Annotated in this window: 116 protein-coding genes, 2 tRNA genes, 5 pseudogenes and 1 riboswitch (2 of these 124 only partly in view); of the genes and pseudogenes, 48 read left to right on the top strand and 75 right to left on the bottom strand. The window is 60.3% G+C overall.

The window, feature by feature from the left end; genetic code table 11:
- On the bottom strand, positions 1–907 hold the 5' portion of the coding sequence (locus HFK74_RS07790; RefSeq protein WP_180203016.1) for an MFS transporter. 380 nt of this gene lie to the left of the window's left edge; 907 of the gene's 1,287 nt are visible here — the first part of the coding sequence; the start codon lies at positions 905–907; the stop codon falls past the left edge of the window.
- Between the two features lie 147 nt (positions 908–1,054).
- Here HFK74_RS07790 and HFK74_RS07795 point away from each other — a divergent pair, with 147 nt between their 5' ends.
- The gene (locus HFK74_RS07795; RefSeq protein ID WP_180203017.1) at positions 1,055–1,969 is read left to right on the top strand and encodes a LysR family transcriptional regulator; all 915 of its coding nucleotides are present in this window, start codon (positions 1,055–1,057) and stop codon (positions 1,967–1,969) included.
- Between the two features lie 177 nt (positions 1,970–2,146).
- On the opposite strand, the gene HFK74_RS07800 is transcribed toward HFK74_RS07795, so the two are convergent.
- From HFK74_RS07800 to HFK74_RS07810, 3 genes are read right to left on the bottom strand one after another with little or no spacing between them, the layout of a single operon-like run.
- On the bottom strand, positions 2,147–2,689 hold the full coding sequence (locus tag HFK74_RS07800) for a DUF2937 family protein (protein WP_020797831.1): 543 nt from the start codon (positions 2,687–2,689) through the stop codon (positions 2,147–2,149).
- Between the two features lie 11 nt (positions 2,690–2,700).
- Positions 2,701–3,477 carry a class II glutamine amidotransferase gene (locus HFK74_RS07805; RefSeq protein ID WP_008056134.1) on the bottom strand — a complete coding sequence of 259 codons (777 nt, stop codon included), beginning with the start codon at positions 3,475–3,477 and terminating at the stop codon, positions 2,701–2,703.
- Positions 3,478–3,510: 33 nt separating this feature from the next.
- Positions 3,511–4,008 carry an MFS transporter gene (locus HFK74_RS07810; protein WP_180203018.1) on the bottom strand — a complete coding sequence of 166 codons (498 nt, stop codon included), beginning with the start codon at positions 4,006–4,008 and terminating at the stop codon, positions 3,511–3,513.
- A gap of 304 nt (positions 4,009–4,312) precedes the next feature.
- Between HFK74_RS07810 and HFK74_RS07815 the strand changes: the two genes are divergently transcribed.
- Entirely contained in the window at positions 4,313–6,367 is a 2,055-nt protein-coding gene (locus HFK74_RS07815; RefSeq protein ID WP_180203019.1) for a S9 family peptidase, read from the top strand.
- Positions 6,368–6,560: 193 nt separating this feature from the next.
- Entirely contained in the window at positions 6,561–7,034 is a 474-nt protein-coding gene (locus HFK74_RS07820) for a cyclic nucleotide-binding domain-containing protein (RefSeq protein ID WP_180203020.1), read from the top strand.
- On the opposite strand, the gene HFK74_RS07825 is transcribed toward HFK74_RS07820, so the two are convergent.
- Entirely contained in the window at positions 7,031–7,321 is a 291-nt protein-coding gene (locus HFK74_RS07825) for a hypothetical protein (RefSeq protein WP_180203021.1), read from the bottom strand. The genes HFK74_RS07820 and HFK74_RS07825 overlap by 4 nt on opposite strands.
- Before the next feature lie 95 nt (positions 7,322–7,416).
- Between HFK74_RS07825 and HFK74_RS07830 the strand changes: the two genes are divergently transcribed.
- The 4 genes from HFK74_RS07830 (at position 7,417) to HFK74_RS07845 (ending at position 9,651) form a co-directional block, all read left to right on the top strand.
- Positions 7,417–8,103, top strand: coding sequence for a spermidine synthase (locus HFK74_RS07830; protein ID WP_046816779.1), 687 nt, complete (start codon positions 7,417–7,419; stop codon positions 8,101–8,103).
- Between the two features lie 48 nt (positions 8,104–8,151).
- A complete protein-coding gene (locus HFK74_RS07835) occupies positions 8,152–8,523 on the top strand; it encodes a YajD family HNH nuclease (RefSeq protein WP_007944009.1) in 372 nt (123 codons plus the stop codon).
- Between the two features lie 199 nt (positions 8,524–8,722).
- Positions 8,723–9,193, top strand: a complete 471-nt coding sequence (locus tag HFK74_RS07840; protein WP_007911337.1) for an RNA methyltransferase — start codon at positions 8,723–8,725, stop codon at positions 9,191–9,193.
- An 80-nt stretch (positions 9,194–9,273) separates the two neighbouring features.
- The gene (locus HFK74_RS07845; protein WP_180203022.1) at positions 9,274–9,651 is read left to right on the top strand and encodes a DUF2892 domain-containing protein; all 378 of its coding nucleotides are present in this window, start codon (positions 9,274–9,276) and stop codon (positions 9,649–9,651) included.
- An 84-nt stretch (positions 9,652–9,735) separates the two neighbouring features.
- Here the strand turns inward: HFK74_RS07845 and HFK74_RS07850 are convergent, their stop codons facing one another.
- Both HFK74_RS07850 and HFK74_RS07855 read right to left on the bottom strand, forming a co-directional pair.
- The gene (locus HFK74_RS07850; RefSeq protein WP_180203023.1) at positions 9,736–10,968 is read right to left on the bottom strand and encodes a hypothetical protein; all 1,233 of its coding nucleotides are present in this window, start codon (positions 10,966–10,968) and stop codon (positions 9,736–9,738) included.
- Between the two features lie 20 nt (positions 10,969–10,988).
- The gene (locus HFK74_RS07855) at positions 10,989–11,438 is read right to left on the bottom strand and encodes a YcgN family cysteine cluster protein (RefSeq protein ID WP_180203024.1); all 450 of its coding nucleotides are present in this window, start codon (positions 11,436–11,438) and stop codon (positions 10,989–10,991) included.
- A 279-nt stretch (positions 11,439–11,717) separates the two neighbouring features.
- On the opposite strand from HFK74_RS07855, the gene HFK74_RS07860 reads away from it, so the two are divergent.
- Positions 11,718–12,311: a nitroreductase family protein gene (locus HFK74_RS07860; protein ID WP_180203025.1), complete on the top strand. Its 594-nt coding sequence runs from the start codon at positions 11,718–11,720 to the stop codon at positions 12,309–12,311.
- A 134-nt stretch (positions 12,312–12,445) separates the two neighbouring features.
- Here the strand turns inward: HFK74_RS07860 and HFK74_RS07865 are convergent, their stop codons facing one another.
- The 7 genes from HFK74_RS07865 to HFK74_RS07895 form a co-directional block, all read right to left on the bottom strand.
- On the bottom strand, positions 12,446–13,378 hold the full coding sequence (locus HFK74_RS07865; RefSeq protein WP_180203026.1) for a D-2-hydroxyacid dehydrogenase: 933 nt from the start codon (positions 13,376–13,378) through the stop codon (positions 12,446–12,448).
- 120 nt (positions 13,379–13,498) lie between these two features.
- On the bottom strand, positions 13,499–13,792 hold the full coding sequence (locus tag HFK74_RS07870) for a YcgL domain-containing protein (RefSeq protein WP_180203027.1): 294 nt from the start codon (positions 13,790–13,792) through the stop codon (positions 13,499–13,501).
- Positions 13,789–14,922, bottom strand: coding sequence for a ribonuclease D (gene rnd / locus HFK74_RS07875; RefSeq protein ID WP_180203028.1), 1,134 nt, complete (start codon positions 14,920–14,922; stop codon positions 13,789–13,791). Before rnd ends, HFK74_RS07870 begins: the two co-directional genes overlap by 4 nt.
- A gap of 123 nt (positions 14,923–15,045) precedes the next feature.
- A complete protein-coding gene (locus HFK74_RS07880; protein ID WP_180203029.1) occupies positions 15,046–15,708 on the bottom strand; it encodes a class I SAM-dependent methyltransferase in 663 nt (220 codons plus the stop codon).
- 65 nt (positions 15,709–15,773) lie between these two features.
- Entirely contained in the window at positions 15,774–17,423 is a 1,650-nt protein-coding gene (locus HFK74_RS07885) for a phosphoethanolamine transferase (RefSeq protein ID WP_180203030.1), read from the bottom strand.
- A 337-nt stretch (positions 17,424–17,760) separates the two neighbouring features.
- The gene (locus tag HFK74_RS07890) at positions 17,761–18,126 is read right to left on the bottom strand and encodes a 5-carboxymethyl-2-hydroxymuconate Delta-isomerase (RefSeq protein WP_180203031.1); all 366 of its coding nucleotides are present in this window, start codon (positions 18,124–18,126) and stop codon (positions 17,761–17,763) included.
- Positions 18,127–18,183: 57 nt separating this feature from the next.
- A complete protein-coding gene (locus HFK74_RS07895) occupies positions 18,184–19,110 on the bottom strand; it encodes a LysR substrate-binding domain-containing protein (protein WP_180203032.1) in 927 nt (308 codons plus the stop codon).
- Positions 19,111–19,386: 276 nt separating this feature from the next.
- Here HFK74_RS07895 and HFK74_RS07900 point away from each other — a divergent pair, with 276 nt between their 5' ends.
- Positions 19,387–19,599 (top strand): hypothetical protein, encoded by a 213-nt coding sequence (locus tag HFK74_RS07900; RefSeq protein WP_180203033.1) that lies wholly within the window; start codon positions 19,387–19,389, stop codon positions 19,597–19,599.
- A gap of 76 nt (positions 19,600–19,675) precedes the next feature.
- Here HFK74_RS07900 and HFK74_RS07905 read toward each other — a convergent pair.
- Positions 19,676–20,141, bottom strand: a pseudogene (locus tag HFK74_RS07905) (integrase core domain-containing protein); the annotation flags it as partial.
- A 207-nt stretch (positions 20,142–20,348) separates the two neighbouring features.
- On the opposite strand from HFK74_RS07905, the gene HFK74_RS07910 reads away from it, so the two are divergent.
- Positions 20,349–20,813: a hypothetical protein gene (locus HFK74_RS07910; protein ID WP_180203035.1), complete on the top strand. Its 465-nt coding sequence runs from the start codon at positions 20,349–20,351 to the stop codon at positions 20,811–20,813.
- Between the two features lie 70 nt (positions 20,814–20,883).
- On the opposite strand, the pseudogene HFK74_RS07915 reads toward HFK74_RS07910, so the two are convergent.
- From HFK74_RS07915 to dapA, 6 genes and pseudogenes are all read right to left on the bottom strand, one after another.
- Positions 20,884–21,058 (bottom strand): annotated as a pseudogene (locus tag HFK74_RS07915) (DUF903 domain-containing protein).
- 327 nt (positions 21,059–21,385) lie between these two features.
- A tRNA-Ser gene (locus HFK74_RS07920) sits at positions 21,386–21,475 on the bottom strand.
- 84 nt (positions 21,476–21,559) lie between these two features.
- Positions 21,560–22,273, bottom strand: a complete 714-nt coding sequence (gene purC / locus HFK74_RS07925; protein ID WP_008055992.1) for a phosphoribosylaminoimidazolesuccinocarboxamide synthase — start codon at positions 22,271–22,273, stop codon at positions 21,560–21,562.
- Positions 22,274–22,301: 28 nt separating this feature from the next.
- Positions 22,302–23,060, bottom strand: a complete 759-nt coding sequence (locus tag HFK74_RS07930) for an MBL fold metallo-hydrolase (RefSeq protein ID WP_180203036.1) — start codon at positions 23,058–23,060, stop codon at positions 22,302–22,304.
- Positions 23,061–23,064: 4 nt separating this feature from the next.
- Positions 23,065–24,180 carry an outer membrane protein assembly factor BamC gene (bamC, locus tag HFK74_RS07935; RefSeq protein ID WP_180203037.1) on the bottom strand — a complete coding sequence of 372 codons (1,116 nt, stop codon included), beginning with the start codon at positions 24,178–24,180 and terminating at the stop codon, positions 23,065–23,067.
- Positions 24,181–24,197: 17 nt separating this feature from the next.
- A complete protein-coding gene (gene dapA, locus HFK74_RS07940; protein WP_180203038.1) occupies positions 24,198–25,076 on the bottom strand; it encodes a 4-hydroxy-tetrahydrodipicolinate synthase in 879 nt (292 codons plus the stop codon).
- A 330-nt stretch (positions 25,077–25,406) separates the two neighbouring features.
- Here dapA and HFK74_RS07945 point away from each other — a divergent pair, with 330 nt between their 5' ends.
- Entirely contained in the window at positions 25,407–25,967 is a 561-nt protein-coding gene (locus HFK74_RS07945; protein ID WP_008055980.1) for a glycine cleavage system protein R, read from the top strand.
- 11 nt (positions 25,968–25,978) lie between these two features.
- Complete coding sequence (locus HFK74_RS07950; RefSeq protein WP_008055978.1) at positions 25,979–26,452, top strand: peroxiredoxin; 474 nt, start codon at positions 25,979–25,981, stop codon at positions 26,450–26,452.
- Between the two features lie 111 nt (positions 26,453–26,563).
- Here the strand turns inward: HFK74_RS07950 and HFK74_RS07955 are convergent, their stop codons facing one another.
- Both HFK74_RS07955 and HFK74_RS07960 read right to left on the bottom strand, forming a co-directional pair.
- Entirely contained in the window at positions 26,564–27,634 is a 1,071-nt protein-coding gene (locus tag HFK74_RS07955) for an AI-2E family transporter (RefSeq protein WP_008055976.1), read from the bottom strand.
- A 31-nt stretch (positions 27,635–27,665) separates the two neighbouring features.
- Complete coding sequence (locus HFK74_RS07960) at positions 27,666–27,905, bottom strand: sulfurtransferase TusA family protein (protein ID WP_180203039.1); 240 nt, start codon at positions 27,903–27,905, stop codon at positions 27,666–27,668.
- Between the two features lie 98 nt (positions 27,906–28,003).
- Between HFK74_RS07960 and HFK74_RS07965 the strand changes: the two genes are divergently transcribed.
- Positions 28,004–29,437, top strand: coding sequence for a M48 family metalloprotease (locus HFK74_RS07965; protein ID WP_180203040.1), 1,434 nt, complete (start codon positions 28,004–28,006; stop codon positions 29,435–29,437).
- A gap of 64 nt (positions 29,438–29,501) precedes the next feature.
- Here HFK74_RS07965 and HFK74_RS07970 read toward each other — a convergent pair whose 3' ends face one another.
- The 4 genes from HFK74_RS07970 to rpoE all read right to left on the bottom strand — a co-directional run bounded on the left by HFK74_RS07970 (position 29,502) and on the right by rpoE (position 33,276).
- On the bottom strand, positions 29,502–30,929 hold the full coding sequence (locus tag HFK74_RS07970) for a DegQ family serine endoprotease (RefSeq protein WP_008055972.1): 1,428 nt from the start codon (positions 30,927–30,929) through the stop codon (positions 29,502–29,504).
- A 178-nt stretch (positions 30,930–31,107) separates the two neighbouring features.
- Complete coding sequence (locus HFK74_RS07975) at positions 31,108–32,067, bottom strand: MucB/RseB C-terminal domain-containing protein (RefSeq protein ID WP_180203041.1); 960 nt, start codon at positions 32,065–32,067, stop codon at positions 31,108–31,110.
- A gap of 8 nt (positions 32,068–32,075) precedes the next feature.
- Positions 32,076–32,663, bottom strand: coding sequence for a sigma-E factor negative regulatory protein (locus HFK74_RS07980; protein ID WP_008055970.1), 588 nt, complete (start codon positions 32,661–32,663; stop codon positions 32,076–32,078).
- A gap of 31 nt (positions 32,664–32,694) precedes the next feature.
- A complete protein-coding gene (rpoE, locus tag HFK74_RS07985; RefSeq protein WP_003172477.1) occupies positions 32,695–33,276 on the bottom strand; it encodes an RNA polymerase sigma factor RpoE in 582 nt (193 codons plus the stop codon).
- Positions 33,277–33,832: 556 nt separating this feature from the next.
- Between rpoE and nadB the strand changes: the two genes are divergently transcribed.
- Positions 33,833–35,440 (top strand): L-aspartate oxidase, encoded by a 1,608-nt coding sequence (gene nadB / locus HFK74_RS07990; protein WP_180203042.1) that lies wholly within the window; start codon positions 33,833–33,835, stop codon positions 35,438–35,440.
- Positions 35,441–35,755: 315 nt separating this feature from the next.
- Here nadB and HFK74_RS07995 read toward each other — a convergent pair whose 3' ends face one another.
- The 7 genes from HFK74_RS07995 to HFK74_RS08025 all read right to left on the bottom strand — a co-directional run bounded on the left by HFK74_RS07995 (position 35,756) and on the right by HFK74_RS08025 (position 41,901).
- Positions 35,756–36,511 carry a KilA-N domain-containing protein gene (locus tag HFK74_RS07995; protein ID WP_180203043.1) on the bottom strand — a complete coding sequence of 252 codons (756 nt, stop codon included), beginning with the start codon at positions 36,509–36,511 and terminating at the stop codon, positions 35,756–35,758.
- Positions 36,512–36,735: 224 nt separating this feature from the next.
- Positions 36,736–37,749, bottom strand: coding sequence for a hypothetical protein (locus tag HFK74_RS08000; protein ID WP_180203044.1), 1,014 nt, complete (start codon positions 37,747–37,749; stop codon positions 36,736–36,738).
- Between the two features lie 49 nt (positions 37,750–37,798).
- A complete protein-coding gene (locus HFK74_RS08005) occupies positions 37,799–38,194 on the bottom strand; it encodes a hypothetical protein (protein WP_180203045.1) in 396 nt (131 codons plus the stop codon).
- 295 nt (positions 38,195–38,489) lie between these two features.
- Positions 38,490–38,822 (bottom strand): hypothetical protein, encoded by a 333-nt coding sequence (locus HFK74_RS08010; RefSeq protein ID WP_180203046.1) that lies wholly within the window; start codon positions 38,820–38,822, stop codon positions 38,490–38,492.
- Positions 38,823–38,978: 156 nt separating this feature from the next.
- Complete coding sequence (locus HFK74_RS08015; protein WP_180203047.1) at positions 38,979–39,500, bottom strand: hypothetical protein; 522 nt, start codon at positions 39,498–39,500, stop codon at positions 38,979–38,981.
- Positions 39,501–39,697: 197 nt separating this feature from the next.
- Positions 39,698–40,348, bottom strand: coding sequence for a DUF4145 domain-containing protein (locus tag HFK74_RS33105; protein WP_257230270.1), 651 nt, complete (start codon positions 40,346–40,348; stop codon positions 39,698–39,700).
- 107 nt (positions 40,349–40,455) lie between these two features.
- Positions 40,456–41,901, bottom strand: coding sequence for a tyrosine-type recombinase/integrase (locus HFK74_RS08025; protein ID WP_180203048.1), 1,446 nt, complete (start codon positions 41,899–41,901; stop codon positions 40,456–40,458).
- A gap of 43 nt (positions 41,902–41,944) precedes the next feature.
- Between HFK74_RS08025 and HFK74_RS08030 the strand changes: the two are divergent.
- A pseudogene (locus tag HFK74_RS08030) lies at positions 41,945–42,136 on the top strand (L-aspartate oxidase); the annotation flags it as partial.
- Here HFK74_RS08030 and HFK74_RS08035 read toward each other — a convergent pair.
- Together HFK74_RS08035 and HFK74_RS08040 are read right to left on the bottom strand one after the other, a co-directional pair.
- Entirely contained in the window at positions 42,105–42,557 is a 453-nt protein-coding gene (locus HFK74_RS08035) for a protein YgfX (protein ID WP_180203049.1), read from the bottom strand. The pseudogene HFK74_RS08030 and the gene HFK74_RS08035 overlap by 32 nt on opposite strands.
- Entirely contained in the window at positions 42,541–42,795 is a 255-nt protein-coding gene (locus tag HFK74_RS08040) for a succinate dehydrogenase assembly factor 2 (RefSeq protein ID WP_007898624.1), read from the bottom strand. Before HFK74_RS08040 ends, HFK74_RS08035 begins: the two co-directional genes overlap by 17 nt.
- Before the next feature lie 149 nt (positions 42,796–42,944).
- Here HFK74_RS08040 and HFK74_RS08045 point away from each other — a divergent pair, with 149 nt between their 5' ends.
- Positions 42,945–43,886 (top strand): folate-binding protein YgfZ, encoded by a 942-nt coding sequence (locus HFK74_RS08045; protein WP_180203050.1) that lies wholly within the window; start codon positions 42,945–42,947, stop codon positions 43,884–43,886.
- Between the two features lie 27 nt (positions 43,887–43,913).
- Positions 43,914–44,735, top strand: coding sequence for an HDOD domain-containing protein (locus HFK74_RS08050; protein ID WP_180203051.1), 822 nt, complete (start codon positions 43,914–43,916; stop codon positions 44,733–44,735).
- 114 nt (positions 44,736–44,849) lie between these two features.
- Here HFK74_RS08050 and HFK74_RS08055 read toward each other — a convergent pair whose 3' ends face one another.
- The 3 genes from HFK74_RS08055 to HFK74_RS08065 form a co-directional block, all read right to left on the bottom strand.
- The gene (locus HFK74_RS08055) at positions 44,850–46,238 is read right to left on the bottom strand and encodes a sensor histidine kinase (protein ID WP_008055966.1); all 1,389 of its coding nucleotides are present in this window, start codon (positions 46,236–46,238) and stop codon (positions 44,850–44,852) included.
- The gene (locus HFK74_RS08060) at positions 46,231–46,902 is read right to left on the bottom strand and encodes a response regulator (protein WP_008055965.1); all 672 of its coding nucleotides are present in this window, start codon (positions 46,900–46,902) and stop codon (positions 46,231–46,233) included. Before HFK74_RS08060 ends, HFK74_RS08055 begins: the two co-directional genes overlap by 8 nt.
- 136 nt (positions 46,903–47,038) lie before the next feature.
- Positions 47,039–47,353, bottom strand: coding sequence for a hypothetical protein (locus tag HFK74_RS08065; RefSeq protein ID WP_180203052.1), 315 nt, complete (start codon positions 47,351–47,353; stop codon positions 47,039–47,041).
- On the opposite strand from HFK74_RS08065, the gene HFK74_RS08070 reads away from it, so the two are divergent.
- Genes HFK74_RS08070 through HFK74_RS08085 form a run of 4 tightly spaced genes read left to right on the top strand, consistent with a single transcriptional unit; the run spans position 47,341 to position 51,378 of the window.
- Entirely contained in the window at positions 47,341–48,318 is a 978-nt protein-coding gene (locus tag HFK74_RS08070; protein WP_180203053.1) for a tripartite tricarboxylate transporter substrate binding protein, read from the top strand. The two genes, HFK74_RS08065 and HFK74_RS08070, sit on opposite strands and share 13 nt — an antisense overlap.
- A 58-nt stretch (positions 48,319–48,376) precedes the next feature.
- On the top strand, positions 48,377–48,835 hold the full coding sequence (locus HFK74_RS08075; protein WP_008059452.1) for a tripartite tricarboxylate transporter TctB family protein: 459 nt from the start codon (positions 48,377–48,379) through the stop codon (positions 48,833–48,835).
- Position 48,836: 1 nt separating this feature from the next.
- Positions 48,837–50,351, top strand: coding sequence for a tripartite tricarboxylate transporter permease (locus HFK74_RS08080; RefSeq protein ID WP_008059450.1), 1,515 nt, complete (start codon positions 48,837–48,839; stop codon positions 50,349–50,351).
- Positions 50,344–51,378, top strand: coding sequence for an AbrB family transcriptional regulator (locus tag HFK74_RS08085; RefSeq protein WP_180203054.1), 1,035 nt, complete (start codon positions 50,344–50,346; stop codon positions 51,376–51,378). Before HFK74_RS08080 ends, HFK74_RS08085 begins: the two co-directional genes overlap by 8 nt.
- Positions 51,379–51,479: 101 nt before the next feature.
- Here HFK74_RS08085 and ung read toward each other — a convergent pair whose 3' ends face one another.
- Positions 51,480–52,172: a uracil-DNA glycosylase gene (gene ung / locus HFK74_RS08090; RefSeq protein WP_008059446.1), complete on the bottom strand. Its 693-nt coding sequence runs from the start codon at positions 52,170–52,172 to the stop codon at positions 51,480–51,482.
- A gap of 132 nt (positions 52,173–52,304) precedes the next feature.
- Between ung and HFK74_RS08095 the strand changes: the two genes are divergently transcribed.
- Positions 52,305–53,417 (top strand): enoyl-CoA hydratase/isomerase family protein, encoded by a 1,113-nt coding sequence (locus HFK74_RS08095; RefSeq protein ID WP_180203055.1) that lies wholly within the window; start codon positions 52,305–52,307, stop codon positions 53,415–53,417.
- A 79-nt stretch (positions 53,418–53,496) separates the two neighbouring features.
- On the opposite strand, the pseudogene HFK74_RS33110 reads toward HFK74_RS08095, so the two are convergent.
- A pseudogene (locus tag HFK74_RS33110) lies at positions 53,497–53,725 on the bottom strand (group II intron reverse transcriptase/maturase); the annotation flags it as partial.
- 17 nt (positions 53,726–53,742) lie between these two features.
- On the opposite strand from HFK74_RS33110, the gene HFK74_RS08100 reads away from it, so the two are divergent.
- Entirely contained in the window at positions 53,743–54,291 is a 549-nt protein-coding gene (locus tag HFK74_RS08100) for a hypothetical protein (protein ID WP_180203056.1), read from the top strand.
- A 367-nt stretch (positions 54,292–54,658) separates the two neighbouring features.
- Here HFK74_RS08100 and HFK74_RS08105 read toward each other — a convergent pair whose 3' ends face one another.
- The gene (locus HFK74_RS08105; protein ID WP_180203057.1) at positions 54,659–55,102 is read right to left on the bottom strand and encodes a hypothetical protein; all 444 of its coding nucleotides are present in this window, start codon (positions 55,100–55,102) and stop codon (positions 54,659–54,661) included.
- Positions 55,103–55,269: 167 nt separating this feature from the next.
- On the bottom strand, positions 55,270–55,518 hold the full coding sequence (locus HFK74_RS08110; RefSeq protein WP_180203058.1) for a hypothetical protein: 249 nt from the start codon (positions 55,516–55,518) through the stop codon (positions 55,270–55,272).
- Positions 55,519–55,795: 277 nt separating this feature from the next.
- A riboswitch (guanidine-I (ykkC/yxkD leader) is annotated at positions 55,796–55,896 on the top strand.
- A gap of 60 nt (positions 55,897–55,956) precedes the next feature.
- Here HFK74_RS08110 and HFK74_RS08115 point away from each other — a divergent pair.
- The 17 genes and pseudogenes from HFK74_RS08115 (at position 55,957) to HFK74_RS08195 (ending at position 74,520) form a co-directional block, all read left to right on the top strand.
- A complete protein-coding gene (locus HFK74_RS08115; protein ID WP_180203059.1) occupies positions 55,957–57,024 on the top strand; it encodes a putative urea ABC transporter substrate-binding protein in 1,068 nt (355 codons plus the stop codon).
- Between the two features lie 15 nt (positions 57,025–57,039).
- Positions 57,040–57,855 carry an ABC transporter permease gene (locus HFK74_RS08120; protein WP_008059431.1) on the top strand — a complete coding sequence of 272 codons (816 nt, stop codon included), beginning with the start codon at positions 57,040–57,042 and terminating at the stop codon, positions 57,853–57,855.
- Positions 57,852–58,640 (top strand): ABC transporter ATP-binding protein, encoded by a 789-nt coding sequence (locus tag HFK74_RS08125; RefSeq protein ID WP_180203060.1) that lies wholly within the window; start codon positions 57,852–57,854, stop codon positions 58,638–58,640. The genes HFK74_RS08120 and HFK74_RS08125 overlap by 4 nt, the downstream gene beginning before the upstream one ends.
- 12 nt (positions 58,641–58,652) lie before the next feature.
- Positions 58,653–59,378, top strand: coding sequence for an urea amidolyase associated protein UAAP1 (locus tag HFK74_RS08130; protein WP_180203061.1), 726 nt, complete (start codon positions 58,653–58,655; stop codon positions 59,376–59,378).
- An 11-nt stretch (positions 59,379–59,389) separates the two neighbouring features.
- Positions 59,390–60,031: an urea amidolyase associated protein UAAP2 gene (locus HFK74_RS08135; protein WP_008059426.1), complete on the top strand. Its 642-nt coding sequence runs from the start codon at positions 59,390–59,392 to the stop codon at positions 60,029–60,031.
- Positions 60,032–60,296: 265 nt separating this feature from the next.
- Complete coding sequence (gene uca, locus HFK74_RS08140; protein ID WP_180203062.1) at positions 60,297–63,926, top strand: urea carboxylase; 3,630 nt, start codon at positions 60,297–60,299, stop codon at positions 63,924–63,926.
- 24 nt (positions 63,927–63,950) lie between these two features.
- Positions 63,951–65,729, top strand: a complete 1,779-nt coding sequence (gene atzF / locus HFK74_RS08145; protein WP_180203063.1) for an allophanate hydrolase — start codon at positions 63,951–63,953, stop codon at positions 65,727–65,729.
- 229 nt (positions 65,730–65,958) lie between these two features.
- Positions 65,959–67,452: a sensor domain-containing diguanylate cyclase gene (locus tag HFK74_RS08150; RefSeq protein ID WP_180203064.1), complete on the top strand. Its 1,494-nt coding sequence runs from the start codon at positions 65,959–65,961 to the stop codon at positions 67,450–67,452.
- Positions 67,439–67,657: a cysteine-rich CWC family protein gene (locus tag HFK74_RS08155; protein ID WP_032831586.1), complete on the top strand. Its 219-nt coding sequence runs from the start codon at positions 67,439–67,441 to the stop codon at positions 67,655–67,657. The genes HFK74_RS08150 and HFK74_RS08155 overlap by 14 nt, the downstream gene beginning before the upstream one ends.
- A 36-nt stretch (positions 67,658–67,693) precedes the next feature.
- Positions 67,694–68,386: a pseudouridine synthase gene (locus HFK74_RS08160; protein WP_180203065.1), complete on the top strand. Its 693-nt coding sequence runs from the start codon at positions 67,694–67,696 to the stop codon at positions 68,384–68,386.
- A gap of 311 nt (positions 68,387–68,697) precedes the next feature.
- Positions 68,698–69,582 (top strand): alpha/beta fold hydrolase, encoded by an 885-nt coding sequence (locus tag HFK74_RS08165; protein ID WP_180203066.1) that lies wholly within the window; start codon positions 68,698–68,700, stop codon positions 69,580–69,582.
- 174 nt (positions 69,583–69,756) lie between these two features.
- A tRNA-Gly gene (locus HFK74_RS08170) sits at positions 69,757–69,830 on the top strand.
- A 305-nt stretch (positions 69,831–70,135) separates the two neighbouring features.
- Complete coding sequence (locus tag HFK74_RS08175; RefSeq protein WP_180203067.1) at positions 70,136–71,683, top strand: Fic family protein; 1,548 nt, start codon at positions 70,136–70,138, stop codon at positions 71,681–71,683.
- Between the two features lie 258 nt (positions 71,684–71,941).
- Entirely contained in the window at positions 71,942–72,802 is an 861-nt protein-coding gene (locus HFK74_RS08180) for an RHS repeat-associated core domain-containing protein (RefSeq protein ID WP_257230282.1), read from the top strand.
- A 357-nt stretch (positions 72,803–73,159) separates the two neighbouring features.
- The gene (locus tag HFK74_RS08185; RefSeq protein ID WP_180203069.1) at positions 73,160–73,429 is read left to right on the top strand and encodes a short-chain dehydrogenase; all 270 of its coding nucleotides are present in this window, start codon (positions 73,160–73,162) and stop codon (positions 73,427–73,429) included.
- Between the two features lie 74 nt (positions 73,430–73,503).
- Positions 73,504–73,767, top strand: a pseudogene (locus HFK74_RS08190) (type II toxin-antitoxin system HicB family antitoxin); the annotation flags it as partial.
- Between the two features lie 24 nt (positions 73,768–73,791).
- Entirely contained in the window at positions 73,792–74,520 is a 729-nt protein-coding gene (locus tag HFK74_RS08195; RefSeq protein ID WP_180203070.1) for a bifunctional 2-polyprenyl-6-hydroxyphenol methylase/3-demethylubiquinol 3-O-methyltransferase UbiG, read from the top strand.
- 8 nt (positions 74,521–74,528) lie between these two features.
- Here the strand turns inward: HFK74_RS08195 and tam are convergent, their stop codons facing one another.
- Positions 74,529–75,299 carry a trans-aconitate 2-methyltransferase gene (tam, locus tag HFK74_RS08200; protein ID WP_180203071.1) on the bottom strand — a complete coding sequence of 257 codons (771 nt, stop codon included), beginning with the start codon at positions 75,297–75,299 and terminating at the stop codon, positions 74,529–74,531.
- Between the two features lie 280 nt (positions 75,300–75,579).
- Between tam and HFK74_RS08205 the strand changes: the two genes are divergently transcribed.
- On the top strand, positions 75,580–75,990 hold the full coding sequence (locus tag HFK74_RS08205) for a low affinity iron permease family protein (RefSeq protein WP_180203072.1): 411 nt from the start codon (positions 75,580–75,582) through the stop codon (positions 75,988–75,990).
- Positions 75,991–76,035: 45 nt separating this feature from the next.
- On the opposite strand, the gene HFK74_RS08210 is transcribed toward HFK74_RS08205, so the two are convergent.
- The 5 genes from HFK74_RS08210 to HFK74_RS08225 all read right to left on the bottom strand — a co-directional run bounded on the left by HFK74_RS08210 (position 76,036) and on the right by HFK74_RS08225 (position 79,882).
- Positions 76,036–76,539: a DUF4142 domain-containing protein gene (locus tag HFK74_RS08210; RefSeq protein WP_180203073.1), complete on the bottom strand. Its 504-nt coding sequence runs from the start codon at positions 76,537–76,539 to the stop codon at positions 76,036–76,038.
- A gap of 74 nt (positions 76,540–76,613) precedes the next feature.
- A complete protein-coding gene (locus tag HFK74_RS33115; protein ID WP_081504815.1) occupies positions 76,614–76,769 on the bottom strand; it encodes a stress protein in 156 nt (51 codons plus the stop codon).
- A 117-nt stretch (positions 76,770–76,886) separates the two neighbouring features.
- Entirely contained in the window at positions 76,887–78,233 is a 1,347-nt protein-coding gene (locus HFK74_RS08215) for a bifunctional diguanylate cyclase/phosphodiesterase (protein WP_180203074.1), read from the bottom strand.
- Positions 78,234–78,293: 60 nt separating this feature from the next.
- On the bottom strand, positions 78,294–78,932 hold the full coding sequence (locus HFK74_RS08220; protein WP_008059408.1) for a LysE family translocator: 639 nt from the start codon (positions 78,930–78,932) through the stop codon (positions 78,294–78,296).
- Positions 78,929–79,882, bottom strand: a complete 954-nt coding sequence (locus HFK74_RS08225) for a LysR family transcriptional regulator (RefSeq protein WP_180203075.1) — start codon at positions 79,880–79,882, stop codon at positions 78,929–78,931. Before HFK74_RS08225 ends, HFK74_RS08220 begins: the two co-directional genes overlap by 4 nt.
- Positions 79,883–79,959: 77 nt before the next feature.
- Here HFK74_RS08225 and HFK74_RS08230 point away from each other — a divergent pair, with 77 nt between their 5' ends.
- The gene (locus HFK74_RS08230) at positions 79,960–80,448 is read left to right on the top strand and encodes a DMT family transporter (protein ID WP_180203076.1); all 489 of its coding nucleotides are present in this window, start codon (positions 79,960–79,962) and stop codon (positions 80,446–80,448) included.
- Positions 80,449–80,589: 141 nt separating this feature from the next.
- On the opposite strand, the gene HFK74_RS08235 is transcribed toward HFK74_RS08230, so the two are convergent.
- From HFK74_RS08235 to HFK74_RS08250, 4 genes are all read right to left on the bottom strand, one after another.
- Complete coding sequence (locus HFK74_RS08235; protein WP_180203077.1) at positions 80,590–81,921, bottom strand: MFS transporter; 1,332 nt, start codon at positions 81,919–81,921, stop codon at positions 80,590–80,592.
- A gap of 199 nt (positions 81,922–82,120) precedes the next feature.
- On the bottom strand, positions 82,121–83,047 hold the full coding sequence (locus HFK74_RS08240; protein WP_180203078.1) for a hydroxymethylglutaryl-CoA lyase: 927 nt from the start codon (positions 83,045–83,047) through the stop codon (positions 82,121–82,123).
- Positions 83,044–84,237: a CaiB/BaiF CoA-transferase family protein gene (locus tag HFK74_RS08245; RefSeq protein ID WP_180203079.1), complete on the bottom strand. Its 1,194-nt coding sequence runs from the start codon at positions 84,235–84,237 to the stop codon at positions 83,044–83,046. The genes HFK74_RS08240 and HFK74_RS08245 overlap by 4 nt, the downstream gene beginning before the upstream one ends.
- Positions 84,238–84,466: 229 nt before the next feature.
- Complete coding sequence (locus tag HFK74_RS08250) at positions 84,467–85,375, bottom strand: LysR family transcriptional regulator (RefSeq protein ID WP_180203080.1); 909 nt, start codon at positions 85,373–85,375, stop codon at positions 84,467–84,469.
- A gap of 134 nt (positions 85,376–85,509) precedes the next feature.
- Between HFK74_RS08250 and HFK74_RS08255 the strand changes: the two genes are divergently transcribed.
- Complete coding sequence (locus HFK74_RS08255) at positions 85,510–86,529, top strand: DUF4917 family protein (RefSeq protein WP_180203081.1); 1,020 nt, start codon at positions 85,510–85,512, stop codon at positions 86,527–86,529.
- Positions 86,530–86,631: 102 nt separating this feature from the next.
- On the opposite strand, the gene HFK74_RS08260 is transcribed toward HFK74_RS08255, so the two are convergent.
- Positions 86,632–87,174 (bottom strand): helix-turn-helix domain-containing protein, encoded by a 543-nt coding sequence (locus tag HFK74_RS08260; protein WP_180203082.1) that lies wholly within the window; start codon positions 87,172–87,174, stop codon positions 86,632–86,634.
- A gap of 111 nt (positions 87,175–87,285) precedes the next feature.
- Here HFK74_RS08260 and HFK74_RS08265 point away from each other — a divergent pair, with 111 nt between their 5' ends.
- Both HFK74_RS08265 and HFK74_RS08270 read left to right on the top strand, forming a co-directional pair.
- The gene (locus tag HFK74_RS08265) at positions 87,286–88,068 is read left to right on the top strand and encodes an aldolase (protein ID WP_180203083.1); all 783 of its coding nucleotides are present in this window, start codon (positions 87,286–87,288) and stop codon (positions 88,066–88,068) included.
- Positions 88,069–88,097: 29 nt separating this feature from the next.
- Positions 88,098–88,985, top strand: coding sequence for a dihydrodipicolinate synthase family protein (locus tag HFK74_RS08270; protein WP_180203084.1), 888 nt, complete (start codon positions 88,098–88,100; stop codon positions 88,983–88,985).
- A 106-nt stretch (positions 88,986–89,091) separates the two neighbouring features.
- Here HFK74_RS08270 and HFK74_RS08275 read toward each other — a convergent pair whose 3' ends face one another.
- The 3 genes from HFK74_RS08275 to HFK74_RS08285 form a co-directional block, all read right to left on the bottom strand.
- Positions 89,092–89,436 carry a YegP family protein gene (locus tag HFK74_RS08275; protein WP_008059395.1) on the bottom strand — a complete coding sequence of 115 codons (345 nt, stop codon included), beginning with the start codon at positions 89,434–89,436 and terminating at the stop codon, positions 89,092–89,094.
- A 171-nt stretch (positions 89,437–89,607) separates the two neighbouring features.
- Positions 89,608–89,913 carry a ribbon-helix-helix domain-containing protein gene (locus HFK74_RS08280; protein WP_180203085.1) on the bottom strand — a complete coding sequence of 102 codons (306 nt, stop codon included), beginning with the start codon at positions 89,911–89,913 and terminating at the stop codon, positions 89,608–89,610.
- Positions 89,914–89,927: 14 nt separating this feature from the next.
- Positions 89,928–90,509 carry a DJ-1/PfpI family protein gene (locus HFK74_RS08285; protein ID WP_008055591.1) on the bottom strand — a complete coding sequence of 194 codons (582 nt, stop codon included), beginning with the start codon at positions 90,507–90,509 and terminating at the stop codon, positions 89,928–89,930.
- A 249-nt stretch (positions 90,510–90,758) separates the two neighbouring features.
- Between HFK74_RS08285 and HFK74_RS08290 the strand changes: the two genes are divergently transcribed.
- Entirely contained in the window at positions 90,759–91,649 is an 891-nt protein-coding gene (locus tag HFK74_RS08290; RefSeq protein ID WP_180203086.1) for a DMT family transporter, read from the top strand.
- A 12-nt stretch (positions 91,650–91,661) separates the two neighbouring features.
- On the opposite strand, the gene HFK74_RS08295 is transcribed toward HFK74_RS08290, so the two are convergent.
- From HFK74_RS08295 to HFK74_RS08310, 4 genes are all read right to left on the bottom strand, one after another.
- Positions 91,662–92,876 (bottom strand): SAM-dependent methyltransferase, encoded by a 1,215-nt coding sequence (locus tag HFK74_RS08295; protein ID WP_180203087.1) that lies wholly within the window; start codon positions 92,874–92,876, stop codon positions 91,662–91,664.
- Between the two features lie 131 nt (positions 92,877–93,007).
- Complete coding sequence (locus HFK74_RS08300) at positions 93,008–93,370, bottom strand: hypothetical protein (protein WP_180203088.1); 363 nt, start codon at positions 93,368–93,370, stop codon at positions 93,008–93,010.
- A gap of 2 nt (positions 93,371–93,372) precedes the next feature.
- Positions 93,373–93,651 carry an ogr/Delta-like zinc finger family protein gene (locus HFK74_RS08305; protein ID WP_008055587.1) on the bottom strand — a complete coding sequence of 93 codons (279 nt, stop codon included), beginning with the start codon at positions 93,649–93,651 and terminating at the stop codon, positions 93,373–93,375.
- Positions 93,648–93,881, bottom strand: coding sequence for a hypothetical protein (locus HFK74_RS08310; protein WP_180203089.1), 234 nt, complete (start codon positions 93,879–93,881; stop codon positions 93,648–93,650). The genes HFK74_RS08305 and HFK74_RS08310 overlap by 4 nt, the downstream gene beginning before the upstream one ends.
- Positions 93,882–93,948: 67 nt before the next feature.
- Between HFK74_RS08310 and HFK74_RS08315 the strand changes: the two genes are divergently transcribed.
- Positions 93,949–94,377 (top strand): helix-turn-helix domain-containing protein, encoded by a 429-nt coding sequence (locus tag HFK74_RS08315; RefSeq protein WP_180203090.1) that lies wholly within the window; start codon positions 93,949–93,951, stop codon positions 94,375–94,377.
- Positions 94,378–94,444: 67 nt separating this feature from the next.
- On the opposite strand, the gene HFK74_RS08320 is transcribed toward HFK74_RS08315, so the two are convergent.
- From HFK74_RS08320 to HFK74_RS08340, 5 genes are all read right to left on the bottom strand, one after another.
- A complete protein-coding gene (locus tag HFK74_RS08320) occupies positions 94,445–94,801 on the bottom strand; it encodes a putative holin (RefSeq protein ID WP_180203091.1) in 357 nt (118 codons plus the stop codon).
- Entirely contained in the window at positions 94,788–95,069 is a 282-nt protein-coding gene (locus HFK74_RS08325; RefSeq protein ID WP_180203092.1) for a helix-turn-helix domain-containing protein, read from the bottom strand. The genes HFK74_RS08320 and HFK74_RS08325 overlap by 14 nt, the downstream gene beginning before the upstream one ends.
- Positions 95,070–95,203: 134 nt before the next feature.
- On the bottom strand, positions 95,204–95,821 hold the full coding sequence (locus tag HFK74_RS08330; RefSeq protein ID WP_180203093.1) for a TPM domain-containing protein: 618 nt from the start codon (positions 95,819–95,821) through the stop codon (positions 95,204–95,206).
- Positions 95,822–95,863: 42 nt separating this feature from the next.
- Positions 95,864–96,616 (bottom strand): YgcG family protein, encoded by a 753-nt coding sequence (locus tag HFK74_RS08335; RefSeq protein ID WP_180203094.1) that lies wholly within the window; start codon positions 96,614–96,616, stop codon positions 95,864–95,866.
- Positions 96,617–96,645: 29 nt separating this feature from the next.
- Complete coding sequence (locus HFK74_RS08340; RefSeq protein WP_180203095.1) at positions 96,646–97,251, bottom strand: LemA family protein; 606 nt, start codon at positions 97,249–97,251, stop codon at positions 96,646–96,648.
- A gap of 247 nt (positions 97,252–97,498) precedes the next feature.
- Here HFK74_RS08340 and bglX point away from each other — a divergent pair, with 247 nt between their 5' ends.
- Positions 97,499–99,790, top strand: a complete 2,292-nt coding sequence (gene bglX, locus HFK74_RS08345; RefSeq protein WP_180203096.1) for a beta-glucosidase BglX — start codon at positions 97,499–97,501, stop codon at positions 99,788–99,790.
- Between the two features lie 127 nt (positions 99,791–99,917).
- Here the strand turns inward: bglX and HFK74_RS08350 are convergent, their stop codons facing one another.
- The 9 genes from HFK74_RS08350 to HFK74_RS08390 all read right to left on the bottom strand — a co-directional run.
- Positions 99,918–101,075 carry a phosphatidylserine/phosphatidylglycerophosphate/cardiolipin synthase family protein gene (locus tag HFK74_RS08350; RefSeq protein ID WP_180203097.1) on the bottom strand — a complete coding sequence of 386 codons (1,158 nt, stop codon included), beginning with the start codon at positions 101,073–101,075 and terminating at the stop codon, positions 99,918–99,920.
- Position 101,076: 1 nt separating this feature from the next.
- Entirely contained in the window at positions 101,077–101,667 is a 591-nt protein-coding gene (locus tag HFK74_RS08355; protein WP_180203098.1) for a YceI family protein, read from the bottom strand.
- 176 nt (positions 101,668–101,843) lie between these two features.
- Positions 101,844–102,614, bottom strand: coding sequence for an IclR family transcriptional regulator (locus tag HFK74_RS08360; protein ID WP_180203099.1), 771 nt, complete (start codon positions 102,612–102,614; stop codon positions 101,844–101,846).
- Between the two features lie 69 nt (positions 102,615–102,683).
- On the bottom strand, positions 102,684–104,126 hold the full coding sequence (locus HFK74_RS08365) for an amidase (RefSeq protein ID WP_180203100.1): 1,443 nt from the start codon (positions 104,124–104,126) through the stop codon (positions 102,684–102,686).
- A 2-nt stretch (positions 104,127–104,128) separates the two neighbouring features.
- Positions 104,129–105,439 carry a citrate-proton symporter gene (locus HFK74_RS08370; RefSeq protein WP_180203101.1) on the bottom strand — a complete coding sequence of 437 codons (1,311 nt, stop codon included), beginning with the start codon at positions 105,437–105,439 and terminating at the stop codon, positions 104,129–104,131.
- A gap of 81 nt (positions 105,440–105,520) precedes the next feature.
- Positions 105,521–106,696 (bottom strand): M20 aminoacylase family protein, encoded by a 1,176-nt coding sequence (locus HFK74_RS08375; protein WP_180203102.1) that lies wholly within the window; start codon positions 106,694–106,696, stop codon positions 105,521–105,523.
- A 282-nt stretch (positions 106,697–106,978) separates the two neighbouring features.
- Positions 106,979–107,302, bottom strand: coding sequence for an amidase (locus tag HFK74_RS08380; RefSeq protein ID WP_180203103.1), 324 nt, complete (start codon positions 107,300–107,302; stop codon positions 106,979–106,981).
- Positions 107,299–108,393, bottom strand: coding sequence for a serine hydrolase (locus HFK74_RS08385; protein WP_180203104.1), 1,095 nt, complete (start codon positions 108,391–108,393; stop codon positions 107,299–107,301). Before HFK74_RS08385 ends, HFK74_RS08380 begins: the two co-directional genes overlap by 4 nt.
- 156 nt (positions 108,394–108,549) lie before the next feature.
- Positions 108,550–108,958, bottom strand: partial view of an acyl-CoA dehydrogenase family protein gene (locus HFK74_RS08390; RefSeq protein ID WP_180203105.1) — the end only. The gene runs 479 nt beyond the window's last position; only the last 409 of its 888 coding nucleotides appear in the window; its start codon lies beyond the right edge, outside the window; it ends in the stop codon at positions 108,550–108,552.

The following is a 108,958-nucleotide window of genomic DNA, read 5'->3' on the forward strand; positions in this document are numbered from 1 at the left end:
GGATGTCGGTCAAATAGGCGCTGATGACATAACCGACGTAGGAACCGACGATCACCATCGCCAGATAACCGCCAGTGCCGAGTACGCTCAAGCCGCGTTCGTTCTTCAGGAAGGTCGGCAGCCAGGACGTAATCGCGTAGTAACCGCCCAGCGCACCGGTGGTCAGCAGCGAAGCGCGAATGGTGGTGAAGAGCATGCCGGGGGCGAAGATCTCGTAGAACTTCGACGGATTGCTTGGGGCCTCCTTGGCCTTGGCTTCGCGGTAGATTTCCGGGTCCTTGACCAGGCGGCGAACGAAGATCACGAAAATCGCCGGCACGATGCCGAGGATGAACAGTGCGCGCCAGGCATCTTCCGGCGGCATGATCGAGAACAGCAGCGCGTACAGGATCGCGGTCAGGCCCCAGCCCAGCGCCCAGCCCGATTGCACCATGCCCACGGCCTTGCCGCGGTCCTGGGCGCGGATCACTTCGCCGATCAGCACCGCGCCGGCGGTCCATTCGCCGCCAAAACCGAAGCCCATCAGGGTCCGCGCAATCAGCAGTTGCTCGTAGCTCTGGGCGAAACCGCAAAGGAAGGTGAAGAAGGCAAACCACAGCACGGTCAGTTGCAAGGTGCGCACACGGCCGATGCGGTCGGAGAGAATCCCCGCCACCCAGCCACCAATGGCCGAAGCGATCAGCGTGCTGGTGTGGATCAGCCCCGCCTGGCCGGTAGTGATGCCCCACATGGCAATCAGGGTCGGCACCACGAAGCTGAGCATCTGGGTGTCCATGCCATCCAGGCCATAGCCGATCTTGCAGCTCCAGAAGGTGCGGCGTTCCTGCTGATTGATGTTGCGATACCAATCGAAAGGTCCCGGGCGAGCCGTGGCTTTCGGAATGGCGGTGGTGTCGGGCGCACTCATGGCAAATCTCCGCGCTGGTTTTATTGGTATTGTTCTGAGCCCCGACGACGCCTATCGTGGGAACCGGATGTGTCGATTCTTGGACGCGCCAGCCCTCTGCGTCCAACTAATAAAAACCCGCCCTAGCCATAAGAAAAACTTGATCACATGAACCTGAAGTTTCTCGAGACATTCGTCTGGGTCGCCCGGCTCAAGAGTTTCCGCCTCACCGCCGACAAGCTTTTCACCACCCAGGCGTCGATTTCCAGCCGCATCGCCGTGCTCGAAGGCGAGCTTGGGGTGAAGCTGTTCCTGCGCGACTCGCGCGGTGTGAGCCTGACGCCGGAAGGCTTGAAAGTGCTCGAATACGCCGAGCAGATGATGGACACCATGCAGGCGCTCAAGCAGTCGATCGAGACCCGTTCAAGCAAGGCCGGGCGCGTGCGCATCGGTGTGATGGACACGGTGATCCACACCTGGCTGAGCCCGCTGGTGGCGCAGATGACCGATCACTACCCGCTGGTGGAAATCGAACTGGTGGCCGATACCTCGCTCAACCTCTGCGATCAGCTGCAAAAAGGCTTTCTCGATGTAATCCTGCAAACCGATCTGCTGCGCCAGGAAAGCGTGCGCAGCCTGGAATTGGCCAGCCACCCCATGGGCTGGATCGTCGCCAGCAATTCGCTCTACAACCGCGACTACTCAGGCATCGCGGACCTGGCGAACGAGCGGATCATTACCTACTCGAAAAACTCCCACCCGCATCAGGAAGTGCTCGCCCTGATGCAGGCCAACGGCGTGCTGGCGCCACGGCTGAACTGCGTGAACTCGGTCTCGGCGATCACCCGGTTGCTGCGTGACGGCTTTGGCATCGGTGCCTTGCCGCCGGTGCTGGTGGCGGAGGAACTGGCTCGGGGTGAATTGACCTTGCTGGATATCGACCAGCGACCACCGGACCTGCAAGTGGTGGTGTCGTGGCGGGTGGGCGTGGAATGGGTCGAGGAGATCGTGACGTTGTGCCAGCAGGTGCTGGAGGGGTATGCGCGTCGGGTGGGTGAGAATTACATTACCTTGGCCGACTGATCGCATACTGTGTGGTGAGAGGATTTTTGTGGCGAGGGGATTTATCCCCGTTCGGCTGCGCAGCAGTCGCAAAGCCAGTGTATGCGGTGTATCTGATATTCCTCTGTTGCAGGTTTTGGGGCCGCTTCGCAGCCCAACGGGGATAAATCCCCTCACCACAGGAATCCCCTCGCCACGTTACAACCCGCGTAAATCCCGCTCTTCGATCGGCCGGCTCTGGCGCAGGCGCTTGCCGCCCAACACCACCCAATCGATCAGGCGGAACAGGCACTCGATCCCGAACGACAGCAGCAACGCGCCGCTCATGCCCCAGATCATCGCCTCCGGGGTCAACAGGATCTGGTAGCTGTAGCCGTTCCAGGTTTCCTTGCGAATGTCCGGGTCCGCGGCCAACACCACTTGCAGGAAGCGGATGTACCACGGCCCTTGCATTGCCTGGAACTGCTTGTCCAGTGCCACCTGGCGAGTCAGCAGGTTGCCCAGGCTGTCGGCGTCGCTGCGAAAAATCGGGTCTTCACTGGCGCGATAGTGGGCGACCAGGGCCTGCATGTCGCCCTTGAAGAATTGATTGGCCGTGTTCTGGAACCCGCTCAGCCCGGCCTGCGCTTCAATCAGGTGCGCTTCGACCCGCTTGGCGTAATCATTGATGAACCCCGGCACCTGGACACCGATCAACAGGCCCGCCGCAAACAACACCAGCCGTAGATAACTGAGCAACATGGGGAAGATCCTTATTCGGTGCGGCCCTGGCTGACGCATTCACCGCGTCGCCACAAGCTCCATTGGCCTGGCTCGTAGCGGGTCCAGGTTTCATTTTCGGTCAAGGGCTCGGTGGCGATCACCGTCACCACATCGTTGGGCGTGGTTTCGGCCTGGAAGTCGACGATCACATCGACGTCCTTCAGGCGCGCCGGGCCGAACGGGGCACGACGGGTGATCTGCGCCAGTTTGGTCGAGCAGTAGCAGAACAGCCAGTCGCCATCGCTGAGCAGGCAGTTGAACACGCCCTTGCTGCGGTATTCGGCGCAGGCAGCGACCAGGTCCGGCAGCAGTTCTTCGACCTCCACGGGCTCGGGAAACGCGGCCCGCACACGGTTGAGCAAGTCACAGAACGCCGCTTCGCTGTCGGTATCGCCAACAGGGCGGTAGAAGCTGGCCGTGGGCTGCAGATCCGCCAGCTGGCCATTATGGGCGAAGCACCAGTTACGCCCCCACAACTCGCGCACGAAGGGATGGGTGTTGGAAAGGCAGACCTTGCCGACGTTGGCCTGGCGGATATGCCCGATCACCACTTCGCTCTTGATCGGGTAGCGTTGCACCAGGTTCGCGACTTCCGACTCGCAGCTCGCCGCCGGGTCCTGGAACAGGCGCAAACCGCGACCTTCATAGAAAGCGATGCCCCAACCATCCCGGTGCGGCCCGGTACGCCCACCGCGCTGCATCAGCCCGGTGAAGCTGAACACGATATCGGTCGGGACATTGGCGCTCATGCCCAATAACTCACACATGTTCAAACTCTCGCTTCTATGGCAGGGGCACGGTTACAGACGGGGTTCGACGCGCATCCGCTGGGGATTACCCGGCACCGGCGGACGGCCGTAGCGATCGTCGCCGGCGCCGCCGAAGGGGTGATCCTCTTCCGGCTCGTCGGCACGGATCGCGGCCTGGGCGGCGGCCGCCTGTTCCTTGCGGGCCCTGGCGCCACGCTCGAGGACGAAACGAATCGCCACGAACACCAGGTAGATACCGAAAGCGATCATGCCGTACATGAACAGGTCGGAAATCGCCCGCCACGCGTTGTTGCCGACCTTGAACAACAGGTCAAGAGCGGTGATGGCAATGGCCGGGGCCACTTTTTCCTTCACCGGGTCGATGATGGTCGGGCTGAACAGCAGCACCGCCACCAGCAGGCGCAGGGGTTCGCGCAGCCAGCGCCACATCCAGCGGGTGATGCGCATCCACACCAGCAGGCAGCCCAAAGCGGCAAAGGCGTAGAGGCCCCAAGCGATCAGATAGTCGTTCTCGGTCATGGTGTCCATGGCAAGGCAGGCAAAGAGGCGCTTATGATAACGGCTTTTCGTCCATCAGGCTGCTTCAATGCCAGTCGGACCTGACACAGAACCTGTGGGAGCGAGCCTTTGTGGTGAGGGGATTTATCCCCGTTGGGTTGCGCAGCGGCCCCAAAACCTGCAATAGCGGAGTATCAGATACACCGCGTGCACTAGTTTTGCGACTGCTTCGCAGCCGAACGGGACGGTGCGACGTTTCGCTAAATCCCCTCACCACAAAGGCTCGCTCCCACAGGTTATCAACCCCGTTTCGTACATTGTTCGAGAGCCATTCATGTCCTTATCCGCGAACGCCATCACGCCACCGATTGCCCGCAAGGCCGAAGGATCAGACCCGTACGCCTGGCTGCAGGAGCGCGACAGCGCTGCGGTGCTCGACTACCTGAAAGCTGAAAACCGTTACCAGGAGGCGCAAACCGCCGATCAGGCAGGGTTGCGTGAAACCCTGTTCGAGGAGATCAAGGGCCGGATTCTCGAAACCGACCTGTCCCTGCCCTCGCCCTGGGGCCCCTACCTGTACTACACGCGCACCACGGCGGGTGACGAATACGCCCGCCACTACCGCTGCCCGCGCCCGGCCGACGACAGCCTGGTGCTCGACGAAAGCCAGGAACAACTGCTGCTGGACCCTAACGAACTGGCCAAAGGCGGCTTCTTTTCCCTCGGCGCATTCAGCATCAGCCCCGATCACCAGCGCCTGGCCTACAGCATCGATTCCACCGGCGACGAAATCTACACGCTGTTCGTCAAGGAGCTGTCCGACGGTCGCGTCAGTGAACTGGAGTTCCAGGACTGCGACGGCAGCATGACCTGGGCCAACGACAGCCTCACCCTGTTTTTCGGCGAGCTGGACGACACCCATCGCCCGCACAAGCTGTTGCGCTATCGCCTGGACGGCACGGCGGCCGAAGAAGTGTTCCATGAAACGGACGGCCGCTTCTTCATGCACTGCTACCGTTCGAGCTCCGAACAGCAATTGCTGCTGTCCGTGGGCAGCAAGACCACCAGCGAAGTCTGGGTGCTCGACGCCAACCTTCCACAGCTGCCCTTTACCTGCGTAGCGCCACGCCTGGAAAACCATGAATACGACGTGGACCACGGCGCGCTCGATGGCCAATGGACCTGGTTCATCCGCACCAATCGCGAGGGCATCAATTTTGCCCTGTACACCGCCATCGATCGCGGCGTGGCGCCAGCCGAGGCCGACTGGCAGAGCTTGATCCCCCACAGCGACACGGTGATGATCGATGGCATGAGCCTGAATGCCGGCGCCATGACCCTGAGCCTGCGAGTCGGCGGTTTGCCGGTGATCGAGGTTCACCCCCAGGACCTGCCGAGCTATCGGGTGCAACTGCCGGACGCGGCCTACAGCCTGCACGTGCAGAACAGCCTGGAATTCGTCAGCGAACGCATTCGCCTGCGCTACGAAGCGTTGAACCGTCCTGCGCAAATCCGCCAGCTGGAACTGGTCAGCGGCGAGCAGAAAGTGCTCAAGCAAACCCCGGTGCTTGGCCCGTTCGATGCCGACGCCTACGTCAGCCAGCGCTTGTGGGCCACCGCGCCCGATGGCACGCAAGTGCCGATCAGCCTGGTGGTCAAGCGCGAAGCGCTCGGCAAGCCGGTGCCACTTTACCTGTACGGCTACGGCGCCTATGGCGAAAGCCTCGACCCGTGGTTCTCCCACGCCCGCCTGAGCCTGCTCGATCGTGGCATGGCGTTCGCCATCGCCCACGTGCGCGGCGGCGGTGAACTGGGCGAAGCCTGGTATCGCGCCGGCAAGCAGGAGCACAAGCAGAACACCTTCCGCGACTTCATCGCCTGCGCCGAACACCTGATCGCCAATGGCTTGACCACCGCGCCACAGCTGGCGATCAGCGGCGGCAGTGCCGGTGGCCTGCTGATCGGGGCGGTGCTCAACCAGCGCCCGCAGCTGTTTGGCGCAGCGATTGCCGAAGTGCCGTTTGTCGATGTGCTCAACACCATGCTCGACCCAGAGCTGCCATTGACCGTCACTGAATACGACGAGTGGGGCAATCCTCAAGAGCCGGAAGTTCATGAGCGGATCAAGGCCTACGCGCCTTACGAAAACATCACAGCACAAGCTTATCCGCCGTTGCTGGTGATCGCCGGCTACAACGACAGCCGCGTTCAGTACTGGGAAGCGGCCAAATGGGTGGCGAAACTGCGCGCCACCAAGACCGACGGCAATCCGCTGCTGCTCAAGACCGAACTGGGCGCCGGGCATGGCGGGATGAGCGGTCGATACCAGGGATTGCGTGACGTGGCGCTCGAATATGCATTTTTGTTCAAGGTATTGGGTGTTGCCTGAGGAACTTGACGTGATGACTCAGTCTTAAGAAGGAACTTGTAGGAGCGTGCGGGCGGCGTTCCGACTTGCCCGCGAAGAGGCCGTAACATTCAACTTCAATGTTGGCTGTGAAATCGCCTTCGCGGGCAAGCCGCGCTCCTACAGGGACCTCCCACACCCCGGAAGACAGACACAACAATAAAGATCGCACGACATGTCAGAACCTACCTTACTGAACAACGAAATTCGCAACTGGCTGATGGACTGCGGCCTGTTCAACCAACTGCTGCCGGCGGAATTCGCCGCTGCCTCGGGCTATTTCAACCTCAGCACCATTGCCCAGGGCGAAGAGATTTTCCACGAGGGCGATGCCGGCAGCTTCATGTGCATCATCCACACCGGCCAGGTGGCGGTGCAGAAGACCGCCAGCGACGGCCAGCAGGTGACGATCGCGACGCTGCGCAGCGGTCGCTCGTTCGGTGAAATGGCCGTGCTCGACGGCGAACGACGTTCAGCCAGTTGCGTGGCCGCGAGCAACTGCCAGTTGCTCAACCTGGGCAAGGACTCGCTGGAAAAGATGCTCAACGACGCGCCGAAAATCGCCGCCAAGATCATCCGCGCCCTCGCCATCTCGCTCTCCAAACGCTTGCGCATGGTTGATGGGCAATTGCTGTCGCAGCAGGTTTAACCGCCGGGCGACTTGACCTTCGGCGGGTTCTGCTCGATCCCCGGCACCGGCTGGTCCTTGGTCGGCGGGCTCGGCCTCTCGATCGGCACCAGCGGTGGGCCGCCACTGCCCGGGCCCACTTTCGGCAGCGGTACCGGACTGATCTGCGGATACGGCGTGGGTGTAGCGGTGCCCGGCGAACCGGGCATTGGCGCTGGACTGGTCGGCGTAGTCTGCAGTTGCTGGGCCGGCACTGCAGTTATCGAGAGCGCGGCCAGGGCAATGGCCGTTAGAATAGTGCGCTTCATCAATGGCTCCGTTGGCCTGGTAGTCGTTTGCAGGCTACTCCCAACTGCGCCCGTTTGCCTTCCCCTGTGCTGCCATTTTTCCTCAAGTGAGCCCCATGAAACGTTTTGTTCTACTCGATACCGCCCCTATTCCCGAGAACGGCGGTGCCCTGTGCCTGTTCGAGTACGGCGAGGATTTCGTCATCAAGATCCAGGGCGGTGACGGCGGGCAATTGATGAATACGCGCATGCACGGCTCCGAGGATGCCCTGGCCGAGATCCCCTGCCGCAAGGTCGCGGGCCGTCCGAACTCGCGGGTGCTGATCGGGGGCCTGGGCATGGGCTTTACCCTCGCCTCGGCGCTCAAGCACCTGGGCAAGTCCGCCGAAGTGGTGGTCGCCGAACTGGTGCCCGGCGTGGTGGAGTGGAACCGCGGGCCGCTGGGCGAAAAAGCCGGCAACCCGCTGCAAGACCCGCGCACGGTGATCCGCCTGGAAGACGTGGCCAAGGTCCTGCAGGCAGAGCCGCAAGGATTCGATGCGATCATGCTCGACGTCGATAACGGCCCCGAAGGCCTGACCCAGAGGGCCAACAGCTGGCTCTACTCCGCTGGGGGCCTGAGCGCCTGCGCCAAGGCCCTGCGCCCCAAGGGCGTGCTGGCGGTTTGGTCGGCCAGCGCAGACCGACAGTTTTCCGACAAACTGAAAAAAGCCGGTTTCAAGGCCGAGGAAGTGCAGGTCTTCGCCCACGGCAACAAGGGCACCCGCCACACCATCTGGATTGCCGAGAAGCTCAAGGGCTGAGCTAAACTGCGTGTATACCGTCATTAGTCATTCAACAAAGGTGAACCCATGAGTTCGTCCACCCCGACCAACACTTCCAAGCTGGACCGCATCCTCGCCGACAACCAGCGCGACAAGGAAATGGGCTACCGCGACAAGGCCCTGAAGATGTACCCGCACGTGTGCGGCCGCTGCGCCCGTGAATTCTCCGGCAAGCGCCTGAGCGAACTGACCGTGCACCACCGCGACCACAACCACGACAACAACCCCCAGGACGGCTCGAACTGGGAATTGTTGTGCCTGTACTGCCACGATAACGAACACTCGCGTTATACCGACCAGCAGTATTTCGGCGAGGGCTCGCTGAGCACGCCAAAAATCGCCAAGGCGACGCATAACCCGTTTGCGGCGTTGGCAGGGTTGATGAAGAAAGAAGACTGAAGATCTTCATTGCCTGACCCGGCCCCATCGCCAGCAGGCTGGCTCCCACAGTGATCGAGGTGACCAGACTGGCGCCGATCACAGGTGTGGGAGCCAGCCTGCTGGCGATGGCGGCCGCGCCTGCACCGCCAATCTCTGATCTGACCGCAGCTCCCCAAACCCCGTATAATCGCGCTTTTTTCCCAAAGGCACCCCGCTCGTGGCAGACAAACGGTACAGCTGCATTGGTTTGTATAACCCCAAATCACCGGAGAACGTCGGTTCGGTGATGCGCGCCGCAGGCTGTTATGGCGTGGCGTCGGTGTTCTACACCGGCAAGCGCTATGAGCGCGCCGCCGACTTCGTCACCGATACCAAGCGTGTCCATTACGACATCCCGCTGATCGGCATCGACGACCTGAAGAAAATCCTGCCCCTCAATTGCGTACCCGTTGCCGTGGAGCTGGTCGAAGGCGCCCGGCCGTTGCCGGAGTACACCCACCCGGACCGCGCGCTGTACATCTTCGGCCCCGAAGACGGTTCGCTGGACAAAGAGATCCGTGACTGGTGTGAAGACGTGGTCTACATCCCGACCACCGGCTGCATGAACCTCGCTGCTACGGTCAACGTCGTGCTCTACGACCGCATGGCCAAGGGCCTCAACACCCGCTCGGGACCGAAATTCCGCTGAATCGCCGCACATCCGATGGAACAAGTGGCCTGCTGCGGCAGTCACCTAATCTATCCATTACCCAAGCCTGGAGTCAGATCATGAGCGAACTCAAACGCGTAGAACGTATCGAATCCACCCCGTTCCAGAGCGCTTCCGAGCAGAACGTCCATGGTTGGGAACGCATCGGCTCACTGGCGGGCGGCGTAGTGATGGTCGGCAAGGGTTTGCGTCGCGGCGGCCTGTTCGGCCTGATTCAGGTGGCCATCGGCGGTGTGGCCCTGGCCCGCGGCATCACCGGCCACAGCTCGGCGAAAAGCCTGCTGGAAAAAAGCCGTCAGGACATGAACAACGTGCGGGCGAAGATCGAGCGTGCAGGGGAAGAGTTGAGCCGGTTGAAAGCCAATGCCGAGGCGGCGACCAAAACCGCGACGGTGACCGGGAATGATTCTTTGAATTCGCCTAAGACCGGGGTTTGATCCAAGGGCCTCTTCGCGGGCAAGCCTCGCTCCTACAAGATTACCACGGACCTGTAGGAGCGAGGCTTGCCCGCGAAGGCGGTATTATTGAAGCAACCCGGTATCAAGGACTTTGGACGACTCGCCAATCACGCTCTCACTGAGCTGCACGAATTCCTTGGTATCAATGCTTCCCAAACGCATCGCCCCGCGCAACACATCATCCAGCGAACGCTTGTTACGGGTCTTCAGGCGAATCTCGCGATCCAGTTCCTGCAGCAACAGCACCGCCTTGGCCACTTGCGCATCATTGATCTGCTCGCCGCGCAGACTGGTGACTTTCTGGCTGTCCTTGACCAGCTTCCTGTGCAGGTCCTCATACCGCTCGTCACTCATCCCCCCGGCCCGGCGCACCAGTTCGATGGCGTAGTACTCGGCAAACCCTTCGCTGATCCAGTCGCTGCGCTGCTGGTCGTTGATGCGGCCGAATACCTGGGTCAACTCGCGCACCAACGCGCTCGTACCACTTTCACTGACCAGCGGCAGGCGGGTATTCAGGTAAATCGATTCATGCGCCGACAGACTGCCGCGCCACATCGGATCGTTGGCGCCGACAATCAACAACTTGGTCGGATGACGAGGAAACACGGCTTGCACCTGCGGCCAGACAAACGTCAGCAGCGTCAGCACGTCCATGCGCCGCATGCCCTGGCCCCGCGGCGAGGTGACAGTGACTTCGGTTTCGCCCAATCGGGTGCGCCGGCTACCGAGGTGACCGGCCAGCATCCAGCCTGTGGGCCGGTCGAACAACCGGGAAACATTATCGATGCGAAACTTGTTCTTGCCGATGCGCGGCCAGGCGGTTTCCACGCTTTGCCAGCCATTGGGCAACTCGAATTCCAGGCGTGACACCAGCTCGACGCCGTCCTGCTGATCGAGTTTGGCGGCCGGCACCAGATCGTCGCCGCGCATCAGCGCCCAGGCCGGGGTCATGCGCGTGTCGAAGCTGCCGCTCTTGCGGCCATGGCTGATGCGTACTCGGTAGGTCAGGCTGGACTTGTCGGGGGCCGGGCGCCAGACACCACGGGCCTGCTTGCCTTCGGTCAGCTGCCATTGGCCGTCGGCCTTGAAATCGCTGTAGTGGCTGCCGTCGCCGAGGTCGAAATCCAGGCTGCGCACTGCCGAGCCCTGGGCCAGGGTCAGGCGTACCTCGGCCTGATCGCTTTGCGGCAACAGGCGCACGTGGTAATCCAGGTCAACCTTCTTCGTCGCCGCCCACACGGGAGCACTCAGGGTCAATAACCCAACGGCCAGCGCCCGCCGCCATCCCACAGCCATACACACTCCTTTGTAAAACCTTAACCCGCGCGGAAGATCAGATGATCTTCCCAATCATCTTCAGCCACGCTGCCTTCGGCCAGCATGCGCCCGGACTGGGAAATACGTTCGTGGTGCACCGCGTCGCGATCACCGCACACCAGGTGATGCCACAACGGCAGGTCCTTGCCCTCGCTGACCAGGCGATAGCCGCAGGTCGGTGGCAGCCATTTGAACTCGTCGGCCTTGCCCGGCGTGAGCTGGATGCAGTCCGGCACCGAGGCGCGACGGTTGGGGTAATCGCTGCACTGGCAGGTTTTCAAGTCCAGCAGCTTGCAGGCGATGCGCGTGTAATAGACGCTGTTGTCGTCTTCGTCCTCGAGCTTTTGCAGGCAGCACAGGCCACAACCGTCGCACAGCGATTCCCATTCCTCCTGATCGAGTTGATCGAGGGTTTTGCGTATCCAGAACGGTTCTACTTTGGCGGCCATGGTTCGAGCATCGACATCAGGTGGTGAAAAGGCCGCCAGTCTAGTGCCCGCAGCCCCGCGGGCCAAGCATTGGCGACTGTCGGTAGAACGGGACTTGTCAGCAAGGGCGGCGCCAAGTAGCTTTGCCAATCGCAAGGAGCCCTCCCCGCGTGCCATTAACGCTCGACCGCGTTGCATTGTGGTGACCACCCAGGCTCTCGAAAAACCTCACCGCCCAGCTCAACTGCGCCCGCAGGTTTCAGACGATCCTCACTTTCAAACGTAGCAAGGAATCTCTTGATGAGTGCAAATCCCCGCATTGCCGAATACGCCATCCATCCGCAGTTTACCGATCGCTGGTCGCCCCGCGCCTTCACCGGCGAAACCATTCCTGAAGAAACCCTGCTGAGCTTCTTTGAAGCCGCCCGTTGGGCGCCGTCGGCGTACAACTCGCAGCCTTGGCGGTTTCTCTATGCGCGTCGCGATACGCCGAACTGGGAGCGCTACCTGGGCCTGCTGAACGAATTCAACCGCAGCTGGGCGCAACACGCCTCGGCCTTGGTGATCGTGATCTCGAAAACCACCTTCACCGCGCCTGGCGCCGCCGAAGAAACCCCGGCGCTGTGGCACACGTTCGACACCGGCTCTGCCTGGGGCCACCTGGCGCTGCAAGCCAGCATCAGTGGCTGGCATACCCACGGCATGGCCGGTTTCGATCAGGAACTGACCCGCAAGGAGCTGAACATCCCTGAAGGCTACGCCCTGCATGCAGCCGTTGCGGTAGGCAAGCTGGGGGATAAAGCGACGCTGGCGGAATACCTGCAAGCGCGTGAAGAACCAAGCCCGCGGCGGCCGTTGAACGAACTGGCCGCGGAAGGCGACTTCACCCTCTAAGCCGTGCTGAACCCGATCGTTCCCACGCTCTGCGTGGGAATGCCTCTTGTGACGCTCCGCGTCACGCTGTTGGGACGCGGAGCGTCCCGGGCTGCATTCCCACGCAGAGCGTGGGAACGATCAGAGCTAGCAGCTCAGTACCCGCGATTGAAATCCACTTCCCCGCGCAACGCTTCACCGGCCTGATACGCCCGCAGGTTCTCGACAAACAGATTCACCATCAGCGATGGCGAGGTCGGTGCTGAGCTATGGCCCGTCAGCAGCAGGCCGAAGGCCGTCCAGAACGGATGACGTTGCGGCAGCGGCTCCTGGCGACAGACGTCGATCACGGCGCCCACCAGATGCCCTTCCTTCAAGGCCTCCACCAGATCCGCATCCACCACCGCCACACCGCGCCCGACGTTGATGAACAACCCGCTCGGCTTGAACTGCTTGAACAGCGCCGCATCGTAGATATCGTGGGTGTTCGGGGTATTTGGCAGCAGATTGACCACGTAATCCACTTCACCGACCAATCGTGGCAGGTCCGCCAGCGAACCGACTTCGATAAAGGGTGCCTGCTCACGGGCCTCACTGGCGATGCCATACAACTGCACACCAAAGGGTACGAGGAATTGCGCCACCGCCTGCCCGATATCACCGGTACCGACGATCAATACCTTGCGCCCCGCCAGGCTCTGGCCGTGACGGCTGTCCCATTTACGCTCGACCTGGCTGACCAGCCGTGCCAGCACCTCACGTTCGTGGCCAAGCATGTAAGTGAGCACATATTCGGCCATGACTTGACCGAAAATCCCTACCGCGCGGGTCAGGCGATAGTGCCGAGGCAAGCCGTCGACCAACAGCGGCGTGATCCCGGACCAGGTCGATTGCAGCCATTGTGGCTGATGCCCCTGACGCAACAGGGTCGCCAGCAAGTCGGGTTGGCCGAGCCAGACCGGGCAATCTGTAGCCAGACGTGCCAGTTCGGCGGAATCGCCGCTGGTCAGTACTTCCACGTCAGGCGCCACCTCTTGCAACAGCCGGGCGTACACCGGGTGGTCGTGATCAGCAATCAGAACGCGCATGCTTCAAACCTTTCGAAAAACCGTGCAGACGGCCGCCGACAGAGTCCTGCTCCGTCGTTGCGGCCCTCGCCAAAATCATTCCAGTGCTCTTCAAGGCCCTGAACAGAGCCTGCCTGTCGATCACATGGGGTCGTTGCGTCGCAGCAATTCTTCCGGCAAGTGCTCGATGTATTCCTCTTCCGCTGGCGGCATTTGCAGGTGATAGCCCTGCTTTTCGAGGTTTTCCAGCACGACGGTGATGTCTTCGCGCGACAGTTTGCGCTCGGGGCTCAACACCAGGTCGAACGCGTGGATGGCTTTGCCGAAGGCGGCCATCAAGGGCTCCGGTACACGCTCCAGAGCATCGCTCTTGAGCACATAGAGGTACATCTCGTTTCTCTTCGAACTGCGATAGATTGAGCAAATACGTTTCAAGGCTGTTCTCCGGCGGTGGCCAGGCTGTCGAGCAGCGCCTGGCCCATCAATTCGCGGCGCCAGCCACGCAGCGAATCAGGCAATTGGTAGGGACCATTGGGGAAGCCGCTCTTGAGCAACGCTTCCAGGGTTTTCTTGCGCAGCATCAGCTCAGGCGCGATGTTCAGGCGCTCGGCTTCGGCCTGGCCGATGGCCTTGAGCCGCTTGAGTAGCGCGGCAGCGTCTACCGGCAATGGCTCAGGCACGGCGGGCGGCCATTGCTCCGGGGACACACTGCCAGAGCGCTTGATCAGATCAAGCAGGAATTCGCCGTCCTGACGCACGGTACGCGGGTGCATGTCTTCGATTTTCGCCAACTCGCCGAGGTTGTTCGGTTGCGTGCGCGCCAGCGGCCACAGCGAATGCTCGCGAATGATGCGGTTGCGCGGCAGGTCACGGGCACGCGCCTCTTGCTCGCGCCAGGCGCAGAGCTCGCGCAACACAGCGAGCTGCGCGCGGGAGAGTTTCCAGGCCAGCTTGGCGTCGCGATAGACTTCGAACGGGTCGATTTCGCGGCGCAGGTTGGCCACCAGCTCCGCACCGTCTTCCAGGACCCAGGCGTATTTGTCATCGGGCAGTTGCGGGCGCAATTTCACGAACACTTCCGCCAGGTGCACGGCGTCTTCGGCGGCGTAGCTGATCTGGGTTTCGGAGAGCGGCCGTTGCAGCCAGTCGGAACGGGTTTCGCCCTTGGGCAGGTCGATACCCAGCACTTCCTGTACCAGCCGCGAATAGCCCATGGAGAAACCCAGGTTCAGGTAAGCGGCGGCCAGTTGCGTATCGAACAACGGCGCCGGCAGGCTACCCGTCAGGCGCAGCAGGACTTCGAGATCTTCGCTGCACGCATGGACAACCTTGACCACCGCCGGATTCTCCAGCAAAGCGGCCAGGGGCTGCCAGTTGTCGATGGTCAGCGGATCGATCAGGTAGGCACGTTCGCCATCGCCGACCTGTAGCAGGCCTGCGATCGGATAGAAGGTGTCGACCCGCATGAATTCGGTGTCGAGGGCAACGAATGGCAGCTGCTGCCACTCGGTGCAAAACCGACCGAGGCTATCGTTGTCGCGAATCCAGTGAATATCGATGGCCACACGGCTCTCCCTTGAAGAATGGCGCGCAGTATATATCGCCCCCGACGATTTCCGCGCATCCACTGAACAAGAGCTTTAGCGAAAATGCCTGCCTGACTGTAAGAATAGTCGGACAAACACGGCCTAATCGACCTTACCCAGCACGTAAACCCGCCTCGGGGCGCGACCGGGCAGAAAATCCTGATGGCTGAGCACGCGCAATCCCGCCTGCTTGAACTCAGCCTCGACCTGGGTTTTGCTGACCAGCGGCTCTGCCGCCCCCCGCTGCCCGTCGGTGCGCCCTCCGCTGCAACGGCCACCGATATGCACCGCCACAATCACCGTATCGCGACTGACCCGGTAAAACTCGGCCAACATCGCTAAGCGGAGCTCGGGACAGGTTATGTGCTGAAACAGCTGCATGCAAAAAATGCAGTCAACCGCATTCTCCGACAAGCCAATGTTGAAGGCTGAGCTTTGAAAGGTCCTGACTCGCTGCATCAAGCTCTGCGGATGATGAGTCCGGGCATGTTCGAGAATCGCCTGGGACGGATCCATCGCGAGGATCACCCGGTTCGCCCGCTCGCCCAGCACCGACCAGAAGCGCCCGACCCCGCAAGCCACATCGAGAATCAAGCCCGGTTCGCCGGCGACCTTGAGTGCCCGGCGCACCATTTGCTCGTCTCGCCAGAACGCCAGGCGCTCGCCCAGGCCTTGCGCTCGCGGCTGCTGGCAGACGCGGGCGTGCTCCTGGTCATAATGCCGGGCGAACTCGAGTTCGATGGCGCAGGGGGACTGGGCAGGCATGTGCAAGGGCTCTCGAACGTAGATGTGCCGGCCGCGGGCCGTCGTAGGAACAGAGGTCGCAGCACTCAATCTTTGGCCAGTACGCCATCGATCGCCGCCCTGCGGCAGCCGGAAAACATATCCAGGTCCTGGTTATAAACCTTGCTGTTGACCTCCAGCAGTCCGAGCATCGAATGGAACAGGTTGTCCTGGCTCAAGGGCTTTTCGCGACTCATCTGCAGGCAATGGGTGTCCACCGAGAACGACTTCTGATAGCTGTCGGAGAACCAGGCCAGCATCGCCACATGTTTCTGTTGTTCCGGTGCCAGCATATAAGGCGTGCCGTGGAGGAACAGGTTGTATTCACCCAGGGATTCACCGTGGTCCGACAGATAAAGCATCGCGGTATCGACTTTGTCCTGGTTGCTGCGCAACAGATCGATCAGGGTCGACAGCACATGGTCGGTATACACCAGCGTGTTGTCATAGCCATTGACGATGCTCTCGCGGCTGCAGTTGTTCAGCGCGTTACTTTGGCAGACCGGAGTAAAGCGCTCGAATTCCTTCGGATAACGCTTGTAGTACTCCGGACCATGACTGCCCATCTGGTGCAGTACCAGTACCGTATCTTTGTCCAGGTTATCGATGAAATGTTGCAAACCTTGCAGCAGGATTTCATCGCGGCATTCACTGTTGGCGCACAGCACCGGGTCTTTCAGATTGCTGACGTCATCAAGAGTGACTCGATCGCAGGTACCCTTGCAGCCAGATTGATTGTCACGCCAGATCACATCGAGGCCGGCACGCTTGAGTACATCGAGCAGGCCTTCTTCGTTCTTGGCCTTGCTCGCGTTGTAATCCTTGCGCCCCATGTTGGAGAACATGCAGGGCACCGACACCGCTGTTTCAGTGCCGCAAGATTTCACATCGGTAAATGCGATCAGCCCGGCTTCCTTATCCAGTTTCGGCGTGGTGTCACGGTTGTAGCCGAGGACGCCGAAGTTCTCGGCCCGGGCACTTTCACCGACCACCAGAACCGTCAGGGATTTGCGACCGTGGGTTTGCCAGGCAGGATTGCGTTGCGCGTCTTCACCGATTTTGACAAAGGGTTGGCGTGCTGACGCGACCTGTTCGCGCAAGTAACCGGAAAAGGCACCAATGTAATTGCTTGGAACCACCATCAGGCGCAGTTCATGGTGATTGCGAAACAGCGAAGACAGGCCTTGGTAGTTAACCAGCGCGACACCACCAATGACCGCCGCTGAGGCAAAAGTCACGAGCGCCTTGCTTAATAACTCACGGTGCCAGCGGCGATAACTAACCGGGGTTTTCCACAACAACCAGGACGGCAGCACACCGAGGAAAACAATATACGCAAGCAACTTGATTGACAGTAAGTCACGCACTTCCGTGGCATTGGTTTGAGCGAAGTTGCGCAACATGCCGATGTCGATCAGGACGCCATATTGCCCCATGAAATAAGCCACGCCCGCACTGATCATGAACAGCAGGGTCAGCACGGGTTTCAGCACCGGCCGGAATGCCAGCAGGGTCAGGATGATGTTGAAGGCCGCGAGGATCATTGCCCCGAACGCCACGCGCATGACGATGCCTTTACCGTCAGCTGCGGTGATCTCGAAGAGATGCTGCCACAATACAAAATTGAAGGCAGTCAATAAAAAGGCGCTGGCAATCAGTGTCACCCATTCCGGGCGCACGGCTTTAATCTTCAACATGGTGAAAGGCTTATCCCTGAAAAGAAGTGCCCTCGATAAATGTGAAAATTTCATTTATCGCGACAACACTAACTTTAGGCAGCCGACCATCAATTTTTCGTGAAAAAGAAGCCAACGATTAGTTGCCAACCTTACACACGATGAAACTTTTCACCTATTTGAGAATGGTTCAGCTCTGGTTCAGAAAGGGTCGGAGACTGAACATCTCAAGGCCACCTTACAGAGGCAAATGCGCTCGCGAGGAGAAAAACCACTACATGGCCGTGCGCATGGGGTTCAACGTCGCTTGCGCGAGCACGTGATCAAGGCCTGCGTTGAAGCGAATACGGACTGAAACTCAGACGCCGACGGTGACCTTGGCATAGGATTCCCGATCAATGTCGAGAATCTCCACGCACAACTGCACCTCCACCCCCGCCGGCCATTCACACAGCTCCTTGACCACTGCCAGCAGGCTTTCCGACAACTGCTTCTTGATCTCCGCAGAGCGACCGCTCAGCACGGCCAGTTTCACATGCACGAACGCCCGCTCAGCCAATGCCGTGCCGACCTTGAACGTCTCGACCTTCACCGCGCGACTCTTGATGTCGACTTCGGCACCGAACTGACCGGACCCCACCAGCGTATTGTTCAGGCGCATCAACGCCACATCGGCGTTCAGGGCAGGCAGGTTGGCGGTGTATTCCAGGTGCAGGTGAGGCATGGCGTAACTCCTGTAGGTCGGTGCAAAGTTCTTACATATAGCACAGCGCTGCCTTGCTCACTGGGGCAGCGACAACAGATTGCGCTCGCCCATGAAGGCTTCAAGTCGTGAGCGCAACCAACGCTCGGCAGGGTCGCTGTCGACATGGCTGAGCCAGACCATGGACAACTCGAGGGTTGGCGTCCTGAAGGGAAAGGGCTCCTTGTATAACTGACCGGACGCCGCCATGGCCTCCGCGGCGTAATCCGGCAGACTGGCGATCAGGTCGGTCCCGGCGAGCAAGGCCGGCAACGAACTGTATTGCGGCACCGAGAGCACCACCTGGCGCGTGCGGCCGATCGCTGCCAGCCACTCGTCAGCAAAACCACTGACGTTGGCAATATGGGACACCAGCACATGGGGGCGCGAACAATACTCATCGACCGTCAGCGGTGTATCGCTGGCATCGGCTCGTAACACGCAGGGATGGATGTGCCGCAACAACTTGCGCTTGGCATTGGCCGGCAGGCCACGGGTCTGGCTGACGCCGACCGTTATGTCGCCAGACGCCAGCAAATCGGGAATGCGCCAGTAATCGACATTCTGCACAACGAACACCACCTTCGGCGCTTCCTGGCGCAACGCCCGCAGCAACGGCGGCAACAGGCCGAACTCGACATCGTCGGACATCCCGATGCGAAAGGTCATGGTGCTGCTGGCCGGGTCGAATTCATGGGTCAGGCTCAACGCCACCGATAACGAATCCAGGGCCGGCGACAAGTGCCGAAAGATCTCTTCAGCCCGCGCCGTCGGCTCCATGCGATGGCCAACGCGTATGAACAACGGATCGTTGAACATGGTACGCAAGCGGTTGAGCGCCGAACTGATGGTTGGCTGACCGAGAAACAGCTTCTTCGCCACCTTGGTGACATTGCGTTCCAGCATCAACGCTTCAAACACCACCATCAGGTTGATGTCGGCCTTGCGTAGCTCGTTGCGATTCATCCATTGACCCCGCACTCAAAAACAATCGACAGTTTAGGGAGTTGTAACAATCGGCGTCTACGCAACTGAACGAATGCCTCGAGCGATTTGTGGTTAATGCCAACGGGCTCACGGGCCGAGCCCTACGCAGCCTGCCCTGCCAAAGGAGAAGGCAAATATCGCGACACAGTCCAACGGGTGATAAAGAGGCGCAGTTGCTCCAGAATTTCCCTGCGTCATCCAAGCCGGATGACGGGAGCACTTCCGCTCATTTCAATTATCGCAAGGAAGCAATACATGACTACCGATTTGAATCAACATCTGGAAACTGCCAATCAGTACATCGGTCGACAATACAACGAGGAGCTGCGCGCAGAACTCGCCAACAAGACCGGCCTGGCAGTACGACCGAGGGGTATCGGGTTCATCATGACCAAGGACTACAACCCTGCACGAATCAACCTGGTGGTTGAGAACGAAATGATTACCCACGTCACCATGGGTAACTGATTGGTCCTGCGAACCCCGCACAACTAAAAACCCTGACTGAGTGCATATCTAGCCCTAAAATAGATTTACACCTGTTTCAGTCTAAAAACGCCCGATGCACCGCATCGGGCCGTTTTGTATTTAAAGTCCAAGTGTGGCCGTTCCGCGTTGTAGATCAGCATCAATTCGTCAACCATTTTTACCGCGTCGGCCGGATTCCTGGGGTAATGCAGCAAAAAACCCATCTTCAAAATCCCATTTATTCGCTCCATCATAGCGATCTGATAGAAGTCATAGCCATCGGCAATCGAACAAGTAACCCCGTGCTTGGCGTAAACCGCTGATAAAGGTCCGAGCAATACGCCACGGTCTGAATGATGCATCAGGAACAGCCTGGTTTTTCTGCCCCCTACAGCCTTCTTCAACACTTTGAGCATGGACTCCCTGTGCAAGCTCTCATGCATGCCCCACGACTTCACCGCCTCCTCGCTGGGCTACAACGCAATCATCCAAAGCTTGCTCCACGAAGAGCAGACCTTGGCCAACCCAGCGACTGCACCTTGGTGGCGCAAGCTCGCGAGCGGGGTGGTGGGCCTCTGCACCAAACTAAACAGCGTTACGCATCGACAGGAACACCTACAGGCATTAAGCGACACGTCTTACAAGCAGACTGTCATTATTGACAGGTTACTTGTGACGTTTTTTCCTTTCTAATAACCGCACCTGGATAAATCCAGCCAACCTCCGGACATTATTAAAAAGGAATTATAATGAGCGATAACGATTCTAACAATTTCGTAGAGTCATCTGGCGAACGCACCACAACTGGCATTATGACGGGCACTATCACTTACCTGCACAACACTCAAGTTATCCCTTTCAACGCCCACTTGGTTTATCGTCGCTTCTCGGAAGGAAAAACGCAGATAAGAGCGATAATGCCAATGCCTGGTGGCGACGGATTAGCCTATGAAGTTTTATTCAAACTCGAGGGTAGCGAGCCGCCTAGCGCCACTTACATTGTCGGAACGCCAAACGTGACCGACGTTGAAGTATTTATTTATGACGACCCTGACTACCAAATTGCCGCCGAATCGGGTGAAATTATACTTCAGAATTTTACCCCCACAAAAAAACTGACAGGATTGGTAAAACTTAAAACTATCTTGCAAGGCAACAAGCAATACGAAGTAGATGCAGAATTCACGATCGAAGGCATTGAAAATATTACATAATCTCCGAAACCAGTGCGGTGGAAAGCACGTCGAGAGCAAACTTGGATCATCAAGCTTGCTCTCCCGCCATCTAGCCCTCCTCGCGAACCGTAACCGCTTCATCCGCCCTGATTTTCACCTTCGATCCAGAGACATCCTCGAACTCGTAGAACCTGTTTTTTGTCCTGGGGATGTCCCTGGTCAAATATTGGGCCCCTGTTCTGCAAGGTCACCACCGTCGCGCTCGCAGGGCGTGCTATAGGCAGCGCAACAGGCGCTCCCGCTAATCCAACCCCACCTCTGACAGTCCGTCGTCCAAGCCCTAATCGACTGCTCCTGGGCGGGAATGAGGCTGAATGCAGCGGTGTTCAAAAGGGGACGATTTCACTGCGAGAGGAAGCCCTTGAGGACTCATAAGACCATCAGGGCAAGTCGCGGCCAAAGCAATCAGCAACCACATAAAACTAAAGAAGTGCAGCCTGCAGCAGTATTTCAGTGAGACTCTGCGACCTGGATTTGCCCTAAATTAAATCCAGCAACGAAAAAGCCCCCGTAATCATCACTGATTACGGGGGCTTCATCTTGTTCAATAATGGCGGAGAGATAGGGATTCGAACCCTAGGTACCGGTGAAGGTACAACGGATTTCGAATCCGTCCCATTCGGCCACTCTGGCATCTCTCCAACGGCGCGCATCATAACAACACTTTTGCCGAAAGCAAACCCTCTTTCGAAAATTTTTTCTGTGCTATCAGATGCTTGCGTCGATTAAAGCGGTACGCCCAGACGATTGGCGACTTCTTCGTAGGCTTCGATGACGTCACCGAGGCCCTGGCGGAAGCGGTCCTTGTCCATTTTCTTCTTGGTGGCCTTGTCCCACAGGCGGCAGCCGTCCGGGCTGAATTCGTCGCCCAGGACGATGGAGCCGTCGTGGAACACGCCGAATTCCAGTTTGAAGTCGACCAGCAGCAGGCCGGCGTCGTCGAACAGCTTGCTCAGGACTTCGTTGACCTTGAGCGACAGCTCTTTCATGCGCGCCAGTTGCTCGGCTGTGCCCCAACCGAAAGCCACGACGTGGGATTCATTGATGAACGGGTCGCCCTTGGCGTCGTCCTTCAGGAACAGTTCGAAGGTGTAAGGATTGAGCTTCAAGCCTTCTTCAACGCCCAGGCGCTTGACCAGGCTGCCGGCGGCGTAGTTACGCACGACGCACTCGACCGGGATCATGTCGAGCTTCTTCACCAGGCATTCGTTGTCGCCCAGCAGTTTGTCGAACTGGGTCGGCACGCCGGCAGCTTCGAGTTTCTGCATGATGAAGGCATTGAACTTGTTGTTCACCATGCCTTTGCGGTCGAGCTGTTCGATGCGCTTGCCGTCGAACGCCGAAGTGTCGTTGCGAAACAGCAGGATCAAGCGGTTGGCGTCGTCGGTCTTGTAAACCGATTTGGCTTTGCCGCGGTACAGTTCTTCACGTTTTTCCATGATGGGCTCCGCTTGCTAAGTAGGTGGGCTAGGCGATGTGTCGCCAGTCGAGCCCTGAATCTTGATCGGCCAGTTGCAGCCAGTCCGGGTCGCACCCGAGGGTGTCGACAAAACATTGCCGGGCCAGCCGCGGCAGGTTGTTCTTGCTGCTCAGATGGGCCAGGACCAGGTGTTGCAGGTCTTTCCAGCCCAACTCGGACACCAGGAATGCCGCCTGATGGTTGTTCAAATGTCCCAGCTCACCGCCCACCCGCTGCTTGAGAAAGTACGGGTAATGACCGCGAGCCAGCATGTCCCGGCAATGGTTGGCCTCGATCATCAATGCATCGAGGTCGCGATAGCCGTCCAGCACCTTGTCACAATACGAACCCAGGTCGGTCAACAGGCCGAAGCGCCGCTCACCGTCACTGAAAACGTATTGCGTCGGCTCCTGCGCATCGTGGGCCACGGCAATGACACCAATGCTCAAGTCGCCGATCTGCAGTTGTTCGCCACCAGCCAGGAAGCCCGCGGGCTCGACCGGTTTGCGCATCCCGCGCAGGGTCCCGCGACTGAGGTAGACAGGCAGATTGTAACGCCGAGACAGCAAACCCACGCCATGCACGTGGTCGGCATGTTCGTGGGTCACGAGTATCGCGCTCAGCTGCGCAGGGTCCACACCCAGGCGCAGCAAGCGTTTTTCGGTTTCCCGCAGGGAGAAACCACAATCCACCAGCACGTACGTATCAGCGCTGGCTATCAGCGTGCCATTCCCTTGGCTACCGCTGCCGAGAACGGCAAAACGCATGTGATCAGCCCAGGTTGTCCTGAATCACGCTCAACACTTTGCGCGCCACGTCAGCCGGCGCCACGGTGTTGATGTTCTTCTCCACGGTGACCTGGACGTTGTCGCCCACCTTGCTCAGGCGAACCTGATAGCGCTCGGCACGGGACTCGACTTCTTCCTTGCTCGGCGCACTGCCGAACAGGCTGCTGAAGAACCCGGGCTTGTCGTCTTTCTTCTCGGCTTTTTCAGCGAGGTTGATGTAGTACAGGCCCAGGCTGCGGTTGATGTCTTCAACACGCCATTCGCCCTGCTCCAGCGCACGACCGACGCTCGACCAGGCACGATCCAGGTCGGTACCGACGTTCAGCACCGGGTTGCCGCTGCCGTCTTCGCTGAGGCTGACGCGGCTTGGCGCGTCGAAATCGCGAGAGGCCAGCATGGAGACCGAACCGCCCTTCTCGGAAATGCGGCTCATGCTCGCCAGCATGTCGTCGACCAGTGCCGCGTCCAGGCCGGTGTTGACCGAGCGATTGGTGAAAGCGACATCGGCCGTGCTGCCTGCAGGACGCTCGGCACTGACCACGTAGACTTCGCTGGTGTTGCGCTGTACGCCCGGCTCGATGCGCACCCGCACACGGGTTTCGCTGTCGGTGCTGACACCGGCCGCGCTCAGGCGCTTGGCCATGGCGGCGGACAGTTCGTCGGAACGCTGCCAGGTGGTGGTGAATTCGCCGGTTTGCGGGCGCTGCTCGTCCAGGCGGAAACCGTTGTCCTGGAAGAACTGCACAGCCACGGGCCAGACTTCTGCCGCAGGGTTCTGCGCCAGGATCGAGCGCGTATCGCCGCTCTTTTGCAGGGAGTAGGCACTGGCGTCGGCTGCGGCCGACAACGGCTGCGGACGAGGCACGATGTATTCGCCCTTGGCGGTGTCATCGGCGACGTTGCGCGGAATCGGCAACAGCGGATCCAGGCGCTTGGCAGTGGTGACATCCGGCGGCAATTGCATGGGTGCAGTCTGTTGCGCTTCCAGGTAATCGCTACCACGGTCACGGAAATAACCTTCCGGGCCCCAGACCCATCCACAGCCACTGGTGCTGGAGATGATCAAGGCAAGTGCGGAAAGTCCGGCCATTCGCTTCATGCGTTGTACTTCCTCAATTAAACCAGGACGCCGGACTGGCGCATGGCCTGCCGCAGCGGTTCGTGACATTCAGCGCTGAGCCAGGTGAGCGGCAGACGGATACCGTCCGGCATCAGGCCCATCTCGTGCAGCGCCCATTTCACGGGAATTGGATTGGACTCGATAAACAGGGTTTTATTGAGTGGCATCAGCTTCTGGTGAATGGCACGCGCCTTCTCGGCTTCGCCGTTCAGTGCGGCAATGCACAGGTCGGCCATGTCACGCGGGGCGACGTTGGCCGTCACCGAAATGTTGCCCTTGCCGCCCAGCAGGATCAGCTCGACAGCGGTGGCGTCGTCACCGGAGATCACCAGGAAGTTGCTGTCGACACCGTCGATGATGGACTTGGCGCGCTGCAGGTCGCCGGTGGCTTCCTTGATACCGATGATGTTCTTGACGCTCGACAGGCGGATCACGGTCTCGGCCAGCATGTCGCAGGCGGTACGGCCTGGCACGTTGTAGAGGATCTGCGGGATGTCGACGGCTTCGGCGATCGCCTTGAAGTGCTGGTACAGGCCTTCCTGGGTCGGCTTGTTGTAGTACGGCGTGACCAGCAGGCAAGCATCGGCGCCCGCGGTCTTCGCATTGGTGGTCAGCTCGATCGCTTCGCGGGTCGAGTTGGCGCCGGTGCCGGCGATGACCGGAATGCGACCGTTGACCTGCTTGACTACGCGACGGATCACTTCGATGTGTTCGCTCACATCAAGGGTGGCCGATTCACCTGTGGTGCCGACCGCCACGATGGCGTGGGTGCCGTTTTGCAGGTGAAAGTCCACCAGTTTGCTCAGGCTATCCCAGTCGAGACGACCTTGTGCATCCATGGGTGTGACCAGTGCCACCATACTGCCCGCAATCATGCAACCGCTCCTGCCGGAAAAAGAGAGCCGTAATGGTACTGGCGCCAAGATGCTTGCACAAGCGAAGTACTGCGCTGCCGCCATTCCCCTTGGCGCCGCTTTTCGCTACCCTTCAGACTTTGATCGATACTGCTAAGCTCGTATTTCGGGTTCGCACCTCCATTTTCGACATCTCAAGCCCCCGATCCAGGGTTGCAACCCCCGCTCCTGCCGCTCTGGAGCCACGTTGCGACCTTGTGCCCGGGGCTTTGATGATTCGCATGCGCAGGTTCGCCCCCGGCAAAACCAGCCGATAGAAGTACCGACCGCTCATCGCTTTAGGAATGCTGCATGTCCACCCCCACAGTTCGCGAACAATTCCTTGTCATCAGTGCCCTCGGCGCCAACCCCATGGAGCTGACTAACGTGCTGTGCCGCGCCAGCCATGAAAACCGCTGTGCCGTGGTCACCTCCCGCCTGACGCGTCATGGCGAGTGCAGTGCGCTGGTCCTCGAAATCTCCGGCAGCTGGGACGCCCTGGCCCGCCTGGAAGGCAGCCTGCCTACCCTGGCAAAACGGCATGCCTTCACCGTCAACGTGGTACGCAGCGCCGCTCTGGAGAACCGTCCCCAGGCCCTGCCCTACGTGGCGTATGTCAGCTCTGCCTACCGCTCGGACATCATCAACGAGCTGTGCCAGTTCTTCATGGACCACAATGTCGAACTGGAAAACCTGACCTGCGACACCTATCAGGCCCCGCAGACTGGCGGCACCATGCTCAACGCCACGTTCACCGTGACCTTGCCGGCCGGCGTGCAGATCAGCTGGTTGCGCGATCAGTTCCTGGACTTCGCCGACGCGCTGAACCTCGATGCCCTGATCGAACCGTGGCGCCCACAGAACCCAATGTAAGGAAGCATTTCATGGCCGTTGCACTCGACCAACCGGTTGCCGACTTCGAAGCACCCGCCACCAGCGGGCAAACCGTGCGCCTGGCGGACCTCAAGGGCAAGCAGGTAGTGATCTACTTCTACCCCAAGGACAGCACGCCGGGGTGCACCACTCAAGGCCAGGGCTTTCGCGATCAGCTGGACGCCTTCAAGGCCGCCAACACCGAAGTGTTCGGCGTGTCCCGCGACAGCCTGAAGTCCCATGAAAACTTCAAGGCCAAGCAGGCCTTCACCTTCGAGCTGATCAGCGACAAGGAAGAAGCGCTCTGCCAGCTGTTTGATGTGATCAAGCTGAAAAAACTCTACGGCAAGGAATACATGGGCGTGGATCGCAGCACGTTCCTGATCGACAAGGACGGTGTGTTGCGCCAGGAATGGCGTGGCGTGAAGGTGCCGGGGCATGTGGATGCGGTTTTGGCGGCGGCTCAGGCATTGAATAAGGCCTGATTTCTTCGATACCTGGCCCGACGCCTTCGCCGGCAAGCCGGCTCCTACAAAGGTACGCGTGACCCATTGTAGGAGCTGGCTTGCCAGCGAATAGGCCCTCAAGGCCAGTATTTAAAGCAACGGCGCCACGATCGGTTCCTTGCGCGGCCACGCGTCCAGCACGGCCTTGAACAGCGTCGCCAGGGGAATCGCAAAGAACACCCCCCAGAAACCCCACAGCCCGCCAAACAGCAACACCGCGCAGATGATCGCCACCGGATGCAGGTTCACGGCTTCCGAGAACAACAGTGGCACCAGCACGTTGCCGTCCAGCGTCTGGATAATCCCGTAGACCGCCATCAAATAGATGAACTGATCGCTCCAGCCCCACTGGAACAGCGCAATCAGGAACACCGGCACGGTCACCACCACCGCCCCGACGTAGGGCACGACCACCGAGATGCCCACCAGCAAGGCCAGCAGTGCCGCATAGTTGAGTTCCAGGACGACAAAGGCGATGTAGGTCACCCCGCCGCAAATGAAAATCTCGATGACCTTGCCACGGATGTAGTTGGCGATCTGCCGGTTCATCTCATGGGCGACGCGGGTGATCAGCGCCCGCTCGCGAGGCAGGTAGCCGCGCACCCACTCGCCGATCATTTGCCGATCCTTGAGAAAGAAGAACACCAGGATCGGCACCAGCACCAGGTAGATCATGATGTTGACCAGCAACGGCAGGCTCGACAGCGAAAACGTCAGCGCCCATTGGCCGAACTTGCCGATCTCGCCCCGCGCCACTTCAATGGCCCGCAGCACCTGCTCGTCGGAGACCAGATGCGGATAGCGCTCCGGCAACAGCAGCAACAGGGTTTGCCACTTGGCGAGCATGCCGGGCAATTCGTTGAACAAAGTGATCAGTTGATGCCAGAGCAAAGGCACCACGACCACGATGAACACCAGCAGCAGCCCCATGAACAGGGCGAAGACCAGCCCCACCGCGACCCCGCCCGGCACGCGCACTCGCTCCAGGCTCACCACCAGGCCCTGCATCAGGTAGGCCAGCACCATCCCGGCCAGCACCGGCGCAAGCATGCCGCCCAGGGTCAGCACAGCGGTGAATGCCAGGAACAACAGGACCGCCAGAACCACGGCTTCTTCATCGGAGAAGTAGCGCTGAATCCAGTCGCGCAACACTTTGAACATCAATATTCCTTAGGAACGAACGCAGCAGGTTTCAGGCTTTTTTCAACCAGTAACGGTAAATGCCCGCTTCATCTTCTTCGTGAAGCAGCGTATGACCGGCCAATCGGGCAAAGGTGCGGAAATCACGCTGCGAACCCGCATCGGTGGCGATGACCTTGAGCACCGCGCCACTGGCCATCCGGTTGAGTTCCATCTTGGCCTTGAGCAACGGCAGCGGGCAATTGAGGCCACTGGCGTCGAGCTCAACATCATGGGCTACAGCGTCGATCATTGCATCACTCCGGTTCAGGGGGTTGAGTTGCCTAGAATATCTGGTCGCAAGGCTGGTGTCCGGCTACAGTAAGGTCTTTGTCGACTAAGGCTTTGTGCATGACTTTTTTGCGCCCCACCCTGCTGACGCTCGCTTGCCTGCTCGCCTCACCGGGCTTCGCCGACGACCTGCCGTCACTCGGTGACGCCAGTTCTGCCATCGTCTCACCGCAACAGGAGTACCAGTTGGGCCGCGCCTGGCTTGCCCTGTTGCGCAGCCAGGTAGCTCAGCTCAACGACCCGCAGCTCAAGGATTACGTCGAATCCAGCGTCTATCGCCTGGTGGAGACCAGCCAGGTCAATGACCGGCGCCTGGAGTTCATCCTGATCAACAGCCCACAGCTCAACGCGTTTGCGGCGCCCGGCGGGATTGTCGGGGTCAACGGTGGCCTGTTCCTCAATGCGCAGACCGAAGGCGAATATGCCTCGGTACTGGCTCACGAATTGGCTCACTTGTCGCAGCGCCACTTTGCCCGTGGTGTCGAAGCCCAACAGCGCATGCAGGTACCGATGATGGCCGCGCTGCTGGCCGGCATCGTGATTGCCGCGGCCGGTGCCGGCGATGCCGGTATTGCGGCGATTGCGGGCACGCAGGCGGCAGCCATCCAGGAACAGCGGCGGTTCTCACGCCAGAACGAACAGGAAGCCGACCGCATCGGTATCCTCAACCTGGAAAAGGCCGGTTACGACCCGCGCTCCATGCCAACCATGTTCGAACGCCTGGGGCGTCAGTACCGTTTCGACGCCAAGCCACCGGAATTCCTGCTGACTCACCCGGTGACCGAATCGCGGATCGCCGACACCCGCAACCGTGCCGAGCAGGCGCCAAAGGGCGGCATCGAAGACTCCCTGCGCTATCAGTTGATTCGTGCACGGGTTCAGTTGATCTATGAAGAAACCCCAGGCCTGGGCGCCAAGCGCTTCCGCGCCCTGCTGGATGAAAACCCAAAAAGCGATGTGGCGCGCTACGGCCTTGCGATTGCGCAGATCAAGGGCGGCCAACTGAACGAAGCACGGGAAAACCTCAAGCTGCTGCTGGCCAAGGCGCCGAACGAGATCATCTACAACCTCGCCCAGATTGACCTGGACATCACCAACAATCGCCTGCCGGATGCACAGTCCCGGGTTGACCGGATGCTGACGCAATACCCCGGCAACTATCCGCTGAACCAGGTACGTGTCGACCTGCTGCTGAAACAGAACCGCGCCGCCGATGCCGAGAAGGCACTCGAAGGCCTGCTCAAATCGCGCCCGGACGATCCGGACGTGTGGTATCAGGTGGCCGAAACCCGCGGGCTGTCAGGCAACATTATCGGCCTGCACCAGGCGCGTGCGGAGTATTTCGCGCTGGTGGGCGACTACCGCCAGGCCATCCAGCAACTGGATTTTGCCAAGCGCAAGGCCGGTACCAACTTCCCGCTGTCCTCGCGAATCGATGCCCGCCAGCGCGAGCTGATGGAGCAGGAACGCATGATCAAGGACATGATGGGCTGACAGGTCTCAGCGCAAAAAAAAACCGCCTCTTTCGAGGCGGTTTTTCATTCAGCCAACCAGCGGTTTATTCGGCCAGCTTGAAGGTGATGAAGCTCGCGCGGTTCTGGCGCAGCACGCGCATCGATACCGAGCGATTCTTCGGCAACGCCTTGGCGATGTCCGTGAACTCCTTGGCCGAACCGATCGCCTGATTGTTCAGATGGGTGATGATATCGCCCGGCTGCAAGCCGATCATCGACGCCGGACCGTCCTGGACTTCCTTGATCACCACGCCGCCCTTGAGGTCGTAGGTTTTCTTCTGTTCGTCTGTCAGTTCCACCACGGAGACGCCCAGGCGGTTGCTGCTGCGCTCGACGCTCGACTGCGCCAGGTCGTCCATCTCCTTGCCTTCTTCCGGGATAGCGCCAACCGTCAGCTCGACATTCTTGCGCTTGCCTTCGCGGATCACTTCCAGATTGGCCTTGGAGCCCGCCTTCAATGCGCCCACCAAGTGTGGCAGATCGGCGGACATGACGATCGGCTGGCCATTCATGGTCAGGATCACGTCGCCCACTTGCAGCCCACCCTTGGCAGCCGGGCCGTCATCCTGGATCTGGGCGACCAGCGCACCGGCCGGCTTGTCCAGGCCGAACGATTCGGCCAGGTCCTTGTTCACTTCCTGGATCACTACACCCAACCAGCCACGGCTGACCTTGCCACCGCTTTTCAGCTGGTTGGAAACGTCCATCGCCACGTCGATAGGGATCGCGAACGATACTCCCATGAAGCCGCCGGAACGGGTGTAGATCTGCGAGTTGATGCCGACCACCTCACCATTGAGGTTGAACAACGGCCCACCCGAGTTACCCGGGTTGATCGGCACGTCGGTCTGGATGAACGGCACGTAGTTTTCATTCGGCAGGCTGCGACCGACGGCGCTGACGATACCCTGGGTCACGGTATGGTCAAATCCGAACGGCGAGCCGATTGCCACGACCCACTGCCCGGCTTTCAGATCCTGGGACTTGCCCAGTTTCAGGACCGGAAGGTCCTTGGCGTCGACTTTCAGCAGCGCCACATCGGATCGCGGATCGGTGCCGATCAGCTTGGCTTTCATTTCACTGCGGTCGGACAGGCGCACGAGGATTTCGTCGGCATCGGCGATCACGTGGTTGTTGGTCAGGATGTAGCCGTCAGGCGAAATGATGAAACCCGAACCCAACGATTGCGCTTCGCGCTGACGGTCGCCACGGGGCGATCGCGGTTGTGGCGGCATGCCGCGCTCGAAAAACTCGCGCAGCATCGGCGGCAAGCCTTCGAGGTCTGGCATCTGCTGGCTTACTTTGCGATCCGGCAGCTTTTGCGTGGTACTGATGTTCACCACCGCAGGCGAGGCCTGTTCGACCAGTTGCGTGAAGTCAGGCAATTCGACCGCTTGTACAGCGACCGCCTGACCGAGCACCAGCACGGTGGCAAAAATGGAGAGGTAAGACTTCAAGCGTGGTATCGACATACGGCTCCCGTTACGACGAGCATGGTTAAGCGATATGGAGCAAGGAACACCGGGAACGATACGCCGGTATTTTTGTTCCGGGAACAACAAACAAGGCCAGAGCCGAGGGGCTCTGACCTATAAAAAATATTGGGGGGATTTGCAAATTGAAATGCTCACGAAACATTTCGATTTCACGTCACTGCTGGGTAGCAGTGGTGTCGGTGCGCATGGATAAGGCAATCCGCTCAGCGGTGCCGATCGGGATCTCACCTACCACAGTCACCACCATCTCGCCTTGCGGCGTGCTCAGGCGCCGGGAAACGGCAGCGGTGGGTCCGAGTTGAGTACGGGTGTCGGCGGCCCCGCCTCCACTCAAAGGCTCGAGGAACACTGAAAACCGCGCCAGGCCATCGTCATACATCAAGCTGTTGACCAGGGCCTTGGTCTCTGGATCCTTGCGGGCCGTACTGCTGGTCAGCTCGAAACCGGGTGGCAACCAGTCCGAATGCCAGACCCGTGCTTCCTTGACCGCCGAAGCCTTGTCGCTGTCGAGCTTCACCGGCTTGCAGTCGGCGCCCGGCTGCAGGTCACTGTCGCTCGGAAGTGCAACGGGGTCGAGGCGAGTGAACTGGAAGCGCTCCAGCAACCGCCCTTTGTCATCCAGCAGCAATGACTTGAGAGGCAGGCCGGTCTGTTGATCAAGATGCAGTTCAAAACCATAGCGGTGCTGGTCACGCGGCGTCAGCGAGACGATCACGGCCGGACGACCGGCCACGCGCGACTTGCCGATGACAGCAAGGTCATACCAATTCTTGAGCTTCTGGGGATCGAGTGCACGAGCTGCCGAGTTGGAGGAATCCCCCAGCCCTGCCATCAAGTTGCCGCTGACACACTGGGTCTGTCCATCAACGCGCACCACTTCCTGAGCGGACCCATCGAGCTGGATCAAACGCTCGCGGACCTGGCCATCCTGGACGCGGTGCCAGATGTTGTGGGTAGAAAAACTACCGTTACGCTCGTAGACGAAAGTACCTTGAAAGCTTTGCTGCTGCTCGGCCTGGCCCAGACGGGTCAACCAGTCTTGAGCCTGATCGGCGTGGGCTGGAACAACGAACCAGCCACTGAGCAATAGCGTAAGTAGAGGTATGGCGCGCATGATCCTCCTTAACGGTTTTCCAGGCTTGCTGCACGAGCGTAAGGCAGAGCGCTCTCAGTACCTTTCAGTGCAGCCTGTTGAGCATGTTGGCGCAAGTAGCCTGGCAGACGCTGATCGTTCCAGCCTGGTTGACCTTGCAATACGCCATTGGCCATGGGGCCCGTGGCTTCCGAACTCTCATTGTAGCCTGCCAAAACAGCCGGGCCCTTGACTTGTGGAACCGCCAGGCCTGGTTGAGTGGATTGCTGCGCCAGTTCGACGCCAGCGATCTCGTCCTGGTTGTACAGACGCACACCCGCCAGTACCGCCAGGGTCACCGAAGCGGCCACCGCCAGACGACCCAGGCTGCGCCATGGACCACGGGTAGCTTTTGCCGGTACGGCTTCGTCAGCCAATGCAGCAGAAACAGCCGCGGCAATATCAAGGCGTGGCAGCAGGAGATCCTTGTGCATCACCGCCCGAGCGATCTGATAACGAGCCCAGGTTTCACGGGTTTCAACATCGTCGCAGGCATTCAATACCCGACGCAATTCCAATTCGTCCGCTTCGTTATCCATCACTGCGGACAGCGATTCCTGCAGGGCTTCACGACTCATGGCGTTCCTCTCTTGGCTGTCGCCGCTGTCTTTAGTTTTCCTGCAACAACGGCTGCAGGGCTTTATCGATGGCCTCCCGGGCGCGGAAGATCCGGGAGCGCACGGTACCCACCGGACATTGCATGACGCTCGCGATGTCCTCGTAACTCAGACCATCAAATTCACGTAAAGTTAAAGCCGTACGTAAATCTTCTGGCAGTTGCTGAATGGTTCGATGGACGGTGCCTTCGATCTCATCCCGCAGCAAAGCCCGTTCTGGCGACTCGAGATCCTTGAGGCCATGATCGCCATCGTAGAACTCTGCATCCTCGGAACTGACATCGCTATCCGGCGGCCGACGGCCGCGTGAAACCAGATAGTTCTTCGCCGTGTTGATGGCGATGCGGTAAAGCCACGTATAGAACGCGCTGTCCCCGCGAAAATTACCAAGTGCGCGATAAGCCTTGATAAAGGCTTCCTGCGCTACATCCTGGGCTTCATGGGTGTCGTGCACGAATCGCACGATCAACCCGAGAATTTTGTGCTGATATTTCAGCACTAGCAGATCGAATGCGCGCTTGTCGCCGCGTTGAACGCGTTCGACCAGCTGCTGATCCTCTTCCTGGGTTAGCATGAACACTCCTCGATAAGCTCGGAGGAGGCTTGCATTACTAAACGACCGGGCTTGCAAACATAGACTCGGGCTTTTCGCAAAAGTTCTCCCCCTCCAGGCAAGTTTCCTGCGGGCTCTGATTCGGCACGCACGAAAAACGCAGCGCGAGATTCCCCGGCTGCGCGAATAATCTTGTCATCGGTTTGACCGGCATGGATCCAACCGCGATCCTGCGATGAAACCGACACTGTCCCTTGAATCAGGCAACCGTCTATTGATCTTGGGCCTTTGGCAAAAGTTCAAATATTTATAGTTGCGCAGAACCGACATTGTGCAACCCTGAAGCGAAAAAGAGTGTTAAATCCACGATACAGTTCGGTTGTCGCCGAAGCAGAGGATAAAACATCCGACGAAGCGTCAGCGGTTTTCCGTCACAGTAGTTTCACAATGCCATATCGGCTCGGCTATTGTGCCGCTCCCCCCCTCTATATACTAGTGGGCTGTGCGGCTGCCGGGCATGCCTGTCCAGATGTCTGGCGCCTACCCCGACCCGGGTCGCTTTGAGCGGAATCCTGAAATGAGCCAACAGTTTCAACACGATGTCCTGGTAATTGGCAGCGGTGCTGCCGGCTTGAGCCTTGCGCTGACCTTGCCCGGTCATTTGCGCATCGCCGTATTGAGTAAAGGCGACCTCGCCAATGGCTCGACGTTCTGGGCCCAGGGTGGGGTCGCCGCCGTGCTGGATGACACCGACACCGTCGAGTCCCACGTCGATGACACGCTTAACGCCGGCGGCGGGTTGTGTCATGAAGACGCCGTGCGCTTCACCGTCGAGCACAGCAAAGAGGCCATTCAATGGCTGATCGACCAGGGCGTACCGTTCACCCGTGATGAACAGTCCGGCACCGAAGACGGCGGATTCGAGTTCCACCTGACCCGTGAAGGCGGTCACAGCCATCGCCGCATCATCCATGCAGCCGATGCCACCGGCGCGGCGATTTTCCGAACCTTGCTCACCCAGGCCCAACAACGGCCCAACATCGAGTTGCTGGAGCAACGGGTCGCGGTCGACCTGATTACCGAAAAGCGCCTGGGCCTTGAAGGGGATCGTTGCCTGGGGGCCTACGTGCTCAATCGCAGCACCGGGGAAGTCGACACCTACGGCGCCCGCTTCGTGATCCTTGCCACCGGCGGTGCAGCCAAGGTCTACCTCTATACCAGCAACCCCGATGGCGCCTGTGGTGATGGCATCGCCATGGCCTGGCGCTCGGGCTGCCGGGTGGCGAACCTGGAGTTCAACCAGTTCCACCCCACCTGCCTGTATCATCCGCAAGCCAAGAGCTTCCTGATCACCGAAGCCCTGCGCGGAGAAGGTGCGCACCTGAAGCTGCCCAACGGCGAACGCTTCATGCAGCGCTTCGACCCCAGGGCCGAACTGGCGCCACGGGACATCGTCGCCCGGGCCATCGACCACGAGATGAAGCGACTGGGCGTCGACTGCGTGTACCTGGACATCAGCCACAAGTCCGAAGCGTTCATCAAGTCGCACTTCCCGACGATGTACGAACGCTGCCTCGAATTTTCCATCGACATTACCAAGCAGGCGATCCCGGTGGTTCCGGCGGCGCACTACACCTGTGGCGGCGTCATGGTCGATCAACGGGGTCGCACCGATGTGCCAGGGCTGTACGCGATCGGCGAAACCAGCTTCACCGGCCTGCACGGCGCCAACCGCATGGCCAGCAACTCGTTGCTGGAGTGCTTCGTCTACGCCCGCTCGGCCGCGACTGACATCCTGGAACAGTTGCCACAGGTGTCGGCACCGGTAGCCCTGCCCGCCTGGGACGCAAGCCAGGTGACCGATTCCGATGAAGACGTGATCATTGCCCACAACTGGGATGAGCTGCGGCGATTCATGTGGGACTACGTCGGTATCGTGCGCACGAGCAAGCGCCTGCAACGAGCCCAGCACCGGGTGCGATTGCTGCTCGACGAGATCGACGAGTTCTACAGCAACTACAAAGTGAGCAGAGACCTGATTGAGTTGAGGAACCTTGCTCAGGTAGCTGAACTGATGATCAGGTCTGCCATGGAACGCAAGGAATCTCGGGGTCTGCACTACACGCTGGACTATCCAGCAATGCTGCCAGAGGCGAAGGATACGATCCTTACCCCGACCAGATGAGGCACGTTAGGAGCCTTGAGCGTAGCACGCTGAGGACCCGTTTTGTAACAGCTTTGGGCCATCTTTGTCCCATCGCTGGGGTCCTTATCGCCTGCCCGTGAGGGTCCTTATCGCGCCCGCGAGGACCTGAGCGAGGGCACACGGGGGAAACTGAGCCCGTAGATGCAATGAGGTGGTCTCTCAGATTTTTCTTTCAGATTCTCGTTAAGGTCCCTTGAGGTGCCCGTACAGCCAAAAGGCCAGATGGACAGCCACACAGACCAGATAGGCAGCCTGTAAGGTGTCCATTGGGTTCTCCTTTATATAGTGGTGGACTCAGAAGTCCGGGGATGATGCCTTGAGGTTCTCCTTGAGTCGGGCCTTTGCATCCCGCTGGGCTTTGTCCTTACGGGCCTTCTCCTCGGCCACCTTGAGGTTGATCTTCTCGGTCTTGCTACGCAGCCAATCCAGACCACCCGGCTTCACTCGCCAGCCTTCACGATTACCAAAGTCCGATGAGACCTTCACGAAAGCGCCTGCCTCGAAGCCTGACTTAGGTGGTCGAGGCGAGCCTTCGCGGGTTCCAAAGTTGTCCACGGGGTACACAAAGACGCCCACGGAGACCAGAGCGTCCAGAGCGAGCCGGGGTTGCTGGATACCAGCCACACGACAAGCCTCAGTCCACGTCAGGCCAGCGCCTCGGGCTTTCATGTCGAGGGTCGAAGCCTTGGGCATGTTGGCGTCTAAGAGAGCGTCCTTATGGCGAAGCTCGCTGAGTGCGCTGTTACGCATGGCGACGAAGGCATCTACGACCATCAGGTAGAAACCTGTCGAGACCCACATGGCATAGGCAATTGCTCCAGACTCAGTGGCAAGGGTCCCGCCGTACCGGCCTGCCTTACTCCGCAAATTTCCGGAATTAGAAAGCTCAGTCTGAATTTCATTGCGCCACTCTGAGGGCTCCTTTGTCGGATCAAGGCTCAAGGTCTGATGGATCTCGTTGAGACTCCACAGTCCCTCAGCGTTGGGCTTGAAGGTGTGCCCCTCGATAACGATAGGCAGCAGGTCGGTTTGGTTGTGGTTCATATCCATTGTCTTGTTCCTCTTGTTTGCTCCCTCAAGTTCGCTCCCACGGTCCAGCGCAGAGACCCGACAAAGGTTCTGGACGGTGGCATGAAGAAGCAAACAGGAAGACTCTACGAATTGGTGATTGCCCAGCGACGGGCGAAGTGAGCTATGCAGAGTTTGCACAGGTGAAGCGATGCCCCTGCCGATCCCTCTCAGGGTCGGCCTTACGGGGCTTCTAAGGGATTTCCTTAGGTCAGCTTGATGTTGGTGATCATCGGGAAGGCCACATCCTCAGTCTGGAAACCATCAGCGGTCAGCTTCACCTTGACCTTGCCGTTAGCCACGATGTCCACGATTGCCATGATCTCGACGTCCCACGCTTGATGAGCACCGTTACGGGTCGCTTGGATCTTCCAGATATCGCCGTTACGGCCTTCGCGGTAACTCAGCGAGGTGAACATCTTAGGCAGCATGAACAGACCATAATCAGTGCCGCTGTAAGGTTGCACAGAGGCACCAATCAGGGCCTCAATATCCTCGACACCGGCACGCTGAGCAGCACGCTCAAGAACGGCCAGCAGGGTCGCAGGCAGCAGAACCACGAAGTCAGCCAGCGAGGTGCCCACAGTCTGGTTGATGTTCATGGTCAGGATGTCGATCAGGTCCTCAGCGATCTCTACAGGTTTGCCGGTTGGCATAACCACAGAGGCGCTCTCGGTGCTGATGGCGGTCGAAAGGATCTTAGCGATGCTCCCAGCGGCCTCATATTCGATGTCCCGCAACAGCTTCTCAGCGGTCTGGTTGAGAGACTGCTCAGTGAAGCCAGCCAACAAGGTGTGATCGAGGATGGTGAAGCGTTTGCTAATCAGCAGTGCCTCAGAGGTCGGCTCAGTGAAGATCACAGAACCAGCCAGGACGGGGCCCTTAGCGACCACCTCATTGTCCCAGTTCTTACGAGGGTCGAAGGTGACGGTGCGGTCAGCCATGGTGATGATCTGTTGACCACTGGCCTCAGTACCAGCCGGACGGAACTCGCAAGGGGTTCTCTCAGCAGCCGCTTGGCGCCATTCGTCACCATTGAGGTACTCATCGAGACCCTCTGTCAGGGCTTCCACGTAGACGGACACGTCGGTGGCCGCTTCGTTCTCAGCACGGATATCAGTAGTGTTGAAGCGAATCGACCCACTCGGGTAAGGACTGCCATCATCGACGATAGTGGTGTAGTGGCTCGATGGTTTGACGTATTGGTTAGGTTGTTTCATTGGAATGGTTCTCCTGAATTAGATAGTGGTTTGGTGTCGTGAGGTGCTGTTACCAGCCAGAGTTGCGAGAAGCAGCACGGATACGCGCACCGTGTTCCCGAGCTTGTGCCGCTCGTGCCTCCCTTTCGGCCTTCGCTTGGTTCAGCTCACGGGGCGACCATTCACGGAGTCGCTCAGCATGGGCATCGACTTCGCGTTGCTCACGGGCCTTCTTGACCTGCTCTTCATGCTTGGTCTGGAAGTAGGTCTGTGCGTCCTCTTGGATGGCCTTAAGGGACAGACCAGCTTCGTCGAAGGCTTTGATCACAGCGAACTTGGCGCCGTTGTTACGGCCACATTGGGCCATCAGCAAGGGCAACATGACGTTCTCAACGTATTCGCGTTTAAGGGGTTGGCCCGACACGGTTACTTCATCTTTCAGGACTTTGGTGATTGTGATGTTCATGAGTTTGGATCTCCTGTGAGGTGACCCATTCGTTCAGCCTTGGCGCCATAGACGCGCACGACAAGACGGCAAGGAGGGAGCCGCGTGGGCATCTTCCAAGGCTGACGAATAGGTTCTTGATGGGGTTGTGAGGCTAATGCTGGATCAGGACATGGCGAACCTGAGAGGCATCTTTGAGGACAACCGTGGCGACGGTCGTTGTTGCTGGTATGGCGAGGAGGACTACAGAATTATTTTGGGTTCTCTGGGTCTCTCTCAATAGTGAGGGGTTTTAAACGACACCTTGACGGGCACCCTAAAGCCTGAGCGATATTGGGTCAGTTCCCGTCAACGGGATCTTCAAGGGTGACGTGGCGATAGCCTGAAGGCAGACCCCTTGGGCGACCAGAGAGGACACTCGCTCGCCAGTCTTTGCGGAGCACTTTAAGGCGATCTCTTTGAGCATGGCATCAGTGTCGAAGGTGACGACCCCGGAACTGTAGTTTCTAAAGGATGCGCTCTGATTCTTCAGGACTCGACGAAGCTCAATCAATTGAGGTCGTGATGGTGCGGGGAAGACCAGCGACAAGATGGTGAGGTCAGCTTCAGTGAGCTGTGAAGTTGCTGGGCAGGTGATGAGAGCGGTCATGAGTTCTCCTTATAGATGCTCTTAAAGATTCCTCTTCGAGGAGGGGTGATTATCATCACTTCCCCTCTCCTCAATGAGCGGGTCGAAAGGGTTCTGTTATCTGGTCGATACCGTAGGTCGTTGAGGTCTCGTTGAGGTTTATTAAGTATGCGGCATTTAATCAAAGACGCTCTCAGCCCCCAGCGTCCTCAGATCATGGTGCAACTTTGCGAGGATCTCAGGGCTTGGTGGCTCAAGCTGGTCTTCCCAGTCGTTGGCGCGGGTGTCGGCCTTTAGGAAGCCGTAGCGCATCTCGTGGCTGAGGTCATCGGGGCGACTCTTAAGAAGGTATGGCATCGCCAGCTCAATGGCCTTCACGTAGCGCTGAGCCTGCCGAAGACCCAACCGGTATTGAGCCATGATGGTGGCCGCTGAGACGACCTCAAGTTCCGCAAGGATGGCTACAAGGCGCTTCACGGACAGAGGCTTGGATGAACCACCAGACCCGATAGACCGGTCATGCCAGTCAAGCCGAGCGATGCCCTCAAGGATGTCCATGGCGAAGATAGGATATTGGCCGTAGTCAGTGGTCGACCCGATGAAGCCGTGGAACAGGTTAGTGATGATCTTGGTTGGTCGGCCTCGTCCCCGCTTGGCGGTGGAGATGGCTTGGTGTTGAGAGGGGTTATAGCTGGTCATTGAAATGGTCCTCATGTTGTGTAGTGGCAACAGTGAGGGTTTTTAACGACAGCGGACTCTCAACCAGCAAACACGGGACATTGAGGCAACTGAGAGGTTTCTTCCGCGCCCATACATTAGATCGCTAAGGCCATGGCCCTGCGAGTCGCTCAGATTTCATATAGGGGCGCGGAGAGATGAACCAGCCAGCCTATCTTCTATTGCCCATCTCTCTTTTCAATGGCCTTACGGGCGCCTTCTGGGAGCCTTTGATACAACGCTTCGAGAGCTTTGGGTCTGGCAATCCGATCTTCGACGATAGCGTTTATTAGTTCAAACAGTGAGATTGCTACGTCAGCAATGTCTTCCTCAGTAAGTTCGCCCGGATGCACAGCGTGGTTACCTACTACCCGAACCACGTCAAGCGCCTGTTGGATTCCTACGGGAAGCCCTTTGATAACCAAACTCTTAATATCTTTATCAATGGAGCCTGTGGTCTCGCCCAACTCTATGCAAAGTTTTTGGACACATAACCTAAGCAAAGCGGCTGCCCCACGGGGCGATTTATCTACAATGCTTCGAGCTTCTTGATAATCACCTTTGACGAGCTCTGGCATGTCAGGATGAGGCATAGGCGTGGCCGACACCTCCGGAATCACAAGTATCCCATCAGTAAACTCATTCTCTTCTTCATCGTACTCTTTTCCCTGCCAACAGCATAACTCTTCGCAATGGGTGCACTTTGATACATAGAGATCAATTGCTCCGAGTCTTGATGATAGGAATGCCCATTCCATTTTTGCATATGCTCCACAGTACGGGCAGTTAAATGCTCTTGCTTTGAAGCCTGGGCTCACATATTTATTCAACTTCAATCATCCTTGCAACGTTATTGGCTTATACCAAACAAGCTCGTTAACTGATCACGACCCATCCACGAGTGCATTGGTGGAGATCTCACCATACCCTAAGTGAATTACTTATGGAGCAATCCAAATGCCTTTGCGAGTGCCTCAACCATCCGCCCCACCTCCACGGCACTCCCAGCTCCATAAAGGTCATAACTGATCGACCCCGAAGCGTGCCCCAAGATTGACTCACTGATCTCCTTTTGAGTCGCAACGGCCTTCAAAGCGCCAGCCAGTGAGTGCCGTAATGAATGGAAGGTTTGGGTCCTATCAGCCTTCAGATCCAAGACATCCCTGAGCATTCCATTGAGCAAAACAGAGAACTGACCGCCGCCCAACGTGAACAACCGAGAGTCGGTCTTATCGACAAACTCAAGGAACGCCTGAAGATCAAACCCATACGCGCCATCGGTCAACGGGATGACCCTCAAAGCGTTCTTGGTCTTGGCTGTCTTGCCATCGTCCCTATTGATGTCGATCACCCAGACACCAGCGACCTGCTTAACATCAGCCTTGGTCAACTGCCTGAGCTCCTCAATACGGGTCCCAGCGATGACTCCAAGGGACAATGCCCAGCGCTGCCATGCGTCCACAGGCAGGGTCTTAGCATGAGCCATGAGGGCTTTCACTTGATCCTGAGAGAACGCCTCACGGGAGCTTTCAGCGCCTTTGGTTGGCTTGAGACCCTCAGTCAGCGCCTTGGTGAGATAGTCGTTATTCACTGCCCACTTCATCACCGCTGATAGCGTGGTCAGGATCTTCTTCACGGTGCCCGCCACTCGCTCCTCAAAGAGCTTGGCCCGCAGGTTCTTCATGTCTTCCCGCGTGTGGGTCTTCAGGTCCAAGTCACCGAGGATCTCAGCGATGGTCTTACAGGAGGATTTCACGTCTCGTATGGTGTTAGCCCCCGCATGCTCCTTATGCTCATCCATGTAGAGCGCAGAGAGCGTCTTGAAGGTCAGCGGCTGATTTTGTAATACAGATAGAGAGGGAGACAGGGGCACTGGCGTGCCACAAGCATCACCCTTGAGGTCCCTTACGATCTCGACCAGCTTCCCCGGCCTGCCCTCCAAACGCTCCTGCGCAGCCTCAAGAATCTCCAATGCCTTGCTCACAGCCCTTTGCTGATTGACGCTCAGCGGTAGCTTGGCGCTGGCCTCACGAAGGGCTTGATGCTGCTCATCATGGATCATCTCGTAGGCAACCAAGGAGCCATCCCCGTGAGCCATCGTCAGGCAGGACTCAGCGATGTCCTCAAGGCGCCCTCTCAGCTCATCCCAAGTGGCCTCTGGGTTGTCCAGATGGTAAGCTTTGAGGGTCTGGAGGATTTCTTGGGAGATGGTCATTGCGGTGGCCTTGTCGGTGGTTCTGAGCGATAGCGTGAAGAAGCCCTTAGCGGTGCCTTGAGGGCGAAGGCGAAGGTAATAACGACCAGACCGGCGATAGTGGTACGGCTTGGCGAGGGCAGTTTGTAACAGGTTTGTCCCAGTTTGGGAGCGCTGGCTGGTGATCATCGGCTGAAACCCCTGTATCCGTTGGGTTTAGCCTCATCTGTACGAGTTCTACAGCAACTACAAGGTCAGCCGGGACCTGATCGAACTGCGCAACCTGGCCCAGGTGGCCGAACTGATGATTCGCTCAGCGATGGAGCGCAAGGAGAGTCGCGGCCTGCATTACACCCTCGACTATCCGCAGATGCTGCCGGTTGCCCTGGACACTATCCTGGTGCCGTCCACCTACGCCGAGTGAACTTGAGCCGTACCCGCAGGCGTCGGTGCACATCCGCCGCCTGCGAATCCCGGGGCACGCAAATGCTCCTGACGCGCCGCTCGCCCCGCAGGCGAAAACGCAGCACCACCACCCATGGCAGTGCCAGGCTGTCCGGACGCAGCTGCACCGGCTGCCATCCCCGCGCCTGACTCCACAGCTGCCAGCCATCGGCATCGCGACGCAAACCGCAAAATGCTTGCGGGTGCGTCAACAGGATCTGCCGGGGCAGTGCCCAGGCGCCATGCAGCAGGCAGCATAAAGCGCCAGGCAGGCTGGCCCAGAGTGGCATGGAGAGAAGAAACAGCGAACCCAGCGCGAACAGCTGGGCCACAAGATACGCCGCCAGCAACTGCCGTGAGGCATGCCAGCGGCATTCGAACCCGTTACTTGGGCTGGACACGATCCAGGATCATGCGAACCATGCGCTGAAGCTCCGGATCTTCCGATTCGGCGCGTTCCATGAACCAGCCGAACATGTCCTGATCTTCGCATTCGAGCAGCCTGACGTAGCAGGCGCGATCAACTTCGTTGAGGTGCGGATAAACCTCTTTCACAAACGGCACCAGCAACACGTCAAGCTCAAGCATGCCGCGGCGGCTGTGCCAGTAGAGGCGATTCAGTTCAACATCTTCGACCATGGAGCGCTCCTCAAATAGGCCGCAAGTATACAGCCCCGCGCCTCATCGAACAGTCGGCTTTGGTCGGGCACCGACGATCCTTTGTGAACTACCCATTTCAAGGGCAGCCCCTTATCATGTCCGCCAGACTCTTTACCCTGCGATGACCCATGGCCGATTCTGCTTTTTTCTGCACGCTGTCTCATGAAGGTGTCCTGGCGGTCCGCGGTGCGGACGCCGGCAAATTCCTGCAAGGCCAACTGACCTGCAACCTCAATTACCTGAGCGACACCCGGGCCAGCCTCGGCGCGCGTTGCACGCAGAAAGGCCGGATGCAGTCGAGCTTCCGCATCCTGCTCGAAGGTGACGGCGTACTCCTGGCCATGGCCAGCGAGTTGCTCGAACCGCAATTGGCGGACCTGAAAAAATACGCGGTATTTTCCAAGTCCAAGTTGACCGATGAAAGCGCTGCCTGGGTTCGTTTCGGCGTCGAGCATGGCGATGGGGCCTTGAAAAGCCTGGGCCTTGAGCTGCCGGCAGACACCGACAGCGTCGTGCGCAATGGCGGTTTGATCGCCATTCGCGTCTCGCCCGACCGCGCCGAGCTGTGGGTGGCCGCCGACCAAGCCGATGGCATAAAGGGCCAGCTGTCCACCCAACTGCATGAAGGTGAGCTCAATCAATGGCTACTGGGCCAGGTGCGTGCCGGGATCGGCCAGGTGATGCCCAGCACCCGTGAGCTGTTCATCCCGCAGATGCTCAATCTGCAAGCCGTCGGTGGCGTGAGTTTCAAGAAAGGCTGCTATACCGGCCAGGAAATCGTCGCGCGCATGCAGTACCTGGGCAAACTCAAGCGCCGCCTGTATCGCCTGCAAATGGATGGCGGCGAACTGCCGGAACCCGGCACCCAGCTGTTTGCCCCCACTCACGGCAGCTCGATCGGTGAAGTGGTGCTGGCCGCCAATGCCTCCAGTCACATGGAACTGTTGGCCGTGCTGCAAGCCGAAGCGGCAGACGCCGGCGACATCCATCTGGGCGCACTCGACGGCCCGGCCCTGCACCTGCTTGACCTGCCGTACCAACTGGACCGCGATCGCGAAATCCAGCGTTAACCGCATGGCAACACCTAGAGAAGCGTAATGAGTGAGCTGGCGGAAAGGGTCCAACAGGATTTGGTTGAGGCCATCGATAACGATGACCTGGTTCTGCCAACGTTACCGGAAGTGGCCTTGCAGATTCGCAAGGCCGCCGAAAATCCGGAAATAAGCATCGGTAGCTTGAGCAAAGTGATTGGCCGCGATGCCGCGCTGTCGGCGCGGCTGATCAAGGTGGTCAATAGCCCACTGCTGCGCGCGGCGCAGGAAGTCACCGATCTGCACACGGCGATCACGCGCCTGGGCATCAACTACAGCAGCAACCTGGCCATCGGCCTGGTCATGGAACAGATTTTCCATGCCCGTTCCACGGTGGTGGAACAGAAAATGCGCGAGGTCTGGCGCAAAAGCCTGGAAATCGCCGGTGTCAGCTATGCGCTGTGCCGCAGCTATACCCAGCTCAAGCCGGATAAGGCGGCCCTTGGCGGACTGGTGCACCAGATCGGGGTATTGCCGATCCTGACGTACGCTGAAGACCACTATGAATTGTTGTCCGATCCGGTCAGCCTCAACCATGTGATCGAGCGCATTCACCCGTTGCTCGGCGACAAGCTGCTCAGGGTTTGGGAGTTTCCGGACATGCTGGTACAGGTGCCCAAGCTGTACCTGAATTTCAAGCGACAGTCCGGGCAGATCGATTACGTCGACCTGGTGCAGGTGGCCAGCCTGTATTGCTACAAAGACACTGATCATCCGATCTCGCGAATCGATCCTTTCAGCGTCCCGGCGTTCATCAAGCTGGGGATCGATCCGGACAACAAGGCGATGTGTGCCGATCTGGAAGAAACGCGGTTGATGTTTTACTGATCCAACACCGCGTCGCCCCCATCGCCAGCAGGCTGGCTCCCACAGGGATTTGTGGTGTGACAAAGATCCAATGTGGGAGCCAGCCTGCTGGCGATAGGGCCAGAACAGACACCATCAATCCCCGGCTATAAAACTCACCCGCACCTTCAACCCCGCACGCTCGCCATCATGCAGGCTGATCTGTGCCAGGTGCGCGCGGCAGATCTCGCCGACGATCGCCAACCCCAGCCCCGAACCGGCCACCTGCTGATTGCGCCGGTAAAAGCGCTCGAACACCCGATCACGCTCATCAAGGGGAATGCCTGGACCGTCGTCCTCGACCTCCAGCACCGCCGGGGCCGACACCCGCAAGATCACGTTGCCACCGGCCGGCGTATGGGCCAGCGCGTTATCCACCAGATTGCTCAACAATTCGTTGAGCAGCGTCGGTTCGCCGCGCAACCAGACCGGCTCGTCAGCCTCCAGCGCCAGGGCCACGCCGCGTTTATGGGCCAGCGGCGCCATGGCCATGCCCAGTTCACGCGCCAGTTGACTGAGGTCGAGCAATTGCGCGCCGCCCTCGGCAATCGCCCTGGCACCGTTTTCCACTCGGGCCAGCGAGAGCAGTTGATTGGCCAGATGGGTCAAGCGATCAGTGCCCTGGGCAGCGGTTTCCAGCGTGCTACGCCAGGTTTGCGGTTCGCTCGAACGCAAGCCCAATTCCAGCCGCGCCTTGAGTGCCGCCAACGGCGTGCGCAATTCGTGGGCGGCATCGGCGATAAATTGCGCCTGCTTCTCGAACTGCCCGCGCAGGCGCTCGGTGAAATGATTGAGCGCACGCACCAGTGGCCACAACTCGCGCTGCACTTCCACCAGGGGCAACGGCCGCAGGTCGTCCGGCTGACGCTCCTCCACCGCCGTACGCAAACGCTCCAGCGGGCGCAGCGCGGCACTGACCGCAAACCAGACGATCATCAGTGCCCCGACCGCGAGCATGCCCAGACGCAACAGGGTATCGCCGGCCAGGCTGCGGGCCATGCTGACGCGGGCCTCATCGGTCTCCGCCACGCGAATTTCCGCCATGCCGTTCATGTTCGGCTCGCTGACCGCCTTGAGCAGGCTGACCACCCGCACGTTCTGCCCCTGGTAAGTCGCGTTGTAAAAGCGCGCCAGCGCCGGGTAGTTGTCGGTGCGCGGTGTACCGGGTGGCGGCGCCGGCAGGTTTTCATAGCCGGAAATCAGCTTCTGGTTGATGTCGTTGACCAGGTAGAAAATCCGCCCCGCACTGTCGTAGGCGAACGTATCGAGGGCCACGTAGGGAACGTCCAGGCTGAGGCTGCCATCACGCTCGGACAGGCCGGCGGCAATGGTCCGCGCCGAGGCCAGCAACGTGCGGTCATAGGCCGTGTCGGCCGCTTCGCGACCGTTCCAGTAAGCGCTCAAGCCACTGGCCAGCATCAACACCACCAGCAACAGCGCCAGGTTCCACAGCAACCGCCAACGCAAGCTGCTGGCTTTATGCATCACGGCTTTCCAGCAAATAACCGAGACCGCGGAACGTCACGATGGCCACCGGATGGCCGTCGAGTTTCTTGCGCAAGCGGTGTACGTAGATTTCGATGGCATCGGGACTGGCCTCTTCGTCCAGGCCGAAGACCTGTGAAGCCAGTTGTTCCTTGCTCATCACCCGGCCGGGACGGGCGATCAAGGCTTCGAGTACAGCCTGCTCGCGGGAGGTCAGGGTCAGCAGTTCCTCGCCGAGGGTGAAGCGCCGGGTCTCCAGGTCGTAGGCCAGCACACCACAGCGCTGCAGGCGTTCGCCACCCAACACACTGCGGCGCAACAAGGCCTTGACCCGGGCTTCGAGCTCGGTGAGTTCAAAAGGCTTGGCCAGGTAGTCGTCGGCACCCAGGTTCAGGCCATGGACCCGGTCCTTGACGTCGCTGCGGGCGGTCAGCATCAACACCGGCAGGTTCTTGCCCCGGGCACGCAGGCGCGCCAGCACTTCGAACCCATCCATGCGCGGCAGGCCGACGTCGAGAATCGCCATGGCGTATTCCTCGCTACCCAGCGCCAGGTCGGCCGCGACGCCGTCGTGCAGCACATCCACGGTCAGGCCGGTGCTCTTGAGCGCCTGGGCGACACTTTCGGCGAGCTGCAGATGGTCTTCGACGAGCAGGACACGCATGGATCATTACCTCGTTCAGGGACAGTCGACGCCATTGTTTGGCGCGGAGTTTACAGCGGCATCCGCCGCTGTGAAGTCCGAAAAACCGTGAAAGCCCGATGAAAGGTTAGCGAAAGGTTGAGTGGTTAGAGTCAGGTTACGGAATGTTTCGACCTGACATTCCAACCCTTGTCTGCACCTGCTGTGAAATGTAGCTCCCGAAAAACGCCATGAAGCGTTTTCGCCAATAAGAACAATAACCGAGGTACTGCACCATGCTGCCCATACAGCTCCAGGTTTGCCCGCATCGCCCTTCCCTGCAATTCCCGTCGTTCATGCACCCCAGCGCCGAAGCCGGCTGCTCGTCGTTCAGTCCCTGCGGATTTGAATGCGCCAGCACCGCGCGAAATCGTCGCATCTGAATCATCCCGAAAAACAAAAACTCCTGTGGAGACAAAAATGAATCGTTCACTGCGCCGTTTCGCCCTCGCCGCCAGCTGCGTGCTGTTTGCCGGCCCGCTCATGGCCGAGCCCAAACGCCCGGAATGCATCGCACCGGCTTCGCCCGGCGGTGGTTTCGACCTGACCTGCAAACTGGCGCAAAGCGCGCTGATCAATGAAAAACTGCTGACCAAACCGATGCGCGTGACCTACATGCCCGGCGGTGTCGGCGCGGTGGCCTACAACGCCGTGGTCGCCCAGCGCCCGGCGGATGCCGGCACGCTGGTGGCCTGGTCCAGCGGTTCGTTGCTGAACCTGGCCCAAGGCAAGTTCGGCCGTTTCGATGAAAACAACGTGCGCTGGCTGGCCGCCGTTGGCACCAGCTACGGCGCCATCGCGGTGAAAAGCGATTCGCCCTACAAGACCCTGGACGATCTGGTACAGGCACTGAAGAAAGATCCGAGCAAAGTGGTGATCGGTTCCGGTGGCACCGTCGGCAGCCAGGACTGGATGCAGACCGCCCTGATCGCCAAGGCCGCCGGGATCAACCCGCGTGACCTGCGTTACGTGGCCCTCGAAGGCGGCGGTGAAATCGCCACCGCCCTGCTTGGCGGCCACATCCAGGTCGGCAGCACCGACATCTCCGACTCCATGCCGCACATCCAGAGCGGCGACATGCGCCTGTTGGCAGTGTTCTCCGACAAGCGCCTGGACGAGCCGGAAATGAAAGACATCCCGACCGCCAGGGAACAAGGCTACGACATCGTCTGGCCGGTGGTGCGCGGTTTCTACCTCGGGCCAAAAGTCAGCGATGAAGACTACGCCTGGTGGAAAGACTCCTTCGACAAACTGCTGGCCTCGCCTGAGTTCGCCAAGCTGCGCGATCAGCGTGAACTGTTCCCGTTCGCCATGACCGGCCCGGAGCTGGACACCTACGTGAAGAAGCAGGTGGCGGACTACAAAGTGCTGGCCAAAGAGTTCGGCCTGATCCAGTGATCGTCCCTGTCTAGCGGCCACGGCTGGCGATTGCGCCGCCGTGGCCCAGGAGTTCCCCATGCTCTTACAACGCATTTTTGCTTCGGTGCTGTTGCTGGCTTGCCTGAGCCTCGTGGCGATGGCCTGGCCCTACCAGGCACCTTTTTCCTACGAACCGATCGGCCCGCGCGCCTTCCCCCTGCTGATGCTGGGGCTGATGGGCCTGGCGCTGGTGTACATGGTCTATCGCCCCTCGGCCATCAAGCACACCGATGAAGACCCACCGATGGACCGCGAAACCCTGACCAAGATCGGTGTTTGCGTGCTGTTACTGCTGGTCTTCGCCGGGCTGTTCGAACCCCTGGGCTTCATCCTCAGCAGCATGCTGGTTGGGATTCCCATGGCGCGCCTGTATGGCGGGCGCTGGTTGCCGGGGGCGGTGATCATCAGTCTGATGAGCGTCGGCCTCTACCTGCTGTTCGACAAAGTCATGGACGTGCCACTGCCTCTGGGCCTGCTCGACGTTCTGGAGAACTGATATGGATACGCTTGGTTATTTGAGTCACGGCTTCGGCGTCGCACTGACCCCTTACAACCTGGTGACCGCACTCAGCGGCACGTTGATCGGCACCGTCGTCGGCCTGCTGCCGGGACTGGGCCCGATCAATGGCGTGGCGTTGCTGATCCCGATCGCCTTCGCCCTGGGCCTGCCGCCGGAATCGGCGCTGATCCTGCTGGCGGCGGTGTACCTGGGTTGCGAATACGGCGGCCGGATCAGCTCGATCCTGCTGAACATTCCGGGCGAAGCCTCCACCGTGATGACCACCCTCGACGGCTACCCGATGGCCCGTCAGGGTCTGGCCGGTGTGGCGTTGTCGCTGTCGGCGTGGAGTTCGTTCATCGGCGCCTTCATTGCCACCTGCGGGATGGTGGTGTTCGCGCCGATGCTGGCGAAATGGGCGATTGCCTTCGGTCCGGCGGAGTACTTCGTGCTGATGGTTTTTGCGATTGTCTGCCTCGGCGGCATGGCGGGCGACCGTCCGCTGAAGACGTTCATCGCGGCGCTGATCGGGTTGTTCCTGTCCACCGTCGGCATTGACGCCAACAGCGGCGTGTACCGCTTCACCGGCGACAACATCCACCTCACCGATGGCATTCAATTCGTGGTGCTGGTGCTGGGCCTGTTCTCCATCAGCGAAATCCTGTTGCTGCTGGAAAAAACCCACCGCGGCCAGGAAGCCTTCCAGGCCACCGGGCGCATGCTGTTCAACTTCAAGGAAGCCGCCTCGGTGTTCTGGGTGAACATGCGTTGTGGCGTGCTCGGCTTCATCATGGGCGTTTTGCCGGGAGCCGGCGCGACGCTGGCCAGCGCCGTGGCCTACATGACCGAAAAACGCATTGCCGGCCCGAACGGTAAATTCGGCCAGGGCGACAAACGCGGCCTGGCGGCCCCGGAAACCGCCATCGGCGCCGAAGCCTGTGGCGCGCTGGTGCCGATGCTGACCCTCGGCGTTCCAGGCTCAGGCACCACGGCGGTGATGATCGGCGCCCTGTCGCTGTACAACATCACCCCGGGCCCGCTGCTGTTCCAACAGCAACCGGACATTGTCTGGGGCCTGATCGCGTCGTTGTTCATTGCCAACATCATGCTGGTGATCCTCAACATCCCGATGATCCGCATCTTCACCAAGATCCTCGCCGTGCCGAACTGGGCACTGGTGCCGATGATCGCGATCATCACCGCCATCGGTGTCTACGCCGTGCATGCCACGACGTTCGACCTGTTCCTGATGATCGGTATCGGCATCTTCGGCTACATCCTGCGCAAGCTGGACTTCCCGTTGTCGCCGGTGCTGCTGGGCTTCATCCTTGGTGGCTTGATGGAACAGAACCTGCGTAGGGCCCTTTCGATCTCCAACGGTTCGCTGGACATCCTCTGGTCGAGCGGGATCACCGTCGGTGTCTGGGGGTTGATCGTGGTCATGCTGCTGGTGCCGATCGTGCGGATCTGGCGCAAACGTTCGGTGGCACGGCGCGTTATCGCCGATGTCTGATCGAACACCTTTCAAAGCCTGGTGGGGTACCCCGCTGGTCGGCCTGCTGGGCGGTTTCCTCGCCAGCCAGGTCGGCTGGCCGCTGCCGTGGATGGTCGGCTCGTTGCTGGCGATCATCCTGGTGCGCTGCCTGACACCCTGGCAACTGGCGGAAATCCCTGGCGGGCGCAAGTGCGGCCAGTGGATCGTCGGTATCGGCATCGGCCTGCACTTCACCCCGGTGGTGATGGAGCAGGTGCTGAGTCATTTCGGCCTGATCTTCTTCGGTGCGTTGGTCACCAGCCTCTCGGCGGTAGTCGGGGTCTGGCTGATGCGCCGTACCGGTGAAGATCGCGCCACTGCATTTTTTTCCAGCATGCCCGGCGGTTCCGGCGAGATGGTCAACCTCGGCGCACGCAATGGCGCGGTACTCAGTCGGGTGGCCGCGGGACAGAGTTTGCGGGTACTGGTGGTGGTCCTTTGCGTTCCGGCAGCGTTCAAATACCTGCTGGGTGATGGCGCACCGATTTCCCACGCCGGCAGCATCGATTGGCTCTGGCTGGCGGTGTTGTTTCCGGCAGGGGCGGCGGCGGCCTGGATCTGGGAGCGTCTGCGTCAACCCAATCCCTGGTTGTTCGGGCCGCTGCTGGTCAGTGCCGCAGTGAGCATCGGTTGGGATCTGCACATCGGTCTGCCCAACGGCGGCAGCCAGATCGGCCAATGGCTGATTGGCAGCGGCTTGGGCTGTCACTTCAATCGGCAGTTTTTCCGTCGCGCGCCTTCGTTCATGGGTCGGACCTTGATCGGCACGGTGCTGACCATGCTGATCGCCACGGCGGCTGCGCTGGGCTTGAGTGCGCTGACTCACCTGGACTTGCGCTCGCTGACCCTGGGCATGATGCCCGGCGGGATTGCCGAGATGAGCCTGACGGCCGAAACCTTGCAGCTGTCGGTGCCATTGGTGACGGCGATGCAGGTGATGCGGTTGTTGTTTGTGTTGTTTCTGGCGGAGCCGTTGTTCAAATACTGGAACCGCAATCCGGAGTAAGACCAAGTCGACTTCATCGCGAGCAGGCTCACTCCTACAAGTGGAATGCATTTTCCTGTAGGAGTGAGCCTGCTCGCGATGGGGCCAGTCCGGCTACCCCATCAAACCGGTGGCAACCGCCACTCGATCGGCGTCTCGCCATTCTGCTCCAGGAACTTGTTGGTCCGGCTGAAGTGCCCGCACCCGAGGAAGCCACGATAGGCCGACAGCGGTGACGGGTGCACCGAGGTCAGCACCAGGTGCTTGGTGGCATCGATCAGTTTCTGTTTACTCTGGGCATGGGCGCCCCACAGCATGAACACCAGATGCGGCTGCCGCTGGCTGACCACTTCGATGACCCGGTCGGTGAAAAACTGCCAGCCCTTGTCCTTGTGCGCGTTGGCATTGGCACGTTCCACGGTCATGGTGGTATTGAGCATCAACACGCCCTGCTCGGCCCAGCTTTGCAGGTAACCGTGGCTGGGAATGTCGATGTTCAGGTCGCGCTTCAACTCCTTGTAGATATTGACCAGCGACGGCGGCGCCGGGACGCCCGGTTGCACCGAAAAGCACAGGCCATGGGCCTGGCCGGGGCCGTGATAAGGGTCCTGACCGAGAATGACCACCTTGACCTTGTCCAGCGGCGTGGAATTGAGCGCGTTGAAGATCATCGGGCCCGGCGGATAGATCTCCTTGCCCGCCGCCCGCTCGTCCTGGAGGAATTTTCGCAACTCTGCCATGTAGGGCTGGTCGAATTCGGCACGCAGTGCCTCCTTCCAGCTCGGTTCGAGTTTGATACGGTCGTCAGCAGTCATGGTTACATCCGGCAAAAACAATGGGGCGAACCCTAGGAAAGCCCATCACGCTTGTCAATTGATCTGACGTCGATCCGGCACTTTCCCACACAGCGATCATACTTAACCCTCAAATTCCCGAGCGAGGTCACGATGAATCTGCACTTCGAAGAACTCACCGGCACTGACGGCGCCCGCATCGGCATTGCCACCCTGGATGCGGAAAAATCGTTGAACGCCCTGTCCTTGCCAATGATCAACGCCCTGCGCGACCGGTTGGACGCCTGGGCCAAAGAACCGCAAATTGTTTGCGTCCTGCTGCGCGGCAAGGGCATCAAGGCTTTCTGCGCCGGCGGTGAAGTGCGCAGCCTGGTCGAGGCCTGTCGCGCCCATCCGGGTGAAGTGCCGACGCTGGCCGCGCACTTCTTCAACTCGGAATATCGCCTGGACTTCAGCCTGCACACCTATCCCAAACCGTTGATCTGCTGGGGGCACGGCTATGTGCTCGGCGGCGGCATGGGCCTGTTGCAGGGGGCAGGCATTCGCATCGTCACGCCGAGCAGTCGCCTGGCGATGCCGGAGATCAGTATCGGCCTGTATCCGGACGTGGGCGCCAGTTGGTTCCTGTCGCGCCTGCCGGGCAAGCTCGGCTTGTTTCTCGGCCTGACCGGTGCCCACATGAACGGTCGCGATGCGATCGATCTGGACCTGGCTGACCGCTTCCTGCTCGACGAACAACAGGAAGATTTGATCGAAGGCCTGCTGCAGTTGAATTGGCAGGAACAGACGCCGATGCAGCTCAACAGCCTGCTCAAGGCCTTGCAGCAGAAAGCCGTTGCGCAACTGCCCCAGGCCCAGTGGCTGCCGCGCCGCGAGCAAATCGATGAACTGCTGGATGTCAGTGATGTGCGTTGCGCCTGGAAGGCCATCGGCACGCTGCGCGATCACACCGACCTGCTGCTCAACCGCGCCGCGCGGACCATGAGCGAAGGCTCGCCGCTGACCGCTCATCTGGTGTGGGAGCAGATCAAACGAGCCCGGCACCTGTCACTGGCGCAAGTCTTCCAGATGGAATACACCCTGAGCCTCAACTGCTGTCGTCATCCGGAATTCAGCGAAGGTGTGCGTGCGCGGTTGATCGACAAGGATCAGAAACCGCACTGGCACTGGCCGGACGTCAACAACGTGCCGGATGCCGTGGTGGAGGCGCATTTTCATAAGGTCTGGGAAGGTCGTCATCCGCTGGCGGATTTGTCGGATTACTGAAAGCCGGATTGAGTTGGTGGCGGATTTACATCCGCCATCCCCTCACCCCAACCGGATGTACGGTTCCGTATATGGCGATTCAGGTTACACGGCTAAGCCGGTTTATCGTATCCAGTATCGAGACCAGTTCCAGTCGGCCCCACAGTTTCTTCGGCAGGGCCTGATTCATATGCGGCGCTCCGGAGTTCCACCATTGAACGCGGATGAACAGGCGCGTCCTTCCTCGAGCCCCAGTTCAGGTTACGCGCCCTCGTTGAGGGATGCTTCCATTGACGCCAGATGACACAGCGAAGTTTGTGACGCACCCATGTGTGATAATTGAAAAATGAACACTACAGCTTCGGCAATTAAAATAGGGCCCCTACGAGTATTGATCATGGGAGGGCCGGGTTCCGGCACGTCGACGTTGGCAGCCGCGTTGGCTGAACAACTATTGTGGCGTCATCTTGAAACGGATGACTTTCAATGGTTGGACAAGGCGCCCCCCTTTACACGAAAGGTAGATGAAGCGACGCGTTTGTGGAATATTCTCGATGCCCTGAATCGTGAGCAGAATGTTGTTGTCGCCGGTTCGATTGTCAATTGGGGAGACGCTTTGGAAAACGCTTTCGACCTTATTGTGTTCAGGGTGCTGGATACATCGATACGTTTGCAGCGGTTGATCGAGCGTGAGCGGCGTTTATATACGGATATTGATCTGGCTTTTATTGATTGGGCAGCTCAATACGAGCAGGGCGGCCGGCCAGGAAGGTCCCGTGCGTCACATGAAGCCTGGCTGGGCCAGCGCAGAGGCAAGGTGTTAAGGCTGGAGGGAGATCTTGAGGTGGCGCTGCAAGTGTCCTTGGTTGCTGAGGCAGTGGAGGCGCTGAGCTGAGCGGTTCAAGTTACATCGATCTGGGCGTGGACACCTCTTCCTGCTTATACCTGTTCGGGTCTACGTCGCAGCGTTCCGTGGAAAGTACTGGGCTTTAGTAAGCATGGCCACCTTACCCCGCTGCGTCGCCTCTATACGCTCCGGTTTGCAGGCCAGCATTTTGCCTCGGGCTTTCCTTCAGAATCGCAGTCACCCGCGCCCCCCTTGGCTCTTGCTGACACTTCCCCTTGCCGGATGTGTAGAGGACTTTCACCTTCAAGTCACCAGAGTGGTCACCACAGCCAAGCTGGTTGCGCTTACGCGCAACGCGCCATGCCTGGCGCACCCATAAAAAGCGGCGCTTGATGCGCCGCTTGGTCATGCGTGATTAACGGTGATTACCCCGGCCGTCGTGATCGCCGCGGCCATTGCGGTCGCCTCGACGATCCTGATTGTCGTTTCGGCCACGACGATGATCATTATCCCAGCCGCCACGATTGCGCCCGTCCCAACCCTGGTTCTGATGCGCCCTGTAGTCCGGCCGGGACTGATAATAGCGCGGTGCCGGCTGGTAATAGCGCGGCGCCGGCTGATAGACCCGCGGCTGATGATAGTAGCGCGGCGTTGGCTGGTAATACCGTGCAGGCGGCGCGTAGTACCGGCGAGGTGGCGTGTAATAACCGCCGCCGTTGTAGTAGGAGTTGCCGCCGGCGTAGTAAGGAGCTGGCGATGAATAGACCTCGGAACCGTAGTAACCGCCTCCATCGGAATAAGCTACGCATCCACCCAGTGACAAACCCAACACGGCTATCAGAAGAATTCGTCGATACATAGCGGCCTCCTGGACCGCGAGCGAGCCACACCAGCGACGCTGGCAGGCGACAGTCAAAGATTCTGCGACTGTCGATAAATCAGACATCGAATTCGAGATCTGGTGCGTTCTTGCAACACGCTGAAACATCTCGCCGATGAAAGGTTTTTCATCTATTCACACGCTGATTAGTGGTGGCCATGACGATATCCACCGCCGTAATAACGGGGCGCGTGACCACCCCAGTAGTAATAGCGATAGCCGCCATAAAAGCGCGGGCCGCCGTAGTAGTAACGCGGGCCGTAGTAATAGGAATAAGGCGAATAACCGGGATAGTAATAAGGGGCGGGATAGGCGACGTCGTAGCCACCGGCATAGTAATAACAACCGGCCAGGCCCAAGCCGAGTACACAGCCGAGCAACAATCGACGAAACATGGCGGCCTCCTGAAAGACCCACAACCGGTACAGGCCGGCTGACACTTGATTTGACTCGTTTTCCCCGACCAAGTGCAGGGCCCCGGCAACCTTCGGATCAGCGGCCGGCACGTCCCATTGCGGTGCAGCCGCGCACCATCACAAGGCAAGCAAAGGCTGCCTTCCTGCAGCATCAGTCGATCAATCCCGCGTGCCAGAGCGCTTCTGGCGACTTGGCACGTCTCTCGCTTTAGCAACGGTGTGCAGGAGTCATCACAGGTTCGCGGCACCACAATTTGCAATGGCTGACTAGGGTTCCGGCTCGCATGCGCGAGTGACTGGTCCGAGAGTTGGCGACCTCCAGTTGAGGTTACACGGCGGGACAAAAGCCCGGGAGACAAGCCACCGTTCGCGGTGCCGCTGCCTTCCTGTCCGCCCTTGATCAACTGGAGAACCACCATGTCCCAGCCTCGTTTACCCGCCCTGCTCGCCGCGGCCTTCGCCGCCCTCGTGAGCGTCTCGTCCCACGCCGCCCCAAAAGACCACTTCAGCGTCTGCTGGACCATCTACGCCGGCTGGATGCCCTGGGAATACGCCGGCAGCCAAGGCATCGTCGACAAGTGGGCGAAGAAGTACGGCATCAAGATCGATGTGGTGCAGCTCAACGACTACGTCGAATCGATCAACCAGTACACCGCCGGCCAGTTCGATGGCTGCACCATGACCAACATGGATGCGCTGACCATTCCGGCCGCTGGCGGCGTCGACAGCACCGCGTTGATCGTCAGCGACTTCTCCAACGGCAACGACGGCATCGTGCTCAAGGGCGAAGGCAGGAAAGTCGCCGACCTCAAGGGTGCGGACGTCAATCTGGTCGAGCTCTCGGTGTCGCACTACCTGCTGGCCAGGGCCCTGGATTCGGTGGACCTCACCGAAAAAGACCTGAAAGTGGTCAACACCTCCGACGCCGACATCTCCGCCGCTTTCAACACCGATCAGGTCAACGCCGTCACCACCTGGAACCCGATGCTCTCGGACATCAAGGCCAAGCCCGGGGTGACCGAGGTGTTCAATTCCAGCCAGATCCCCGGCGAGATCATGGACATGATGGTGGTCAACTCCCAAACCCTCAAGGACAACCCGGCCCTGGGCAAGGCGCTGACTGGCGCCTGGTTCGAAGTGGTCGAGTTGATGAACACTAAAAACGCCGCGGGCAAGGCCGCACTGGAGCACATGGCCAAGGCCTCGGGCACCGATCTGGCGGGTTTCCAGGCGCAACTGGACACCACCCGGCTGTTCACCACCCCCCAGGAAGCCCTGGCGTTCAGCACCAGCAAGCAACTGCCTGAAACCATGCGCAAGGTCGCCGAGTTTTCCTTCCAGCACGGTTTGCTCGGTGAAGGGGCCAAGGACACCAGCGCGGTCGGCATGGCCTTCGCCAACGGGGTGACCAGCGGCGACAAGGGCAACCTCAAGCTGCGCTTCGACCCCAGCTACGTGCAGATGGCTGCCGACGCCAAGTTGTAACCAGAGGACTTGGCCATGCGCCTGATCAATCGCCACCCGGATCGCCCGAGTCGCCTGTTGCTGGTGATCCTGCCGTTCGCCCTGCTGCTGTTCGCCTACTTCATGGGCTCGGCCGAGCGCCTGGCGGACAACCCCAACGACAAACTGCTGCCCAGCGCCGTGCAAATGAGCGACGCGGTCAAGCGCCTGGCCTTCGTTGCCGACAGCCGCACCGGCGAATACCTGCTGTGGCAGGACAGCGCTTCCAGCCTGCGACGCCTGGCCATCGGCCTGGGCATCAGCGCGCTGGCCGGGCTGTGCCTGGGCATCGCCGCCGGCACCCTGCCGTTGTTCGGCGCGCCGTTGTCACCCTTGCTGACCGTGCTATCGATGGTGCCGCCGCTGGCGATCCTGCCGATCCTGTTCATCGTCTTCGGCCTGGGGGAATTGTCGAAAGTGATGCTGATCGTGATCGGCATCACCCCGGCCCTGGCCCGCGACCTGGAACAGCGCGCCCGGGAGATCCCCGTTGAACTGCTGATCAAGGCCCAGACCCTCGGCGCCTCGACCTGGACCCTGATGTTGCGGGTGGTCCTGCCGCAGTTGCTGCCGCGCCTGCTGATTTCGCTGCGCCTGATGCTGGGTTCGGCATGGCTGTTCCTGATTGCCGCCGAGGCCATCGCCTCCACGGACGGCCTCGGCTACCGGATTTTCCTGGTGCGCCGCTACCTGGCGATGGACGTGATTTTGCCGTACGTGGTGTGGATCACCCTGCTCGCCTGGCTGATGGATTGGGGCCTCAAACGCCTGACCCTGCGTGCATTCCCCTGGTATGAAGGAGCGCGGGCATGAGCTTCATCACGGTGAACAATGTCTGGCAGCAATACGCCGACCAGGTGGTGCTCGAAGGCCTGAACCTGAGCGTCAACGAGGGTGAGTTCTGCACCCTGGTGGGCGCCTCGGGTTGCGGTAAATCGACCTTCCTGCGCCTGTTGCTCGGCCAGGAACGCGCCAGTCGTGGCCAGATCCTGCTTGACGGCCACCCCCTGGCCGCTGAACCGGACGCCAGCCGTGGCGTGGTATTCCAGCGCTATTCGGTGTTCCCGCACTTGAGTGTGCTGGACAACGTCGCCCTCGGTCTTGAATTGCCGCGCTCGCGCCTACTGGGCCGGTTGTTCGGCCATGGGAAAAAAGACGCCCGCGAACAGGCCTCGGTCCTGCTGCACAAAGTCGGCCTCGGTCATTCCCTGGACAAGTACCCGGCGCAACTGTCCGGCGGCATGCAACAACGCCTCGCCATCGCCCAGGCGTTGATCATGAAGCCGCGGGTATTGCTGCTCGATGAACCCTTCGGCGCCCTCGATCCGGGCATCCGCAAAGACATGCACGCCTTGCTCCTGGAACTGTGGCGCGAGACCCAATTGACGGTGTTCATGGTCACCCATGACCTGTCCGAAGGCTTCAGCCTCGGCACCCGTTTGCTGGTATTCGACAAGGTCCGCGTCGACCCGCACGCCCCCGGCGCCTATGGCGCGCGCATCACCTACGACATCCCTTTGAACAGCGACCGCCGCGCCCAGCGTGCCGCCGTCGACGCCCTGCCGGCGCCATTGGCAGGCACGCTTCGTATTGCTTAGAGGAATTTTGAAATGACTGATTCGACCCAACTGTTCCCGCCCTTCGCCGAAGAAATGCTGCCCGGTGGCGGCCACCGTTCCTTCGTGCTCAAACGCGGCCAACTGCTGCGCCTGACCGACCTGCGCGGCGGTGCCAACGTCAGCCTGACGCTGCTCAACGCCAACGAAAAAACCGAACGCCTGAACCTGCCCGACAGCCTCAAATGCCAACACACGGCCAAGCTCACCGCCGGCCATTGCCTGTACTCGGACATGGGTCGCGTGCTGGCCGCCATCACCGCCGACAACTGCGGCTGGAGCGACAGCCTCGGCGGCGTGCTCTGCGCTGAAGAAGTCGCGCAAAAGTACGGCGCAGGCCGCTATCAGGAACTGCGCAACGGCTTCTTTCGCAACGGCACCGACAACCTGTTGGTGGAGCTGGGCAAGTGGGGGCTGGGCCTGTCCGACCTGCTGATGACCCTCAACCTGTTCAGCCGGGTGAACGTCGATGAGGCCGGGCGCTTTCACTTCGTCGAGGGCAATTCCGGGGCCGGCGACTACATCGAGTTGTACGCGCCGATGGACACCCTGGTGGTGCTCACCGCCCTGCAACATCCGATGGACCCGGCGCCGGAATATGCGCCCAAACCGCTGAAGCTCAGCTGGATGAACGCCGACCCCAGCGTCGCCGAACACTGCCGCACCTCGCGCCCGGAGAACGAGCGCGGTTTCATCAATACCGACCGTCTGTTCGCCTGAGGATCGCTGCCATGTCACTTGCAATCGCCACATCTCCGAAGCAACCAGAAGCAGCGATCTACCGCGCCACCATCCCCGCCGGCGAACCCTGGCTGATGGAGGTCAAGGCCGGCCAGACCCTGCGCATCCTCGACCTGGAAGGCAACCAGGCCGTCGACACCCTGTTCTACAGCGTCGCCAACCCCAAGGAACGCTACGACGTGCAGCGCACGTTGCGCCGCCAGAACAGCGTGTACCTGAGCACCGGCAGCGTGCTGTATTCCAACCTCGGCAAGCCGATGCTGACGATCGTCGCGGACACTTGCGGGCGTCACGACACCCTGGGTGGCGCCTGCGCCCAAGAGAGCAACACCGTGCGCTACGCCCTGGAAAAACGCTACATGCACAGCTGCCGCGACAACTACCTGCGCGCCTGCGTTCACGACGGGCGCCTGGGCAAAGGTGACATCGGGCCGAACATCAATTTCTTCATGAACGTACCGGTCACGGCGGACGGCGGGCTGACCTTCGAAGACGGGATTTCCGCACCGGGCAAATACGTCGACCTGCGTGCCGAAATGGACGTGATCGTGCTGATCTCCAACTGCCCGCAACTGAACAACCCGTGCAACGCCTACAACCCGACCCCTGCGGAGCTGCTGGTATGGAACTGAGTCGTCTGCGCCGCTGGCTGTTCGCCCTGTGCCAGGCCCGCTCAGGCCAGTGCATTAAATAACCCCCCACCCTTGTAGGAGCTGGCTTGCCAGCGAATGGGCCAGCACTTTCAACGATGGTGTGACTGACACACCGCTTTCGCTGGCAAGCCAGCTCCTACTGGGGGTGGTGGTGTTTGAAGAAAATTGCTTTCTCCGCCGGGGACGACCCCGGCGCTCATCGAAAAACTGCGGGACGGCCCGCATCCCCTCCAGGGGTTATGCCATGTTCGAAAAAGTCCTGATTGCCAACCGTGGCGCCATTGCCTGTCGCATCCTGCGCACCTTGCGCGAACTGCACGTTGCAGGCGTCGCCGTGTACTCCGAAGCCGATGCCGCGAGCCTGCACATCCTGCAAGCCGATGAAGCCCACAGCCTGGGTGAAGGCGCGGCGGCGGGTACTTATCTGGCCGTCGAGAAAGTCCTCGCCATCGCCAAGGCCACCGGCGCCACCGCGATCCATCCCGGCTACGGCTTTCTCTCGGAAAACGCCGCCTTCGCCCAAGCCTGCGAAGCCGCCGACATCGCCTTCATCGGCCCGACCCCGGAGCAGCTGCGGGTGTTCGGCCTCAAGCACACCGCCCGCGCCCTGGCCCGGCAACACGGCGTGCCGATGCTCGAAGGCACCGAACTGCTCGACAGCCTCGAAGCGGCATTGATCGCCGGCGAGCAGGTCGGTTATCCGGTGATGCTCAAAAGCACCGCCGGCGGTGGCGGCATCGGCATGCGGGTGTGCCGCAGCGCGGTCGAATTGAGCGAATCCTTCGAAGCGGTCAAGCGCCTGGGGCAGAACAATTTCAGCGACGCCGGCGTGTTCATCGAGAAGTACATCCAGCGCGCCCGGCATCTGGAAGTGCAGGTGTTTGGCGACGGTCGCGGCGAGGTGATTGCCCTCGGTGTGCGCGACTGTTCGGTGCAGCGACGCAACCAGAAAGTCCTCGAAGAAACCCCGGCACCGAACCTGCCCGAGGGTATGGCCGATGAACTGTGCGCGGCAGCGATCCAGCTGGCCAAAGCGGTGAACTACCGCAGCGCCGGCACCGTCGAGTTCGTGTTCGACAGCGATGCCCGGCGTTTCTACTTCCTTGAAGTGAACACCCGTTTGCAGGTGGAGCACGGCGTTACCGAGCAAGTCTGGGGCGTCGACCTGGTGCGCTGGATGGTGCAACTGGCAGCGGGTGACCTGCCGCCGTTGAGCGAGTTGAGCCGGGGCTTGAAAGCCGAGGGCCATGCGATTCAGGCGCGGTTGTATGCCGAAGATCCGGGTCGGGATTTCCAACCGAGCCCCGGCTTACTCACCGCGGTCAATTTCCCCGTCGCCGATGGCAAACAACTGCGCATCGACACCTGGGTCGAGGCCGGTTGCGAGATCCCGCCCTACTTCGATCCGATGATCGCCAAGCTCATCAGTTGGGCACCGACCCGCGAACAAGCGGCTGCCGATCTGCATCAAGCCTTGGGCGAAAGCCTGCTCTACGGCGTCGAAACCAACCGTGATTACCTGCGGCAGATTCTGCTCGATGCGCCCTTCGCCAGCGGTCAGCCGTGGACCCGTTGCCTGGAAGGCCTGGTTTATCAGGCCAACACCTTCGAAGTGCTCAGCGCCGGCACCCAGACCAGCGTCCAGGACTATCCCGGCCGCCTCGGTTACTGGGCGGTAGGCGTGCCGCCATCGGGGCCGATGGACAGTCGTGCGTTGCGCCTGGGCAACCTGTTGCTGGGCAATGACGAAGGCGTTGCCGCGCTGGAAATCACCATGAGCGGGCCGTTGCTGCGCTTCAACTGCGACGCGGTCGTTGCCGTCACGGGCGCGGTGATCCCGCTGACGCTAAACGGCGAAAGCGTGGCGATGAACACGGCGTTGATGATTACAGCCGGTGCCACGTTGAGCCTCGGCACGATTGCCGGAGCAGGCGCGCGCAGCTATCTGTGCGTGCGCGGTGGCTTGCAGGTGCCGGATTACCTGGGCAGCAAAAGCACCTTCACCCTCGGCCAGTTTGGCGGGCACGGCGGTCGAGCCTTGCGGGCGGGTGATGTGTTGCATGTGCCGGCGTTGAACGATCGGAGCGTCGGTGCGCAACTGCCTGAAATCCCTGAGTTGCCTGCCGTACGGCACATTCGCGTGATCTACGGCCCGCATGGTGCGCCGGAATACTTCACCGAGAACTACATCGGCACGTTCTTCGCGACCCAGTGGGAAGTGCACTTCAACTCCAGCCGAACCGGCGTACGCCTGATCGGGCCGAAACCGGAATGGGTGCGGGCTGACGGGGGTGAGGCTGGTTTGCATCCGTCGAACATTCACGACAATCCGTACGCCATCGGCGCGGTGGATTTTACCGGCGACATGCCGGTGATCCTGGGGCCGGACGGTCCTAGCCTGGGTGGGTTCGTGTGCCCGGTGACGGTGATCGAGGCAGATCTTTGGCAGCTGGGACAGCTCAAGGCCGGGGACAAGGTGCAGTTCCAACCGGTCGACCTCAAGACCGCCCGCAACCTCGCCGTGAAATGGAATACCCCCTGTAGGAGCTGGCTTGCCAGCGAAGAAGTTGATGCGGTGTCAGGTCTGTCCCCTTCGCTGGCAAGCCAGCTCCTACAGGGGGTTGTGTCGCCTGTGGTGTTGGATTTGGGTCAGGGGGATACGCGGCTGGTTGCACGGCTGTCCGGTGATACACACCTGCTCCTTGAAATAGGCGCCCCCGAACTCGACCTCGTCCTGCGCTTTCGCGCCCACGCCCTCATGCAGGCCCTGGAAAGTAAACACCTGCACGGCGTGATCGACCTGACCCCAGGCATCCGCTCGCTGCAAGTGCACTACCAACCCGAGCAGCTGCCGCTCGCTGACTTGCTCGGCATCGTGGCCGGTGAATGGGACGCCGTGTGCGCCGCCAAAGATCTGCAGGTACCCTCGCGCATCGTCCACTTGCCGCTGTCCTGGGACGACCCGGCCTGTCAGCTGGCCATCGAAAAGTACATGACCACCGTGCGCAAGGACGCCCCCTGGTGCCCGAGCAACCTGGAGTTCATCCGCCGCATCAACGACCTGCCGAACCTCGATGAAGTGCAGCGCACGGTGTTCGACGCCAGCTACCTGGTGATGGGCCTGGGCGATGTCTACCTCGGCGCACCGGTGGCCACCCCGCTCGATCCGCGCCATCGCCTGGTGACCACCAAGTACAACCCGGCCCGCACCTGGACCGCGGAAAATTCGGTGGGCATCGGTGGCGCCTACATGTGCGTGTACGGCATGGAAGGCCCCGGCGGTTATCAGTTCGTCGGTCGTACCCTGCAGATGTGGAATCGCTACCGCGAAGTCGCCGCGTTCGATGGCAAACCCTGGTTGCTGCGCTTCTTCGACCAGATCCGTTTCTACCCGGTCAGCGCCGATGAACTGTTGCGCATTCGCCGGGATTTCCCCCTCGGGCGCTTCCCCCTGAACATCGAGCACAGTCAGTTGAACCTGGCCGATTACCAGGCCTTCCTGGCGCAGGAGGCCCAAGGCATCAACGCCTTTCGCGACCAGCAAAAAGGCGCATTCAACGCCGAACGCGAACGCTGGATCGCCAGCGGCCAGGCACATTTCGACAGCGAAGAACTGGCCCCGGAGGTGACCGAAGACGCGCCACTGGCCAGCGGTCTGCAGAGCGTCGACAGCCACATCGCCGGCAACCTCTGGCAGGTTCAGGTGCAAGCCGGCAACCGGGTCGAGGCCGGTGATGTGCTGGTGATCCTGGAGTCGATGAAGATGGAAATCCCGCTGCTCGCGCCCATGGCCGGCGTGGTGCGCGAGATTCGCGTGCAGCCGGGTTCGGCGGTGCGTGCCGGGCAACGCGTCGTGGTGCTGGAACTCGACTGAACCCATTTCGAAAGGACGAATACCATGAACATCAATCTGCAACTCGACGCCCTGCGCAACGCTTACCGCGACGGCAGCACCACGCCCCGGCAACTGCTGCTGAGCCTTCGGGACAAAGCAGCGGCACTGAACCCGGACTATCACCTGTTCATCCATTTGCTCAGCGCCGAAGAACTGGAACCCTATCTCGCCGCCCTCGACGGCCGCGACATCGACAGCCTGCCACTGTACGGCGTGCCGTTCGCGATCAAGGACAACATCGACCTGGCGGGCATTACGACCACCGCGGCCTGTCCGGCGTTTGCCTACGTACCGCAACGTTCGGCGACCATCGTCGAGCAACTGCTGGCACTCGGCGCCGTTCCCCTGGGCAAGACCAACCTCGATCAGTTCGCCACCGGTCTCAACGGCACCCGTTCGCCCTATGGCGCGTGCCCCAACAGCGTGCTGCCGGAGTATCCGTCCGGTGGTTCCAGCGCCGGTTCTTCACTGGCGGTGGCGCTCGGTGTGGCGAGCTTTTCCCTGGGCACCGACACCGCGGGCTCCGGGCGGGTGCCGGCGGTGTTGAACAATCTGGTGGGGATGAAAGCCACCAAGGGCCTGGTTTCCACCGCCGGCGTGGTGCCGGCCTGTCGCACGCTCGATTGCGTGACGACCTTTACCGCGACCGCCCGGGAGGCCAGTCAGTTACTGGCATTGACCGCGAAACTCGACCCACGGGACGCGTACAGCCGCAGTAACCCGTTGTGGAATGACGGCTCGGCGTTCGGCGCGATGCGCGGGTTCCGTTTCGGTGTGCCCCGGGCGCAAGACCTGGAATTTTTCGGCTGTGCTGAAGGCCCGTTGCTGTTCGCCGATGCCGTCGAGCAACTCAAGGCCTTGGGCGGCGAAGCCGTGGAGCTGGACCTGTCGCCGTTCCTCGAAGCGGCGCGCTTGCTGTACGAAGGCCCTTGGGTCGCCGAGCGCTACAGCGTGGCCGGCGAGCTGATGGAGGAAAACCCGCAAGCCGTGTTGCCGGTGATCCGCGCCGTACTGGCCAAGGCGCCAGCGGTCAGCGGCGTGCAAACCTTCCGCGCGCAGTATCGGCTGCAAGCGCTGAAAGCCCTGTGCGACAAAGCGCTGGAGGGCCTCGATTGCGTGGTTACGCCGACCATTGGCCGCCCGGTCACACTGGCGGAACTCGACGCCGAACCGGTGCTGCGCAACAGCGAACTGGGCTACTACACCAACTTCATGAACCTGCTCGACTACGCCGCCGTCGCCGTGCCCAGCGCATTCATGGACAACGGCCTACCCTGGGGCGTGACCCTGTTCGGGCGGGCGTTCACCGATCAATACCTGTTGAGCCTGGCCGATGGCTTGCAGCGCCAGCAAGGATTGGCGGCCCCGGCGCCGAGCGCTGTTGCGCGCAACGACCGGGCGCGGCTGGTGGTCTGTGGCGCGCACCTGGATGGCCTGGCGTTGAACTGGCAGCTCAAGCAGCGTGGCGCGCGTCTGGTGGAAAGCACGTCCAGCTCGGCTGATTATCGACTGTATGCCCTGGCCGGTGGCCCGCCGTTTCGTCCGGGCATGGTTCGGGTCAAGGACGGCGGCGTGGCGGTTGCCGTGGAAGTCTGGGAACTGCCGAGCAGCGAACTGGGTTCGTTCCTCACTGGCATCCCGGCACCGTTGGGGCTGGGCAAGGTGCAGTTGGCGGATGGCCGCTGGGAAAGCGGGTTTATCTGTGAGGCCTATGGGTTGGAGGGGGCGGTGGATATCAGCCATTTGGGTGGCTGGAGGGCCTACCTGAAAACCCTCGCCTGACCCACCCCTGCGGGATCGTTCCCCACGCTCTGCGTGGGAATGCCTCAACGGACGCTCCGCGTTCGGCTCTGGAGGGGACGCGGAGCGTCCCTGGCTGCATTCCCACGCAGAGCGTGGGAACGATCGATGTCAAAACACAGGAGCGACCATTCGCGACGTACATGGAGCAGTTATTTCCCGCCGCAACCCTTAGAATGCTTGCCATCGGATTGCTGACAATGGAACTGCCATGCCACTTCGCTCGCCGCTGTATTCCCAACGGTCGTTGGTCCTCACACTGGTCGCGTTGCTGGGCGCAGGCTTCCTGGCCACCTCCTTTCTCAGTTACTACGCCTCGCGCGCGTCGATCCGCGACAACATCGTCAATACCGAGCTGCCGCTGACCTCGGACACCGTCTACTCGGAAATCCAGAAAGACCTGGTCAGGCCGATCCTGATTTCCTCGATGATGTCCCGCGACACCTTCATGCGCGACTGGGTGGTCAACGGCGAACGCGACACCTTGCAGATGACCCGCTACCTCGACGAGGTCATGACCCACTACGGTGCCTACACGGCTTTTTTCGTCTCCGACGCCAGCCTGACCTACTACCACGCCAAGGGCGTGCTCAAGCAGGTCAAGTTCACCGAGCCCCGGGATGCCTGGTACTTCCGTGTCCGTGACATGAAGGATCCCTACGAGATCAACGTCGACCCGGACCTCGCCAACAAGGACAACCTGACCGTCTTCATCAACTACAAGGTCTACGACTACCACAACCGCTTCATCGGCGCCGCGGGTGTCGGGCTGACGGTCGATGCGGTGATCAAGCTGATCGACAAATACCAGCAGCGCTACCAGCGCAGCGTGTACTTCGTCGACACCTTCGGCCGCCTGGTGCTCACCGGGGCAGAAGGCGGGCCGCAGGGTGCCCTGGCCGGGCAGACCCTGGCCGAACTCGACAGCATGAAAGACCTGCTCAGCCAACTGCCCAAGCCCCATAGCGGCAGCTACGAATACTCGGGCCAGGGCCAGGGACATTTCCTCAACGTGCGGTTTATCCCGGAGTTGAACTGGTACCTGTTCGTCGACAAGCGCGAAGACGGCGACCTCAACGACATCCGCCACTCGCTGTACCTCAACCTGCTGATTTGCCTGGTGGTCACACTGACCGTGCTGGCCCTGCTCAACCGCGTGATCAAACGCTACCAGGGCCAGATCCAGACCCAGGCCACGCTCGACAGCCTGACGGAGCTGCCCAACCGTCGCGGCTTCGACCTGCTGGCTGCGCAAGCGATGCACGAAGCCCAGCGCGAACCCAGGCCGCTGACGGCCCTGCTGCTGGACCTGGACCACTTCAAGGCCTTGAACGACACCTACGGCCACCTGGCCGGCGATCAGGTGCTGATTGGCTTCGCCCGAGACCTGGAAAGCTGCCTGCGCCACTCCGACATCGTCTGTCGCTGGGGCGGCGAGGAATTCATCGTGCTGCTCAAGGACACCGACGGTGACGGCGGCCAGGTGATCGCCGAGAAAATACGCCGGCATGTGGAGCGACAGCCCTATGCGTACAATGGCAACCACTTGCAACTGACCGTCAGCATCGGCCTGACCACCCTGCAACCCGATGACACCTTGCACACCCTGCTGTCGCGGGCCGATCATGCGATGTATCGGGCCAAACAATCGGGCCGCAACCGAACCTGCGTGGAACTGCCGCATCCTGCTTATGACAAAGCCTGACCTCTGCCCCGCCTGCGGCGCACCCAACGACTGCACCCTGGCCGACCCAAGAACCGCTGACCGTGCATGCTGGTGCTACGGCGTCAGCATCGACCCGGCGGTGCTCCAGGCGCTGCCCGCCGAACTGCGCAACGCCGCCTGCCTGTGCCCGCGTTGCGCCGAGGTCGAAGCGCAGTTGCAAGCAACGGCGCAGTCGATCAAGTAAGATGCGCGCCCCCGTTCTTCACTGATCCTCAAATTCATGCGCGTCGACAGATTCCTCAGCAACCTGCCCTGCTTCAACCGAAAGCAAGTGCGCTTGTTGCTGGTGGAAAAGCGCGTCAGGATCGACGGCCAGACCGTCTGCGATCCCCACGCCGACGTTCGCGAATTCAGCCGAGTCGAAGTCGACGACGAGGTGCTGCAAGCCGGTAAACCGCTGCGTCACTTCATGCTGCACAAACCCGCCGGGTGCGTCAGCGCCACCCGCGACCCGCAGCACCGCACCGTATTGGACCTGATCGGAGAACCGGACAAGGATGACCTGCACATCGCCGGGCGCCTGGATTTCAACACCACCGGCCTGATGCTCATCACCAACGATGGCAGTTGGTCGCGACGCCTGACCCAGCCGCAGACCAAACTGGCGAAGGTCTACTACGTTGAAACCGAGCAGGACATCGGCCCCGAATACGCGGTCACCTTCCGTGAGGGGCTGTATTTCGCCTTCGAAGACCTCACCACCCAACCCGCCGGGCTAGAGCTGCTGGGCCCTAAAAGCGCGCGCCTGAGCATCGTCGAAGGCCGGTACCACCAGGTCAAGCGCATGTTCGGTCATTTCAACAACAAGGTGACGCGCCTGCATCGCGAACGCATGGGTCCGCTGGTGCTCGACAACGCGTTGAAACCGGGTGAGTACCGCCCGCTGAGCGACCTAGAGATCGAATTGATCTAAGCAGTCTACCGCTCAGCAGAAGTTGTCGAACAATTTACCAAAGGCACTTGCGCGATGACGTGACGCCTGCTTGAATCAGGACGTCGGCCGAAATGTGACCGATGAGTCACGAGATACATCCAAGAAACTTTTTGCCGGTAGGGACCCTCGGGTTCCGGCCTCACCCGGCAGACTGCCCGCCAATAACAATACCCGTCGACCGGGCTGCATTGGATCGACATGGGCTAACAATTTCAAGGCGTATGCCTACCTGTCACAAAGCTCGTGCAATCTCATTTGCGCGCATACCCGCTTGCCAGGAGTCTTATGACATGAGGCCAGAAATCGCTGTGTTGGATATACAGGGTCAGTATCGGGTTTACACGGAGTTCTATCGCGCAGACGCCGCAGAGAAGACCATTATCTTGGTCAACGGCTCGATGGCCACGACTGCGTCGTTTGCACAGACCGTGAAAAACCTCCACCCGCAGTTCAATGTGGTCTGCTACGACCAGCCCTACGCGGGCAAGTCCAAAGCCCACAACCTGCATGAGAAATTGCTGACCAAGGAAGTCGAAGGGCAGATCCTCCTGGAGCTGATCGACCACTTCGCCGCCGAACACGTGCTGTCGTTTTCCTGGGGTGGCGCCGCGACCCTGGTCGCCTTGGCCCATCAGCCACGACGCATCGAAAAAGCCGTGATCAGCTCGTTCTCCCCGGAGATCAATTCGCACATGCTCGATTACCTCGAGCGCGGTGTCGACTACCTCGGTAGCCGCGATGGCGACCGGGTCGGCAACCTGGTCAACAGCACCATCGGCAAACACTTGCCGACGCTGTTCAAGCGCTTCAACTACCGCCACGTCAGCAGCCTGGCCGATCACGAATACGGTCAGATGCACTTCCACATCAGCGACTTGCTGCACAGCGACCGCCAGTGCTTCTACAAGGCGGCGCAGAAAATCAACGTACCGCTGCTGTTCCTGAACGGCGAATGGGACGAATACACCGCCGCCGATGACGCCCGGTTGTTCGCCGGCCACGTGCAACACGCCACTTTCACGACCCTGGATGCAACCGGCCACTTTCTCGACATGGAACACAAAGCCGCCTGCCGAGACAGCCGCAATGCGTTACTGGGGTTCCTGAAGCCGGCCCAGCACGAAAGCCGACCGCGTTTCCACTACGTTCAGGACCACCATGCATTGTCCCTCTGAAGTAGCGTCATCGCGAGCAAGCCCCGCTGCCCTTGCGTAATCCCGTAGGAGCGAGGCTTGCCCGCGAACGACCGTCACAGGGTCCGTGGATGTGATTCACCCGAGCTAAAGCCATCAAACGCAAAGAAAAACTTCATTTCCACGCGCACATCTGGTACAAAGTCACCGCTCTGAGCGGGTGTCGTATAATGGCATTACTCCAGCTTCCCAAGCTGATAACGAGGGTTCGATTCCCTTCACCCGCTCCAACCTAATTTTTGTCTCACGTTGTTTTTTGACGGGGGATGCAGATATAGAAAAACCGGCCTTCAGGGCCGGTTTTTTTGTGCCTGGGATTTGGTGAGACCCGGCTTGTCAGTCCCGCTGGTCGACAAGCAAATACCCCCGCCGCTGCAGTGACTACCCTGAGTTCGTTAGCGTTTTTTATTCAAAACCCGGATTCAGTATCAAATTTCATCAGGTGTTAGCGTTTTCACACCTGCGTAAATTAGCGTTTTCGCATAGGATCGACGTTCTGTTAGCGTTTTTCTTGCCTCAGTAAAGGATTTCGTCAATGCAAGTCGGTTTCAAAGCCCTCGCGAACCACTACGACATCGCATTGGCGCAGCCTCTGCGCGTCGAGTCCATGATCGGCTCCACACGTGTCAGACGTGAAAGCGACGGGCATGTGGAGAACCGGTATCCGCCAAGCTACCGGCCCGCAGACGACTTTGCAGGACATTTCGAATTCGGCCTCAAGTACGAAGAAATTCATCTTGAGTTCTTTGCCCGTCTGTTTGCGGCCGTCGGTCCGCAGTCGGTCGAAGACTGGTGTCGGCGGGAGCCTTTCGGTCAGTACGCCCGTCGCACGGGATTCCTTTACGAATGGCTGACAGGTGAACACCTGGATGTGCCCGACGTGACCAATGGCGCCTACGTTGATGCACTTTCGGCAAAAAATTACCTGACTCGTCGCGAGTCGTTACGAACGCGGCGTTGGCGAATCAATAACAATTTGCCGGGAACGCCTGAGTTCTGTCCCTTGGTTCGTCGTACGGCACCCGTGCAAGAAGCTCTGCAATTCGATCTGCGCGAAGCCCTGTCCGAGCTGGATCAGGCCTTTGGCGCCGACATCCTGATGCGTACGGCCAGTTGGCTGACATTCAAGGAATCGCGCGCAAGCTTTCTCATTGAAAAGGAAGCCGACCAGGCTGATCGCATCCAGCGGTTTGCCCATGTCATTGCCCAGTACTGCGGCCATATCAAAGACCCGTTGAGCAACGACAGCCTGCAGTCCCTGCAAGCCGGCATTCTGGGACGTGACGCCATCGGACTGGGCTTGCGGCGCTCCCCTGTATTCGTGGGGCAAGCCACAATGCGCGAGGACATCGTGCACTACATTGCCCCCCACTCCAGAGACCTTGATCAGCTACTGGCGGGACTCAACGAATTTGAAGTCGCAACGCGTGGCGCGGAATCGCTGGCACGTGCCGCTGTGTTGGCCTTTGGCTTCGTCTATATCCATCCCATGCGCGATGGCAATGGCCGGATCCACCGCTTCCTCATCAACGACACCTTGATTCGCGACAAGGCAGTGCCCGACGGCGTAATCCTGCCGGTGTCAGCCACCATCACCAGTTCGATCGACTTCCGGGCCGGCTACGACCGTACGCTCGAAGTGTTCTCACGCCCGTTCATGCGACGGTACGCGACGGCCTATCGCTTCGGCGAACTGGTGACCTACGAGGACGGAACACCCAGCAACTTCATCTTCGATGAATACGAGGATGCCTGCTTTGCCTGGCGGTATCCGGACCTGACCGAACACGTCCTGTACACCGCACGGGTTGTCGAGCACACGATTCGCAAGGAAATGGCGGATGAAGCCCGAGTGCTGGTGATCTTTCAGCGAGCTCAGGAGCAGTTGAAAGAGGTACTGGAAATGCCGGACCAGGATGCGAATCGCATCATTCGTTCCATCAAGGAGAATGGTTGGATGGTGTCGGGCAAGCTGAAGAAAGCGTATCCGCAGCTTGAAGATGAGCGCATGGCGGAGCGGGTTGTGGAGGCTGTGCATTCGGCGTTTGAAGACCGTGAGATGGGAGGCAGTGAAGAGAAATGAATCCGTCACCTTTTACCTTTTTCCAAATTCACCTTCGCCGAGCTCACTGATGCAGGCTGAAATTGAAAGAACTATCAGATCTGCTAGTACAGAAGCCGGATCAACTGTTGTAAAACAACAATACCGCCCTCAGTATCCAGAAGCCCCTCTATGGTTACGCCCAGTCAAGTCGAGCAAGACGAACGAAAAACGATTCTACTCGCAACAAATCAGAGCCAATCGGTACTCGCGCAAGTGAGTCAAGATGGTGTAAATCCAATGGCATACACGGCTTATGGGCACCTCTCAAGCGAGCGTATCCCTTCAACCTGCCTGGGTTTCAATGGCGAGATAATCGAGCCACATACTCGTTGGTACCTGCTAGGTAACGGCCATCGGGCCTATAACCCAGTACTGATGCGTTTCCACAGTTCAGACAAGTTGAGCCCGTTCGGCGCAGGTGGATTGAACTCATACATGTACTGTGTCGCAGACCCCGTCAATCACCGTGACCCATCAGGGCGCGTCATTGAAACGGTTATTGTGAGTCAACTGCTTGGGGTTGGAGGTGGGGCGTCCTCGTTAGGAGGTATGGCGCTTTCCTTGAGCACCAGTGCGCGCTTTAGCGGAAAGGGAGTTTTGGCCCTGGGTACCGGGGCGGGTGGCATGCTACTTGGGGCAGCGGCATTTGCCAATTCTGCTCCTGTAATAGCACCAGTCCTGGCTGGTGCTGGTTTCATTGCTGGAGTAGCCACCGTGAAACTGGCTTACGAGGTGGCAAAAACAGCAACTACAAGGGGCACTCAATGGTTTCAGTCGGTCGCTCGGGTCATCGATAGACCGCCTCGATATTCAACTTTGTCATTGCGGGATACGCCGCCGCCATCATTCGCCACCGCAATCTTTGGCCCCCCGCCAGCATACAGTCCATCGAGAGCCCCGACTCCCATGGCAGCTACACATTCGACCGCACGTAATGTATCGCCTCAAACTGCCCCCCTTGTGCAAAATGCAAGTCTTGCGAGAGACCCGGAGCACTTCTTGAATCGCCCTGAGCTACATAGAGCCCAGATGGGAGAGCTTCCTCAAGTGCAAATCATAGTTGAAACATCTAAAAGAATCAGACGCTCTCCAACCTAAGCCCGGGCCCGCAAGCTTTACGGTGAAAACCCGGCATGCTTTTTAAAAAAAGCTTCGTCCTACATGACATTAGGAAATGTCCGTACACTTGCGCATTGCTGTGCTTTTGCCACGAGGCCTATAGTCCGAGCGCGCCCATATGGCGTGTCGGGTTTGGCGACCTGAAGTGGAATGCAAAAGCGCACTGGCTTGCTTGCAGGCGTTTTTGCATCTGTAGAGTTGTCGTTTTTGGCAACTGTGCGCGGGAGATCTTTGGATCTGCCGGCTTCCACTCCGGTTCGCCAACCTGCGTACAGTTGCCACCCTATCGTTTGGCGACGATTGGCTGGTAAACCTCAACTAAGTGGAGCTTTACGCATGAAAGAATTCATGGCCTTAACCAGCAACGCCGACGACTTACCCTCCTTGTATGTCAACACCAGCCAACCTCTACACTCCCTGCTCAGTACGGCCAGCTACAGAATACGAGCCGTGACTCAGCTGCTTGAAAAGCTCGCGATACGCGGCGATCTATCCTCTGACACTGTGGTGCTGAGTGACTTTGCATTGCTCTGCTGTGTGCCCTTGCGCGACGGTTGTGATGTGCTGGACGTCATTGCACGACGTATGGACGCAGAGCGGTCCTGACGCTCAATTGGGCGCCTTTCGGTCGCCCTTTTTGGTTCATGGACCCAGCAGCCGTGCCATGGAGGACGATGAAGATGCTTTACCCGATAGCGATTTCAAAGGGCGATGACGACCACGCGTGGTGCGTAGAAGTCCCCGACTTACCGGGTTGTTTTTCTGCCGGTCAAGATCTGGCTAATGTAATGGTCATGGCCCGCGAAGCCATTGAGGGTCACTTGGAGATCCTCGCAGAGGATGGTGCCCCTATGCCGTTAGCCAATGACGTTGCGCAGCATGAGGACAATCCAAAATACGCAGAATGTACGTGGGCGTTGGTGGACATCGATGTGCGTACAAAATGAATTAAACGGAGCGCCCGGCATATGACTCAAAACATCTACGACAACCCCGATTTCTTCCAGGGCTACAGTCAAATGGCCCGCTCCATCAATGGCCTGGATGCCGCACCGGAATGGCCTGCGCTGAAGGCGTTGTTGCCGCCGATGCAAGGCTTGAATGTGGTGGATCTCGGTTGCGGTTACGGCTGGTTTTGCCGTTGGGCCAGTGAGCAAGGTGCCCACAGTGTGCTGGGCCTGGACGTTTCGCAGAAAATGCTTGATCGGGCTCGAAGCACAACCTCCTCCACCAATATTCGCTACGAACGCGCAGACTTGGAACAACTCAAACTTCCGGCAAACAGTTTCGATTTGGCCTACAGCTCGCTTGCGCTGCATTACATCAAGGATTTGCCGGGGCTGTTCGCCAATATCCACGCAGCGCTCAACCCCGGTTCGCGGTTTGTGTTTTCCATTGAGCACCCGATTTTCATGGCGCCGCGTAATCCCGGCTGGATCACCGACGCCGAGGGCCGCAAGAGCTGGCCGGTGGATAGCTATCAACTGGAAGGCGAGCGCGTGACCAACTGGCTGGCGGATGGCGTGATCAAGCAGCACCGTACCGTTGGCACGTTATTCAACAGTCTGATTGGTGCCGGTTTCAGCATCCGGCATGTCAATGAATGGGGGCCGACGGACGCCGAGGTCCAAGCGCAACCGGCATTGGCCGAAGAGCGGGAGCGGCCGATGATGATGTTGGTCAGTGTTCAGCGCTGATTGATGAATCAGCGCGTCGCCACCAGAAACAAGCGCGGGAACGGCAGCAATACCGAACCATCGGCCAATGCCGGATAGACCTGTTCGATTGCAGCCTGATACTGCTTCAGAAACTGCACGCGCTCAGCCTCATCCAACGGTTCGAGGAACGGCCGCAATCCACTGCCCTTGAACCACTCCACCACACCCGACGCGCCGCCCGCCAGCGGATGATGGTAAGTGGTGCGCCATACATCGACGCGGGTGCAGCAGGCTTTCAGCATCGAATAATAAACGCTGGCTTCGGCCATTTCGGTACGTTGTCCGGCGACTTCAGCAAGTTTGCTCGCCCAGGGACCGTCAGCCGCCACTTCTCGCATCAAGCGGTGTGAAGGTTGATTGAGGTTGTCCGGCATCTGGATCGCCAGGCTGCCACCGGGCGCAAGTTTGCTCACCAGCGCAGGCAGCAACGTTGCGTGATCGGGTACCCACTGCAGCACCGCGTTGGCAAAAATCACATCGAACGGGCCACTGTCATTCCAGGTGTCTATGTCAGCAACATCGAAACGCACCTGCGGCAGGCGCTTGCGCGCGGCTTCGATCATGTCGGTAGAACTGTCCAGCCCACGTACGGTGGCATCGGCGAAGCGCTCCACCAGCAACTCGGTCGAGTTACCCGGACCACAACCGATATCGATGGCAGAGCGCACTGCCCCGGCGGGAATGGCGGCCAGCAGGTCGCGAGCGGGACGGGTGCGTTCATCTTCAAAGGCGACGTATTGTTTGGCGGACCAACTCATTGCGTTCTCCTGTCGGTGTTGTTCAGCCTCGAGGCGACAACCGGTTCGTCACGATACATCGACTGTCAGGTTCTGCTCTATTCCACTTTTGTTGTGCTACCGAAACTGTAGGAGCCGGCTTGCCGGCGAAGACGTCCTTGAACATTGCGTTGGTCTTTCGGGCGCCTTCGCCGGCAAGCCGGCTCCTACAGGATTTTCCATTCGCTAATGGGTAAAGACCGAATTTTCACCCGGCCGCCACTGTCTGAAATTCAGGCGCCCTCTTATAAGGAAAACGGCCATGAAATTCGCAAAAATCGCCCAAAAACTTGCCCTCTGGACCGGCAGCCCCACGACGTTCCTGGGGGCGATCATCCTGATTTTAGTGTGGGGGTTGAGTGGGCCTATTTTCGGTTTCAACGACACCTGGCAGTTGGTCATCAACACCTCGACCACCATCATCACCTTCCTGATGGTGTTCCTGATCCAGAACACGCAAAACCGTGACACAGACATTCTGCACCTGAAGGTCGATGAGTTGCTGAGAGTGACGAAGGAGGCGCAGAACGCGATGCTGGGGCTCGAGGCGCTGGACCTCAAGGAGCTGGAAGCCTTGAGAAAGCACTACCGCAGCCTGGGCGAAGGCCAGACCATTGCCATTGATGGCACCGTGGTGCAGGAGAAAGGCAAACAGGATCTGAACAAGTGCTGATCGCTAGTGCACGGGTGACCGCGAGTCACCCGCGCAGGCGAAGGCTCAGCGACTGGCCTGCAGGGCCCTGGCCATTTGCAGGTGATTTTGCAGCTTTGGCAGGGTCTCTTCAGCGAACGCCTTGATTTGCGGCACGTCGGTGGTCTGGGCCGTTTGCTCCAGCTGCTCGATGGCTTCCTCGGTGGTCTCGACCTGACTGGCCGCGTAGGCCTGGTCGAAGGTCGCGCCCTCCATGACTTGCGGCATCAGGGCCTTGGCTTTTTCCATCACCTCTTCACGCGGCGCCACCGGCAGGTCCAGTTCCTTGGCGATTTTTGCCAAGTGCTGGTTGGCGGTCGTGCGGTCGTTGATCACGACGATGGTGTAGTCCTTGACCTCCTTGGATTCGGACTTCTGGTGCGCCAGGCGACTGGCTTCGATGTCGGCGATGCCCTTGGCCGATGCATCGTTGATGAAATCGGTGGGTGTCTGGGCGAAGGCACTGTTGGCGCACAGGCCCAGTAACGCGGCTATGCCGCAGTTGCGTAATCGGGTGGCCATAGGGTTCATGGTCGCGCCCTCCTCAGTAAAAATTCAAACGGGAGCTTTCGCTCCCGCTTCTCAATCAAAACCACCTGCATCCCTTACTTGGATTTCTGGCCGGGTTTGCGGCCCATCTCGGATTTGGAGGAGTCTTTATCAACAGTCGTGGTCGTGGTTTTCCCACCTTTACGACCGGCTTCAGACGTCTTCGTTCGATCGTTGGCATGTCCCGAGTTCGAGTTTCTTGAGTTAGGCATGATTCTCTACCTCTTGATGATGAACGCGGCGAGCCGTCGCCCGCATAGATTCTGAATTTCCACGCGCCAAAAGGTTTAGAAAAGCTGAAATCGCCGCGACGAACGGTGAGGACAGGTTCAGACGAGCCGCAAGTGTTGCTCGCGCTTGGCGGTGTACATCGCCTCGTCGGCGTGCCTGAACAGCTGCTTTTCTTCGGTGCCGTGCTCAGGGTACTGGGCAACACCGATGCTCGGCTGGATGTGCAGGCTGTGCCCGTCCAGGCGCATGGGAGCCGACAGTACCTGGCGAATTTTCCCGGCCACGCAGTCGGCATCGCCCGAGGCGTGGATGCTGTGCAGCAACACCACGAACTCGTCACCGCCAATACGCGCCACCGTGTCGGTTTCGCGCACACAGCCTTTGAGCCGATTGGCCACGGTTTGCAGCAACATGTCGCCGACTGCATGACCGTGGGTGTCGTTGACTTCCTTGAAGCGGTCAAGATCGACGTACAACAGGGCCATGCGTCCGTGGTCTTCCCGCGCCGAGTCCAGGGCCCGCTTCAGCCGGTCACGCAACAGTTCGCGGTTGGGCAGCTGGGTCAACTGGTCGTATTGGGCCATGTGCTGCAGGCGCGTGTGCAACTGCTTGCGCTCGATAGCCGTCGCGACTTGCGCGCAAACATATTGCAGCAACTCCTTGTCCCGCTCGGTGTAACGCTCGCCTCCCGGCACGCTTTTGACGATCAGGGCACCAATCGTGCCGTTTTGCGAGTTCAGCGGCACGCCCAACCAGCACGGCGAATGCTGCCCGCTGACCAGCGCCTCGAACTCCGAGGGCAGGTCGCTCTGGTCCGGCGTCAGCAGGATCGGCAGGCCGTTGTGGATCACCTCCGCGCACAGGCGCGCGGTGATGGTCCCGGGCTGTTCGGGGTGCGGCTCGTGGTCGTCGACGTGATAGGGAAAATTCAGCTGCGCACACTGCTCGTCATACAGCGCCACGGAAAAATTCAACGCCGGCAACCATTCGCCGATGATCAGGTGGATACGTTTGAACAACGCCAGCAAGTCTTCCGCCGCATGGGCCGCTTCGGAAATCGCATACAACGCCGCTTGTCGGGATTCGGCCAGCTTGCGCTCGGTAATGTCGTGGGCCACGGCGATGCGCAGCTGATCGACCTCTGACCAACGCGCCGACCACAGGATATTGACCACCCGGCCGTCCTTGCGCAGGTAGCGGTTTTCGAAATTGAGCTTGGGCTCGCCGTCCATGATGTCCTTCGCGGCGTCGAGGGTGCGCTGGCGATCGGCCGGGTGGACCAGGTCGATCATTGGCCGGCCAATCAGCTCGTCGGGGGTGTAGCCGAAAATGCGCTCGCACGCCGCGCTGACAAATACGAAGCGGCCTTGTTTGTCGACCGCGCAAACGGCGTCCAGCAGGAGGTCAATGTAGCTCGCCAACGGTGCGGAGTTTGTGCTGGTCATGGTGCCTGCAGCCATTAAGAACCCTCCCTGACCGAGCGCCGACGTGTCCTTCGATCAGCGTCAAGCCTTGTTCGTCACCAGCCCCGGCAGTGCATGCGCCAGGGCGTTGATGGCGAAACCGATAAACATCAACCCGCACAACCGGGTGATAGCCAGTTCATGGCGTTGATACAAGGTGCGCACCTGGCGCGCGCCGACGATGCCGATGAGGATAGCGTAGGCCAGCAGGCCACCGACGAAACTCAAGACGATCAGCCACGGCAACATTGACCAGGTCAGCAACTCAGCCCGGCTGGACAATAGCGCAGTGAAGGTGGCCACAGCCACCGGGTACGCCTTCGGATTGGTCAGGCCGAACAGGATGCCGTGCCAGAACGGCTGTCGCGCAGGCCCCTGCGGCGCCTCGCCCACCCTTTGACGCGCCCGCACCGCGCGCCAGCCGAGCCAGAACAGGTAGAGCCCGCTGAGCACGCCCAGCACATCGAAAGCCGTGCTGCCGATTTCCCGCGCACCGACGATGGCTATCAGCGCGGTACTGCACCAGACCACGTCCCCCAACAAATGCCCGCAGAGAAACCCCGCCCCCGCCCGTCGTCCGTGGGCGGCGCCGATGCCGAACACCGCCAATACCCCCGGCCCTGGCGTGATGCCATAGATGAAGCCCGAGGCGAGAACGGCCATTAGCAGGGATGGGGTCATGGGAAGTCCTTTTGAGCTGTTTGGGTGAATGGGCGCCAGTCTATATCAGCTGAGGCTCGCTCGATTTGCGCATTCAGCCAATTCAACGCCTGGTCCCCTCCCCGGCGCTTGTGCCAGGCCAAGACAAAGGTAAACGACGGAATCTCGAACGGCGGCGGCAGGACGATCAATGCCTGCTCATCGATATCGCGCAAGGCCCGGGACGCGACGGTGAGGATCAGGTCGGTACCGCTGATGAATTGCGGGGCCACGCTCCAGTGCGGCAGGCTGATCGCGACGCGACGGCGTTCACGCAAGGCTGTCAGGGCGCGTTCGATTTCCGGGGTGCCACTGCCGCGCATTTCCAGCAGCACGTGCGGGCGCGACAGGTAGGTCGGCAGGTCGAGGACGCCGTCGTCGGGCAGGCTTTGGCGGTCTACCAGGCAGGCGTAATGCTCCTCGAACAGCGCCGTGCTGCGCAGTTCGTTGGGCATTTCCGGAAACACCCCGGCGGCGACATCGATATCACCGTTGAGCACCCCTTCGAGCATGCCTTCACGGCTGGCGTGGCTGATTTGCAGGTCGATGCCCGGCGCTTCGCGACGCAGCCTGCGGATCAATCCCGGCAGGACGATGGCGGCGCCGTAGTCAGACATCGCCAGGCGAAAGGTGCGTTTGGCCGTGGCCGGCTCGAAGGCGTTCGGCGCCAGCAGAGATTGCACCTGGGCCAGGACTTCGCCCAGCGGGGCCATCAGCTCCAGCGCTCGGGGAGTTGGTACAAGGCTGGCGCCGGCGCGCACCAGCAAAGGATCACCGAGCAAATCGCGCAAGCGCGCCAGGGCGTGGCTGACGGCAGGCTGGCTCAGGTGCAGGCGCTCGGCCGCGCGAGTGACGTGTTGTTCGTTGAGCAAGGCGTCGAGGATCACCAGCAGGTTGAGATCGATGCGCCGTAGATCATTCATTTGATGCATGTTCTGGATAGCAAAACGGAATTTAAATCTGCGCGATGAATACTCTAGAGTCCAGCAAAACCTGTTGGAGGATAAATATGAGTACGTTGCACGGGATCGGCCTTCTATTGCTGGCGGTGATTGCCGGGGCGGTGGTGCCCTTTCAGAGCGCGATCAACTTCAACCTCGGGCGCGGTTTGGGTCATCCGTTGTGGGCGACGTTGGCGTCGTTGCTGGTGAGCATTGTGGTGTTGTCGCCGATCATGTTGGCGATGCGTTTGCCGTTGCCTTCGGTGGCGTTCATTACCAAAGCTCCACTGTGGATGTGGGCCGGTGGTGCTTTTGGGGTCGTTTTCATTTCGTTGGCGGTGATGCTGCTGCCCAGGCTTGGCGCTTCTGGATTCATGGCCCTGGCATTGGCGGGGCAAGTCGTGGCTTCGCTGGTGCTGGATCACTTTGGCTGGTTCGGGTTGGTGGAGCGGCAAATCACCTTGCCGCGATTGGCTGGGGCGGTGCTGCTGATTGGCGGGGTGGTGTTGATTCAGTTTGGCGCCATGCCGGCCAAGTCTTTGGCGGCTGCGGGTTGAAGTCTTTACCGAGCGTTCAATGTTGATTGTCAGTCAGTCTTCGCGAGCAGGCTCGCTCCCACAGTGGATCGGTGGCGTCCACTGTGGGAGCGAGCCTGCTCGCGAAAGCCATCTGCCAGGCGCTGCAGGTTTCAGTAACCGTCAGAATTTGTCGAGCGTGCGAAGCTTCTGCGGCAAGCCCCACAACAGCAGCGCAACAGCGATCAGCGCACAAACACCAATGACATACAGCGCCGGTGTTGTGCTACCGGTCAGGTCCTTGATCCGTCCGACCATGACCGGGCTGACGATGCCCCCGAACTGCCCCAGGGTGTTGATCACCGCGATCCCGCCCGCGGCACCCGCGCCGGCTCCGGCCAGCAGTTTCGGCGGCAGGGTCCAGAAGCTCGGGATGGAGGCGATGATGCCGGCGCCGAGCAAGCCCAGCGCAACGATCAGGAAGGTCGTGTGGTTAGCGAAGATCCCGGCACAGAAGAAACCAATCGCACCGACGGCGACCAGGCCGGCGACAAACTTGCGTCGCTCGCCAGAGGCATCGGACAAGCGCCCGATCACCACCATGCTGATGGCGCCGCAGATGTAGGGGATGGCCGTCAGCAGACCGATCATGACCGGGCTCTCGGTACCCGCGCTGCGGATCAGTTGGGGTGCCCAGAAATTCAAGCCGTAGGACGCCACCTGGATCAGGAAGTAGATCAGGCCCAAGGTCAGGAACCCGGGGATTCGCAGCGCGGCGAGCAACGAGCCGCCACTCTTGTGCGGTTCATGGTGAGCGATGCGGCTGGCCAGCAGGGTTTTCTCCGAAGCTGTCAGCCAATGGGCGTCTTCGATGCGGTCCTTGAGCAAGGTCAGCACCAGCAAGCCGAGGCCGATGCACGGCACGCCGCCGAGCAGGAACAACCAGTGCCAGCCGCGCATGTCGAGGAAGCCGTCGAGGTGTTGCAGCACCAGCCCGGAGAACGGCGCGCCGACCAGCCCGGCGAAGGCCGATGAAAGGAACAGCATCGAGGTGATGCGCCCGCGGTAGTGCTGCGGGAACCACAGCGTCAGGTAGTACAGCACGCCCGGCGCAAAACCCGCCTCCATCGCACCAATCACGAAACGCAACACGTAGAACTGCCATTCGCTGTTGACGAACACCATCAACGCCGTGGCCAGGCCCCAGGACATCATGATCCGGGCGATCCAGCGTCGCGCGCCGACCTTGTACAGCATCATGTTGCTCGGCACTTCGAAAATCACATAACCGACCACGAACAACCCCGCGCCGAGGCCGTAGGCGGTATCGCTCAGGCTCAGGTCGGTTTGCAGCTGGAACTTGGCGAAGCTGATGTTGATGCGGTCGAAAAACGCGAACAGGTAGCAGACCATGATCAGCGGCATCAATCGCCAGGCGACTTTGCTGACCAGGGCTTTTTCTTCATCGTGGCTAACGGCCGGGCTCGCGCCGGCCTCCAGTGCATTCAGGCTCATTGCGGTTCTCCAGGCGGACTTCCCTTGGGGTGTCCGATTGTTTTTGTTGTCTGGTTAAGGTGATCTTTGTGATGTGCTTTTCTGTGGGAGCGAGCCGGCTCCGGGCGGCGTTCCGACGAATACGGTCTGACATTCAACGATGATGTCGACTGATACTCCGCTTTCGCGAGCAGGCTCGCTCCTACAGGGGGCTGTGTGGTCAGGACGGCACGGGGTGCAGGTCGCAATTGCGTCCGGCCTTGGCCAGTTGGCCCGGCACTTCGTGGCCGAGCAGCGCCGGCAATCCTCGGGAAAGTTTCAGCAGCAACGGTAGATCGATACCGGTGGCAATCCCGACTTCATCGCACAGGTTCACCAGGTCTTCAGTACAGATGTTGCCCGAGGCGCCCGGCGCGAACGGACAACCGCCGAGGCCGCCGAGTGCCGCGTCGAAACGCCGGGCACCGGCCTCGTAAGCGGCCAGCACGTTGCACAAGCCAAGGCCACGGGTGTTGTGGAAATGCAGGGTCAGGTCTGCGGGCGATACCCGCTGCAACACCCGTCCCACCAACCGCTCGACCTGCCGCGGATTGGCCATGCCGGTGGTATCGGCCAGGGTGATGCCCTGGATGCCGAGCTCCTGATAGGCCTCGACGATGTACAGTACCCGGTCCTCATCGATCTTGCCTTCGAAGGGGCAACCAAAGGTGGTGGCGATGCTGGCGTTGAGACGCACCTTTGTTCCATGCACGAACGCCACGATCTCGCCGAAGGCGGCCAGCGAGTCTTCGCAGCGCATGCGCATGTTCGCCAGGTTGTGGGTCTGGCTGGCGGACATCACCAGGTTCAGCTCATCGGCGTTGCAGGCCAGTGCCCGTTGCGCGCCCTTGAGGTTGGGGATCAACGCCACATAGATCACTCCCGGTTGGCGAGTGATGCCCTTGAACACCAGCTCACCGTCGCGCAACGCGGGAATGGCCTTGGGCGACACGAACGAGCCGGCCTCGATACGGCTGAACCCGGCCTGCGACAGTTGATCGATCAGCGCGATCTTGTCGACGGTTTCAACCCAGGTCGGCTCGATCTGCAAGCCGTCGCGCGGGGAGACTTCCTGAACGATCAAGCGCTCGGAATAATCAGTGATCATTGCACCACTCCTTCGACTTTCAGGCGTTCGATGTCTGCCAGCGTCAGACCAAGCTGCGCGAGGATGCCGTCGGTGTGCTGGCCCAGTCCCGGACCCGACCAGTTGACGCCTCCGGGGGTCTCGGAGAGTTTCGGCACGATGCCCGGCATTTTCACCGTGGCGCCACCTGGCAGTTCGGCAGTGAGCAGCATGTCCCGCGCCTGATAATGCGGGTCGGCCACGATGTCGGCGACCGAATAGATGCGTCCGGCCGGAACTTCAGCGGCTTCCAGCGCAGCCAGCACCTCGTCGATCGGCAGGCTGCTGGTCCAGTGGGTGATCGCCGCATCGAGCAGGCCGCTCTTGGCCGCACGCCCGTCGTTATGGGCGAACTCGGGGGCGTCGGCCAGATCCTGGCGGCCAATGGTGAGCATCAGTCGCTTGTAGATCGGGTCGCTGTTGCCGGCGATCACCACGTAGGCGCCATCCGCCGTGAGGTAGGTGTTGGACGGTGCGATGCCCGGCAAGGCACCGCCGCTGCGCTCACGCACATGGCCGAGCATGTCATATTCCGGCACCAGGCTTTCCATCACATTGAACACGCTTTCGGCCAGCGACACATCGACGATTTGCCCTTCGCCCTGCCCGGTCTTGACCCGCAAAAGCGACATCAGAGCGCCGATCACGGCGTGCAGCGATGCCAGGGAATCGCCGAGGCTGACGCCCACCCGCGCCGGTGGTGAACCGGGGGTGCCGGTGGTGTAGCGGATGCCGCCCATGGCCTCGCCGATGGCACCGAAACCCGGACGGTCGCGGTACGGGCCGGTCTGGCCGTAACCGGAAATCCGCACCAGGGTCAGGTTGGGGTTGAGGGCATGCAGCACGTCCCAACCGAGGCCGAGTTTTTCCAGGGCGCCGGGACGCAGGTTTTCAATCAGCACATCGGCGCTGGTCGCCAGTTGCTTGACCAGTTCGATGCCTTCGGCGGACTTGAGGTTCAGCGCCAGGGACTTCTTGTTGCGCGATTGCAGGTACCACCACAGCGAAGTGCCTTCGTGCAGCTTGCGCCATTTACGCAGGGGATCGCCCTGGCCCATGGCTTCGATCTTGATCACTTCGGCGCCGAACTCGGCGAGCATGCGCGCGGCGAACGGCGCGGCGATCAGCGTGCCGATCTCGATCACTTTGATTGCACTCAAGGGGGCAGTCATCGCGGGGTACCTCTTGTTCTTGGAATATGTGCCAAGGCTAGAGGACAGCAGGCTTGGGAATCCAACCTTCAGTTGGCAACGGCCGTTCGCGAAACGCGAACGCCCGGCAATGAATACACCGCTACCTCAGGTATGCCTTCGCGAGCAGGCTCGCTCCCACAGGGAAATGCAGTCCAAATGTGGGAGCGAGCCTGCTCGCGAAGAGGCCGGTCCATTCAATAGAGAATTGTCAGACCGCACCGCGCAAATGCTCAAACAACATTCGGCTCACCGGCGACAGCAACGCCTCATCGCGCACCACCAGGATCAACGCCCGATCCGACCAGGCATCGGTCAACGGCACCGCATGCAACCCCAACGCCCGGCCAAACAACTCATAAGCCCGCTGCGGCAAGACGCCTATGCCCATGTTGGCCTGGATCATGCGACACATGGCGTCGAAGCCCGGCACATGGATACGCACCCGCAATACCCGGCCGGCTTCACGCGCGGCGGCATGGGTGCGCATATTGATCGAACTGGCCGCATGCAGCCCGACGTAATCGCTGTCCAGCGTCTCGGCGAAGGCCAGGCTCGAGCGACCGGCCAACGGATGATCCGGCAACATCAACACCATCAGCTTGTCCTGGCGGTAGAGCACACTGTGCAAGCCCTTGATGTCGCTGTCGATGGAACAGATCCCGAGATCGGCCACGCCATCGAGCACCCCCTGGATCACCCCGGCGCTGGGCCGTTCTTCAAGGTCGGTCTTGACCTGCGGGTGGCGCTCGGAAAAATCCCGCAGGTCTTCGGGCAGGAACTGAATGATGGCCGACAGGTTGGCGAGCATCCGCACATAACCCCGCACACCATGGCTGTGCTCGCCCAGTTCCAGGCCCATTTTCTCGACGTTGAACAGCATCTGCCGGGCGTGGTGCAGCAAGGTTTCACCCGCCGGCGTCAACGTCATGCCCTTGGCCTGGCGCACGAACAGGCTGATCCCCAGCGCCTCCTCCAGCTCCATCAAGCGCTTGCTCGCCGCCGACACCGCAATCGCTTCACGCGCGGCGGCACGGGTGAGCGTGCCCTCTTCGTGGACAGCGACAAACAGTTGCAGGGTGATCAGGTCGAGACGGCGGATCAGGCTTTTTTGCAGCATCGGACACTCGGCAATGGCGGTTCGGGCGAAAGTCGCAGCATAGCGCCCTTCGCCCGTGACGCGCCGTGGTTGAAGCGCCCGAGCATGATAAAGTCGCCGCCCATCAGACCTTTTGCTTCGAGACGAGCACCGCAATGACCGATTTCCAGGATGTCGACGCCCAACTTGAAGACTGGAACGTCTTGCGCAGCAGCGCTGCGTTCGACGGTCTGCTGGTGGGTAATGGGGCCAGCCGTGCGGTGTGGGACGACTTCGGCTACGACTCGCTGTTCGAAAACGCCCGCACCGTCGAAGAAAAACCCCTCAGCCCGTCTGAGTTGAGTGTGTTCGATGCGCTGCAAACGCGCAGTTTCGAGCAGGTGCTCAGCGCCTTGAAAACCACCAGCCGGGTCAACAAGGCCCTGGCCGTCAGCTCTGCCGCACCGCGTAATCGTTACTACGCGATCAAGGAAGCGCTGATCAACACCGTACACGCCGTGCACATCCCGTGGCGGTTGGTCGAGGCGTCGAGCCTGGCGACGATTGGCCAGGAACTGGGCCGCTATCGCACGGTGTTCACCACCAACTACGACTTGCTCAATTACTGGGCGATCCAGCAGCAACCCGAGGCGATCACCGATCTGTTCGAGGGCTCAGAACCTGCCTTCGACCTGAGCGTGACCGCCACCGACAAGACCCGCTTGCTCTACCTGCACGGCGGTCTGCACCTGGTGCGCAACCAGGACGGCACGGCACGCAAACTGATGTCGACCGAAGGCACGTTGCTGGGCAATTTCGCCATCAACAACACGATCAAGACCCTCGACGATGTGCCGTTGTTCATCAACGAAGGGCCGAGCGCGGACAAGCTCAAGACCATCCGCAGTTCGGATTACCTGTCGTTCTGCTACGACCAGTTGCTCGGCCATGGTGACGGGTTGTGTATTTTCGGGCATGCGTTGGGCGAGCAGGACAGCCATATCGTGCAGGCCTTGCGCCTGGCGAAACCGAAGGTTGTGGCGATCTCGATTTATCCGCGCAGCAAGGCGTTCATCCAGCACCAAAAACGGCATTACGCGAAGGTGTTCGAGGGGACGGGGGTTGAGTTGCGGTTTTTTGATTCGAAGACCCATGGGCTGGGTAGCCCGAAATTGTCGGTTCCCGTCGAAGTTTAGCGGCTTCTCGGCTGGCCTCATCGCGAGCAGGCTCGCTCCCACAGGGGAACGCATTCCCCCTGTAGGAGTGAGCCTGCTCGTGATGGCGTCAGTTCGGTCAACTCATTCTTCAGCGCTATGCACCACCACCAGCAACTGCGCCTGCACCTCGCCCACCGAACGTATCCGGTGCGGTTTCTGTGAGTTGAAGTGCAGCGCATCGCCACGGCTCAGCAGCACACGCTCGTTGACGAAATCCACTTCAACCTGCCCCTCGTGGACGAACAGAAATTCCTCCCCCAGGTGCTCCTTGAAGGTTCTGTCGGTGAACTCGGTCGGCGGGTAAATGATGAACGGCAGCAAGCTGCGTTCGCTGACCTGATGGGCCAGCACCGCGTAACCTGGCTTGTCGTCGCTGGCACCCAGGGGCTGGCGCTCATGGCTGCGCACCAGGCTGTAGCTGTCGAGGCTCACCTTGTCTTCGGAAAAAAGCTCCTCGACCTTCACGTTCAGTGCCTTGGCCAGTTTCAAGGCGGCCGCAATCGACGGCGTATTCAGGCCTCGTTCGACTTTTGACAGATAACTCTTGGTCATGCCGGATTTTTCCGCCAGCGCCTCAAGGGTTACGCCAAGTTTTTTTCTCAATATTTTCAAACGGATAGACATGTAGAACGATTAATCCATCAAGGAGGTGACGAATTGTCCTTGCCTATGACACAAGGTGTCATATAGCATCTTTCGTGTCATATGCATGACCCAGCCAAAGAGGACACCGATATGGCCAAGACATTAGCACTGCCCAAGGATCAACTGGTCAAGCAAGCGCTGAGCCAGATGCAAAACACCCTCGCGGATAATACGTGGACCGACCGGCAAAAGCTGGCCCTGACCTGCCGCATCCTGTTCGAGAATGGCCATGACTCGGGCCTGGCCGGGCAAATCACCGCCCGCGGCCCGCAGCCTGGCACCTATTACACTCAACAGCTGGGCCTGGGTTTCGACGAAATCACCGCGGGCAACCTGCTGCTGGTCAACGAAGACCTGGAGGTGCTCGAAGGCCACGGCATGCCGAACCCGGCCAACCGCTTCCACAGCTGGGTGTACCGCGCCCGCCCGGATGTGAACTGCATCATTCACACCCACCCGACTCACGTCGCGGCATTGTCGATGCTGGAAGTGCCGCTGCAGATTTCCCACATGGACCTCTGCCCGCTCTATGACGACTGCGCGTTTCTCGAAGGCTGGCCCGGCGTACCGGTGGGTAACGAAGAAGGTGAATTGATTGCCGGCGCCCTGGGCGACAAGCGGGCGATCCTGCTTTCGCACCACGGTCAATTGTCCACCGGCAGCACCATCGAGGAGGCCTGCGTGATTGCCCAACTGATCGAACGCGCCGCCCGGTTGCAGCTGCTGGCGATGAGCGCCGGAACCATCAAGCCGATCATTCCCGAGCTGGGCCGTGAAGCCCATGACTGGATTGCCCGGCCCAAGCGCCACGCCGCCGCATTCAACTACTACGCCCGGCAGAACCTGCGTCGACACGCCGATTGCCTGAATTGAACCCAGCCCCTTTTCAACGGAGAGACACCATGTCCAGCGCCAACATTCACGGCATCATCGGCTACACCATCACCCCCTTCACCGCCAATGGCGAGAACCTTGACCTGGACGCGCTCGGGCGCTCGATCGACCGTTTGATCGACGGCGGCGTGCATTCCATCGCGCCACTGGGCAGCACCGGCGAAGGCGCTTACCTGAGTGACGCGGAGTGGGACCAGGTCGCCGAATTCAGTATCAAGCACGTGGCCAAGCGCGTGCCGACCATCGTCAGCGTGTCCGACCTGACCACCGCCAAGGCGGTCCGTCGCGCACGTTTCGCCGAAGCCCATGGCGCCGACGTGGTGATGGTGCTGCCGACGTCGTACTGGAAACTCAGCGAGGCGCAAATCCTCGCGCACTACCGCGCCATCGGCGACAGCATCGGCGTGCCGATCATGCTCTACAACAACCCGGCCACCAGCGGCACCGACATGTCGGTGGACCTGATCCTGCGCATCGTCAAGGGCGTGGAAAACGTGACCATGGTCAAGGAGAGCACCGGCGACATCCAGCGCATGCATCAACTGTATCGCCTGGGCGAAGGCCAGGTGCCCTTCTACAACGGTTGCAACCCGCTGGCGCTGGAAGCCTTCGCAGCCGGGGCAAAAGGCTGGTGCACGGCCGCGCCGAACCTGATCCCGCAGCTCAATCTCGAGCTGTACGACGCCGTGCTGGCCAACGACCTGAACAAGGCACGTGAACTGTTCTACCGCCAGTTGCCGTTGCTGGACTTCATTCTCAAGGGGGGGTTGCCAGCCACGATCAAGGCCGGTTTGCGCCAAACCGGGCTGGAGGTGGGCGATCCGCGGTTGCCGGTGTTTCCGCTGGATGAAGCAGGTGTCAGCCAGTTGCAAGGCCTGCTAAAAGCCCTGCGCTGACCTGTAGGAGCTGGCTTGCCAGCGAAGAGGCCCTCACTTCCGACATTAATGTCGCCTGATACGCCGCTTCGCTGGCAAGCCAGCTCCTACAGGGGGTGTGTTGGATTCAGAGGACGGGAAGGGTCTTGTCCTTGATCACCTTGGTCGGGCCGTTCGCCTTCACACTGGCTATGCCCTTCTCCAGCGCGGATTCAGAGGAATAGGCTTCGCTGCTGCCGATAATCTCGTGGTTGCCCGCCTTGAGGTTGAAATAAGGATGGCCATCCTTGGTGGTTTTCTTCTCGTAGCGTTCATCCAGCGGGCTGTTGGCCTGGACTGACGCGATGCCTTTGTCGGCCGCCGCGCGGGTGGTGTACAGCTCGCTGGTCAGAATGGTTTCGGCGTTCGCCGCCTTCAGAACGAACCTGAACTGACCGCTGCTGCTCTTGCTCACTTCATACCATCCGGACATGTTCTTTTCTCCTTGGCGATTGAGAGGTTGCGCGCTTCAGAGTAAAGACCAGCCCCGGTTTTTTGTCGCCTGAACCGGCGCCATCGCGAGCAGGCTCGCTCCCACAGTGGATTTGCGTACACCGATCCATTGTGGGAGCGAGCCTGCTCGCGATAGGGCCATCAAGGTCCCCTACTTCACCACCGCCCGCACCACCGACAACTCCGGTGCTGCCACCCGCCGCTGACTCAGGTACCGCGTACAACTCACCCGCAGGAACGAGGCAAAATTGACCACCTCGCCGCGGTAGTCCATGACCTCCTCATACAACTTGGCGATCAACTGGTTGGTGGTCATGCCGTCGGTCTCGGCGATTTCGCTGAGGATGTCCCAGAACTGATTCTCCAGCCGCAGGGTGGTGACCACTCCGCAAATGCGCAGCGAGCGGGAGCGCGATTCGTAGAGAATCGGATCGGCTTTGACGTACAGCTCGCACATGGACGGGTCTCCCGTTACAGCGTGATCTTGGTGCCCAGCAAGCCGAGGAAACCGGCGAGCCAGCTCGGGTGGGCAGGCCAGGCCGGTGCCGTCGCCAGATTGCCTTGAACATGGCCGTCCGTCACCGGGATATCGATAAACGTACCGCCCGCCAGGCGCACTTCTGGTGCACAGGCCGGGTAGGCGCTGCATTCACGACCTTCGAGAATCCCGGCGGCGGCCAACAATTGTGCACCATGGCACACGGCGGCGATTGGTTTGCCGGCCTTGTCGAAATCGCGCACCAGTTCCAACACTTTTTCATTCAGGCGCAAGTACTCCGGCGCACGACCACCGGGGATCAGCACAGCGTCGTAATCCGCCGCCTTGACCTTGGCAAAATCGAAGTTCAGGGCAAACAGGTGACCGGGTTTTTCGCTGTAGGTCTGGTCGCCTTCGAAGTCATGGATGGCGGTGCGCACGGTCTGGCCGGCGCTCTTGTCCGGGCAAACGGCATGCACCGTGTGACCAACCATCAGCAGGGCCTGGAACGGCACCATCACTTCATAGTCTTCGACGTAATCGCCAACCAGCATCAGGATTTTTTTCGCCGCCATGGGGAGGACTCCTCTGGGAAATGCATGGGCATGCAGGAGTACTCAAGGTAGTCCTTATCCGTGGGGGTGGGTAATAACCAGCTACTACCTGAAGACCGCGTTATCGTTCTTCGCTTGTAGGAGCGAGGCTTGCCCGCGAAGGCGTCCTTGAACTGTACGGATAATTCTGTGTCCAGCTGTAAGCGCCAAAAACAACGGTTTATGGCTAGATGAATGCACCTCCCACCCTCCAAGATTCTGGTTGCCATCATGTCCACCCGCGAAAACACCGGCATGGCCCTGGGCCTGCTCGGCGTTGTGATCTTCAGCCTCACCCTGCCCTTCACTCGCATCGTCGTGCAGGAACTGCATCCACTGCTCAACGGCCTGGGTCGGGCGCTGTTCGCGGCGATTCCCGCGGCGTTGCTGTTGTTGTGGCGTCGTGAGAAATGGCCAACCTGGCAGCAGGTCAAAGGCCTGACGCTGGTCATTGCCGGGGTGATACTCGGGTTCCCGGTCCTGTCGGCCTGGGCCATGCAAACCTTGCCGGCGTCCCATGGCGCCCTGGTCAATGGCCTGCAGCCACTGTGTGTGGCGCTCTACGCCGCGTGGCTGTCCCACGAACGCCCGTCGAAAGCCTTCTGGGCCTGCGCCGCGCTGGGCAGTGCACTGGTGCTCGGTTATGCGCTGATCAGCGGGGCCGGCAGCATTCAGGCCGGTGACCTGTTGATGCTCGGCGCGATTGCCGTGGGCGGCCTGGGGTACGCCGAGGGTGGCCGCTTGGCCAAGGAAATGGGCGGCTGGCAAGTGATCTGCTGGGCACTGGTGCTGTCGACCCCGCTGCTGATCGGGCCGGTGCTGTACCTTGCGCTGCAACATCAGGGCGAGATTTCGGCCAGGACCTGGTGGGCCTTCGGCTACGTCTCGCTGTTTTCGCAATTCATCGGCTTCTTTGCCTGGTATGCCGGGCTGGCCATCGGTGGCATTGCCCGGGTTAGCCAGATTCAGCTGCTGCAGATTTTCTTCACCATCGGCTTTTCGGCGCTGTTCTTTGGCGAACACGTCGAGCCGATCACCTGGCTGTTTGCCGGCGGAGTGATCCTGACCGTGGTGCTGGGACGCAAGACGGCGGTCAAGCCCGCACGTATTGCCACGGCCTGAATCAGGCGCAGATCAGAGGTAACCGTCAGCCCGCAACAGGGTTTCCAGGCAATGCTCGGTGATGTGGTAGAACGCCTTGAGTTCCTCGATCTTCGCCAACAGCTGGGCCGGATCACCCGGCTCGGCACGCTTGACCGCCAGGATCATCTTGTTCTTGTTGGTGTGGTCCAGCGAGATGAACTCGAACACCTTGGTCTCGTAGCCGCAGGCTTCGAGGAACAGCGCACGCAAGCTGTCGGTTACCATTTCCGCCTGCTGTCCCAGGTGCAGACCGTATTGCAACATCGGCTTGAGCAATGCCGGGCTCTGGATTTGCAGGCGAATCTGTTTGTGGCAGCACGGCGAGCACATGATGATCGAGGCGCCGGAACGAATGCCGGTGTGAATCGCATAGTCCGTGGCGATGTCGCAGGCATGCAACGCAATCATCACGTCAAGCTCGCTCGGTGCCACGCTGCGCACATCACCGCACTTGAAGACCAGCCCTGGATGCTCGAGCTTTGCCGCGGCGGCGTTGCACAGGGTGACCATGTCTTCACGCAACTCGACGCCGGTCACTTGCGCTTCGGCCTTCAGGGTATTGCGCAGATAGTCATGGATCGCAAACGTCAGGTAACCCTTGCCCGAGCCGAAGTCTGCCACGCGAACCGGGCGGTCCAGCGCCAGTGGCGACGAGGTCAGCGCATGGCTGAAGACTTCGATGAACTTGTTGATCTGCTTCCACTTGCGCGACATCGCCGGGATCAATTCATGCTGCTTGTTGGTGACGCCCAGGTCGGCGAGAAACGGCCGGTTCAGATCGAGAAAGCGGTTTTTTTCGCGGTTGTGCCCGGCGGACGGCACTTCGCGCAATTGCTGGGGTTTGCTCTTGAACAGTGAAGATTTGCCCTTTTTGCTGTATTCGAGCTGGGCTTCATCGCTCAATGACAACAAATGCGCATTCTTGAACGATGCCGGCAGCAAGTCTTTGATGAGCGCCACACCGTCGGCCAATGGCAAGTTCTTGGTGATGTCTCGGGTCTTGTAGCGATAGACGAAGGACAGGCAAGCCTGCGCCTTGACCGTCACCGGCTTGATGATGATCCGCTGCAGTTCCGCTTCATCGCCAGCATACTTGGCCAGCACCAGCTTGATGAAGGCGTTCTGTTCCAGGCTCGATTGCAGCAGGTCGATGAACTGGGCGTGATGGTCCGGCGCGAGGCTGGCGGGGGTGGCGGTGACGGACATGGAAAAACGGCCTCGGGCAGTGCGAATCGAAGAATGCCCGGTATTTTAGGGGGGATGCGGGTTTTGGGCACGGGGTTATTTTTCGCAGGCCCGGTAATGCCCCCCGAACCTGCTTTGCGTTCGCCGATACCTCAGGGCTCCACCAGGCGAAGTTTGCGATTACTTGGTGAATTGATCACATGCCTGACGATCAATCCCACCGGTACGGCCCACGTCAGGCCATTGGCCGGGTCAGTGATGACGGCGACGGTTTCGGAGCTTGCGCCGACGTCCAGGCGCCGTCGATCGTTGCAGGACTTGAGCTCCCCGTAGGCGTGGCTGACCAGTCGCTCCGCCAGGTGCATCGGCACATCAATCCCTTGCATGTGCTTCACGGCACGACAGAACAGCACCTGGTCATCAACGACCGAATCGCTTTCATGACGGGCCAGAAAACCCTGGGCAATAGCCAGCAATTGCTCGTTCAATTCCTCGTTTTCAACACTTGCGCTCATGTTCATGACTCCAGCGGCGCGGACGTCGTCGGTTCACTTGGCGCAACAGGCCGGGCATCGCGCCGCAAGTCGGGCCCGGCGAAAGGCAAGCGCACGGCGGGGTTGGGCATTCCACTGGGAGACAGTTCGTGGGTCATTTCGAACTCGGCCCGAACCGACCAGCCGCAGGCTTCCGAGGTGCATTGCAAGTAGGCCACTCGCAAGAAAATATGTCGGCCCTCGCTGGTGCGGATGCGCATGCGGCTCAAGCAGTGCGGACACACCATTTTGTAAGTACTCATGCCTGGATCCTGCTGTTCATCAGGTGGTAATCAACATAATCAACCGCAATACTGCTGGAAGCGATGATTGCTGTAATCCGGCACTGTAAGTAACGCCCACCAAGAAAAAGAAAGTGCAATGAGCAACGGCGCATCGGGTAGGAACCAAACATGTAGGAAATCACCCTGCTACCATTAGGAAGTTTCGACATCAAATTCATCTGACTCATAGTTGAAGATTGATTACTCATTATAAAAATACTCATTGCGCATACATTAAGCACTCACTCAGCATGTGTCAAAAGGAAGAGGCTCAAATTGCGTAGCAAAAAATCACAGGCTGTTTTAGCCCGACTAAAGCAAATTACCGGCACAAAAAGCGATGCATCCTTGTCTTCTGCGCTACAAGTCAGCCCACAGACCCTCAGCAGCTGGAAAGGCCGCGACAGCACGCCATACTCAATATGCGTAGAAATTGCCCAATCGCGCGGTATTTCACTTGACTGGTTGTTGCTGGGAGAAGGGCCGATCCTGCGCCATAGCGCGACTGCCAATGCCATTGAACACAATCAGGAAACAGCCACTCGCGAAAATGCAATTCTCGAGATGTGGCGATTGCTCAGTGAAGAAGATCGCTGCGCCATACAAAATGCCCTGGAGGAAAAACGCCGCCTGCGTGAAATGGAAGTCAAACTTTCAGAGATGGCGTCTATCCTGTCGACACTTCAACAGCCAAACAAAACATGATTCACAGGCTGTTTACTTGAAGGCGCGTCATACCCGCGATATTTGCCACATGACAAGTTAATACCCATCAGCGTCGTCCTTTAAGGCGCTCGATGATTTCACCCAGGCCAGCGCCATCGACCCACTGCATGACCTTGATGCTGATGGGAATAATGATCAGCGCGCACAGAAATGCCGTTACCCCCGCTGTCAGGAATGGCGCCAATGGCAGCGCTACAGGGGTAAACAGGTAGCCGACGCCCGCCGACAAAAACCAGGAACCGATCCGCTGCCAGGCCTTGAATTCAACGCGAGTGGTAATGACCAGCCACGCTCCGAGGGATGCACCGAACAGCGCTTCGCCATCAATCACTGGCAGTGTCGCGATCCCCAGTCCCAGCAGGAGCCCACTGATACTGTTGTAAGCCGAATCAGTCCAGTTCATGGAGACCTCGCTCATCGACGTCGTCGATGACAATGACTCCCGACTCAATGGCTTTGAGCAAGGCGGCATGACGGGACCTGACAGCAAACTTGCGGCGAATATTGAAGAAGTGAAAATTGACCGTGGTGGGCGAGCAATTCTGGATCCTGGCAATTTCCCAGGAAGTCTTGCCTTTGTAACACCACATCAAGGCTTGTATTTCTTTCGCTGTTAGATGGACCGGTGGCGCGGCACCGGTAAAAGAGTCGAGCGGTAGATGCGTTGACATAAATACTCCCTCTGCGTCAGAACACCCGTCACAGGGCGTTCGCTATTGGAGGGAGATGTTGAAGACTGAACGGAAGCCAAACAACTTGCCGCCGTTGTACCGCCAAGCGTTACAAAAGTGTTCGCAGAAGTGCCTTAGCCGAGCACGACCAGGCGGTTTGGCAGCTCGTTGCGTACATGGGTCACTGGAACGTGCACCTTGAGCAATTCGCCGCAAGCCTCGACGCAGGCGACAAAGCCCTGCAACGTCTGGCCCTGCCGGACCTGCCGGGTGAAAGCCGCGACAATCGCATCCCAATTGCTGTTATCCAGCCGACTGGAAATCCCCTCATCCACCAGGATTTCCACATAGCGCTCGGCTTCAGAGACGAAAATCAGGATTCCGGTGCTGCCCACCGTATGGTGCAGGTTCTGTTCCAGGAATTGCCGGCGCGCCAGGTTCGAGGCACGCCAGTGACGCACCGAACGCGGAATCAGGTGTGTAGTGATTTTCGGCAGGCGCAATACCAGGCACAGCACGATGAAGGTGATCCATTGCACCAGCAGCAGGCTGTGCAGGGTCAGCCAGCCCGTCAGGTAATGCACGATCCCGGGCAGCACCAGTGCCAGCAGACTGGCCCACAGCAACGGGATGTACACATAGTCGTCGGCGCGGGCCGCGAGTACGGTGACCAGTTCCGCGTCGGTGTCGCGCTCGACCCGGGCAATTGCCTCGGCGACCTTGCGTTGTTCGTGTTCAGTCAGTAATGCCATGTTGTTGAATGCCTGCTCGCTATTGTTTTTTCTGCCGTGCCATCACCAGCCGCCCGACGAGCCGCCGCCCCCGAAACTGCCCCCGCCACCACTGAAGCCCCCGCCACCGCCACCGCCGAAACCACCGCCACCAAAACCGCCACCGGAACCCCCGGAGCCGCCACGACCGGCAGGCAGGATACCGAGCATCTGGCAAACAAATACGGTCAGGATGAACAACAACACCAGGAACACGAACACCCCCGGATGCCGCGAGATGAAATCATCGCTCGGATCGCCGCCGGATTCATAGACCGTCGAAGGTTCGTCCAGGGGATTGCCACCCAGTACCACCAGCATCGCCGCCACCCCGTCGCTGATACCTTTGCTGTAGTTGCCAGCCTTGAACGCGGGGGTGATGACCTGGTGGATGATCACCGAACTCTGGGCGTCGGTCAGGCGATCTTCCAGGCCATAACCGACTTCGATGCGCAGTTTGCGCTCATCACGGGCAACAATCAGCAGCGCGCCGTTGTTCTTGTCTTTCTGGCCGATGCCCCAATAGCGGCCCAGCTGGTAGCCGAAATCGGCGATGTCGGTGCCCTGCAAGTCCGGCAAGGTCACGACCACAAGCTGCTCACCGGTGACTTTTTCATGGGCCTGCAGCTGTTGCGTCAACTGCTCGCGCACTGAAGGCTCGATCATCTGGGCGTTGTCCACCACCCGCCCGGTCAGCTCCGGGAACTTCAAATCAGCCAGGGCCGCCAGGGCGAATACCCACAGCAACAGCATCAGGCCAGCTTTCAACACGCGCATGGGCAACCTCGTCCCTGGTGACGCTGTTATCAGAATTTCACTTCAGGCGGCTTTTCCGACCCCGGTGTAGCCTCGAAGGTCTGGCGTTCCGGCAGGTTGCTGTACATCACTGTGTGCCAAAGGCGACCGGGGAACGTGCGGATCTCGGTATTGTATTTCTGCACCGCCAGGATGAAGTCGCGTCGGGCTACGCTGATCCGGTTCTCGGTGCCTTCAAGCTGCGATTGCAGGGCCAGGAAGTTCTGGTTGGCCTTCAGGTCCGGATAGCGCTCGGACACCACCATCAGGCGGCTCAAGGCACCGCTGAGCTGATCCTGGGCCTGTTGGTACTGCTTGAGCTTTTCCGGGTTGTCGAGCGTGGAGGCGTCGACCTGGATCGAGGTAGCCTTGGCCCGGGCCTCGATCACGGCCGTCAGGGTGTCCTTTTCATGGGCGGCATAGCCCTTGACGGTTTCCACCAGGTTGGGGATCAGGTCGGCACGGCGCTGATACTGGTTCTGCACCTGGCCCCAAGCAGCCTTGGCCTGTTCATCGAGGGTCGGGATGTTGTTGATGCCGCAGGCGGTCAGCAACGTGGCCAGCATGAGCAAGGTGGCGACTTGCAGCCTCGACCGGTAGGACTGTCGAACATTCATCAGGGTGATACTCCCTTCACATTTCATGGAAGAAACAACCGGCGACCCTCTCGGCCGGCTCTTCGGGCATAATCGGCGCGGCACTGGATTACGTCGGGGCAAATGGGCTAAAAGATGCCCTGCGCAAAAATCGCATCGGGCATTCGGCTGCCGTTTTTTGAGTCAGCACCCGAACAACAATAGTCGCTCCCTAAATTTTGGCTGGCCGGCGTGTACATCGCCGCTTGGGCCCTTGAGAAAACTATTCATGAAGAAGCTGTGTTTGCTGGGCCTGTTCGTCAGCCTGGCCAGTCATCACGCACTGGCCGCCACGACGCCCGCACCTCTGGAGAACAAGGACGCTTTCGTCAGCAACCTGATGAAGCAGATGACCCTCGATGAAAAAATCGGCCAGTTGCGCCTGATCAGCATCGGCCCGGAAATGCCCCGGGAGCTGATTCGCAAGGAAATCGCGGCCGGCAACATCGGCGGTACGTTCAACTCGATCACCCGCCCGGAAAACCGTCCGATGCAGGACGCGGCCATGCGCAGCCGCCTGAAGATCCCGATGTTCTTCGCCTACGACGTGATCCACGGCCACCGCACCATTTTCCCGATCCCGCTGGCCCTGGCCTCGAGCTGGGACATGGACGCCATCGGCCTGTCCGGGCGCATCGCCGCCAAGGAAGCCGCGGCTGACAGCCTCGACATTACCTTCGCACCGATGGTCGACATCTCCCGCGACCCGCGCTGGGGTCGCACGTCCGAAGGCTTCGGCGAAGACACCTACCTGGTGTCGCGCATTGCCGGGGTGATGGTCAAGGCGTTCCAGGGTGCCGGCGCCAACGCCGCCGACAGCATCATGGCCAGCGTCAAGCACTTCGCCCTGTATGGCGCGGTCGAAGGGGGTCGCGACTACAACGTGGTCGACATGAGCCCGGTCAAGATGTACCAGGATTACCTGCCTCCCTACCGCGCCGCGATTGACGCCGGCGCTGGCGGGGTGATGGTCGCGCTGAACTCGATCAACGGCGTGCCGGCCACCGCCAACACCTGGTTGATGAACGACCTGTTGCGCAAGGAATGGGGCTTCAAGGGCCTGGCGGTCAGCGACCACGGCGCGATTTTCGAGCTGATCAAGCACGGCGTCGCTCGCGATGGCCGCGAGGCGGCGAAGCTGGCGATCAAGGCCGGCATCCACATGAGCATGAACGACACCCTGTACGGCAAGGAATTGCCGGGGTTGCTAAAGGCCGGCGAGATCCAGCAGAGCGACATCGACAACGCCGTGCGCGCAGTACTGGACGCCAAGTACGACATGGGCCTGTTCAAGGACCCGTACCTGCGCATCGGCAAGGCCGAGGACGATCCGGCCGACACCTACGCCGACAGCCGCCTGCACCGTGCCGAGGCCCGTGATGTGGCGCGCCGCAGCCTGGTGTTGCTGAAAAACCAGGGCGAAACCCTGCCGCTGAAGAAAACCGCGAAAATCGCCCTGGTCGGCCCGCTGGCCAAGGCCCCGATCGACATGATGGGCAGCTGGGCTGCCGCCGGTCGTCCGGCACAATCGGTGACCCTGTTCGATGGCATGAGCCATGTGATCGGTGACAAATCGACGCTGATCTACGCCCGCGGCGCCAACATCACCAGCGACAAGAAAGTCCTCGACTACCTGAACTTCCTCAACTTCGACGCCCCGGAAGTGGTGGATGACCCGCGTCCGGCCAACGTGCTGATCGACGAGGCGGTGAAGGCGGCCAAGGAGGCTGACGTGGTGGTCGCAGCGGTGGGCGAATCCCGCGGCATGTCCCACGAATCGTCGAGCCGCACCGACCTGAACATCCCGGAAAACCAGCGCGAGTTGATCCGCGCCTTGAAAGCCACCGGCAAACCGCTGGTACTGGTACTGATGAACGGTCGTCCGTTGTCGATTCTCGAAGAGAACGATCAGGCCGACGCGATCCTCGAAACCTGGTTCAGCGGCACCGAAGGCGGCAACGCCATCGCCGATGTGCTGTTTGGCGACTACAACCCGTCGGGCAAGCTGCCGATCACCTTCCCGCGCTCGGTGGGGCAGATTCCGACCTACTACAACCACCTGAGCATTGGCCGGCCGTTCACGCCGGGCAAGCCGGGCAACTACACCTCGCAGTATTTCGATGACACCACCGGTCCCCTGTTCCCCTTCGGCTATGGCCTGAGCTACACCGATTTCAGCCTGAGCGACATGGCGCTGTCGTCGACCACGCTGAACAAGACCGGCAAGCTCGACGCCAGTGTCATGCTGAAAAACACCGGCAAGCGTGACGGTGAAACCGTGGTGCAGCTGTACATCCAGGACGAGACTGGCTCGATGATCCGCCCACTCAAGGAGCTGAAGAACTTCCAGAAAATCATGCTCAAGGCCGGTGAACAGAAAGTCGTGCACTTCACCATCACCGAGGACGACCTGAAGTTCTACAACGCCCAGCTCAAGTACGCAGCAGAGCCAGGCAAGTTCAACGTGCAGATCGGCCTGGACTCCCAGAATGTGACGCAACAAAGTTTCGAACTGTTGTAACCCCTGACAAACCGCGACCCTCTGTAGGAGCTGGCTTGCCAGCGAAGAGGTCATAACGTTCAACATCTTCGTTGGATCTTATGCCGCCTTCGCTGGCAAGCCAGCTCCTACAAAGGTATCGCCGGGTTCAGCCCCGCCGATCCAGCAGATTCACCACCACCCGGTCCACCCACCCCCACACCCGCTGCTTGACCCGCTTCCACAGCGGCCGGCGTTGCCACGCCTCCAGGCTGACTTCCTGGCTCAGCGAGAAGTCCTTCTCAAAGCTCGCCACCACCGCCCGGGTCAATCCTGGGTCCAGCGCTTCAAGATTGGCCTCCAGGTTGAAACGCAGATTCCAGTGATCGAAATTGCACGAACCAATGCTCACCCAATCATCGACCAGGACCATTTTCAGGTGCAGGAAACACGGCTGGTACTCGAAGATCTGCACTCCGGCCTTGAGCAATCGCGGGTAATAGCGATGCCCGGCGTATCGCACCGACGGGTGATCGGTGCGTGGCCCGGTCAGCAGCAGCCGCACGTCCACACCGCGTGCGGTCGCGCGGCGCAGTGAGCGGCGGACTTTCCAGGTCGGCAGAAAATACGGGGTAGCCAGCCAGATGCGCTTCTGCCCGCTGTTCAACGCGCGAATCAGCGATTGCAGGATGTCCCGGTGCTGGCGGGCGTCGGCGTAGGCAACCCGGCCCATGCCCTCGCCCATGGCCGGCACGCGGGGCAGGCGCGGCAGACCGAAATGCGAGGCAGGTCGCCAGGCGCGACGATGACGGTTGGCGATCCATTGGCGGTCGAACAGCAATTGCCAGTCGAGCACCAGCGGACCGCTGATTTCCACCATCACTTCGTGCCACTCGCTGACGTCTTCGTTCGGTGTCCAGAATTCATCTGTGACACCGGTGCCGCCGACCACAGCCATGCTCTGGTCCACCAGCAGCAGCTTGCGGTGATCGCGGTAGAAATTGCCGACCCAGCGCCGCCAGCTCAGGCGATTGTAGAAGCGCAGTTCGACGCCGGCAGCTGTGAGCCGCTGGCGCAGGGTCAGGGTAAAGGCGAGGCTGCCATAATCATCGAACAGGCAGCGCACCCGCACACCGCGCTCGGCGGCCTGGACCAGTGCCTGCACCATGGCTTCCGCGCAGGCACCCGCCTCCACCAGGTACAGTTCCAGCTCGACCTGTTCTTCGGCGCGGGCAATCGCCACCAGCATGCGCGGGAAGAATTGCGGGCCGTCGACCAGCAACTCGAAGCGATTGCCTTCACGCCAGGGAAAGATCGGGCCGGCCATGTCAACGCGCCGTGAAGATCAGCACCGCACCCACCGGCACCGACAGACTGATGGCCGACAGGCCGGCGACCTTGCGCAGCGCTTCCAGGCCGGGCGCCAGATCGAAGTCCTGGGCATCGATCACCACCGGCTCCAGCGTCACCACCTGGAAACGCCGGTCATCGAGACGGGTGGCCAGCAGTTCGGCGTTGTAGGTGTGTTTCTTGCCATGCAAGTCGACGGTCAGGGGCAGTCGCAATTCCAGTTGCGCGCCCGGCGCGAGGTCGTTGATTGGCCTCAGGTCGATTTGCGTGGTGATCAGCGCTTCGGCAAAGGTCTGGACCTCGAACAAGTCCTTGCGCATGCGCTCGTCGCGCAAGGGAATGCCGCTGTTGATCGATTCCAGCTCGACTTCGACCTCGGCCTTGCCGCTGGGATCGACTTTGCCGTGCAACACCAGAAAGCGCTGCACTTCGGAAACATTGGCGTTTTTAGTGCTGACGAACGACAGCCGCGAGGATTCGCCGTCCAGGTACCAGTTGGCCTGGGCAGACAGCGAAGCGCCCGCCAACAGCAGGCAGGTAAGGGTTTTGGTGACAGACCGCTTGAACATAAAGACTCGTGGGGCAGATAAACCTGTGCTGAACCTTAACTGCCCACGAGCCAATTGCAAACTTGTAGGAGCGAGCCTGCTCGCGATGGACTCAAGAGCACCGCGTTTATCCTGCAACCCCGCGTTATCGTTAACGACCATCGCGAGCAGGCTCGCTCCTACAGGTTTTGAGTCAATCAGGCCATTGCGTGCTGCACATCGCTAATGGTGGCGGCGAGGCTGTTCAGGTGCAGGCTCAACACCCGCTCCACCGGCGCCTGATCCATCGGCCAATGCAACGCCATGCTGCCGACCAGCCGACCGTCGGTGTGAATCGGCAAGGCCACCGCGCGAATCAGGAAGGGTAAACGCACCGGGTATTCCCAGTAGCCTTCGGTGCGCTGGCCGAAACCTTGATGAAACGCCTGTTCGGTGGCGCGCAACAGCGATTCGTCGCTCAGCCGCTCACGCTCTGCCAGGCGCTGCACCTCATGACTTTCCAGCTCACCGAGGCAAGCCCGCCCCATGGCCGAATGAAACAGGCTGGCGTGCTGGCCCACGATCTGGCAGTTGTTGGGATAGCGTTTGCGCAAGTTCGAAGGGATCGCACTTTCCATCACCTCCACCCGTTCGCCATCGAAGCACGACAGGTCCGCCACCAGCCCGGTGCGCTCGCTCAACTCCAGCAACAGCGGCGCGGCGTTTTCCACCAGGCGCCGCTTGAAGCGTTGCCGACTGTCACCGAACAGGCGCTTGGCACACAAGCGGTAACGCCGGTCGCTCAAACCGCGATAGATCCAGCCTTGCTCCTGCAAGGTCAGCAGCATGCGCGACACCGTGGCCTTGGGCAGGCTGGTCAGGTAGTGCAATTCCTCCAGGCCCAGCGCCTGATGCTCACCCAGCAACTCGACGATCGCCAAAGCGCGCTCGACGGAACGTACGCTGCCGGTTTCTACCTTGCTGTCCATGTCTCCGATCTCCTTGGGCGCTGATGGATGATCGCTTTCTACAGCAAGATGCGGGCCTGCCCATAGGTTTCACCCATTTTGCAGACACCCGGGCGGCCGGCGCGTGACCCATTGCGTCAGCTGCTCATGGGCATAAGCCAGCTGCAACACCGCAAGGTCAGCCTGGGCCGGGCCGATGATTTGCAGGCCCATCGGCAATCCCGCCGGGTTGAATCCCACCGGCACGTTCATGCTCGGCAAACCGGCCAGGGTGGGTCCGATCACCACCTCCATCCAGCGGTGATAGGTGTCCATGTTCTGCCCGCCGACGACCCGCGGCCAAGGGGTTTGTGCATCAAAAGGGAACACTTGCGCCGTGGGCAACAACAGGAAATCGTAACGTTTGAACAATTCGGTCAAAGCGCGATACCACTCGCTGCGACTGACCGAGGCCTGATAGACATCTGCCGCCGTCAGGCCCAGGCCACCCTCGATTTCCCAAAGGGCTTCGGGCTTGAGTTGTTCGCGCTTGCGCGGGTCGGCATACAACGCGCCGAGGCCGCCTTGCACCAGCCAGTGGCGGTGCACCAGCCAGGTCTGCCACAGGCGTTCCATGGAGAAATCCGGCTGACAGGCTTCGACCTTGCAGCCCAGGGCCGCAAAGTCCTGCAGCGCCGACTCGCACAGGCTCATCACGCCAGGGTCCATCGGCAGATAGCCGTTGTAGTCGCCCAGCCAACCCACGCGGACCTCGCTGAAATCCTGCGCCAGCGACTGGTGGAATATCTGCGGGTCCTGCGTCAACGACAATGGCACGCGCGGGTCGTAACCGGCCTGGGTCCCGAGCAAGCGCGCGACATCGGTGACGGTGCGGCCCATCGGCCCTTCGGTGGCCAGTTGCTGGACAAACACCTCCGGCTGCGGGCCATGTGGCACGCGGCCCTGGGACGGACGCAAGCCGAACACGTTGTTGAACGCCGCCGGGTTGCGCAGCGAGCCCATCATGTCACTGCCGTCGGCGACCGGCAGCATGCGCAGCGCCAGCGCCACCGCCGCCCCACCGCTGCTGCCACCGGCACTCAACGTCGGGTCGTAGGCATTGGTGGTGGTGCCGAACACGCTGTTGTAGGTGTGCGAGCCGAGTCCGAATTCCGGCACGTTGGTCTTGCCGATGATGATCGCGCCGCCATCACGCACCCGCGCCACGCTGATGGCGTCGTGTTGTGGAACCTGTTCAGCGAACAGCTTCGATCCCATGCTCGTGCGCAATCCGGCGGTGGCCGCCAGGTCCTTCACCGCTTGCGGCATGCCGTGCATCCAGCCGCGGGACTGGCCCTGGTCCAGTTCTCGATCGCAAACATCGGCCTCGGCCAGCAGCGCCTCGGCAGGTCGCAGCGACACCAGCGCATTGACCTGCGGATTGAAGCGCTCGATCTGCGCCAGGTAGGCCTGCATCACTTCACGGCAGGACACCTCGCGCCCGTGGATGGCCTGGGACAACGCATCGGCGTCCATTTCAACAATCGGATTCATGCTCAAGGTTTCACCCCAAGGTTAAGTGCAACGGATCGCTTGGCCCGTGGTGCTTCCTGCATGCAGTAAGTGCCCAACAGCGTCAGCAGGCAAGCGAACAATACGTAGAACGATGGCGCCACCGGCGTGGCCAACACCTTGCTCAGCCAGGTGACGATCAGCGGGGCGAAACCGCCGAACACCATGACCGCAACGTTGTAGGCCACCGACACCCCGGTGGAACGCACTTCAATCGGAAACTGCTCGGCCAGCGCCGTCGGTGCCGGGCCAAAGAAGCCGCCAATCGAACTGCACAACAGCAGTTGCATCACCAGCAAGCGCTCCACCGAGGGCGCCGCCGCGACCCACACGTACAGCGGATAGACCATCAGGAAAAACGCCAGGGTGAAGGCCATCAACACCGGACGCCGGCCGAGGCGGTCCGACAACGCGCCGGACAGCGGAATCACCACGGTCATCACCGCCACCGCGAGCATTTGCACCAGCAGCACCTGGTCCAGCGGCAAGCCGAGGTTCTTGTGAGCGAAGGTCGGCATGTTCACCAGCACCACGTAGAACGACACCGTCGCACCGCACGCCAGGCCCATCGACACCAAAATGGCGCGGCGATGTTCACGGATCACTTGCAGCAAACCCGGGCTTTCGCCTTTGGCCTGTTTGCGTGCCTCGAGAAACTCTTCCGGTTCCTCCATGTGCTTGCGAATCCACAGGCCGACCGGGCCGATCAACAGGCCGATCATGAATGGAATCCGCCAGCCCCAGCTGTCCAGGGCCTCGGGGGTCAGCAGATGGGTGAACAACGCCACCATCCCCGCCCCGGAAAACACCGCCAGGCATTGCCCGACCAATTGCCACGAACCGTACAAACCCTTGCGGTGCGCCGGTGCGCTTTCCACCAGGAACGCCGTGGCACTGGCGTATTCGCCGCCGGTGGCGAAACCCTGGAGCATCCGCGCGACCACGATCAGCAACGGCGCACCCATGCCGATAGCGGCGTAGTTCGGCGCGAAGGCAATCAGCGCGATCGACACGGTCATCAGGCGGATGATCATCTGCATCGCCGCCTTGCGGCCTTTGCGGTCCGAATACATGCCCAGCAGGATGCCGCCCACCGGGCGCATGAAGAAGCCGACGCCGAAGGTCGCCAAGGCCATCAACAACGACGCGTATTCGTCCTCGGAGGGGAAAAATTGTCGGGCGATGATGCTCGCCAGAAAGCCGTAGACGATGAAGTCATACCATTCCAGCGCGTTGCCGATAACGGCAGCAACCACCTGCCGGGTGCGCGAAACACCTGTGCTCGAAGTGTGCATGGGGAACTCTCCAAAAACCTGTTGGGTGATGCCGGGCGCGACTCAACGCGCCCGGTCCAGCGGCAGTAGAAAGTGAAAGGGTCAGGCCGGCTTGAGCCAGCTCTCGGTCAGCGCGCCCCAATACGCAGCCCCGGTCAGCAGGATGTCGTCGTTGAAGTCGTAGGCCGGGTTGTGCACCATCGGCCGCGACACGCCGTTGCCGATGAACAGGTAGGCGCCGGGGCAGCGTTGCAGCATCCAGGCAAAATCTTCGCTGCCCATGAGTTTGGGGGTGTTGCCATCGACCGCATCGGCACCGACCAGCTCGACGCCGACTTGCCGGGCGAACTCGGTTTCGGCGGCGTGGTTGACCAGTACCGGGTAGGCCGGACGGTGTTCGATCTTCGAACTGCAACCGAAGCTTTGGGCCTGGGATTCGATGATCGCGCGCACCCGCTCGAGGGTCTGCTCACGCACCTGGGCGTTCAGCGCGCGCAGGCTCAGGCGCAGGATCGCCTGTTGTGGAATGACGTTGGCCGCCTCCCCGGCCTGCAAGGCACCGACCGTCACCACCGCCGCCTGCTGCGCATCGATGTTGCGCGCGACCACGGTTTGCAGGGCCATGACCACGCTGGCCGCCGCCACCAAGGGGTCGACCGCCAGGTGCGGCATCGAGCCGTGCCCGCCGACGCCTTCGAGGGTCACGGTGAGCAAATCCTGCGAAGCCATCATCGGCCCTTCGCGAAAACCCAGGTGCCCCGCCGGCAAGCCTGGCATGTTGTGCATGCCGAACAGCGCGTCGCAGGGAAAACGTTCGAGCAGGCCATCGGCGAGCATCGCTTCGGCACCGCCCTGGCCTTCTTCGGCGGGCTGGAAAATCAGGGTCAGGGTGCCATCGAACTGGCGAGTCGCCGCCAGGTAACGCGCCGCGCCCAGCAACATCGTGGTGTGGCCGTCGTGCCCGCAGGCGTGCATGCAGCCCTGATGTCGGCTGCTGTAGGCCGCCCCGGTATTCTCGATGATCGGCAGCGCATCCATGTCCGCCCGTATCCCGAGTTTGCGCGGGCTGCTGCCGTTGCGCAGGACACCGACCACCCCGGTCTTGCCGATGCCGGTGTGTACTTCGTAACCCCATTCTTCAAGCGACCTGGCGACCAGCGCCGAGGTGCGGTTTTCCTCGAAGCCTAGCTCCGGGTGAGCGTGGATGTCCTGGCGGGTGGCATGCAGGTCGCTGGCGACGTCGTTGAGCCAGGCAAGAATGTGCTGATGTCGGGTCATGGGATTTCCTCGGGCCGGGTGTATTCCCGTTCTTTTTGTTCGCTGTGATGTCGCGACACATCAAAGGCAGGTCGCGTTCATCACCAGATAACCGCGAGTCGCGCGCGAGGACAATCGAATGTGGTTCCACTGCGTGGAACCTCGGAGGCCGATCAATTGAAATTCGCCTAATACCCTGTGGGAGCGAGCCTGCTCGCGAATGCAATACCAGCCCCACTGCTTGCGTTGAGTCTGCCGACGCTTTCGCGAGCAGGCTCGCTCCCACAGGTGTTGTGTGTGGAGTCAGGGGTTCAGGCGGCAGCCCTGGTGCTCGCCGATCCACACGGCGCTGTTGCTTCGCCCCAAGCCGCTGACGGTGATGCGCTTGCTGGCGGCATCATCGGCAAACCCACTGGTGGGCAGCCACTGTTTGACATAGCCACGACAATACTCGGCGTCGTTGTTCATCACGTAGCGACACGAGCAATATTCCTTCGCGGTGTAGGCGCTGATGATGTCGGGGAACGCCCACAGCGCCAACCGCTCGTGCCAGATCCAGCCGAGCAAGGCGAGCAACAAGACCAGCAGCAGCGAGCTGAAAGGACGGCGACGAATGAAACCGCTCATGGCTGCTCCTTCCCGGCAAAGGCCTCGAGCGCCAGCCTGAGCAATTCGTTGTGCCGGTAACTGCCGTCGCGGTCATCGCCGTAGCGCACGATCAACAGGTTCGCGCCGGGAATCACGTACATCGCCTGGCCCCAATGGCCCAACGCGGCGAAGGTGTCGGCGGGCGCATCGGGCCAGGGTCGCGCGCCCCCGTCTGTTGCGCGATTGAGCCACCAGTGGCCGCCGGGCACCGCATCGTCCTGATTGGCGCGATAGCCCGCGAAGGGTTCGCGGTTGAATGCGACCCAGTCCTTGGGCAGCAGTTGTTTATCGCCCCAGCGGCCGTCCCGCGCCATCAACAGACCGATGCGGGCCAGATCCCGGGCGGTGAGGTAGGCATAGGACGAGGCAACGAACGTTCCCGTGGCGTCGGTTTCCCAGATCGCCTGGCGAATTCCCAGAGGCTCGAACAGCGCGGTCCACGGATAGTCCGCGTAGCGATCCGGACCGACGATGGCTTTCAGTGCGGCAGACAACAGATTGCTGTCACCGCTGGAATAGCGAAACGCCTGCCCCGGTGTGGCGTATGTGTCGTGATCGGCCGTGAACGCGGCCATGTCCGAGTGACCACGGGTGTAGAGCATGGCCACCACCGACGACTTCAACGGTGCGTATTCGTAGTCTTCCTGCCAGTCGATCCCGGAGGCCCAGTGCAGCAGGTCGGCCATGGTCAGGTCCGCGTGCTTTTTCAGGGGCGGGTAAAATTTGGCCACCGGGTCCTGGAGCCTGAACCGGCCCTCGCCATACGCCACGCCGAGGACCGTGGCCATCAGGCTTTTGGTGATGGACCAGGTGAGGTGCGGCGTCTGGGCGGTGGTCGGGCCGGCGTAGCGCTCGTAAATCAACCGGCCGTCGCGGATGACGAGCAAGGCGTCGGTGCGGATGCCTTGGCGGGTGGTGTCGTCGCGGGGTGGAAAGGCGTATGCCTCCAGTGCCTGAAGCGCTTGCCCGGTGGTGGCTGGGTCCGTGGGCCATTGCCCGGTGGGCCAGTCCTCGGCATGGACCGCGAGACTGAGCAACAGCACGAAAAACAGGGACAGGCCTTTGGGCATGGCGGGGGCTCGTGGAGATGAACCTGCTGAGCCTAGTCGAGGTTGATGACAGTTCCGGGATTTGTGTTGCCCTTGAGGCCGCCTTCGCGGGCAAGCCTCGCTCCTACAGGGATGATGTGACCTTGTAGGAGCGAGGCTTGCCCGCGAAGAGGCCCTTCAGCCAGATGACAACCCTGTCAACGCCTTGGCCAACCGCTTCCCCCTGGCCCCCGCCGCCAGATCCATCACCGCCTGATCGCGCTGCCACATGGCCGCCCACTCCGGCGCTCCTTCGGCCAGCGCCTGATTCACTTCAGCCTTGAGCCCCTCGAACTGCGCAAACAACCCACCGAGCAACACATGCCCCGCCGGACTGGCGGGGGGGTGTCGACTGACTTCCGCACACCCGGCCAGCAGCGCCAGCAAGCGCAATTGCAAGGGCTGCGGCCAGTCACTGTCCTGCCCGACGCCGTACAACCAGGCGGCCATGGCACTCAAGACATAGATGTCCTCCAGGGTTCGGAACGGCTTGACGTAGGCATCCCAGCCGTCCCCCGCAAGCAATTCGCACAGTGCGCCATCCAGA

The organism is Pseudomonas sp. SbOxS1 (assembly GCF_013416725.1).
Lineage (GTDB): Bacteria > Pseudomonadota > Gammaproteobacteria > Pseudomonadales > Pseudomonadaceae > Aquipseudomonas.

Excerpts from the sequence above, each read along its gene's own strand:
- HFK74_RS08320 (WP_180203091.1), bottom strand. The coding sequence starts at position 94,801 with ATGAACTGGACTGATTCGGCTTACAACAGTATCAGTGGGCTCCTGCTG.
- HFK74_RS07960 (WP_180203039.1), bottom strand. The coding sequence starts at position 27,905 with ATGATCGACGCTGTAGCCCATGATGTTGAGCTCGACGCCAGTGGCCTC.
- HFK74_RS08230 (WP_180203076.1), top strand. The coding sequence starts at position 79,960 with ATGAGTACGTTGCACGGGATCGGCCTTCTATTGCTGGCGGTGATTGCC.
- HFK74_RS07815 (WP_180203019.1), top strand. The coding sequence starts at position 4,313 with ATGTCCTTATCCGCGAACGCCATCACGCCACCGATTGCCCGCAAGGCC.
- HFK74_RS08360 (WP_180203099.1), bottom strand. The coding sequence starts at position 102,614 with ATGGACAGCAAGGTAGAAACCGGCAGCGTACGTTCCGTCGAGCGCGCT.
- HFK74_RS07830 (WP_046816779.1), top strand. The coding sequence starts at position 7,417 with ATGAAACGTTTTGTTCTACTCGATACCGCCCCTATTCCCGAGAACGGC.
- HFK74_RS07810 (WP_180203018.1), bottom strand. The coding sequence starts at position 4,008 with ATGGACACCATGACCGAGAACGACTATCTGATCGCTTGGGGCCTCTAC.
- HFK74_RS08055 (WP_008055966.1), bottom strand. The coding sequence starts at position 46,238 with ATGCATAAAGCCAGCAGCTTGCGTTGGCGGTTGCTGTGGAACCTGGCG.
- HFK74_RS08155 (WP_032831586.1), top strand. The coding sequence starts at position 67,439 with ATGACAAAGCCTGACCTCTGCCCCGCCTGCGGCGCACCCAACGACTGC.
- HFK74_RS07835 (WP_007944009.1), top strand. The coding sequence starts at position 8,152 with ATGAGTTCGTCCACCCCGACCAACACTTCCAAGCTGGACCGCATCCTC.
- HFK74_RS07895 (WP_180203032.1), bottom strand. The coding sequence starts at position 19,110 with ATGAATCGCAACGAGCTACGCAAGGCCGACATCAACCTGATGGTGGTG.
- HFK74_RS08125 (WP_180203060.1), top strand. The coding sequence starts at position 57,852 with ATGAGCTTCATCACGGTGAACAATGTCTGGCAGCAATACGCCGACCAG.
- rpoE (WP_003172477.1), bottom strand. The coding sequence starts at position 33,276 with ATGCTAACCCAGGAAGAGGATCAGCAGCTGGTCGAACGCGTTCAACGC.
- uca (WP_180203062.1), top strand. The coding sequence starts at position 60,297 with ATGTTCGAAAAAGTCCTGATTGCCAACCGTGGCGCCATTGCCTGTCGC.
- HFK74_RS08150 (WP_180203064.1), top strand. The coding sequence starts at position 65,959 with ATGCCACTTCGCTCGCCGCTGTATTCCCAACGGTCGTTGGTCCTCACA.
- HFK74_RS07965 (WP_180203040.1), top strand. The coding sequence starts at position 28,004 with ATGACTTTTTTGCGCCCCACCCTGCTGACGCTCGCTTGCCTGCTCGCC.
- HFK74_RS08135 (WP_008059426.1), top strand. The coding sequence starts at position 59,390 with ATGTCACTTGCAATCGCCACATCTCCGAAGCAACCAGAAGCAGCGATC.
- HFK74_RS08215 (WP_180203074.1), bottom strand. The coding sequence starts at position 78,233 with ATGACCAGCACAAACTCCGCACCGTTGGCGAGCTACATTGACCTCCTG.
- HFK74_RS08285 (WP_008055591.1), bottom strand. The coding sequence starts at position 90,509 with ATGGCGGCGAAAAAAATCCTGATGCTGGTTGGCGATTACGTCGAAGAC.
- HFK74_RS07845 (WP_180203022.1), top strand. The coding sequence starts at position 9,274 with ATGAGCGAACTCAAACGCGTAGAACGTATCGAATCCACCCCGTTCCAG.
- HFK74_RS08025 (WP_180203048.1), bottom strand. The coding sequence starts at position 41,901 with ATGATCACCAGCCAGCGCTCCCAAACTGGGACAAACCTGTTACAAACT.
- HFK74_RS08105 (WP_180203057.1), bottom strand. The coding sequence starts at position 55,102 with ATGTATCGACGAATTCTTCTGATAGCCGTGTTGGGTTTGTCACTGGGT.
- HFK74_RS08205 (WP_180203072.1), top strand. The coding sequence starts at position 75,580 with ATGAAATTCGCAAAAATCGCCCAAAAACTTGCCCTCTGGACCGGCAGC.
- HFK74_RS08160 (WP_180203065.1), top strand. The coding sequence starts at position 67,694 with ATGCGCGTCGACAGATTCCTCAGCAACCTGCCCTGCTTCAACCGAAAG.
- HFK74_RS07795 (WP_180203017.1), top strand. The coding sequence starts at position 1,055 with ATGAACCTGAAGTTTCTCGAGACATTCGTCTGGGTCGCCCGGCTCAAG.
- HFK74_RS07825 (WP_180203021.1), bottom strand. The coding sequence starts at position 7,321 with ATGAAGCGCACTATTCTAACGGCCATTGCCCTGGCCGCGCTCTCGATA.
- HFK74_RS07930 (WP_180203036.1), bottom strand. The coding sequence starts at position 23,060 with ATGCGTTTTGCCGTTCTCGGCAGCGGTAGCCAAGGGAATGGCACGCTG.
- atzF (WP_180203063.1), top strand. The coding sequence starts at position 63,951 with ATGAACATCAATCTGCAACTCGACGCCCTGCGCAACGCTTACCGCGAC.
- bglX (WP_180203096.1), top strand. The coding sequence starts at position 97,499 with ATGAAGAAGCTGTGTTTGCTGGGCCTGTTCGTCAGCCTGGCCAGTCAT.
- HFK74_RS07890 (WP_180203031.1), bottom strand. The coding sequence starts at position 18,126 with ATGCCTCACCTGCACCTGGAATACACCGCCAACCTGCCTGCCCTGAAC.
- HFK74_RS08165 (WP_180203066.1), top strand. The coding sequence starts at position 68,698 with ATGAGGCCAGAAATCGCTGTGTTGGATATACAGGGTCAGTATCGGGTT.
- HFK74_RS08350 (WP_180203097.1), bottom strand. The coding sequence starts at position 101,075 with ATGGCCGGCCCGATCTTTCCCTGGCGTGAAGGCAATCGCTTCGAGTTG.
- HFK74_RS08180 (WP_257230282.1), top strand. The coding sequence starts at position 71,942 with ATGGCATACACGGCTTATGGGCACCTCTCAAGCGAGCGTATCCCTTCA.
- HFK74_RS08070 (WP_180203053.1), top strand. The coding sequence starts at position 47,341 with ATGAATCGTTCACTGCGCCGTTTCGCCCTCGCCGCCAGCTGCGTGCTG.
- HFK74_RS08045 (WP_180203050.1), top strand. The coding sequence starts at position 42,945 with ATGGCCGATTCTGCTTTTTTCTGCACGCTGTCTCATGAAGGTGTCCTG.
- HFK74_RS08275 (WP_008059395.1), bottom strand. The coding sequence starts at position 89,436 with ATGTCCGGATGGTATGAAGTGAGCAAGAGCAGCAGCGGTCAGTTCAGG.
- HFK74_RS08075 (WP_008059452.1), top strand. The coding sequence starts at position 48,377 with ATGCTCTTACAACGCATTTTTGCTTCGGTGCTGTTGCTGGCTTGCCTG.
- HFK74_RS08305 (WP_008055587.1), bottom strand. The coding sequence starts at position 93,651 with ATGAGTACTTACAAAATGGTGTGTCCGCACTGCTTGAGCCGCATGCGC.
- HFK74_RS08280 (WP_180203085.1), bottom strand. The coding sequence starts at position 89,913 with ATGTGCGAGCTGTACGTCAAAGCCGATCCGATTCTCTACGAATCGCGC.
- HFK74_RS08235 (WP_180203077.1), bottom strand. The coding sequence starts at position 81,921 with ATGAGCCTGAATGCACTGGAGGCCGGCGCGAGCCCGGCCGTTAGCCAC.
- HFK74_RS07995 (WP_180203043.1), bottom strand. The coding sequence starts at position 36,511 with ATGGATATGAACCACAACCAAACCGACCTGCTGCCTATCGTTATCGAG.
- dapA (WP_180203038.1), bottom strand. The coding sequence starts at position 25,076 with ATGATTGCGGGCAGTATGGTGGCACTGGTCACACCCATGGATGCACAA.
- HFK74_RS08080 (WP_008059450.1), top strand. The coding sequence starts at position 48,837 with ATGGATACGCTTGGTTATTTGAGTCACGGCTTCGGCGTCGCACTGACC.
- HFK74_RS08290 (WP_180203086.1), top strand. The coding sequence starts at position 90,759 with ATGTCCACCCGCGAAAACACCGGCATGGCCCTGGGCCTGCTCGGCGTT.
- HFK74_RS08340 (WP_180203095.1), bottom strand. The coding sequence starts at position 97,251 with ATGAATGTTCGACAGTCCTACCGGTCGAGGCTGCAAGTCGCCACCTTG.
- HFK74_RS08300 (WP_180203088.1), bottom strand. The coding sequence starts at position 93,370 with ATGAGCGCAAGTGTTGAAAACGAGGAATTGAACGAGCAATTGCTGGCT.
- tam (WP_180203071.1), bottom strand. The coding sequence starts at position 75,299 with ATGAGTTGGTCCGCCAAACAATACGTCGCCTTTGAAGATGAACGCACC.
- HFK74_RS08385 (WP_180203104.1), bottom strand. The coding sequence starts at position 108,393 with ATGCCCAAAGGCCTGTCCCTGTTTTTCGTGCTGTTGCTCAGTCTCGCG.
- HFK74_RS07880 (WP_180203029.1), bottom strand. The coding sequence starts at position 15,708 with ATGCCTGCCCAGTCCCCCTGCGCCATCGAACTCGAGTTCGCCCGGCAT.
- HFK74_RS08050 (WP_180203051.1), top strand. The coding sequence starts at position 43,914 with ATGAGTGAGCTGGCGGAAAGGGTCCAACAGGATTTGGTTGAGGCCATC.
- HFK74_RS08210 (WP_180203073.1), bottom strand. The coding sequence starts at position 76,539 with ATGAACCCTATGGCCACCCGATTACGCAACTGCGGCATAGCCGCGTTA.
- HFK74_RS07865 (WP_180203026.1), bottom strand. The coding sequence starts at position 13,378 with ATGCGCGTTCTGATTGCTGATCACGACCACCCGGTGTACGCCCGGCTG.
- bamC (WP_180203037.1), bottom strand. The coding sequence starts at position 24,180 with ATGAAGCGAATGGCCGGACTTTCCGCACTTGCCTTGATCATCTCCAGC.
- HFK74_RS08330 (WP_180203093.1), bottom strand. The coding sequence starts at position 95,821 with ATGGCATTACTGACTGAACACGAACAACGCAAGGTCGCCGAGGCAATT.
- HFK74_RS07885 (WP_180203030.1), bottom strand. The coding sequence starts at position 17,423 with ATGTTGAAGATTAAAGCCGTGCGCCCGGAATGGGTGACACTGATTGCC.
- HFK74_RS07970 (WP_008055972.1), bottom strand. The coding sequence starts at position 30,929 with ATGTCGATACCACGCTTGAAGTCTTACCTCTCCATTTTTGCCACCGTG.
- HFK74_RS08225 (WP_180203075.1), bottom strand. The coding sequence starts at position 79,882 with ATGCATCAAATGAATGATCTACGGCGCATCGATCTCAACCTGCTGGTG.
- HFK74_RS08095 (WP_180203055.1), top strand. The coding sequence starts at position 52,305 with ATGAATCTGCACTTCGAAGAACTCACCGGCACTGACGGCGCCCGCATC.
- HFK74_RS07850 (WP_180203023.1), bottom strand. The coding sequence starts at position 10,968 with ATGGCTGTGGGATGGCGGCGGGCGCTGGCCGTTGGGTTATTGACCCTG.
- HFK74_RS07945 (WP_008055980.1), top strand. The coding sequence starts at position 25,407 with ATGTCCACCCCCACAGTTCGCGAACAATTCCTTGTCATCAGTGCCCTC.
- HFK74_RS07860 (WP_180203025.1), top strand. The coding sequence starts at position 11,718 with ATGAGTGCAAATCCCCGCATTGCCGAATACGCCATCCATCCGCAGTTT.
- HFK74_RS08250 (WP_180203080.1), bottom strand. The coding sequence starts at position 85,375 with ATGCTGCAAAAAAGCCTGATCCGCCGTCTCGACCTGATCACCCTGCAA.
- HFK74_RS08195 (WP_180203070.1), top strand. The coding sequence starts at position 73,792 with ATGACTCAAAACATCTACGACAACCCCGATTTCTTCCAGGGCTACAGT.
- HFK74_RS08115 (WP_180203059.1), top strand. The coding sequence starts at position 55,957 with ATGTCCCAGCCTCGTTTACCCGCCCTGCTCGCCGCGGCCTTCGCCGCC.
- HFK74_RS08110 (WP_180203058.1), bottom strand. The coding sequence starts at position 55,518 with ATGTTTCGTCGATTGTTGCTCGGCTGTGTACTCGGCTTGGGCCTGGCC.
- HFK74_RS08120 (WP_008059431.1), top strand. The coding sequence starts at position 57,040 with ATGCGCCTGATCAATCGCCACCCGGATCGCCCGAGTCGCCTGTTGCTG.
- HFK74_RS07800 (WP_020797831.1), bottom strand. The coding sequence starts at position 2,689 with ATGTTGCTCAGTTATCTACGGCTGGTGTTGTTTGCGGCGGGCCTGTTG.
- HFK74_RS07805 (WP_008056134.1), bottom strand. The coding sequence starts at position 3,477 with ATGTGTGAGTTATTGGGCATGAGCGCCAATGTCCCGACCGATATCGTG.
- HFK74_RS08010 (WP_180203046.1), bottom strand. The coding sequence starts at position 38,822 with ATGACCGCTCTCATCACCTGCCCAGCAACTTCACAGCTCACTGAAGCT.
- HFK74_RS08100 (WP_180203056.1), top strand. The coding sequence starts at position 53,743 with ATGAACACTACAGCTTCGGCAATTAAAATAGGGCCCCTACGAGTATTG.
- HFK74_RS08380 (WP_180203103.1), bottom strand. The coding sequence starts at position 107,302 with ATGAGCGGTTTCATTCGTCGCCGTCCTTTCAGCTCGCTGCTGCTGGTC.
- HFK74_RS08375 (WP_180203102.1), bottom strand. The coding sequence starts at position 106,696 with ATGACCCGACATCAGCACATTCTTGCCTGGCTCAACGACGTCGCCAGC.
- HFK74_RS08255 (WP_180203081.1), top strand. The coding sequence starts at position 85,510 with ATGACCGATTTCCAGGATGTCGACGCCCAACTTGAAGACTGGAACGTC.
- HFK74_RS08355 (WP_180203098.1), bottom strand. The coding sequence starts at position 101,667 with ATGTTCAAGCGGTCTGTCACCAAAACCCTTACCTGCCTGCTGTTGGCG.
- HFK74_RS08270 (WP_180203084.1), top strand. The coding sequence starts at position 88,098 with ATGTCCAGCGCCAACATTCACGGCATCATCGGCTACACCATCACCCCC.
- HFK74_RS08310 (WP_180203089.1), bottom strand. The coding sequence starts at position 93,881 with ATGAGTAATCAATCTTCAACTATGAGTCAGATGAATTTGATGTCGAAA.
- HFK74_RS08130 (WP_180203061.1), top strand. The coding sequence starts at position 58,653 with ATGACTGATTCGACCCAACTGTTCCCGCCCTTCGCCGAAGAAATGCTG.
- HFK74_RS07955 (WP_008055976.1), bottom strand. The coding sequence starts at position 27,634 with ATGTTCAAAGTGTTGCGCGACTGGATTCAGCGCTACTTCTCCGATGAA.
- HFK74_RS08325 (WP_180203092.1), bottom strand. The coding sequence starts at position 95,069 with ATGTCAACGCATCTACCGCTCGACTCTTTTACCGGTGCCGCGCCACCG.
- HFK74_RS08260 (WP_180203082.1), bottom strand. The coding sequence starts at position 87,174 with ATGTCTATCCGTTTGAAAATATTGAGAAAAAAACTTGGCGTAACCCTT.
- nadB (WP_180203042.1), top strand. The coding sequence starts at position 33,833 with ATGAGCCAACAGTTTCAACACGATGTCCTGGTAATTGGCAGCGGTGCT.
- HFK74_RS07910 (WP_180203035.1), top strand. The coding sequence starts at position 20,349 with ATGAGCGATAACGATTCTAACAATTTCGTAGAGTCATCTGGCGAACGC.
- HFK74_RS08295 (WP_180203087.1), bottom strand. The coding sequence starts at position 92,876 with ATGTCCGTCACCGCCACCCCCGCCAGCCTCGCGCCGGACCATCACGCC.
- HFK74_RS08005 (WP_180203045.1), bottom strand. The coding sequence starts at position 38,194 with ATGAACATCACAATCACCAAAGTCCTGAAAGATGAAGTAACCGTGTCG.
- HFK74_RS07975 (WP_180203041.1), bottom strand. The coding sequence starts at position 32,067 with ATGCGCGCCATACCTCTACTTACGCTATTGCTCAGTGGCTGGTTCGTT.
- HFK74_RS08085 (WP_180203054.1), top strand. The coding sequence starts at position 50,344 with ATGTCTGATCGAACACCTTTCAAAGCCTGGTGGGGTACCCCGCTGGTC.
- ung (WP_008059446.1), bottom strand. The coding sequence starts at position 52,172 with ATGACTGCTGACGACCGTATCAAACTCGAACCGAGCTGGAAGGAGGCA.
- HFK74_RS08220 (WP_008059408.1), bottom strand. The coding sequence starts at position 78,932 with ATGACCCCATCCCTGCTAATGGCCGTTCTCGCCTCGGGCTTCATCTAT.
- HFK74_RS07950 (WP_008055978.1), top strand. The coding sequence starts at position 25,979 with ATGGCCGTTGCACTCGACCAACCGGTTGCCGACTTCGAAGCACCCGCC.
- HFK74_RS08370 (WP_180203101.1), bottom strand. The coding sequence starts at position 105,439 with ATGCACACTTCGAGCACAGGTGTTTCGCGCACCCGGCAGGTGGTTGCT.
- HFK74_RS07820 (WP_180203020.1), top strand. The coding sequence starts at position 6,561 with ATGTCAGAACCTACCTTACTGAACAACGAAATTCGCAACTGGCTGATG.
- HFK74_RS08060 (WP_008055965.1), bottom strand. The coding sequence starts at position 46,902 with ATGCGTGTCCTGCTCGTCGAAGACCATCTGCAGCTCGCCGAAAGTGTC.
- HFK74_RS08000 (WP_180203044.1), bottom strand. The coding sequence starts at position 37,749 with ATGAAACAACCTAACCAATACGTCAAACCATCGAGCCACTACACCACT.
- HFK74_RS08240 (WP_180203078.1), bottom strand. The coding sequence starts at position 83,047 with ATGATCACTGATTATTCCGAGCGCTTGATCGTTCAGGAAGTCTCCCCG.
- HFK74_RS08265 (WP_180203083.1), top strand. The coding sequence starts at position 87,286 with ATGGCCAAGACATTAGCACTGCCCAAGGATCAACTGGTCAAGCAAGCG.
- HFK74_RS07900 (WP_180203033.1), top strand. The coding sequence starts at position 19,387 with ATGACTACCGATTTGAATCAACATCTGGAAACTGCCAATCAGTACATC.
- HFK74_RS08015 (WP_180203047.1), bottom strand. The coding sequence starts at position 39,500 with ATGACCAGCTATAACCCCTCTCAACACCAAGCCATCTCCACCGCCAAG.
- HFK74_RS08040 (WP_007898624.1), bottom strand. The coding sequence starts at position 42,795 with ATGGTCGAAGATGTTGAACTGAATCGCCTCTACTGGCACAGCCGCCGC.
- HFK74_RS08245 (WP_180203079.1), bottom strand. The coding sequence starts at position 84,237 with ATGACTGCCCCCTTGAGTGCAATCAAAGTGATCGAGATCGGCACGCTG.
- HFK74_RS07980 (WP_008055970.1), bottom strand. The coding sequence starts at position 32,663 with ATGAGTCGTGAAGCCCTGCAGGAATCGCTGTCCGCAGTGATGGATAAC.
- HFK74_RS08335 (WP_180203094.1), bottom strand. The coding sequence starts at position 96,616 with ATGCGCGTGTTGAAAGCTGGCCTGATGCTGTTGCTGTGGGTATTCGCC.
- HFK74_RS08175 (WP_180203067.1), top strand. The coding sequence starts at position 70,136 with ATGCAAGTCGGTTTCAAAGCCCTCGCGAACCACTACGACATCGCATTG.
- HFK74_RS07855 (WP_180203024.1), bottom strand. The coding sequence starts at position 11,438 with ATGGCCGCCAAAGTAGAACCGTTCTGGATACGCAAAACCCTCGATCAA.
- HFK74_RS08185 (WP_180203069.1), top strand. The coding sequence starts at position 73,160 with ATGAAAGAATTCATGGCCTTAACCAGCAACGCCGACGACTTACCCTCC.
- HFK74_RS08365 (WP_180203100.1), bottom strand. The coding sequence starts at position 104,126 with ATGAATCCGATTGTTGAAATGGACGCCGATGCGTTGTCCCAGGCCATC.
- purC (WP_008055992.1), bottom strand. The coding sequence starts at position 22,273 with ATGGAAAAACGTGAAGAACTGTACCGCGGCAAAGCCAAATCGGTTTAC.
- HFK74_RS33115 (WP_081504815.1), bottom strand. The coding sequence starts at position 76,769 with ATGCCTAACTCAAGAAACTCGAACTCGGGACATGCCAACGATCGAACG.